At 72.4% G+C, this 95,799-nt stretch carries 75 protein-coding genes, 1 other RNA gene and 1 pseudogene; 49 read left to right on the top strand and 28 right to left on the bottom strand.

Going from position 1 to position 95,799, the window contains the following annotated elements; translation table 11 throughout:
* Window positions 1–737: 737 nt before the first annotated feature.
* The 3 genes from hpf (at window position 738) to ABD296_RS17215 (ending at window position 3,716) form a co-directional block, all read left to right on the top strand.
* Window positions 738–1,409: a ribosome hibernation-promoting factor, HPF/YfiA family gene (hpf, locus tag ABD296_RS17205; protein WP_344267654.1), complete on the top strand. Its 672-nt coding sequence runs from the start codon at window positions 738–740 to the stop codon at window positions 1,407–1,409.
* A 301-nt stretch (window positions 1,410–1,710) separates the two neighbouring features.
* Entirely contained in the window at window positions 1,711–2,442 is a 732-nt protein-coding gene (locus tag ABD296_RS17210; protein ID WP_151538674.1) for a response regulator, read from the top strand.
* 62 nt (window positions 2,443–2,504) lie between these two features.
* Entirely contained in the window at window positions 2,505–3,716 is a 1,212-nt protein-coding gene (locus tag ABD296_RS17215) for a winged helix-turn-helix domain-containing protein (RefSeq protein WP_344267656.1), read from the top strand.
* A gap of 139 nt (window positions 3,717–3,855) precedes the next feature.
* On the opposite strand, the gene ABD296_RS17220 is transcribed toward ABD296_RS17215, so the two are convergent.
* Complete coding sequence (locus ABD296_RS17220) at window positions 3,856–4,209, bottom strand: HGxxPAAW family protein (RefSeq protein WP_344267658.1); 354 nt, start codon at window positions 4,207–4,209, stop codon at window positions 3,856–3,858.
* 183 nt (window positions 4,210–4,392) lie between these two features.
* On the opposite strand from ABD296_RS17220, the pseudogene secA reads away from it, so the two are divergent.
* Window positions 4,393–6,934 (top strand): annotated as a pseudogene (gene secA, locus ABD296_RS17225) (preprotein translocase subunit SecA); the annotation flags it as partial.
* Window positions 6,935–7,182: 248 nt separating this feature from the next.
* Window positions 7,183–7,263 carry an SEC-C metal-binding domain-containing protein gene (locus ABD296_RS50830; protein ID WP_455363860.1) on the top strand — a complete coding sequence of 27 codons (81 nt, stop codon included), beginning with the start codon at window positions 7,183–7,185 and terminating at the stop codon, window positions 7,261–7,263.
* 68 nt (window positions 7,264–7,331) lie between these two features.
* On the opposite strand, the gene ABD296_RS17230 is transcribed toward ABD296_RS50830, so the two are convergent.
* From ABD296_RS17230 to ABD296_RS17245, 4 genes are all read right to left on the bottom strand, one after another.
* Window positions 7,332–7,937 carry an Rv3235 family protein gene (locus ABD296_RS17230; RefSeq protein WP_344267662.1) on the bottom strand — a complete coding sequence of 202 codons (606 nt, stop codon included), beginning with the start codon at window positions 7,935–7,937 and terminating at the stop codon, window positions 7,332–7,334.
* A gap of 193 nt (window positions 7,938–8,130) precedes the next feature.
* Window positions 8,131–9,507 carry a PTS transporter subunit EIIC gene (locus ABD296_RS17235; protein ID WP_344267664.1) on the bottom strand — a complete coding sequence of 459 codons (1,377 nt, stop codon included), beginning with the start codon at window positions 9,505–9,507 and terminating at the stop codon, window positions 8,131–8,133.
* A 26-nt stretch (window positions 9,508–9,533) separates the two neighbouring features.
* Window positions 9,534–10,274 (bottom strand): GntR family transcriptional regulator, encoded by a 741-nt coding sequence (locus ABD296_RS17240; RefSeq protein WP_344267666.1) that lies wholly within the window; start codon window positions 10,272–10,274, stop codon window positions 9,534–9,536.
* A 197-nt stretch (window positions 10,275–10,471) separates the two neighbouring features.
* Entirely contained in the window at window positions 10,472–11,788 is a 1,317-nt protein-coding gene (locus tag ABD296_RS17245; protein WP_344267668.1) for a PTS transporter subunit EIIC, read from the bottom strand.
* 107 nt (window positions 11,789–11,895) lie between these two features.
* On the opposite strand from ABD296_RS17245, the gene nagA reads away from it, so the two are divergent.
* From nagA to ptsP, 7 genes are read left to right on the top strand one after another with little or no spacing between them, the layout of a single operon-like run.
* Entirely contained in the window at window positions 11,896–13,053 is a 1,158-nt protein-coding gene (gene nagA / locus ABD296_RS17250; protein ID WP_344267670.1) for an N-acetylglucosamine-6-phosphate deacetylase, read from the top strand.
* Window positions 13,050–14,090, top strand: a complete 1,041-nt coding sequence (locus tag ABD296_RS17255; RefSeq protein WP_344267672.1) for an SIS domain-containing protein — start codon at window positions 13,050–13,052, stop codon at window positions 14,088–14,090. The genes nagA and ABD296_RS17255 overlap by 4 nt, the downstream gene beginning before the upstream one ends.
* Window positions 14,091–14,117: 27 nt before the next feature.
* The gene (locus tag ABD296_RS17260) at window positions 14,118–14,351 is read left to right on the top strand and encodes a PTS glucose/sucrose transporter subunit IIB (RefSeq protein WP_285911194.1); all 234 of its coding nucleotides are present in this window, start codon (window positions 14,118–14,120) and stop codon (window positions 14,349–14,351) included.
* Window positions 14,352–14,370: 19 nt separating this feature from the next.
* Window positions 14,371–14,820 carry a PTS sugar transporter subunit IIA gene (locus ABD296_RS17265; RefSeq protein WP_151538614.1) on the top strand — a complete coding sequence of 150 codons (450 nt, stop codon included), beginning with the start codon at window positions 14,371–14,373 and terminating at the stop codon, window positions 14,818–14,820.
* Window positions 14,821–14,824: 4 nt separating this feature from the next.
* Window positions 14,825–15,496: an HAD family hydrolase gene (locus ABD296_RS17270; protein WP_344267678.1), complete on the top strand. Its 672-nt coding sequence runs from the start codon at window positions 14,825–14,827 to the stop codon at window positions 15,494–15,496.
* Between the two features lie 10 nt (window positions 15,497–15,506).
* Window positions 15,507–15,779 carry an HPr family phosphocarrier protein gene (locus ABD296_RS17275; protein ID WP_344267680.1) on the top strand — a complete coding sequence of 91 codons (273 nt, stop codon included), beginning with the start codon at window positions 15,507–15,509 and terminating at the stop codon, window positions 15,777–15,779.
* Complete coding sequence (ptsP, locus tag ABD296_RS17280; protein ID WP_344267682.1) at window positions 15,772–17,454, top strand: phosphoenolpyruvate--protein phosphotransferase; 1,683 nt, start codon at window positions 15,772–15,774, stop codon at window positions 17,452–17,454. Before ABD296_RS17275 ends, ptsP begins: the two co-directional genes overlap by 8 nt.
* A 49-nt stretch (window positions 17,455–17,503) precedes the next feature.
* On the opposite strand, the gene ABD296_RS17285 is transcribed toward ptsP, so the two are convergent.
* The 4 genes from ABD296_RS17285 to ABD296_RS17300 form a co-directional block, all read right to left on the bottom strand.
* Window positions 17,504–18,007: a hypothetical protein gene (locus tag ABD296_RS17285; protein ID WP_344267684.1), complete on the bottom strand. Its 504-nt coding sequence runs from the start codon at window positions 18,005–18,007 to the stop codon at window positions 17,504–17,506.
* Window positions 18,008–18,068: 61 nt separating this feature from the next.
* Entirely contained in the window at window positions 18,069–19,802 is a 1,734-nt protein-coding gene (locus tag ABD296_RS17290; protein WP_344267686.1) for a glycoside hydrolase family 3 protein, read from the bottom strand.
* A gap of 139 nt (window positions 19,803–19,941) precedes the next feature.
* Entirely contained in the window at window positions 19,942–22,200 is a 2,259-nt protein-coding gene (locus ABD296_RS17295) for a transglycosylase domain-containing protein (protein ID WP_344267687.1), read from the bottom strand.
* Between the two features lie 266 nt (window positions 22,201–22,466).
* On the bottom strand, window positions 22,467–23,801 hold the full coding sequence (locus tag ABD296_RS17300; protein ID WP_407061483.1) for a BadF/BadG/BcrA/BcrD ATPase family protein: 1,335 nt from the start codon (window positions 23,799–23,801) through the stop codon (window positions 22,467–22,469).
* A gap of 130 nt (window positions 23,802–23,931) precedes the next feature.
* Here ABD296_RS17300 and ABD296_RS17305 point away from each other — a divergent pair, with 130 nt between their 5' ends.
* Entirely contained in the window at window positions 23,932–24,894 is a 963-nt protein-coding gene (locus tag ABD296_RS17305; protein WP_344267691.1) for a MurR/RpiR family transcriptional regulator, read from the top strand.
* Entirely contained in the window at window positions 24,891–25,787 is an 897-nt protein-coding gene (locus ABD296_RS17310) for an N-acetylmuramic acid 6-phosphate etherase (RefSeq protein ID WP_344267693.1), read from the top strand. The genes ABD296_RS17305 and ABD296_RS17310 overlap by 4 nt, the downstream gene beginning before the upstream one ends.
* 282 nt (window positions 25,788–26,069) lie before the next feature.
* Here the strand turns inward: ABD296_RS17310 and ABD296_RS17315 are convergent, their stop codons facing one another.
* Complete coding sequence (locus ABD296_RS17315; protein ID WP_344267695.1) at window positions 26,070–27,266, bottom strand: acyl-CoA dehydrogenase family protein; 1,197 nt, start codon at window positions 27,264–27,266, stop codon at window positions 26,070–26,072.
* 61 nt (window positions 27,267–27,327) lie between these two features.
* On the opposite strand from ABD296_RS17315, the gene ABD296_RS17320 reads away from it, so the two are divergent.
* Together ABD296_RS17320 and ABD296_RS17325 are read left to right on the top strand one after the other, a co-directional pair.
* Window positions 27,328–27,981, top strand: a complete 654-nt coding sequence (locus tag ABD296_RS17320) for an HAD family hydrolase (RefSeq protein WP_344267698.1) — start codon at window positions 27,328–27,330, stop codon at window positions 27,979–27,981.
* 17 nt (window positions 27,982–27,998) lie between these two features.
* On the top strand, window positions 27,999–28,505 hold the full coding sequence (locus ABD296_RS17325; RefSeq protein ID WP_344267700.1) for a DUF6912 family protein: 507 nt from the start codon (window positions 27,999–28,001) through the stop codon (window positions 28,503–28,505).
* 76 nt (window positions 28,506–28,581) lie between these two features.
* Here the strand turns inward: ABD296_RS17325 and ABD296_RS17330 are convergent, their stop codons facing one another.
* Complete coding sequence (locus ABD296_RS17330) at window positions 28,582–28,776, bottom strand: hypothetical protein (RefSeq protein ID WP_344267702.1); 195 nt, start codon at window positions 28,774–28,776, stop codon at window positions 28,582–28,584.
* A gap of 61 nt (window positions 28,777–28,837) precedes the next feature.
* Complete coding sequence (locus ABD296_RS17335) at window positions 28,838–29,236, bottom strand: ATP-binding protein (RefSeq protein ID WP_344267704.1); 399 nt, start codon at window positions 29,234–29,236, stop codon at window positions 28,838–28,840.
* A 158-nt stretch (window positions 29,237–29,394) separates the two neighbouring features.
* Between ABD296_RS17335 and ABD296_RS17340 the strand changes: the two genes are divergently transcribed.
* The 9 genes from ABD296_RS17340 (at window position 29,395) to ABD296_RS17380 (ending at window position 42,811) form a co-directional block, all read left to right on the top strand.
* Window positions 29,395–30,210 (top strand): helix-turn-helix domain-containing protein, encoded by an 816-nt coding sequence (locus ABD296_RS17340; protein ID WP_344267706.1) that lies wholly within the window; start codon window positions 29,395–29,397, stop codon window positions 30,208–30,210.
* Entirely contained in the window at window positions 30,198–30,383 is a 186-nt protein-coding gene (locus ABD296_RS17345) for a DUF397 domain-containing protein (RefSeq protein ID WP_344267707.1), read from the top strand. The genes ABD296_RS17340 and ABD296_RS17345 overlap by 13 nt, the downstream gene beginning before the upstream one ends.
* A 25-nt stretch (window positions 30,384–30,408) precedes the next feature.
* Window positions 30,409–30,594, top strand: a complete 186-nt coding sequence (locus ABD296_RS17350) for a DUF397 domain-containing protein (RefSeq protein WP_344267708.1) — start codon at window positions 30,409–30,411, stop codon at window positions 30,592–30,594.
* Window positions 30,595–30,618: 24 nt separating this feature from the next.
* Window positions 30,619–30,804, top strand: a complete 186-nt coding sequence (locus tag ABD296_RS17355) for a DUF397 domain-containing protein (protein ID WP_344267710.1) — start codon at window positions 30,619–30,621, stop codon at window positions 30,802–30,804.
* Between the two features lie 187 nt (window positions 30,805–30,991).
* Entirely contained in the window at window positions 30,992–32,623 is a 1,632-nt protein-coding gene (gene pruA / locus ABD296_RS17360) for an L-glutamate gamma-semialdehyde dehydrogenase (protein WP_344267712.1), read from the top strand.
* Window positions 32,624–32,767: 144 nt separating this feature from the next.
* Window positions 32,768–33,478 (top strand): HAD family hydrolase, encoded by a 711-nt coding sequence (locus tag ABD296_RS17365; RefSeq protein WP_344267714.1) that lies wholly within the window; start codon window positions 32,768–32,770, stop codon window positions 33,476–33,478.
* A 420-nt stretch (window positions 33,479–33,898) separates the two neighbouring features.
* Complete coding sequence (locus tag ABD296_RS17370) at window positions 33,899–35,860, top strand: acetoacetate--CoA ligase (RefSeq protein ID WP_344267715.1); 1,962 nt, start codon at window positions 33,899–33,901, stop codon at window positions 35,858–35,860.
* Between the two features lie 248 nt (window positions 35,861–36,108).
* Window positions 36,109–37,647, top strand: a complete 1,539-nt coding sequence (locus ABD296_RS17375) for a serine/threonine-protein kinase (RefSeq protein ID WP_344267717.1) — start codon at window positions 36,109–36,111, stop codon at window positions 37,645–37,647.
* Between the two features lie 283 nt (window positions 37,648–37,930).
* Complete coding sequence (locus ABD296_RS17380) at window positions 37,931–42,811, top strand: NAD-glutamate dehydrogenase (protein WP_344267719.1); 4,881 nt, start codon at window positions 37,931–37,933, stop codon at window positions 42,809–42,811.
* 62 nt (window positions 42,812–42,873) lie between these two features.
* Here the strand turns inward: ABD296_RS17380 and ABD296_RS17385 are convergent, their stop codons facing one another.
* From ABD296_RS17385 to prfB, 3 genes are all read right to left on the bottom strand, one after another.
* Window positions 42,874–43,770 carry a hypothetical protein gene (locus tag ABD296_RS17385; RefSeq protein ID WP_344267721.1) on the bottom strand — a complete coding sequence of 299 codons (897 nt, stop codon included), beginning with the start codon at window positions 43,768–43,770 and terminating at the stop codon, window positions 42,874–42,876.
* 180 nt (window positions 43,771–43,950) lie between these two features.
* A complete protein-coding gene (locus ABD296_RS17390) occupies window positions 43,951–44,940 on the bottom strand; it encodes a hypothetical protein (protein ID WP_344267723.1) in 990 nt (329 codons plus the stop codon).
* A gap of 132 nt (window positions 44,941–45,072) precedes the next feature.
* Complete coding sequence (prfB, locus tag ABD296_RS17395) at window positions 45,073–46,188, bottom strand: peptide chain release factor 2 (RefSeq protein WP_344267725.1); 1,116 nt, start codon at window positions 46,186–46,188, stop codon at window positions 45,073–45,075.
* Between the two features lie 125 nt (window positions 46,189–46,313).
* Between prfB and ABD296_RS17400 the strand changes: the two genes are divergently transcribed.
* The gene (locus tag ABD296_RS17400; protein ID WP_344267727.1) at window positions 46,314–47,375 is read left to right on the top strand and encodes a hypothetical protein; all 1,062 of its coding nucleotides are present in this window, start codon (window positions 46,314–46,316) and stop codon (window positions 47,373–47,375) included.
* Window positions 47,376–47,403: 28 nt separating this feature from the next.
* Here the strand turns inward: ABD296_RS17400 and ABD296_RS17405 are convergent, their stop codons facing one another.
* Window positions 47,404–47,589 carry a hypothetical protein gene (locus ABD296_RS17405; RefSeq protein WP_344267729.1) on the bottom strand — a complete coding sequence of 62 codons (186 nt, stop codon included), beginning with the start codon at window positions 47,587–47,589 and terminating at the stop codon, window positions 47,404–47,406.
* A gap of 462 nt (window positions 47,590–48,051) precedes the next feature.
* On the opposite strand from ABD296_RS17405, the gene ftsE reads away from it, so the two are divergent.
* The 6 genes from ftsE (at window position 48,052) to ssrA (ending at window position 54,310) form a co-directional block, all read left to right on the top strand.
* On the top strand, window positions 48,052–48,741 hold the full coding sequence (gene ftsE / locus ABD296_RS17410; protein ID WP_285911146.1) for a cell division ATP-binding protein FtsE: 690 nt from the start codon (window positions 48,052–48,054) through the stop codon (window positions 48,739–48,741).
* 263 nt (window positions 48,742–49,004) lie between these two features.
* Window positions 49,005–49,910: a permease-like cell division protein FtsX gene (gene ftsX / locus ABD296_RS17415; RefSeq protein ID WP_344267733.1), complete on the top strand. Its 906-nt coding sequence runs from the start codon at window positions 49,005–49,007 to the stop codon at window positions 49,908–49,910.
* Between the two features lie 54 nt (window positions 49,911–49,964).
* On the top strand, window positions 49,965–51,134 hold the full coding sequence (locus ABD296_RS17420) for a S41 family peptidase (RefSeq protein ID WP_344267735.1): 1,170 nt from the start codon (window positions 49,965–49,967) through the stop codon (window positions 51,132–51,134).
* 5 nt (window positions 51,135–51,139) lie between these two features.
* Window positions 51,140–51,613, top strand: coding sequence for an SsrA-binding protein SmpB (smpB, locus tag ABD296_RS17425; protein ID WP_344267737.1), 474 nt, complete (start codon window positions 51,140–51,142; stop codon window positions 51,611–51,613).
* Between the two features lie 2 nt (window positions 51,614–51,615).
* Window positions 51,616–53,607 carry a penicillin-binding transpeptidase domain-containing protein gene (locus ABD296_RS17430; protein WP_344267739.1) on the top strand — a complete coding sequence of 664 codons (1,992 nt, stop codon included), beginning with the start codon at window positions 51,616–51,618 and terminating at the stop codon, window positions 53,605–53,607.
* 330 nt (window positions 53,608–53,937) lie between these two features.
* Window positions 53,938–54,310: a transfer-messenger RNA gene (gene ssrA, locus ABD296_RS17435) on the top strand.
* Between the two features lie 79 nt (window positions 54,311–54,389).
* Here ssrA and ABD296_RS17440 read toward each other — a convergent pair.
* Window positions 54,390–55,142 (bottom strand): SDR family NAD(P)-dependent oxidoreductase, encoded by a 753-nt coding sequence (locus ABD296_RS17440; RefSeq protein WP_344267741.1) that lies wholly within the window; start codon window positions 55,140–55,142, stop codon window positions 54,390–54,392.
* Window positions 55,143–55,333: 191 nt separating this feature from the next.
* Entirely contained in the window at window positions 55,334–56,248 is a 915-nt protein-coding gene (locus ABD296_RS17445; RefSeq protein WP_344267743.1) for a LysR family transcriptional regulator, read from the bottom strand.
* A 260-nt stretch (window positions 56,249–56,508) separates the two neighbouring features.
* Between ABD296_RS17445 and ABD296_RS17450 the strand changes: the two genes are divergently transcribed.
* From ABD296_RS17450 to ABD296_RS17465, 4 genes are all read left to right on the top strand, one after another.
* Window positions 56,509–56,664, top strand: a complete 156-nt coding sequence (locus tag ABD296_RS17450; RefSeq protein WP_344267745.1) for a hypothetical protein — start codon at window positions 56,509–56,511, stop codon at window positions 56,662–56,664.
* Between the two features lie 319 nt (window positions 56,665–56,983).
* Window positions 56,984–58,612, top strand: a complete 1,629-nt coding sequence (locus ABD296_RS17455; RefSeq protein ID WP_344267747.1) for a flavin monoamine oxidase family protein — start codon at window positions 56,984–56,986, stop codon at window positions 58,610–58,612.
* A gap of 230 nt (window positions 58,613–58,842) precedes the next feature.
* The gene (locus ABD296_RS17460; RefSeq protein ID WP_344267749.1) at window positions 58,843–59,367 is read left to right on the top strand and encodes a GNAT family N-acetyltransferase; all 525 of its coding nucleotides are present in this window, start codon (window positions 58,843–58,845) and stop codon (window positions 59,365–59,367) included.
* 86 nt (window positions 59,368–59,453) lie between these two features.
* A complete protein-coding gene (locus ABD296_RS17465) occupies window positions 59,454–60,695 on the top strand; it encodes an FxsB family cyclophane-forming radical SAM/SPASM peptide maturase (RefSeq protein WP_344267751.1) in 1,242 nt (413 codons plus the stop codon).
* A gap of 24 nt (window positions 60,696–60,719) precedes the next feature.
* Here ABD296_RS17465 and fxsT (ABD296_RS17470) read toward each other — a convergent pair whose 3' ends face one another.
* Entirely contained in the window at window positions 60,720–63,269 is a 2,550-nt protein-coding gene (gene fxsT / locus ABD296_RS17470; RefSeq protein ID WP_344267753.1) for an FxSxx-COOH system tetratricopeptide repeat protein, read from the bottom strand.
* Between the two features lie 290 nt (window positions 63,270–63,559).
* Between fxsT (ABD296_RS17470) and ABD296_RS17475 the strand changes: the two genes are divergently transcribed.
* The 6 genes from ABD296_RS17475 (at window position 63,560) to fxsT (ABD296_RS17500) (ending at window position 74,287) form a co-directional block, all read left to right on the top strand.
* A complete protein-coding gene (locus ABD296_RS17475) occupies window positions 63,560–63,745 on the top strand; it encodes a hypothetical protein (protein WP_344267755.1) in 186 nt (61 codons plus the stop codon).
* Window positions 63,746–63,916: 171 nt separating this feature from the next.
* The gene (locus ABD296_RS17480) at window positions 63,917–65,578 is read left to right on the top strand and encodes a tetratricopeptide repeat protein (RefSeq protein ID WP_344267757.1); all 1,662 of its coding nucleotides are present in this window, start codon (window positions 63,917–63,919) and stop codon (window positions 65,576–65,578) included.
* A gap of 412 nt (window positions 65,579–65,990) precedes the next feature.
* On the top strand, window positions 65,991–67,436 hold the full coding sequence (locus ABD296_RS17485) for an MFS transporter (protein ID WP_344267759.1): 1,446 nt from the start codon (window positions 65,991–65,993) through the stop codon (window positions 67,434–67,436).
* A gap of 210 nt (window positions 67,437–67,646) precedes the next feature.
* Complete coding sequence (locus ABD296_RS17490; RefSeq protein ID WP_344267761.1) at window positions 67,647–69,101, top strand: VMAP-C domain-containing protein; 1,455 nt, start codon at window positions 67,647–67,649, stop codon at window positions 69,099–69,101.
* A 15-nt stretch (window positions 69,102–69,116) separates the two neighbouring features.
* Window positions 69,117–70,136 carry an AAA family ATPase gene (locus tag ABD296_RS17495; RefSeq protein WP_344267763.1) on the top strand — a complete coding sequence of 340 codons (1,020 nt, stop codon included), beginning with the start codon at window positions 69,117–69,119 and terminating at the stop codon, window positions 70,134–70,136.
* On the top strand, window positions 70,133–74,287 hold the full coding sequence (gene fxsT, locus ABD296_RS17500) for an FxSxx-COOH system tetratricopeptide repeat protein (protein WP_344267764.1): 4,155 nt from the start codon (window positions 70,133–70,135) through the stop codon (window positions 74,285–74,287). The genes ABD296_RS17495 and fxsT (ABD296_RS17500) overlap by 4 nt, the downstream gene beginning before the upstream one ends.
* A gap of 25 nt (window positions 74,288–74,312) precedes the next feature.
* On the opposite strand, the gene ABD296_RS17505 is transcribed toward fxsT (ABD296_RS17500), so the two are convergent.
* The gene (locus ABD296_RS17505) at window positions 74,313–75,536 is read right to left on the bottom strand and encodes an FxsB family cyclophane-forming radical SAM/SPASM peptide maturase (RefSeq protein ID WP_344267766.1); all 1,224 of its coding nucleotides are present in this window, start codon (window positions 75,534–75,536) and stop codon (window positions 74,313–74,315) included.
* Window positions 75,533–75,727: a hypothetical protein gene (locus ABD296_RS17510; RefSeq protein WP_344267768.1), complete on the bottom strand. Its 195-nt coding sequence runs from the start codon at window positions 75,725–75,727 to the stop codon at window positions 75,533–75,535. The genes ABD296_RS17505 and ABD296_RS17510 overlap by 4 nt, the downstream gene beginning before the upstream one ends.
* A gap of 227 nt (window positions 75,728–75,954) precedes the next feature.
* Between ABD296_RS17510 and ABD296_RS17515 the strand changes: the two genes are divergently transcribed.
* Window positions 75,955–76,956, top strand: a complete 1,002-nt coding sequence (locus ABD296_RS17515; protein ID WP_344267770.1) for an effector-associated domain 2-containing protein — start codon at window positions 75,955–75,957, stop codon at window positions 76,954–76,956.
* Window positions 76,957–76,958: 2 nt separating this feature from the next.
* Here ABD296_RS17515 and ABD296_RS17520 read toward each other — a convergent pair whose 3' ends face one another.
* Together ABD296_RS17520 and ABD296_RS17525 are read right to left on the bottom strand one after the other, a co-directional pair.
* Window positions 76,959–77,396 (bottom strand): nuclear transport factor 2 family protein, encoded by a 438-nt coding sequence (locus ABD296_RS17520; protein WP_344267772.1) that lies wholly within the window; start codon window positions 77,394–77,396, stop codon window positions 76,959–76,961.
* Window positions 77,397–77,427: 31 nt separating this feature from the next.
* Window positions 77,428–78,303 (bottom strand): TIGR03619 family F420-dependent LLM class oxidoreductase, encoded by an 876-nt coding sequence (locus ABD296_RS17525; RefSeq protein WP_344267774.1) that lies wholly within the window; start codon window positions 78,301–78,303, stop codon window positions 77,428–77,430.
* 142 nt (window positions 78,304–78,445) lie between these two features.
* Between ABD296_RS17525 and ABD296_RS17530 the strand changes: the two genes are divergently transcribed.
* The 5 genes from ABD296_RS17530 to ABD296_RS17550 all read left to right on the top strand — a co-directional run bounded on the left by ABD296_RS17530 (window position 78,446) and on the right by ABD296_RS17550 (window position 85,599).
* Window positions 78,446–79,315 carry an SDR family NAD(P)-dependent oxidoreductase gene (locus ABD296_RS17530; protein WP_344267776.1) on the top strand — a complete coding sequence of 290 codons (870 nt, stop codon included), beginning with the start codon at window positions 78,446–78,448 and terminating at the stop codon, window positions 79,313–79,315.
* A gap of 74 nt (window positions 79,316–79,389) precedes the next feature.
* Entirely contained in the window at window positions 79,390–80,241 is an 852-nt protein-coding gene (locus ABD296_RS17535) for an EI24 domain-containing protein (RefSeq protein ID WP_344267778.1), read from the top strand.
* Between the two features lie 74 nt (window positions 80,242–80,315).
* Window positions 80,316–81,836 (top strand): hypothetical protein, encoded by a 1,521-nt coding sequence (locus tag ABD296_RS17540; protein WP_344267780.1) that lies wholly within the window; start codon window positions 80,316–80,318, stop codon window positions 81,834–81,836.
* A 65-nt stretch (window positions 81,837–81,901) separates the two neighbouring features.
* Entirely contained in the window at window positions 81,902–84,079 is a 2,178-nt protein-coding gene (locus tag ABD296_RS17545) for an acyl-CoA dehydrogenase (protein ID WP_344267781.1), read from the top strand.
* Between the two features lie 86 nt (window positions 84,080–84,165).
* The gene (locus tag ABD296_RS17550; protein ID WP_344267782.1) at window positions 84,166–85,599 is read left to right on the top strand and encodes an acyltransferase family protein; all 1,434 of its coding nucleotides are present in this window, start codon (window positions 84,166–84,168) and stop codon (window positions 85,597–85,599) included.
* On the opposite strand, the gene ABD296_RS17555 is transcribed toward ABD296_RS17550, so the two are convergent.
* The 5 genes from ABD296_RS17555 to ABD296_RS17575 all read right to left on the bottom strand — a co-directional run bounded on the left by ABD296_RS17555 (window position 85,493) and on the right by ABD296_RS17575 (window position 94,606).
* Window positions 85,493–89,740 (bottom strand): alpha-(1->3)-arabinofuranosyltransferase domain-containing protein, encoded by a 4,248-nt coding sequence (locus ABD296_RS17555; RefSeq protein WP_344267784.1) that lies wholly within the window; start codon window positions 89,738–89,740, stop codon window positions 85,493–85,495. The genes ABD296_RS17550 and ABD296_RS17555 overlap by 107 nt on opposite strands.
* Window positions 89,737–91,119 carry a glycosyltransferase family 4 protein gene (locus ABD296_RS17560; protein WP_344267785.1) on the bottom strand — a complete coding sequence of 461 codons (1,383 nt, stop codon included), beginning with the start codon at window positions 91,117–91,119 and terminating at the stop codon, window positions 89,737–89,739. The genes ABD296_RS17555 and ABD296_RS17560 overlap by 4 nt, the downstream gene beginning before the upstream one ends.
* A 79-nt stretch (window positions 91,120–91,198) precedes the next feature.
* Complete coding sequence (locus tag ABD296_RS17565; RefSeq protein WP_344267786.1) at window positions 91,199–91,327, bottom strand: hypothetical protein; 129 nt, start codon at window positions 91,325–91,327, stop codon at window positions 91,199–91,201.
* Window positions 91,315–93,012, bottom strand: a complete 1,698-nt coding sequence (locus tag ABD296_RS17570; protein ID WP_344267788.1) for a hypothetical protein — start codon at window positions 93,010–93,012, stop codon at window positions 91,315–91,317. The genes ABD296_RS17565 and ABD296_RS17570 overlap by 13 nt, the downstream gene beginning before the upstream one ends.
* A 79-nt stretch (window positions 93,013–93,091) precedes the next feature.
* Entirely contained in the window at window positions 93,092–94,606 is a 1,515-nt protein-coding gene (locus ABD296_RS17575; RefSeq protein ID WP_344267790.1) for an MFS transporter, read from the bottom strand.
* 130 nt (window positions 94,607–94,736) lie between these two features.
* Here ABD296_RS17575 and ABD296_RS17580 point away from each other — a divergent pair.
* Window positions 94,737–95,799: DUF3068 domain-containing protein (locus ABD296_RS17580; RefSeq protein ID WP_344267792.1), on the top strand; the 1,063-nt coding region annotated here is incomplete at its 3' end.

Raw genomic sequence — 95,799 nt, forward strand, 5'->3', positions numbered from 1 at the left:
ACGAGGCGACCGTGGCGGCCACGCCGCTGCGCCGCGCACGGTGACTTTCTTCACGTCGATGATCCAGAAAGGCAGGTAGCTACCATGCGTAGCCGGTGCGGAGGCCGAGGACGGGCCCGTCCGACGACATACCGGGTAATTCCGGTCACATCCCCCCATGGGCCGGGTAGAGATTTTCCCAACTCACCCGGCCGGGCGTCCGGGCCTGACCTGCGCGCGGCGGCGGCCCGAACCGCCCGGTGCCAGGGGCCTTCGCGGTGTCCGGGCCGCGGCTCGGACCCGGCCGGCGACACCGCTGCGGCGGCTCTCGATGACGGTCCGTGAGTTTTTCCTCGCCGCACCCCCCTGACATTCGTGGCGTAAGGGGTTAGCGTTCCTGACATGGCACCCGCCCGGGTCCGTGGTTGCGTCGGATCGCAGTGCTCGTCAGGAGCACGGCAGTCGATCCGGCTAGCCGATGCCAGGCGCAGGCGAAACGGCCCACGTAAGGCGACTTCTCGTCGACCGATCACGGTGCGCCTTAGAGGTAAGTCCTGCCCCGTCGAGGGATCCGACATCCTTCGAACCGGGAGAAGGGCAGTAGTGGCGAGAGCGCCGCGAGCCCCTCAGCAGGCGGATGTGGGGACGAAGACCAGGTCGGCCGGGCGGGTGCGACCCACCGTGCTGTGGTGCCCGTACGGGGCCATCAGGGGTCCCGTACCGGGCGTGAATCGCAACCGGGAGAAGGGGGGTCCCGCGTGGACATCATCGTGAGGGGCCGGCACACCGAGGTCAACGACAGGTTCCGTCGGCACGTCGACAGCAAACTGGCCAAGATCGAGCGGCTCGACCAGAAGGTCATCCGCGTGGATGTGGAGGTGTCCGAGGAACGCAACCCGCGGCTCGCCGACCAGCGCGAACGAGTGGAGCTCACGATCCGCTCCCGCGGCCCGGTGATCCGGGCCGAGGCCGCCGCCGACGACCGCTACGGAGCCCTCGACCTGGCGCTCGACAAGCTGGAGTCGCGGCTGCGCCGCGACGGCGGACGCCGCAAGGCGCACGGCGGCAAGGGCCGCCCGAAGCTCGCCACGATGGAACCGCTCCCCGAACCGGTGCCTCCGGCGGTGCCGGCGAGCACGTCCCGTGCGGCGGAGCGCACGGCCACGGCGGTCGCCGAGGAGGAGACCGCCGCCGTGTACGCGCCGGTGGACGAGAGCATCATCCCCATCCCGATGGAGGGCGACGGGCCCGTCGTCGTCCGCGAGAAGTTCCACAAGGCCGAGCCGATGGGCATCGAGCAGGCGCTGCTCGAGATGGAGCTCGTGGGGCACGACTTCTTCCTGTACCGCGACAAGGCCACCGGGCATCCCTCGGTCGTCTACCGCAGAAGGGGCTGGGACTACGGAGTGATCAGGCTCGTCGAGGAGTGAGGAACGGCACCGGAATCGACGCGGCGCCGGCCGGCCCGACGGGCGCCGTCCCGTGACGGGGACGTCCGGGCCGGCCGGCGTTCTCGGATTTTGTCGGCGGACGTCGGCCCCGCGAGACGCGGAAAACGGCGGAAGACCCCGTAACGTAGGGGCTGAGGGGCGTCGTCGCGGCCGGGATCGCGCCGGGGCGGCCCCGACCCTCCGGTAGTTTCAGATCACTGACAGTGAAGGGGGGGAGCGGCGTCTGCTCCACGCCGCGACTCAGGTGAGCGAGAATCCCGAGGCTCGCGAAGCCGTGACGGTGCCCCGGCAGGGCGGCGCCGCCGCCACCCCCGCCGAGCGGCGGGCCGCGCGGCCGGGCGATGCGGCCGACCCGATCCGCGTGCTCATCGTCGACGACCACGCGCTGTTCCGCAGAGGCCTGGAGATGGTGCTGCAGGCCGAGGACGACATCGAGGTCATCGGCGAGGGCGGTGACGGCCACGAGGCCGTCGAGATGGCCGGCGACCTGCTGCCCGACGTGGTGCTGATGGACATCCGGATGCCCCGCCGCAGCGGCATCGAGGCGTGCACGGCGATCAAGGACGCGGCGCCCAGCGCCAAGATCGTCATGCTCACGATCAGCGACGAGGAGGAGGACCTCTTCGAGGCCATCAAGGCCGGGGCGAGCGGCTACCTGCTCAAGGAGATCTCGATCGACGAGGTCCCGCAGGCGGTCCGCGCCGTGCACGGCGGGCAGTCGCTGATCAGCCCGTCCATGGCGTCCAAGCTGATCACCGAGTTCGCGTCGCTGGCCAAGCGCAGCGAGGAGCGCACCCAGCAGGTCCCCGCGCCCCGCCTCACCGAACGGGAGATGGAGGTGCTGCGGCTCGTCGCCCGGGGCCTCGGCAACCGGGAGATCGCACGCGAGCTGTTCATCTCCGAGAACACGGTGAAGAACCACGTCCGCAACATCCTGGAGAAGCTCCAGCTCCATTCGCGCATGGAGGCCGTCGTCTACGCCGTCCGCGAGAAGCTCCTCGAGATCACCTGACCCGCGGGCGCGCGGTTACCGGCAATGTGGTTTTGTCGGTGTTGTGCCCTAGCATCGCGGGCGTGGTCGAGGCAGAGCTCAGCGCGGACGAGGCACGGCGGCTCCAACTGCGCGCCCAGGGGTTCCTGGGCGCGCGGCCGAGGGGCGGAGTCACGGGCATGCTGGAACGGCTGGGCGCCGTCCAGCTGGACACCATCTCGGTGCTGGCGCGCTCCCACGAGCTGGTGCCGTACGCGCGGCTGGGCCCGGTCGAGCGGAGCGCGATCGAGGCCGCCTACTGGGGGAACGGCTCGCCCGGCGCCTTCGAGTACTGGGCGCACGCCGCGTCGGTGCTGCCGATGCGCGACTGGCCGCTGTTCGCGTTCCGCCGCCGCGCCTACCTGCGGCGGGGCTGGCGCTGGCACAAGGTCCCCGAGGGCGTGTGCGAGGAGGTCCGCGCCCGGCTGCGCGCCGACGGCCCGCTGACCACCAAGGAGCTCGGCGGGGCGAAGGCGAGCGCCGAGTGGTGGGACTGGAGCGAGCACAAGATCGGCATCGAGTGGCTGCTGGACGTCGGCGAGGTCGTCTGCGTCGAGCGGGTGGGCTGGCGGCGCGTCTACGACCTGGCGGAGCGGGCCGTCCCGGCGGAGCTGCTCGCGCAGGACCCCGACGACGAGTCCTGCCTCACGGCCCTCGTCGCGCGGGCCGGGCGGGCGCTCGGCGTCGCGACGCGCGGAGACCTCGCGGACTACTACCGCCTCAAGCAGGACCAGGTGGCCGGCGTCGTCGAGGCGGCTGGGCTCGTGCCCGTGCGGGTGGCCGGCTGGACGCAGCGGGCGTGGGCCGACCCGGAGGCGCTCGCCGCCCCGCCGCGGGGACGGCACGCGACCACGCTGCTGTCGCCGTTCGACTCGCTGGTGTGGGACCGGGCCCGCGCGTCGCGGGTCTTCGGGTTCGACCACCGGCTGGAGGCGTACGTCCCGAAAGCCAAGCGTGTCCACGGGTACTTCGCGATGCCGCTGCTGTCCGGCGGGCGGCTGCTGGGCCGGGTCGACCCGGCGCGCGAGGGCCGGACCCTCATCGCCCGCCAGGTGACATTCGAACCCTGGGCGACCCGGACCGCCGCCCGGACCGAGGCGTCCGCCGCCGCGCTGGGCACCGCGCTGTGGCGAGCCGCGGCATGGGTCGGTTGCACGGACGTCCGCGTGGAGCGGATCGTCCCCGACGACGTGGACCGCACCCTCGTCGACGCCGCCCTGAAAATCGACACCGCCCTCAAAACCGACCCCACCTGACCCACGATTTGCGGGGTGGACGCGAGAACGCGCCCGGCTCGCGGGGAGCCGGGCGCGTTCTCGCAGTTGAGCCGCGTCCGCCGGCGGGGCGCCCGGCCGGGGCCGGGCCGCTCGGGCCGCGGGCCCCGGGCGGGGGCGGTCAGCCGTGCGGGGTCTGCTGGGGGTCGGTCGCGGTGGGGCGGTCGAGGATCTCGCCGGACTCGCCGCCGCGGCGCTTGGCCGAGCGCGAGCCGAACAGGGTGTAGTCGACGATCTCCGGGATCACCCGCGGGGCGTCCAGCACCACGTCGGAGAACAGGTGGACGACCCAGCTGGCCAGCAGCCCGAGGACGACGATCCCGACGCCGACCCAGAACATGATCCACATGGGGCCGTTGCAGAGCGCGACACCGCCCACCAGGAAGCCGATGAAGATGATCGTGACGGCGACCCAGGAACCCGGCCGGCCGGCGTGGGACCCGTGCGACTCTGCGGACTGCGACTGTTCGGACATGGCGCCTCCCCTCCGATGGTGCATGAGATCTTCTCCCCGGCCCCGTCCGTCAAACGGGCCGGGCCGTGGATTGCGCTGCGGAGTGACCTAGACCATTCTGGGTCTCGCCTACGATGGGCATCGTACGAGTGGTGTGCGTGCCGCCAGGAGCGGTGAACCACGATCTGCAAGGAGCCTTCGAGAGTGCCGCCAGTCATCGACAAGATCCTTCGTGCGGGCGAGGGAAAAATTCTGCGCAAGCTCAAGAAGCTCGCGGATCAGGTCAACTCGATCGAAGAAGACTTCGTCGACATGACCGACGCCGAGTTGCGTGAGCTGACCGACAAGTACCGCGAGCGCATCGCCGAGGGGGAGTCCCTCGACGACCTGCTCCCCGAGGCGTTCGCGACCGCCCGGGAGGCCGCCAAGCGGGTCCTCGGGCAGCGGCACTACGACGTCCAGCTCATGGGCGGGGCGGCGCTGCACCTGGGCAACATCGCGGAGATGAAGACGGGTGAGGGCAAGACCCTGACCTGTGTGCTCCCGGCGTACCTGAACGCGCTGTCCGGCGAGGGCGTGCACGTGGTCACGGTGAACGACTACCTGGCCAAGCGCGACGCCGAGTGGATGGGCCGCGTCCACCAGTTCCTCGGCCTCGAGGTCGGCGTCATCCTCCCGCAGATGACCCCGGACGAGCGCCGTGTGGCCTACAACGCCGACATCACCTACGGGACGAACAACGAGTTCGGGTTCGACTACCTGCGCGACAACATGGCGTGGAGCCTGGAGGAGTGCGTCCAGCGCGGGCACAACTACGCGATCGTGGACGAGGTCGACTCGATCCTGATCGACGAGGCCCGCACCCCGCTGATCATCTCCGGGCCGGCCGAGCAGAACTCCAAGTGGTACTCGGAGTTCGCCAAGATCGTCCCGCGGCTGAAGCGGGCGGAGCTCGTCAGCACCGCCGGGCAGGTCGACGAGTACGGCCCCGGCGACTACGAGGTCAACGAGAAGAAGCGCACGGTCGGCATCACCGAGTCCGGCGTGGAGAAGGTCGAGGACTACCTCGGCATCGACAACCTCTACGACTCGGTGAACACGCCGCTGGTGAGCTTCCTCAACAACGCGCTGAAGGCCAAGGAGCTGTACAAGCGCGACAAGGACTACGTCGTGATGAACGGCGAGGTCCTGATCGTCGACGAGTTCACCGGCCGCATCCTGCACGGCCGCCGCTACAACGAGGGCATGCACCAGGCCATCGAGGCCAAAGAGGCCGTGGCGATCAAGGACGAGAACCAGACGCTCGCCACGATCACCCTGCAGAACTACTTCCGCCTCTACGGCAAGCTGTCCGGCATGACCGGCACCGCCGAGACCGAGGCGGCGGAGTTCAACAAGACCTACAAGATCGGCGTGGTGCCGATCCCGACGAACAAGCCGATGATCCGCGACGACGTGGCGGACGTCGTCTACAAGACCGAGCAGGCCAAGTTCGAGGCCGTGGTCGACGACATCGCCGAGCGGCACGAGAAGGGCCAGCCGGTCCTGGTCGGCACGACGTCGGTGGAGAAGTCCGAGAAGCTGAGCAAGATGCTCAAGCGGCGCGGCATCCCGCACCAGGTGCTGAACGCCAAGCACCACGAGCAGGAGTCGACGATCGTCGCGGAGGCGGGCCGCAAGGGCGGCGTCACCGTCGCGACGAACATGGCGGGCCGCGGCACCGACATCATGCTGGGCGGCAACCCCGACTTCCGCGCCGACCTCGAGCTGCACCAGCGCGGGCTGTCGCCGCTGGAGACGCCGGAGGAGTACGAGGCGGCCTGGCCGGAGGCGCTGGACAAGGCCAAGGAGGCCGTGAAGGGCGAGCACGAGGAGGTCGTCGACGCCGGCGGCCTGTACGTGCTGGCCACCGAGCGGCACGAGTCGCGGCGCATCGACAACCAGCTGCGCGGCCGGTCCGGCCGGCAGGGCGACCCGGGCGAGTCCCGGTTCTACCTGTCGCTGGAGGACGACCTCATGCGGCTGTTCAACTCGGCCCGCGTCGAGGCGATCATGACCCGGCTGAACATCCCGGACGACGTGCCGATCGAATCCAAGATCGTCTCGAACGCGATCCGGTCGGCGCAGAGCCAGGTCGAGCAGCAGAACTTCGAGATGCGCAAGAACGTCCTGAAGTACGACGAGGTGCTCAACCGGCAGCGCAAGGTCATCTACGCCGAGCGCCGCAAGGTGCTGGAGGGCGCGGACCTGCACGAGCAGGTCCGCCGGATGCTCGACGAGGTCGTCGCGGGCTACGTCGCGGGCGCGACCAACGAGGGCTTCGCCGAGGACTGGGACCTCGAGAAGCTGTGGAAGGCGTTCCAGCAGCTGTACCCGATCGGCCTCACCGTCGACCAGCTGGTCGAGGACGAGGCGGGCGGCGACATCTCCGGCCTGGACGCCGAGACCCTCGCCGAGAAGATCCGCGACGACGCGCAGGCGGCCTACGACAAGCGCGAGGAGGAGCTCGGCTCCGAGGTGATGCGGGAGCTGGAGCGCCGGGTCGTCCTGTCGGTGCTGGACCGCAAGTGGCGCGAGCACCTCTACGAGATGGACTACCTCCAGGAGGGCATCGGCCTGCGGGCCATGGCGCAGCGCGACCCGCTGGTCGAGTACCAGCGCGAGGGCTACGACATGTTCAACGCGATGCTCGACGGCATCAAGGAGGAGTCGGTCGGCTACCTGTTCAACCTCGAGGTCGAGGTGGAGGAGCAGCCGGAGGCCCCGCAGGTCGGCGCGAAGCCGGTGTCGGTCGCCAAGTCCGCCCCCTCCGGCGAGGAGGAGGCGGAGCCGGTGGACGACGTGCCGCCGGAGACCGAGGAGGAGCCGGTCATCCACGCCAAGGGCCTCGACGAGCCGAAGCGTCCGAAGAAGCTGGACTACTCGGCCCCGACCGTCGACGGCGAGGGCGGCGTGGAGCACCACAGCGAGGAGTCGGAGGACGAGTACGAGGGCGTGTCCCGCAACGACCCGTGCCCCTGCGGTTCCGGCAAGAAGTTCAAGCGCTGCCACGGCGACCCGCGCAACAAGAAGTAGGTCACCGCGGCCGCGAGGCGGCCTCCCGGCTTCCGGGGGGCCGCCTCGCGCCGTTTTCGGGGCGCGTGTCAGGGGGCGGTGGTCTCCACCGCCGTGCAGCGCCATCGTCCGCGCCTGTGTTCCAGGCGGAGGGCGACGGCGTGGGCGCGTCCCGCCAGGAGCACGACGGCGGACGCCTCCGCGATGGCGGGCGAGGGCCGCTGGACACGGCTGGACAGCACCTGCGGCGGGACGATCCGTCGCCCGCCCGGAACGGTCCGGCGATGCGGGGCCAGGCCGCGGCACACCGCCGGCGCCGCGACCAGGGACAGCTGGTGCGGCGGGCGCGTCCCGGCCAGCACCTCGACGACGATCCGCAGCGTCGCGTCCGCGACGGCCCGGACCTCCCCGTCCACCCCGTCGCCGGGCCGCACGACCCGCAGCCTTCCGGGCGACGCCCCGCTCCGGATCCCGCCGGCGCCCCGCCGCGCGCCGGCGTCCTGAGGCCCGGCGCCACCCGGCGGCGCCGCCGACCTGTGCCCTGCGGACGGCGGGGCCGCGGCCTGTCGGGCGGGCGCCTGGAACGCCGCGGCCTTGACGGGGTTGAGCGCCAGCGCACCGTCCGTCCGCTGCGATGGCACGGCGCGATACCGGACGATGCGGACTGCGGAGCGCTTGACCGGCCGTCGACCCATGGGAACCTCCCGACTCGTTTTTGAACAGGAGTCGTGAGGCCGCGAATAAATACATTCCTGGCCACGTGCGGCCACTTTCCACCGAGCCAGGCGTCTTTCAGCGTGGGGCGGGTGCTGGGAAAGCGGACGGGGGGGGGGGGGGGGGGGGGGGGGGGGCGCCCCCCCGCCGTGTGCGGGGTGAGGGAAGGTCAGGTCAGGTTTTGGTGGGCGAGTCGGCGGGTTCGGCGGCCGGCTTGCGGCGGCGGGACTTCTTCTCCCCGCCGGCCAGCTCCGGGTTGGAGCCCGGGTCGGCGGCGACCGACTCCACGTCCTCCGGTTCCCGGCCCGGGGTCGCGAAGTCGAACTTCACGATCAGGAACTTGAAGAGGAAGTAGTAGATGAAGAAGTAGAGGATCCCCATGCCGATGATGAGCGCCAGGCCCTTGGTGTTGTCCTTCGAGGCGTTCAGCAGCATGTCGATGCCGCCCGCCGAGAAGCCGAAGCCGAGCTGGGCGCCGGCGGCGTTGAGCACGGCCATCGAGATGCCGGTGAGGACGACGTGCACGCCGTACAGGACGGGCGCGACGAACATGAACGCGAACTCGATCGGCTCGGTGACGCCGGTGACGAACGCGGTCAGCGCGGCGGAGATCATGATGCCGCCGACCGCGGAGCGGCGGTGCGGGGGAGCGGCGCGCCAGATCGCGAGCGCCGCGCCGGGCAGGCCGAACATCAGCACGGGGAAGAACCCGGCCAGGAAGCCGCCCGAGTGCGGGTCGCCGGCGAGGTACCGGTTGATCTCGCCGTGCACGACGCCGTCCGGGCCGTTGTAGGAGCCGAACACGAACCAGATGAGGGAGTTCGGGATGTGGTGCAGGCCGAAGGGCAGCAGCAGCCGGTTGACGACGCCGTAGATGCCGGCGCCGGCCGCGCCCGCGCCGGTGATCCAGTCGCCGAAGTCGGTCAGCCAGCCGCCGAACACCGGCCAGACGAAGCCGATCAGCACGCCGAGCACCAGCGCGGCGAGCGCGGTGACGATCGGGACGAACCGGCGGCCGCCGAAGAACGCCAGGTAGGTGGGCAGCTTGACCCGGTGGAAGCGCTGGTAGAGCAGCGCGGCGACGACGCCGATGAGGATGCCGCCGAGCACGTCCGTCGGGTTCTTCAACCCGAACTCGATCGTCTCCTTGAGGGAGCCGTCGTCCTGGTGGACCATCTGGACGACCGAGCCCTTGAGGTCGTCGCTGTGCGAGAACATGATCTTGGTGACGTGGTCGAAGACCAGGTACCCGACCACGGCCGCGAGCGCGGTGGAGCCGTCGGACTTCTTGGCGAAGCCGATCGCGACGCCGACCGCGAACAGCAGCGGGAGGTTGTCGAACAGGGCCTGGCCGGCGCCGCCGACGACCTCGGCGACGCGGATCCAGCCGAGGCCGTCCTGGCCGAGCATGTCCGGCTGGCCGAAGCGCAGCAGCAGGGCCGCGGCGGGCAGCACGGCGATCGGCAGCATGAGGCTGCGGCCGATCCGCTGCAGCACCGCGAGGGCGCGCGACCCCCGCCGCGGCGCGGCGTCCACGGTGGTCGAAGTCATCGGGAGGTCCCTCCTCAGGGGGTGTGTCAGGAGTGCGGCGGGGGATTTCCGAGTGCCGTGTGGATCTGGTAGCGGTCGGCCCGGTAGGTCGACACGCCCAGCTCCGCGCAGACGCCTCCGGTGTAGGAGCGGCGCTGCAGGAGCAGCACGGCGCTGCCCTTGGGGATCTGGAGGTGCCGGGCGTCGGCCGTGTCCGCCAGGCTGGCGTCGATGGTCTGGTCGCCGGCGTCGAAGACCAGCCCGTACACCGCTTCGAGCACGCCGTACAGGGAGCGGTCGGCGAGGCGGCGGTCCAGCAGGTCGGGTGCGAGCGAGGCGAGGATATGTGCGCGTTCGAGTGCCATGGGCTCGCCGTCGGCGGTGCGCAGCCGCTCGATGACGTGGATCCGGGTGCCGGGCTCGACCTCGAAGACCCGGGCGAGCCGGGCGTCCGCGGGGACGGTGCGGCGGTCCAGGTCGACGGCGCCGGGGCGCAGCCCGCGGGCGAGCATGTCCTCGGTGAACGAGACGAGCCGCAGCGGCATCTCGATCTTGGGGCGGGCGACGAAGGTGCCCTTGCCCGGGACGCGGTAGAGCCGCCCCTCCGACACGAGATGGTCGACGCCCTGGCGGACGGTCATGCGGGACAGCCCGTACCGCACGCACAGCTCGCGCTCCGAGGGGATCGGGGCGTCGACGGGCAGTTCGGCGCTCTCGATGAGGTCGAGCAGGATGGCGCGCAGCTGGAAGTACTTCGGTACGGGGCTGTGCGGATCGATGGTCGTCACTGGGGGTGTCCTCGATGGCCTCTGCGGCCGTATCGACGGGATTGACGGGAGTGGTGGGGTGACGCGTGAATCGACGTGTTCGTACTGGTCTAGGCCGGACTAGACCACATCATAGAAAGTCGTGTCAATGCACGAAACCGTAACGGCCGGGTCAGGTGCCGGCGGCCGCAAGATCAGGTGAACGTGCAGGTCAGGGGTCATGTGGCGCGCTCCGGCGGGGCGTCCGGACGGCTCTCGGGCGGGGCCTCCGCGGCCGGCTCGCGGCCCGGCGTGGCCAGCCCGAACTTCTTGATCACGAAGCTGAAGACCAGGTAGTAGACGAAGAAGTAGACCACGCCGAGCCCGACCACGTACCACAGATGGCGGGTGTTGCTCTTGGTCGCGTTGAGCAGCAGGTCGATCAGCCCGGCGGAGAAGCTGAAGCCGAGCTGCGCGTGCGCCGCCGCGAGCAGGTACATCGACAGCCCGGTCAGCACGACGTGGATCCCGTACAGCAGCGGTGCGACGAACATGAACGAGAACTCGATCGGCTCGGTCACCCCGCAGACGAACGCGGTCAGCGCCGCGGAGACCATCAGGCCGCCGACGTCGGCGCGCCGGTCCGGCTCGGCGCACCGCCAGATCGCCAGGGCGGCGCCCGGCAGCCCGAACATCAGCACGGGGAAGAACCCTGCCAGGAACGTCCCGGCGTGCGGGTCGCCCGCGAGGTACCGGTTGATCTCGCCGTGGACGACGCCGTCCGGGCCCTGGTACGACCCGAACACGAACCAGATCAGCGAGTTGAGGATGTGGTGCAGGCCGAACGGCAGCAGCAGCCGGTTGGCCACTCCGTACACGCCGGCGCCGACCGCGCCCGCACCGGTGATCCAGTCCCCGAAGTCGTTGATCCAGCCGCCGAGCGTCGGCCAGACGAACCCCACGACGACGCCGAGGACGAGCGCCGCGGCGGCGCTGACGATCGGGACGAACCGGCGGCCGCCGAAGAACGCCAGCCAGGACGGCAGCTTGATCCGGTAGAAGCGCTGGTAGAGCAGTGCGACCATGAGCCCGACCGCGATGCCGCCGATGACCTGCGTCGGGTTGATGAGCCCGTAGCCGATCGTCTCCTTGAGCGAGCCGTCCTCCTGCCGGACGGCCTGGACGACGCTGTCCTTCAGTGCCGAGCTGTGCGCGAACATCGTCTTCGAGACGCGGTCGAAGACGAGGTAGGCGGCGACCGCCGCGAGCGCGGTGGAGCCGTCGGACTTCTTGGCGAACCCGATGGCGACGCCGACCGCGAACAGGATCGCGAGGTTGTCCAGCAGCGCGCCGCCGGCCGCGGCGAACACCTCGGCGATCCGGTCCCAGCCGAGGCCGTCCGCGCCGAGCAGGTCGGGCTGGCCGAGCCGCAGCAGGATCCCGGCGGCGGGCAGCACCGCGATCGGCAGCATGAGGCTGCGGCCGATCCGCTGCAGCACCGCGAAGGTCGCCGACCAGGCGTCGCGGGCCGATCCCGGATGAGTTCCGGCCGACATCTTTAGCTCCATCCGATTCGTGGAGTATGGTGCGTACTGGTCTAGTCCGGACTAGACCAGTACGCCGCGCAGGCGGCGGCCGGTCGCATCACGGAGAGTGCACCCCCATGGCATCACTGCTGATCACCGCGGAGCGCGTGATCATGACCCCCGCGGACGGTCCTACCCGCGTCGTCTCCCCGGGATACGTCCGCGTCGAGGACGGTGCCATCACCGCGGCCGGCGAGGGCGCGCCGTCCGGCGCCGACGTGCACCTCCCGGACGGGCTGCTCGCCCCCGGTCTGGTCGACCTCCAGGTCAACGGGTTCTTCGGCCACGACATGGTGGACGCCGGCGAGGCCGGATGGCGCGAGGTCGTCACGCGCCTGCCCGAGACCGGCGTGACCTCGTTCCTGCCCACGTTCATCACCGCGCCCGTCGAGACGCAGGCCGAGGCGCTGCGCCGCACCCGCGACCTGCTGCCCAAGCTGCCGTCCGGCACGCGCGTGCTCGGCGTCCACCTGGAGGGGCCGTTCCTCTCCGAGAAGCGCAAGGGCGCGCACAACGCCGCGCACCTCACCGACCCGACGCCCGCAGCGGTCGAGACGCTGCTGGAGACCGGGCTGGTCGAACTCGTCACCCTCGCGCCCGAGCGGAACGGCGCGCTGGAGGCGATCCGCCGCCTCACCGTGGCCGGGGTGCTGGTCAGCGTCGGGCACAGCGACGCGACCGCCGCGCAGGTCGCCGCCGCGGCCGACGCCGGCGCCCGCAAGGTCACCCACATCTTCAACGCGCAGAGCGGCGTCCACCACCGCGAACCCGGCGTGGCCGTCCAGGCGCTCATCGACGACCGGCTGCACCCCGGCCTGATCCTCGACCTGCACCACGTCGGGCCCGAGGTCGCACGGCTGGTGTTCCGCGCCGCGGCCGGACGCGTCGTGCTCGTCACCGACGCCGCGTCCGCCGCCGGCATGCCGCCCGGCACCTACGAGCTAGGCGGCGAGCCGATCACGATGCCCGAGCAGGGCCCGCCGCTGCGCGCCGACGGCACCATCGCCGGGTCCGGCCTGCGGCTGGACGAGGCGGTCGGCAACGCGATCGGCCTCGGCGTCGACCCGGCCGCGGCGGTGGACGCCGCGACCCGCATCCCGGCCGACCTGATCGGCCGCCACGACCTCGGCCGCATCGCGCCCGGTGCCGCCGCCGACCTCGTCTGGCTCGGGCCGGACCATCGGGCGCGTACGACCTGGATCAACGGGCAGGAACTCTCCAGAGGGGGATCATGACCAGTCAGATGCGCGCCGAGATCGGTGAGCAGCCGGACGCGCTGCGCCGGACGATCGACGCGCTGCTGCCGCGCACGCCCGACGTCGGGGCGCTGGCCCGGGAGACGCGGCAGGTGCTGTTCATCGCGCGCGGCTCCTCCGACAACGCCGCCGTGTACGGCCGCTACCTGGTGGAGTCGCACGCCGGGCGGCTGGCCACCCTCGCGGCCCCGTCCATCGCGACGACCTACAAGCGGCGCCTCGACCTGTCCGGCGTGCTGGCGGTGGCGATCAGCCAGTCCGGCAAGACCGAGGAGATCGTCGAGACCCTCGACTGGGCGAAGGACTGCGGCGCCCGCACCGTCGCCGTCACCAACGGCGCCGGGTCGCCGCTGGCGGAGGCCGCCGAGGTCGCGCTGCTCACCGACGCCGGCGAGGAGATCGCCGTCCCGGCCACCAAGACCTACACCACCCAGCTCGCCGCGCTGTCGGTGCTCGGCCTCGGCCTCGGTGCCGACGTCGCCGTCGACGACCTGCGCCGCGTCCCCGACGAGGTGGCGCGGATGATCGCCGAGACCGAGGCGTCCCCCGCGCTGCCCGAGATCGTCGAGGAGCTGGCGAAGGTCCCCGGCACGGTGGTGTCCGGGCGCGGCATCGCGTTCGGCACCGCGCTGGAGCTCGCCCTGAAGATCAAGGAGGCGTGCTACCTGCACGCCATGGGCCTGTCCTATGCCGACCTGCTGCACGGCCCGATCGCCGTGGTCGACGCGCAGACCCCCGCGCTGCTGGTCGCGGCCGACTCCGGCCCGACGCTGCCCGGCACCGTCGCGCTGGCCCGCCGCGTGGAGAGCGCGGGCGCCAAGGCGTTCGGCGTCGGCGGCGGCGACGGCCTGGCGAAGGCCTGCACGGCCGCGCTGCCCGGCCCCGGCCTGCCCGAATGGGTGGCGCCGCTCGGCCTCATCGTGCCCGGCCAGATCATGGTCGAGAACCTGGCCCGCCGGCTCGGGATCGATCCCGACGTCCCGCGCGGCCTCAACAAGGTCACCCAGACGGACTGACCGGACGTACCGAGAGAAGAGAACGACATGGACAAGGCCGAGGCGATCGTCGCCGCCCTGGGCGGCGCCGACAACATCGTGGACATCGAGCCCTGCGCCACCCGGCTGCGCACGGAGGTCTCCGACGGCGGCAGGGTCGACGAGGCGGCGCTGAAGAAGGCGGGCGCGTTCGGCGTCATGCGCAGCGGCACCGTCGTGCAGGTCGTCGTCGGCCCGGAGGCCGACACCATCGCCAGCGACATCGAGGACATCCTCGACTGACCCGAAGGAACCCCCGCTCATGACCCGAGTACTGTCCCCGGTGGCCGGCCGGGTGGTCGGCCTCGCCGGCGTCCCGGACCCGGTGTTCGCCCAGGCCATGGTCGGCCCGGGCACCGCCGTCGACCCCGAGCGCGGCCCCGGCCACGCCATCGCCCCCGTCACCGGCAAGATCGTCAAGCTGCACCCGCACGCCTACGTGGTGGTGGACGAGGAGGAGCACGGCGTCCTCGTGCACCTCGGCATCGACACCGTGAAGCTGAAGGGCCAGGGCTTCGAGCTGCTGGTCGCCGAGGGCGACCAGGTCACCGCCGGCCAGCGCGTCGTCGCCTGGGACCCGGCGGTCATCGAGGCCGGCGGCCGCTCGCCCATCTGCGCCGTGGTGGCGCTGGACGCCGGCGCGGACGCGCTGTCGGACGTGGTGGAGGCGGGCGAGGTCGTCAAGGGGGCCGAGCTGTTCACATGGAGCTGACCGGATGGCGCTGATCGGCCTGCGCGCGGCCGTGTTCGATCTGGACGGCACCCTGATGGACACCGAGCCGCGCAACCGCGTGATGTGGTCGCGGCTGTTCGAGGCGCACGGCGTGCCGTACGACGACGAGCTGATCGCCTCGTTCGCGGGGCGCCGCGGCGTCGAGGTGCTGGAGGACCTGGCGCACCTGTTCCCCGGCCGCACCGCCGGGGAGCTGTTCGAGCAGGCGGTGTCCTACGAGACGGCGGACGGCATCCCGGAGGACGTGCCCGTCGCCGGAGCCGTCGAGCTGGTGCGGTCGCTGGCGGACGCCGGCGTGCCGCTGGCCGTCGTCACGTCCGGGCAGCGGCCGTACGCCGAGCGGCTGCTGGGCGCGCTGGGCGTCCGCGACCTGATGGACATCGTCGTCACCGCCGGCGACGTCGTCACCGGCAAGCCGCACCCGGAGGGGTACCTGGCCGCCGCGCGCGACCTGGAGGTCCCGCCGGGGGAGGCGGTCGGGTTCGAGGACGCGCCCGCGGGCGTCGCGGCCGTGAAGGCGGCCGGGATGACCTGCGTCGGCGTCGCCACCACCCAGCCGGTGGCGGCGCTCACCGAAGCCGACCATGTGGTCGCGGACCTGAAGGAAGTCATTGTCGAGCCGGGCCCCGCGCTGCGGGTGCGCGGCGGGCTGTAGGGAGATGTTCGTGAGCGAGCGCAACGTCAAGATCGAGTCCAGGGTGGGGCTGCACGCGCGGCCGGCCGCGCTGTTCGTCCAGACCGCGGCCAAGGCCCCGATGGACGTGACCGTGGCCAAGCGCGGCGGCTCGCCCGTCAACGCCAAGAGCATCCTCGCGGTGCTCGGGATGGACGCCCGGCACGGCGAGGTGGTCGTGCTGTCCGCCGACGGCGACGGCGCCGACGAGCTGCTGGACAGCCTGGAGGCGCTGCTGTCCACGCCGGAGCCGGAAGGTGCCTGAGGTCCTGGGCGGCGCGGGCGTCAGCCCGGGGGTGGGCGCCGGCCCGGTGCGCCGCATCGCCGGCGACATCCCGGAGCCGGAGGCCGGCTCCCGGCACGGCGGTGACGCGGCGGCCGAGCGCGACGGCGCGCTCGGCCCGCTCGAAGCCGTCGCCGCCGACCTGGACGAGCGCGGCGCGCGCGCGGCGGCCGCCGGCAACACCGACGGCCGGGACGTGCTGAACGCGCAGGCGCTGATGGCCCGCGACCCGGGCCTCGCCGACGGCGTCGCCGCCAAGATCGGTGAGGGCACGGGCGCGGCGCGCGCCGTGTTCGAGGCGTTCGGGGTGTACCGGGAGATGCTCGCCGGGGCGGGGGAGTACATGGCCGCCCGGGTCAGCGACCTCGACGACATCCGCGACCGCGCGATCGCCCGCCTGCTCGACCTGCCGATGCCGGGCGTGCCGGAGTCGGACGAGCCGTTCGTGCTGGTCGCGCGGGACCTCGCGCCCGCCGACACCGCCGTGCTCGACCCGGCGCAGGTCGTCGCGTTCGTCACCGAGGAGGGCGGCCCGACCAGCCACACCGCGATCCTCGCCCGCACGATGGGCGTGCCGGCCGTGGTGGCGCTGCCGGGCGCGACCGGCCTCGCCGACGGCACCCGCGTGCTGGTCGACGGGTCCGCCGGGACCGTCCGGACCGACCCGACCGACGCCGAGGTCGCCGCCGCGCTGGCCGCCGGCGCCGCCCGCGACTCCGCGCTCGCGGAGGTGTCGGGACCGGGTGCGACGAAGGACGGGCACGCCGTCCCGCTGCTCGCGAACATCGGCGGCCCGAAGGACCTCGACGCCGCGCTGGCGAACGGCGCCGAGGGTGTCGGCCTGTACCGCACCGAGTTCCTTTTCCTCGACCGTTCGGTACCGCCGTCCGACGACGAGCAGGAGGACGCCTACCGCAAGGTGCTGGAGGCGTTCCCGGAGGGCCGCGTGGTCGTCCGGACGCTCGACGCCGGCGCCGACAAGCCCCTCGCGTTCCTCCCGGCCCCCGGTGAGGAGCCCAACCCGGCGCTCGGCGAGCGCGGCCTGCGGATGGCGCGGCGGCACCCCGACGTGCTGGCCGCACAGCTCGCCGCCCTCGCCCGTGCCGCCAACGGCCTCAGCGTGAAGCTGCAAGTCATGGCCCCGATGGTGACGGACGCGGCGGAGGCGGCGTTCTTCGCCGGCGCCTGCCGGGACGCCGGCATCGAGCATCCCGGCGTCATGATCGAGGTGCCGGCCGCCGCGCTGCGCGCCCGCGACCTGGCGCCGGAGGTCGAGTTCTTCAGCATCGGCACCAACGACCTCACCCAGTACGCGTGCGCGGCCGACCGGCAGGTCGGCGGCCTCGCGCACCTGCAGGACCCGTGGCAGCCCGCCGTGCTCGACCTGGTCGCCCCCGCGGCCGCCGCGGGCGTCCCGTGCGGGGTCTGCGGCGAGGCCGCCGGCGACCCGGCGCTCGCCTGCGTCCTGGTGGGGCTCGGCGTGACGTCGCTGTCGATGAGCGCCCCGTCCCTCCCGCTCGTCCGGGCCGCCCTCGCCCGGCACACGCTGGACGAGTGCCGCCGCGCCGCCGAAGCGGCCCGCGCCGCCCGTTCGGCCGCGGGCGCCCGCGAGGCGGCCCGCTCCCACCTCCCGGGCCTGGCGGACCTGGGCATCTGAGCACGCTCGCGGTGGGTCGTCGGGGTGGGCGGCCCGCCGCGAGCGTCCGTCAAGCGGCGATGAGCCAGCGGGCGCCGGTCTTGTGGAGCGTGAACTTCGCGGCCAGGACTCCGCCGGGACGCGCCGGGTCGCCCTTCCACTTCAGGTCGCCGAACGCGACCGTGTACTCGCCCTCGCCCGGACCGTCCTCACAGGACGGGACGGTCACGCCGCGCAGCGCGGCCAGATCGGCGGGGCGCAGCGTGCGGCGGGCGGCGGCGAGGCCCCCGGCCCGGCAGCCGCCCGGACGTCCGAACGCCGCCCGGTCGTAGGCCGGTGCCAGCAGCGCGCACACCTTGACGTTCCCGGCGGCGACGCCGCGCAGGAACTTGTAGAGGACCAGCCGCGCCGGGAAGCTGTCCTTCTCCGGGGCGGTCAGGTCGGCGAGCCGCGAGTCGCCCGGCTCGGGCGTCAGCGGCGGCAGCCCCACCTCGTCCTTCCCGCCGCAGCCGCCGATACCGAAGATCAGCGCGGGCAGCAGGGGCAGAGCGGACAGGAGCGGACGAACGCGCACGGGGACCTCCCGGGGGTGCGAAGGCGGGCCGATCTTCCCAGCTCGCGGGTCCCCGCGTCCATCAATACGACAAGCCGTGACCAACGGGTTGCCCGCCCGCCGGCACGGGCAGCTTCCCCGCCGGCTTCACCGCGCCGGACAGCACCCGCGCCAGCGCCGCGACCGAGGTCGATCCGGAGGAGTAGGTGGCGAGCGTCGCGGCGGCGCCGGCGGCGTGGTCGAGGTCGTAGGGGCGGCCGAGCGCCGCGACCACGACCGGCTTGGACGCCAGCGCGCCGACCCGCGCCGCGGTGGCCGTCCCGGCGTTCACCGTGGTCAGGACGTGGACGTCGGCGGCTCCCGGCGCGGCCGTCGCGACGCCCTGCTCGCGCAGCGCGGCGCCGAGCGCCACGCTGTCCGGGCCGGTGATGCTCACCTTCTTGCCCTTCAGCGGGAGCAGGCCGTGTTCGTTGCGGACGAGCGTGACGGAGTGCTCGGCGACCCGCTGGGCGGTCGCCTTCTGCTGCGGTGTCCCGATCTGGGCGGACGCCTTGGCCGGGTCTGCGGGCGGTGCCTTGAACAGCCCGCGCTTCTGCTTGAGGTCCAGGATGCGGGTGACGGACTCGTCCAGCCGCTTCTGCGTGATCTTCCCGGACTGGACGGCCTTCAGTACCGCGTTGTAGGCCTTCGACAGGCTCGGCGGCATCAGCAGCTGGTCGGCGCCCGCGTTGACCGCCCGGACGGGCACGACCGCGTCGCCGTACTTCTCCCGGACGCCCGCCATCTGCAGCGAGTCCGTGGTGATCACGCCCTTGTAGCCGAGCTCGCCGCGCAGCAGCCCGGTCAGCACGGTCTTCGACAGCGTGGAGGGATCGCCCGACTTGTCGAGCCCCGGCACCACGATGTGCGCGGTCATGATCATGTCGACGCCGGCGTCGATCGCGGCCCGGAACGGCGGCGCGTCCAGCTTGCGCCACTGCGCCGCCGAGTGGGTGATCACCGGCAGGCCGGTGTGGCTGTCGGTCGCGGTGTCGCCGTGCCCCGGGAAGTGCTTGGCGGTCGCGGCGACCCCGGTGTCCTGGTAGCCGGCGATCGCGGCGGACAGCAGCGGCGACACCCGCGCGGGGTCGGAGCCGAACGAGCGCAGCCCGATCACCGGGTTGCGCGGATTGACGTTGACGTCGGCGTCCGGCGCGTAGTCCAGGTTGATCCCGACCGCGCGCAGCTCGGTGGCGGTGACCTGCGCGGCGGCGCGCGCGTCGGCGGTGCTCTGCGTCGCGCCGAGCGCCATGTTGCCGGGGAAGCGGGTGATGAACGGCGTCCGCGACACGATGCCCTGCTCCTCGTCCACGCCGAGCAGCAGCGGCACCTTGGACGCCTTCTGCAGCGCGTTCGACTGCTCGGCGGTCCCGGCGGGCGAGCTGAAGTTCTCCGGGAAGTAGATGAACCCGCCGACGTGGTACTTGCGGACGATCGCCAGCGCGCTCGCGCGGCTGGAGAACGTCGGCACGAACAGCTGGCCGACCTTCTCCCGCAGGCTCATCTTCGCGACGTATCCGGGGACCCACGCGTCCGGGGCCTTCGTCACGGGCGCCTTCCTTCCGGACGAGCCGGACGTGCCAGGTGAACCGGAGTGCGCGGACGAGCCCGCCCCGCCGTCGTCGCCGCCGCCCCCGCAACCGGCCAGCGGCAGCACCAGCGCGACCGCCACCGCGAGCGGCAGCCGTCCGAGCAGCGGCCGTCCGGGCGCAGCGCCCCTCCGCCGGGGCCGCCGCCGGGCGGGACCGGCCGATCGCGAACGGCTATCCGCGGACATCAATGGCACGCACCTGACCAGGCCCCCCGACGTGGTCGTCTGCTCGCATCGGACGTCGCGACGTTAACCGCTCGCCGCCGCCCTGTCGACCCACGCCGCTGCCCTGTCGACCCGCGCCGCCGGGCGGGACGCGGCCCGGTCACCGCTGGGCGCAGAGCGCCGCGTCCTCGTTGCCGGGCGTCGCGCACCACTTCTCGCGGCCCCGCGCGTCGGCGGGCGGGGTTGACGTGCCGTCTTCGCGCGGTACGCGGGACGGCGCCGGCGACGCACCGGCCGAGGGCGTCCCGCGTCCGGCCTCCGGACGGCCTCCCGAGCCGCCGGAGTCGTTCTTCTTGACCGTGTCGTCCCAGTTGGCGGCGGTTCCGCTGAATGCCGGCTCCGGGAACGGCTCCGCAGGCATGTCGCGCGTGACGTCCGCCATGAACGCGTGCCAGACCTGTGACGGCAGGTTCTCCCCGGCGACCTTCCCGTGATGGCCGGGCAGCCCCTTCAGCGGGCCCGCGGCCGCCCGGGTCATCATCACCGACGCCGACAGCTGCGGGACGTACCCGACGAACCAGGCCGCGTGGTTGCCGTCCGACGTGCCCGTCTTGCCCGCAACGTCGCGGTCCGCGAGTGCGGCGCGCCGCCCCGTCCCGCCGGTGACGACCGCGCGCATCGCGTACGTCGCCTGCGCCGCCTGCTCGGCGGTCAGCACGCGGCGGCCCGGACGGTCCCACGGCAGCGGCACCCGCCTCCCGTGCGCGTCGACGACCTTGGTGACCAGGTGCGGCGTCACCGCGGTTCCGCCGTTGGCGAACGCCGCGTACCCGCCCGCCTGAACGGCCGCCGAGACGTTCGCGATCCCGAGCGCGAGCCCCGCCTGCCCCTTGTACGGGCGCAGCGCCGACTCCGGCACGCCGAACCGCCGCGCCGTCTCCGCCACGTTCGCGACCCCGGTCTTCAGCGCGGCCTTAACGAATCCGGTGTTGACCGACAGCGCCGTCGCCTTCACCAGGTCGACCGTCCCGAGCGAGCCGATCTCTTCGTCGTTGGAGACCTTGTAGCCGGGCGCGGTCATCGGCGTCACGCTGCCGTCCGGTGCGAACCGCAGGGGTGACCTGCCCGGCACCTTCGTCCGGACGCTGAACCCGCGGCGCAGCGCGGCGGCGAGCACGTACGGCTTGAACGTCGAAGCCGCCTGGGCCACCGGCTCGAACACCGAGTCGTACCGGCCGCGCCCCGGGTCGCCCGCGTAGAACGCCTTGACCGCGCCGCTCGCCGGGTCGACCGCGACGAGGCCCGTCCGCACGTCCTTCGGCCATTCCGGTTCGCGCACCTTCCGCATGGCCTGCTCCGCGTACGCCATCCACCGCCGGTCCAGCGCGGTGTAGATCCGCAGCCGCCCGTTCACGACGGCGTCCGCGGGGATGCCGGCGCTTTCCAGTTCGTCGAGGACGCGCTGCCTCGCCAGGACGTCCTGGCCGGACAGGCTGACGCCGCGCCACTCGTCGCGCGTGCGGGGGAACCGCAGCCGGTCCGCGTCCGCCCGGTTCAGCTTCCCCATCGACACCATGCCGTTGAGCACGTAGGTCCAGCGGGCCCGCAGCGCCTTCGCCGCGTCGCCGCCGCCCTGCGTCCGGAAGTACCCCGGGCGCTGGATCATCGCGGCGAGCAGCGCGCATTCGGCGACGTCCAGCTGCCAGACGTCCTTGTCGAAGTAGGCGCGCGCCGCGGCCTCCACCCCGGACGTCTGCCGCCCGAAGTAGACGGTGTTCAGGTAGAGGTCGAGGATCTCGTCCTTGGCGCGGTGCCGGTCCAGCTTCAGCGCCACGAGGATCTCCTTGATCTTGCGGCCCGCCGTCCGGTCCCGGCTGAGCCCCTTGAAGTAGTTGCGGGCCAGCTGCTGGGTGATCGTCGACCCGCCCTGCACGTCGCCGCCGGACGCGTCCTTCAGCAGCGCGCGGAACGTCCCGGAGACCGAGACGCCCTGGTTGCGGTAGAAGCCGCGGTCCTCGGCCGCGAGCACGGCCCACCGCAGCCGGTCGGGGATCTGGCCGTGCCGGACGCTCTGCCGGTTGGCGCCCAGCCGGGCCAGCGGCGTCCGGCCGTCGGCGTAGTAGACCGTGGAGCCCTCGTCGGTGACGCCGTCCTGCGGCTGGGTCGGGACGGGCGTGCGGACGTAGGCGATCACCACCATGGCGGCCGCCAGGACCACCAGCGTGAGAAGCGACGCCAGGGCCCAGCGCCAGCCGCGCAGGATCCGGCGGAGACGGACCGGGCCCCGGCGGCGGGTCCGGTGGTGTCCGCCGGAGCCGCGCCGCAGCGAGCTCTGGCCGGCGCGGACCAGCCGGCGGACGGTGCGGGACAGGCGGACGCGGGCGGCACGGATACGGCGGCCCTCGGATGCGGGGAGCATGCGACCTCGTTCGACGTGGGATACGGAGTCGACCGTCGTCCGGGCATCGGCGGGCGCCATGGCGCGGGCGCGCGCGAGGGCGCGCGGCGGCGGGCATGGCGCGCCAAGGCGCGCGAGATGTGCGCGGCAGGGGAGCCTGCGCGGACGACGCTGCGGATGGACGCAGCCGAATCGGTATGAGCCACATCTGTGGCCGGTGGTCCCTCCGGTCACGGCGCCAACGGCACCGCACCGGCGGATCTTGTGCCACCGTGGTCACAGCTTAATCACGATGGACCCCGTGTCCGCAAGCGGAGTGGAAATACGGTGGGGTCCATCGTGACGAGCCGGACGGCGGCGGTGCCGTCCTTTCCGGCCTCTCGGCGGGGCGTCCGGCGGGGTCGGCCACCGGCGGCGCCCGCTCGGCCGGGCGGTTCAGCCGGGCAGGGGATGGCCGAGCCGGCGCAGGGCCAGCCCGGCGGCGCCTCGGCGAACCGGTCGCGCAGCCCGGTGCGGACGGCGTCGGCGACGGGTCCCTCGCGCAGGACCGAGCCGTGCATGACGACCGGCGCGCAGGGGTCGGACAGGGCGGGGCGCACCGCGTCGACGTCGCGGAGCAGCCACTCCGCGGCCTCGTCGGTGATGCGCCGGGCCACCGGGTCTCCGGCGGCCGCCGCGGCGGCGACCACCGGGCCGAGCCTGCCCAGGGCCGCGGGAGGACGGCCGTACACCTCCTTGATGATGGCCTGGGCGAGCTGCGGGTTCGGCGCCATGCCCGGCAGCTCCGGATGCCCGTGCTGGCCCGGCGGCGCGCCCAGCCGTCCGGGCGGCCCGGTCGGGCCGGGCGGTCCGGGCGGAACGGCCGGTCCGGGCGGTCCGGGCGTTCCGGCCGGGCCGCCGCCGGGCTGCGGACAGGGAGCCTCGGCGATCAGCACGGCGGTGCTCGTCCCGCCCGCGCCGCCCTGCGTCAGCCCGGTCGGGGACAGCGCCGCCGCCTGGGCGAGGGCGGCCGCCGGCGCGCCCGGACCCCCGGGCGGCGGGGACGCCCCCGCCATCGCCAGCGTCCGGTGCCGGGGTCTTCGCCGCGCGGAGTCGATCTCGGCCACCACGGTCGGGCCCAGCAGCGCCCGCGGGACCGAGTCGGTCAGCAGCGTCGGCGAGCCGCGGCCGTCGTAGGCGGCCAGCGCCGCCCGGACCGCCTCCTTGCCGAGCCAGACCGCCGACCCCTCGTCCCCCACCAGCCAGCCGTAGCCGTCCGCGCGCTGCACGATCGCCCCGTCGCTGATGACGGCGGCGCCGGCGCCCGTGCCGGAGAACACCACGATGCCCTTGGGCTCGGTGGTGCCGGCGGCGAACGCCACGGCGATGTCGGTCACGACGGCGGGCGAGCCGCGCAGCCCGACGGCCTGCCAGGCGCGGCGCGCGGCGGTGACGGCGGCGGGCCGGCCGGCCGAGCCGGCTCCGGCGATGCCGAACACTCCGGTGAGGATGTGGGTGCGGTCGAGGTCTCCGAGCGCCTCCCGCAGGGCCGTGGTCAGCGCCCCTGCGGTGTCGCCCCCGGAGTTGGGGTTGGCCCCGGGGCCGGTGCCGGAACCGGCCAGGGCGCCCCCGAGCGTCAGCACGACACAGCGGGTCTTCGTGCCACCCGCGTCTATGCCGACCACGTAAGGACCGGCCAAATGGGTCAACACAGGGCGACCGTAGCCTTTTCTACCGTTGACGTGACATCCAGCCAGTAAGAAACTTTCTTCCATGAGGAAACCCATCGGCCCCGAGCCGGGGAGCGCGGGGGAGCCCGGAGCGGCAGGAGGCGAGGCGCCGCGCAAGGACGCGACGCCGCTGAGCACCGTGGTGCGGGTCCGCTCGCTGCTGCCCTCGCTGCCCCCCGCCGAGCGACGAGTCGCTCAACGCGTCATCGACGACCCCGAAGGGGTCGCCAACTCCACCATCACCGAACTCGCCCAGACCTGTGGCACCTCCGAGACCACCGTCATCAGGTTCTGCCGCGCGATCGGGTTCCATGGTTATCCAGAGCTCCGACTGACCCTCGCCACCGAGGCGGGACGGGCCCAGAGCGCCAGCGGCGGGCGGGTCATCGGCAGCGACATCAGTCCGGACGACTCACTCGAGCAGATCGTGGAGAAGGTGACCTTCGCCGATGCCAGGGCCGTCGAGGAGACCGCCTCCCAGCTCGACATCAAGATGCTGGAACAGGTGGTCGACGCCGTCGTCGCCGCCGACCGCGTCGACGTCTACGGGGTCGGCGCCAGCGCCTTCGTCGCGATGGACTTCCAGCAGAAGCTCCACCGCATCGGGCGCTTCTGCTCCGCCTGGGCCGACGCGCACATCATGCTCACCAGCGCCGCGGTGCTGGGCCCCACCAGCGTGGCGATCGGCATCTCGCACACCGGCGCGACCGTCGAGACCATCGACGCCCTGGAGGTCGCCAAGAGCAACGGCGCCACGACCGTGGCGCTGACCAACTTCCCGAAATCCCCCATAGCGGAGGCGGCCGACCTGGTCCTCACGACCGCGGCCCGCGAGACGACCTTCCGCTCCGGCGCCACCGCCAGCCGGCTGGCGCAGCTCACGGTGGTCGACTGCGTCTTCGTCGGAGTGGCGCAGCGGACCTACGGGCCGACCCGCAAGGCCCTGGAAGCCACGTTCGAGGCGGTCCGCGGCCGGACCGTGCGACCCGACCGGAGGCGTCGGTGATCGATTGCGAGCTCCCCACCGAGGGCCGGAACCCCCGCACCCTCGACGTCGACACGCTGCCGACCCTGGAGGTGCTGCACCTGATCAACACCGAGGACGCCACCGTCCCGATGGTGGTGGCGGGCGTCCTGCCCGAGGTGGCCCGGCTGGTCGACCTCGCCGTCGACTCGCTGCGCGCGGGCGGCCGCGTGCACTACTTCGGCGCCGGCACGTCCGGCCGCCTCGCGGTCATCGACGCGGCCGAGCTCCCGCCGACGTTCGGCATCTGGGGCCGCGTCGTCGCGCACCACGCCGGCGGCCCCGGCGCGCTCTCCCAGGCGATCTCCGACGTCGAGGACGACATGGAGCTCGGCATGCGGGACGCCCGCGAGGTCCAGCCGGGCGACATCGCCATCGGCATCGCCGCGAGCGGCCGCACCCCCTACGTGATCGGCGCGCTGCGCGCCGCCACCGCGGGCGGCGCCCGCACCGCGCTGATCAGCTGCAACCCGCACACGCCGTACGGCGAGGAAGTGGAGGTGCACATCGGCCTGGCCACCGGACCGGAGGTGATCAGCGGGTCCACCCGGATGAAGGCGGGCACCGCGACCAAGCTGGTGCTCAACTCCTTCTCCACCACCCTGATGATCAGGATGGGGCGCACCTACTCCAACCTGATGGTCAGCGTGAACGCGCTGAACTCCAAGCTGCGCGCCCGGCTGGTGCGCATCCTCACCGAGGCCACCGGCATGGACGCCCGCACCTGCGAGAACGCGCTCAACGAGGCGGGCGGCAACACCCGCGTCGCGCTCGTCTCGCTGCTCGGCGAGGTCCCGGCGGCGCGCGCCACGGTGGTCCTCGAGGAGACCGACGGCGGTGTCAGGGAGGCACTGCAACGCCTCAGATCCGCCTGACGGCGTGTTTCGCAATCCCGGCCAAGGGCCTCGCCTGCTGGCTCGGCCCTTGACCGTGCTCGGGCGAGCGCGAACTCGCTTCGCGAGCTTCCCGGTGGGGCTCGCCTCCGGCTTCGCCCCACCGGTCAGCTAGCGCGCTCGCGCGGTGGCTGAGGAAGCTTCGCCGGTTTCCGAGCCCGGCGGCGGCCCCCGCCGGCACGCCGGGGCGCCCGTGGTCATGCGATTGTCCCCGCACCAATCGCATGACCACGGAACGGCCCACCCACGGCCGCGCTGTTGCGGTCAGTGCTCGTAGCGGCGGAGTTCCTGGCGGGCGACGGTGCGCACGTGCACCTCGTCCGGGCCGTCGAAGATCCGCATCGCGCGGACCCAGGCGTACATCGCGGCCAGCGGGGTGTCGTCGGACACGCCGGCGCCGCCGTGGAGTTGGATCGCCCGGTCGAGCACCTCGTGGGTGATCCGCGGCACGACCACCTTGATCGCGGCGATCTCCGAGCGGGCGCCCTTGGAGCCGTGCTTGTCGATCAGCCAGGCCGTCTTCAGGGTGAGCAGCCGCGCCTGCTCGATCGCCATCCGCGACTCGGCGATCTGCTGGCGCACCACGCCCTGCTTGGCGAGCGGCCCGCCGAACGCGACGCGGTCCACGGCGCGGCGGCACATCAGCTCCAGTGCCCGCTCCGCCATGCCGAGCGCGCGCATGCAGTGGTGGATGCGGCCGGGCCCGAGCCGCGCCTGCGCGATCATGAACCCGTCGCCCTCGTCCGCGATCAGGTTCGACGCCGGCACCCGGACGTCCTCGAACAGGATCTCCGAATGGCCGTGCTGGTCCTGGTAGCCGAACACCGGAAGGTGCCGGACGACCGTCACGCCCGGGGCGTCGCGCGGCACGAGGATCTGCGACTGCTGCCGGTGCGCCGGGCCGTCCGGGTCGGTCTTGCCCATGACGATGAAGATCTTGCAGCGCTCGTCCGCCGCGCCGGTGATGAACCACTTGCGGCCGTTGACCACGTACTCGTCGCCGTCCCGGACGATCGAGGTGGTGATGTTGGTGGCGTCGGAGGAGGCGACCTCCGGCTCCGTCATCGCGAAGGCGCTGCGGATCTCCCCGTCCAGCAGCGGCTTCAGCCACCGCTCCTTCTGCTCCGGGGTCCCGAACATGTGCAGGACTTCCATGTTCCCGGTGTCCGGCGCGGCGCAGTTGACCGCCTCCGGCGCCAGGTCCGGGGAGCGGCCCGTCAGCTCGGCCAGCGTCGCGTACTCCAGGTTCGACAGACCCGACACGTCCGGCAGGAACAGGTTCCACAGGCCCCGCTCGCGCGCCTCGGCCTTCAGCTCCTGGACGATCGGCGGCAGCGCGTGCGGGTCGTTCTCCGCACGCCAGGCCGTGTACACCGGCTCCGCCGGATACACGTGCTCGTCCATGAACTCCTGGAGTCGTTCCTGGTAGTCCAGCGCCTTCGGGCTGAGTTCGAAGTCCATGCCGGCCAGTCTGGCAGAACGGGATTCGGTCAATGCGGCCGGGATCGCCTACCATCGGCCCGTGCCCGCAGAACAGCCGAAGACCGTCAAAGCCGTCATCACCGACTGGGGCGGCGTCCTCACCTCCCCCCTGAACGACGCCGTCGGCACCTGGCTGACCGCCGACCGCATCGACGCCGACCGCTACCGCACGGTGATGCGCGCCTGGGTGAAGCAGGCCTACGACGGCGCCGGCTCCAACCCCATCCACGGGCTCGAGGACGGCTCGCTCGCCACCGAGGAGTTCGAGCGCCTCCTGGCCGCCGAGCTGCTGACCGTCGACGGCGGCCCGGTCGCCGCCGCCGGCCTCATCTCCCGCATGTTCGGGGCGTTCTCCCCGGTCGAGCCGATGTACGAGGCGCTCCGCGCGGCCCGCGCCGCCGGCACCCGCACCGCCCTCCTCTCCAACTCCTGGGGCAACGACTACCCCCGCGACCTGTTCGCCGACCTCTTCGACGCCGTCGTCATCTCCTGCGAGGTCGGCATGCGCAAGCCGGACGAGCGGATCTTCCGGCACGCGCTCGACCTGCTCGGCCTCGACGCCGCCGAATGCGTCTTCATCGACGACATCGAGCACAACATCCGGGCCGCCGAATCCCTCGGCATCCGCGGCATCCACCACACATCCGCCGACGCCACGATCACCGAACTGCGCGAGCTGGGCCTCCTCCCGTGACAGACTGACGAACCGTCATGCGCGTCTACCTTCCGTCCACGCTCACCCTCCTCGCCGCCGTCCACACCGCCCGCGAGGCCGGACCCGCGCCGCTCGCCGGCCACGCGGTCACGCCCGCCCTGCGCGAGTGGTACGCGGACGGCGACCAGGAGGAACTGGAGTACGCCGCGCTGACCGCGGCCGCCCGCGCCTCGCTGCGCCTGCTCGCCGCCGACCCGTCCGCGCCCCGCCGCCGCGTCGTGCTGGCCGCCGAGATCCCCGACCAGTCGGTCTCCTGGGCGCGCGGCGACGCGTCCATCGACGACGACGACCGCTCCCTCGTCGAGGTCACCGCGCCCGTCCCGTGGAAGCGCATCGCCTCCGGCCACGTCGACGACACCGGCGCCGTCCCTGACATCACCGCCGCCGTCGAGGCCCTCCCCGCCGCCGACGCCGGCGACGACGACGCCCTCTTCACCGTCGACGGCGCCGAAGGCCACGAACTCCTCTGGTACGCCACCCAGGAACTCCAACACCTCCTCTAACCCACCCCGCGTCCCGCCGACCACGCCGCGCCGCGGACGCGGCGGCGTCCATCCGCCGCGGCGACCTGCCTGCGGATCACCGTTCCTCCAGCAGTTCGGCGGCCCGTTCCACAGCGGCGGGATCGGCCACACGGAGGAGATCGAGCAGCCCCTCAAGGTGGCTCGAAGAGATCAGGACCCGCCCGCCGGCCCTCCAGACGCCACCGTCCAACGTGATCGACCAGTGCGGGAACAGGTGCCGCAGGAGCAGCAGCGTCACCGGCTCGTTCATCGCGCGTCTCAGCTCCTTCGGAAGCGAGAACCCGACCGCACGCGCCGAGTACCTCGCGAGGTCAGAGGGTGGGAAGCTTCACCCAGACGGCCTTGCCGCCCTCGCCGAGGGGACGGACGCCCCAGCAGTCCCGGACGAACTCGGCGATGAGCTGGAGCCCCCGGCCAGAGACGGCGGCATGGTTCTGCGGGAGGACGACGGGGCGGCCTTCGCCCGAGTCCCGCACTTCGATCACCGGCTGCCCGTCCCGGTCACGCGGGAGCCGAACGACGATGGGGCCTTCCCCGTGCCGGTAAGCATTGGTGACCAACTCGCAGACGATGAGCCGTGCCACGTAGTCGTCTTTGATGCCCCACGCGGCGAACTGGTCGGCGAGGAAGAGCCGCGCGAGGCGCGGCGCCTCACCGGTGGGCTCAAGAACGATCGTCGGAACTTCGGGAACCTGTGCGGTTACGGACATCTGACACGACTTTCGGAGAGGTTCGGCTGACGAGCCTCCAGTTGGTCACCACGTGCTCGCGGAACGCGACGAAGTGCAGGTGAAGCTGGGCAAATTCCTCGTGGTGAGTTCGCTCGACTTGCTGGCCACTTGACCCTTGGTTGAGGGACGATTGCGGAATGACGCCACGTCGACTCAAGGCCAAGGTGAGTCCCGCGCTGCTCCCGTTCGGGCGCCGGCTGCGGAGGTTCCGTGACGCCAAAGGCTGGAGTCAGGACAACCTCGCCGCACGGGCACGCGATGGCCAAGGCGTCACCCCGCAGTACATTGGCGCGGTCGAGACCGGCCGGACCCGCTGCACGATGGAGTTCGCCAAGGAGATAGACAAGATCCTTGAGGCGAACGGCGAGCTCGTGACCCTGTGGGAAGACCTGGTGAAGGACGCGGCCTTCCCGGTGTGGTTTGACTGGGTGAGTGTCGAGGAGACCGCTCCGGAGTTGGTCTCCTACAGCTTGGGCTTGGTCCACGGCCTGCTTCAGACCCCCGAGTACGCCAGCGTCCTGCTCTATGGCGATCAGGACGCTGTAGAGGCACGGATGCGGAGGCAAGACATCCTGACCCGCACGGAACCGCCGCCGCCCGGTTGCTCGTTCCTCATAGACGAGGCCGTACTTCAGCGCGAGGTCGGCAACCCGCAGATCATGTACGAGCAACTGAACCGCCTCGCCGAGATGTCCGGGCCAAACCTGTCGGTCCAGGTCGTCCCTATGCGGGGTGACCACCTCGGTAGCATCGGTTCGTTCACGATTGCGACGCTTGAAGACCTTCGGGAGGTCGCCTACGTGGAGTGCTTCGCTCGTGGCTTCACGATGGAGGACGGCGAGGACGTGACAGCGATGCGCAAGGCGCTTCGGGAGGTTCGGTCGTTGGCGCTCCCCATAGGTATGTCGAAAGACCTGATTCGTAGAACGGCGGAAGAGCGATGGAAGATCTGAACGTCCAGTGGCGGAAATCCAGCCATAGCGGAGGCAACGGAGGCGAGTGCGTCGAGGTCGCAGAGCTTGGTGGAACCATCGGTGTCCGCGACAGCAAGGACCCGGAGGGCGGGCACCTCAACGTCAGCCGAGGTGCCCTGGGCGCCCTGCTGGCCGACCTGAAGCAGAGCTGATCCGCCGCATCGAGGGTAGGTGAGCATGGATGTGAGTAGGGCGAAGTGGCGAAAGGCCACCCGCTCGACTTCGACCGGAGGCGAGTGCGTAGAACTGGCCGCACTCCCGGAGGGGTTGGGCGTCCGCGACAGCAAGGACCCGGACGGCGGGCACCTGACCATCAGCCATCGCGCGCTGCGGGCGTTGCTGGCAGATTTGAAGCAGAGCTGATTCACCGCATCTTGGGAGACGATCATGGATGTGAGTAGGGCGACCTGGCGGAAGTCGTCATACAGCTCGGGCAACGGCGGCAACTGCGTTGAGCTCGCCGATCTCGGTGCGGTCGTCTGCGTCCGCGACAGCAAGGACCGGGACGGCGGGCACCTCGATGTCAGCCGTGGTGCGCTGCGGGCGCTGCTCGCCGACCTGAAGCAGCGATAACCCCACTCCGCTGAGCCTCGGCGCCGATGGGGCCAGGGCTCTTCCATGTGCTCAAGGCTCTCTGCGGCACTTGGTGCCCACCGGGTGCGCGGGTTCCTGCGGGGTGGGGAGCGGCGGGTATTCGTCGGGTGGGGGTGGGTAGGGCTCGGCATGTCGACAGGGCCGTCGAGCTTGCGGGAGCGGACAGATGGACGCCGTCACCAACGTGCCGGTACCGGTGAACGAGCCGGTCAAGGGGTATGTGCCGGGCAGCGCCGAGCGGGCGGCGCTGGAAGCGAAGATCAAGGAGCTCGGCGGCGCGCAGACCGAGCTGACGATGACGATCGGCGGTGAGCGCCGGATGGGCGCCGGCGTCCCGATCGACGTCGTCGAGCCGCACAACCACGGGCACGTCCTCGGGCGCATGGGCAACGCCACCGACGCCGACGTGACGGAGGCGATCGCGGCGGCCCGGGAGGCCGCGCCCGGCTGGCGGGCCATGGCACCGGACGACCGCGCCGCGATCTTCTTGCGGGCCGCCGAGCTGCTGGCGGGGCCGTGGCGGTCCACGCTGAACGCGGCGACGATCCTCGGCCAGTCCAAGTCGGTCCAGCAGGCGGAGATCGACTCGGCCTGCGAGCTGATCGACTTCCTGCGGTTCAACGTCGCGTACGCGCGGCGGATCCGCGAGACGCAACCGAACTCCTCGCCGGGCGTGTGGAACCGGATGGAGTACCGGCCGTTGGAGGGGTTCGTCCTCGCCATCACCCCGTTCAACTTCAGCGCGATCGCCGGGAACCTGCCGACCTCGCCCGCGCTGATGGGCAACGTCGTGGTCTGGAAACCGTCCCCCACCCAGCAACTCGCCGCGCATCACACGATGCGCCTCTTGGAGGCGGCCGGCCTGCCGCCCGGCGTCATCAACCTGGTCACCGGGGACGGGCAGGCCGTCTCGAACGTCGCCCTGGCCAGCCCGGAGCTCGCGGGCCTGCACTTCACCGGTTCGCCGCCCACCTTCCAGGCGCTGTGGCGGACGATCGGGGAGAACATCGCCCGTTACCGCGGATACCCGCGGATCGTGGGCGAGACCGGCGGCAAGGACTTCGTGGTGGCGCACCCGTCCGCGGATCCGGCGGTGCTGAAGACCGTGCTGGTGCGGGGCGCGTTCGAGTACCAGGGCCAGAAGTGCTCGGCGGCGTCGCGCGCCTACATTCCGCGTTCCATCTGGGACGGCATGCGCGACGACTTCTGCGCCGAGGTCGAGGGCCTCACCATGGGCAACGTGGCGGAGGACCTGTCGGCCTTCATGGGCGCCGTGATCGACGACCGCGCCTTCGCCAAGCACCGGCGCGCGATCGAACGTGCGCGCGGCATCGACAGCATGCGCCTGCTCGTGGGCGGCGAGTTGGACGACTCGGTGGGCTACTTCGTACGGCCCACAGTCCTGGAGTCGTCTGACCCGACCGACGAGATCTTCACCACCGAGTACTTCGGGCCGATCCTCGGCGTCCACGTCTACGACGACCATGACTACGACTCCGTCCTCACCCAGTTGGAGAGCGCCTCCGAGTACGGGCTGACCGGCGCGATCGTCGCGCGGGACCGCGCCGCCATCGCGGCCGCGACCGAGACCCTCCGCTTCGCCGCGGGCAACTTCTACATCAACGACAAACCGACCGGCGCCGTGGTCGGCCAGCAGCCCTTCGGCGGCGCCCGCGCGTCCGGCACCAACGACAAGGCCGGCTCGGTGTTCAACCTCACCCGCTGGACGAACGTCCGCGCCATCAAGGAGACCTTCGTCCCGCCCACCGACCACCGCTACCCCCACATGCGCCCCTGACCCTCGCCGTCGCCCACCCGGCACGGGCGCGGTTGCGGTGGGCGGGCGGGAGGCTCGACGATGAGTCCGCCCCGCCGGACGGTGGGGCGGGGCGGCGCCTGGAGGGTGCCCGCCGACGCCTTTCGAGCGGTGCATGGGAACGGGATGTCGACGTTGAACCGTCTGGTGCTGTGGAACATCGATCACACCCTGGTCGACGTCGGGCGGGTCACCCGGGACGCCTACGCGGAGGCGTTCCAGCGGACCGTCGGGCGGCCGCTCGTACGGCTCGCCCCCACCCCCGGGCGCACCGAGTCGGAGATCATCTTCGAGACGCTGGCGTTCAACGACGTCGTCACCACCGACGACCATCTGCCCTCCTTCGTTTCCGCGCTCACCGAGGCGTTCGCGAGCCGCCGCGCCGACCTGCGGGCGCACGGCCGCGTCCTGGCCGGGGCCCGCGAGGCCGTCGAGGCGTTGGCCCATGTGCCCGGGGTCGTGCAGTCGGTGCTCACCGGGTCGATCCAGCCGAACGCCGTGCTCAAGGTGACCGAGCTGGGCCTCGCCGACCGCCTCGACCTCGGCGCCGGCGGCTACGAGAACGGCGTTTACAGCAAGGCCGCGCTGCTGGAACTCGCCCGCGCCCGTGCGGGCGAGCGGCACGGCGCCCGCTACCCCGAGTCGGCCACCGTCTACATCGCCGACTCGCCCCGGGACGTACAGGCCGCCCACATCGCCGGCTCACCGATCATCGCCGTCGCCACCGGCAGCGCCACCGAGGCCGAGCTGCGCGCGGCCGGCGCGGACCGCGTCCTCGCGACCCTCGCCGACACCGACACCGTGGTGGACGCCGTCGCCGAGCTGACCCGCATCTGACCTCACCGGCGCCCTGGCGTCCCCCGCGCCGCTCCCGTGGTGCCGCCGGGTTGCTCTTGTGGCGCGCCTCGTGCCGCTCCGGTGCCGACCCTGTGGCGCCGCCTTTCGGCATCGTGGTGCCGTCGTGGCTGGTTGGTCTTGGTCATCCGTCGTCCCCTTCTGTCGTGCTCTCAGTTTTGGGGCTGTGGGTGGGGTGTTGGAAGTGGAATGGCGTTCTGTGGAAAACCCGGTGTGTGGGGGATGGGGATGGTCGGGCGTTCTGATGTGTGGTGGTCGCGGATTGCTGCGGTCTAACGCCTGTGACCTGCGGTGGGACGTTGGGCGGGGGCAGCGCGCGCATGATCGGGGGAAGTTGCGCGGGCCGGGCGGCGAGGCCGATATTGGGAGGGTCGCGCGCCGGCGCGGCGGGGAGGGAGAGCGATGTCGCGTGATCACGAGGTCTCCGAGGGAGCGGCGCTGTGGGAGCCGTCGGAGGAGGTCGTCGCGAACGCGCGGGTGACCCGCTTCATCCACTGGCTGTGGGACCGGGGCGTGCGCGTTGAGTCCTATGACGACCTGTGGCGCTGGTCCGTCACCGAGGTGGACGCCTTCTGGGACGCGATCTGGTCGTACTTCGACGTGGTGGGGGAGCGCGGGGACGGTCCCGTCCGCGAGGGCGGGCCCACACCGGTGGACGGTCTGCGCTGGTTTCCCGGTGCGACCCTGAACTACGCCGCGAACGCGCTGCGCCGTGCGGAGGAGACGCCGGACGAGACCGCGGTGGTGTTCCGGTCGGAGGCCGGCGGGCACCGGGTGCTGTCCTACCGTGAGCTGTTCCTGCACGTCGCGGAGGTGCGGGAGGGTCTGGCCGACCTGGGCGTCGGCAAGGGCGATCGGGTCGTGGCGTACGTCCCGAACATTCCCGAGGCGCTGATCTGCTTCCTGGCGACGGCGTCCCTGGGCGCCATCTGGTCGTCGTGCTCGCCGGACTTCGGGTCCTCTTCGGTGATCGACCGGTTCGCGCAGATCGAGCCGAAGGTCCTGATCGCTGTGGACGGCTACGCCTACAACGGCAGGACGTTCGACCGGCGGGAGATCGTCGGCGAGATCGAGGCGGCGCTGCCGACGCTGGCGGCGACGGTGCTGATCCCGTACCTCGACCCGGCGGCCACGCCGGAGGGCCTGCGCGTCGGCATGCACTACGGCGACCTTCCGCGCACCGACCACGACACCATCGAGTTCGAGGACGTCCCGTTCGACCATCCGCTGTGGGTGGTCTACTCGTCGGGCACCACGGGGCTGCCCAAGCCGATCGTGCACGGGCATGGCGGGGTGGTGCTGGAGCATCTCAAGGCCCTGTCGTTCCATCAGGACGTAGGCCCGGGAGATGTCTTCTTCTGGTTCACCACCACCGGCTGGATGATGTGGAACTACCTCATCGGCGGCCTTCAGGTGGGCGCCACCATCGTCATGTACGACGGCGCACCGCTCGACCTGTGGAAGCTGGCCGCCGAAAGCAGCGTCACCTACATGGGTGTGGGCGCGCCCTACATCACCGCGTCCGCGAAGGACGGACGCCACCCCGGACGCGAATTCGACCTGTCGGCACTGCGCGGCATCGGTTCCACCGGCTCTCCGCTGCCGCCCGAAGGGTTCGCGTGGGTGTACGAGGAGGTCGGCAAGGACCTCCTGCTCGGGTCCTTCTCCGGCGGAACCGACCTGTGCACCGGGTTCGTCGGGCCGTCGCCGCTGCTGCCGCTGCGCGCGGGCGTCATCCAGTGCCGCGGGCTCGGCGCCAAGGTGGAGGCCTTCGGGGACGACGGCAAGCCGGTCGTGGACGAGGTCGGCGAGCTGGTCATCACCGAGCCGATGCCGTCCATGCCGGTGTTCTTCTGGAACGACGACAGCGGCGACCGCTACCGCGAGTCCTACTTCGACATGTACCCGGGCGTGTGGCGGCACGGCGACTGGATCAAGATCCTCCCGGACGGCGGCTGCGTCATCTACGGCCGTTCCGACTCCACTCTCAACCGCGGCGGGGTCCGGATGGGGACGTCCGACTTCTACCGCGTCGTCGAGGCGTTCGACGAGATCACCGACAGCCTCGTCATCGACACCGGGCGGCTCGGCCAGGAAGGTCGCCTGCTGCTGTACGTGCAACTCGCCGAGGGCGCGTCGCTGACCGATGACCTCACGGCCCGGCTCAAGCGCGAGATCCGCTCGGCGCTGTCGCCGCGGCACGTCCCGGACGAGATCACCGCCGTCCCGGGCATCCCCCGGACGCTGTCGGGTAAGAAGCTGGAGGTCCCCGTCCGCAAGATCCTTCAGGGCACTCCGGTGGACCAGGCGGCCAACCGCGGCGCCATGGCCAACCCCGAAGTGCTCACGCACTTCACGCCCTGACGGGGACGTGTCCGGAACGTTCCGCGCCGACCGTGTCGACCCGGTGTCGCCCGGGGCGCGCGGGCATTAAGGTGGTCGCTCGGCCCATATGCGTCTGATCGGAAGCAGCGGGTCAGATCGCGCCGTAAGGTCGCATGGCCGGGTGAACTTCCCAACGGCCTCGCGCGTCTCACTGTCGGAGCGCTGGTCTGCGAGAATTCGGCCCGTGGTCCGTTCGGCCCGTCGACGAGAGAGGGACGGTTCCACGCATGGAGGTTGGGGCGCTGCGGTCCGGGGACCCGGAGCGGCTTGGCCGCTACGCCCTGGTCGGCCGGGTGGGCGAGGGCGGGCAGGGCGCGGTGTTCCTCGGTGCCGACGAGGACGGCCGGCAGGTCGCCATCAAGCTGCTGCACGCCGAGCTGACCTCCGACGACAAGGCCCGCGCGCGCTTCCTGCGCGAGCTGGAGGTGGCCAAGCGGGTCGCGCCGTTCTGCACCGCGCAGGTGCTGGACGCCGACGTCGACGGCGACCTGCCCTACATCGTCAGCGAGTACGTGCCGGGCCCGTCGCTGAACCAGCTGGTCACGCAGGACGGACCGGTGCGCGGCGCCGGGCTCGACCGGCTCGCGGTGGGCACCGCGACCGCGCTGTCCGCGATCCACCAGGCCAAGATCATCCACCGCGACTTCAAGCCGCACAACGTGCTGATCGGCCCGGACGGCCCGCGCGTGATCGACTTCGGCGTGGCCCGGGCGATCAGCGGCGGCACCACGCTGACCAGCCGCGTGATCGGCACCCCCTCGTACATGGCGCCCGAGCAGATCAGCGGCGACGACGTGGGCACCGCGGCGGACGTGTTCTGCTGGGCCGCCACCCTGGTGTTCGCGGCGACCGGCGAGCCGCCGTTCGGCCAGGACACCATCCCCGCCGTCATCAACCGGATCCTGCACGAGGAGCCGGACCTCGGCGACCTGAGCGGCCCGCTGCGCGCCCTGGTGGCCGACTGCCTGGAGAAGGACCCGGCGCGCCGCCCGCCGGCCCGCCAGGTGCTGATGCGGCTGCTGGGACACGAGGAGGCGCCCGTCGAGCCGGTTCCGATCGGCAACACCGACGAGACCGCCATGCTCGAGGCCGGCTCGGTGCTGGCCGCCGAGATCGGCGACGAGGACTTCGAGCCCGCACAGGCGGACGACGACGCCTACGAGCCCGCCGCCTACGAGTCGGACCCGGGAGCGGAGCCCGGAGGCTGGCACGCGGCCGACCCGTCCGGTACCGAGCCCCGGCTGCTGCCGACGCCCGCCGAGTGGGCCGCCGAGAACGTGGCCGACACCCTGCCGCCCGACCGCGCCCCCGGCGTCGGCGCGGGCGCGGGCGGTGGAGGCATCGCCGCGCTGCGCCGTTCGCTCGCCGGGTCGAGCCGGTCGGCCGTGCTGGCGGGCGCCGCCGCGCTGTTCGTGGCGATCGTCGTGGTGTCCGCGGTGCTCGCGCTGGGCTCCGGCGGCAAGGGCAAGGCGGGGGAGAAGGTCGGCGACCCGAGCCGGGCGCCGCAGCCGTCCGACACGATGCCCAGCATGTCGGCGCCGGCCTCGCAGGCGCCGACGCGGCAGGCGACCGAACCGCCCTACAGCCCGTCGCCCACGGTGGGCGAGTCGGCGACCGACAGCCCGGCCCCGACCGACACGCCGTCGGTGACGCCGTCGACCCCGGACGACCCGGTGCCCACCCACACCACCGAGACCCCCGACCCGCCGACGACCACCCCCACCGAGGAACCGCCCCCGACCCCGTCGGCGACGCCGAGCGGCTGATCCCGGGGCGCGTCACCGGAACCGCCGGTGGACGCCCCGCACCGGCGCCGGAACCGGCGTCCGGCGGGCGTGCCGGCCACCGTCGCGCGTCCGGTGCGCCCGGTCCCGCGCGGACTTCGGCGATCACCGGGCGGAGGCGCCGCACCGCCTGGCAAGGTGGGCAAAGCCATGCTGACCTGGCGGACTGGCAGGTCGGCTTTGGGGGATTTCCTGGTCTACGCTGGCGCAAGTGAGCGGCGCCACAACGAGGTGGCGAAGTGTCTCTAGGGGAGAGTTGTTGGTGATGGGCGGCAAGCTCGATCAGGCGAAGGACGATCTGCTCCGGAGGGCGGCCGAGACGTGCGCCCAGCGGCCGGGGGCGCGTTCGGCGGGGGACGTCGAGGAGTCCGCCGCCTATCTCCGGCTCTACTACCGCCACGTCGCGCCGGAGGACCTGCTCGCCCGCGATCCCGCCGACATCTGCGGCCCCGCCATGGCGCACCGGGCGCTCGGCGAGGAGCGGCCGCAGGGGCGCGCGAAGGTCCGGGTGTTCACGCCGACGATCGAGGAGTACGGCTGGGACCCCGGCCACACGGTCGTGCAGGTCGTCACCGACGACATGCCGTTCCTGGTCGACTCGGTCACGATGGAGCTGACCCGGCACCAGCTCGCCACCCACCTGATCGTGCACCCGCTGCTCGGGGTCGACCGCGACGTCGCGGGACATCTGCGGGCGTTCCGCGGCAAGCACGACAGCCCGTCCGACATCGACGAGTCGTGGATCCACATCGAGGTGGACCGTACCAGCGACCGGGCGATGCTGGAGCGGCTGGAGAAGGACCTGGTCCGCGTGCTGCACGACGTGCGGGTCGCGGTCGAGGACGAGCCGAAGATGCGGGCGCGGGCGGTGGAGATCGCCGCCGCCATCCGGGACGCGGCGCCGCCGCTGCCGGACAAGGAGCTCGCCGAGGGCGTCGAGCTGCTGGAGTGGCTGGCCGACGGCCACTTCACCTTCCTCGGCTACCGCGACTACACGCTGGTGGAGGACGGGCGGGTCGCGGGCAGCGACGTGGAGGACCGCAGCAATCTCGGCCTGCGCCCCGAACCCGGCACCGGGCTCGGCATCCTGCGCAACGACAAGCGGGAGTCCGACAGCTTTGCGGCGCTGCCGCCGGAGGTGCGCGAGAAGGCCACCGAGCGGCGGCTGCTGATCCTGACGAAGGCGAACTCGCGTTCCACCGTCCACCGCGGCCTGTACCTGGACTACATCGGCGTCAAGAAGTTCGACGAGCGCGGCGAGGTCGTCGGCGAGCGCCGCTTCCTCGGCCTGTTCACGCACGTCGCCTACAGCGAGTCGATCGCGCACGTGCCCGTCCTGAAGCGCAAGCTCGACGAGGTGCTGGAGCGCGCCGGGTTCACCCCGGACAGCTACGACGGCCAGGACCTCATCGAGATCCTGGAGAGCTACCCGCGCGACGAGCTGTTCCAGATCTCCGTCGACGACCTGCTGAGGATCTCGCTGGGCGTGCTGCGGCTGCGCGAGCGCCGCCAGCTGAAGCTGTTCCTGCGCAAGGACCTGTACGGCCGGTTCATGTCGTGCATGGTGTACCTCCCCCGGGACCGCTACACCACCAAGATCCGGCTGCGCATCCAGGAGATCCTTCGCAGGGCGTTCGAGGGCGTCAGCGTCGACTACAGCGCGAACGTGACGGAGTCGCTGCTGGCGCGCCTGCACGTGGTGGTGCGCGGCGAGCGGGGCCGTCCGCTGCCCGACGTGGACGTGGACGGCCTGGAGGGACGGCTCGCGGCGGCGACCCGCTCCTGGGAGGACGACCTCGCCGACGCGATCGTGGAGCAGTGCGGCGAGGAGCGGTCCGGGACGCTCGCCCGCCGCTACGGCGACGCCTTCCCCGACGGCTACAAGGCCGACTTCCCGGCCCGCACCGCGGTCGCCGACCTGCGCTTCCTCGACGACCTCACCGACGACAACGACACTTCGATCAACCTGTACGAGCCGTTCAGCGCCGAGCCCGGCGAGCGGCGGCTGAAGATCTACCGGCTGGGCGAGCCGATCTCGCTGTCGCGGGTGCTGCCGCTGCTGCAGAACATGGGCGTCGAGGTCGTCGACGAGCGCCCGTACGAGGTCAACACCTCCGACGGGCAGCGGTACTGGGTCTACGACCTGGGGCTGCGGTACGCGCCGCCGGGGGACGTCGCGGAGGAGGCCATCAAGGGCCTGTTCCAGGAAGCCTTCACCGCGCTGTGGCAGGGCCGGATCGAGAACGACGGGTTCAACGCGCTCGTCCTGCACGTCGGGCTGAACTGGTGGCAGGCGATGATCCTGCGCGCCTACGCCCTGTACCTGCGGCAGACGGGGACGACGTTCTCCAAGCGGTACATCGAGCAGGTGCTGCTGCGCAACGCCGCCATCACCCGGCTGCTGGTGCGGCTGTGGGAGAGCCGCCTCGACCCGGCGCTGGCGGGCGGCGAGGAGGAGCGCAGCCTCGCCATCATCGAGGAACTGAACGGGATGCTGGATGAGGTCGCGAGCCTCGACGAGGACCGCATCCTGCGCGCCTACCTCGCGCTCGTCCAGGCGACGCTGCGGACGAACCACTACCAGCACAAGCCCTACCTGTCGATGAAGTTCGACCCGGACGGCATCCCGGACCTGCCGCAGCCGCGCCCCACCTACGAGATCTTCGTGTACTCGCCGAAGGTCGAGGGCGTGCACCTGCGGTTCGGGTCCGTCGCGCGCGGCGGGCTGCGCTGGTCGGACCGGCGCGAGGACTTCCGCACCGAGATCCTCGGCCTGGTCAAGGCGCAGGCGGTGAAGAACACCGTGATCGTCCCGGCGGGCGCGAAGGGCGGGTTCGTCGGCAAGCAGCTGCCCGACCCGGCCGTCGACCGCGAGGCCTGGCAGCAGGCCGGCATCGCCTGCTACAAGGACTTCATCTCCGGGCTCCTCGACGTCACCGACAACCTGGTGGACGGCAAGGTCGTCCCGCCGCCGAACGTGGTCCGCCACGACGGCGACGACACCTACCTGGTCGTCGCCGCCGACAAGGGCACCGCGACGTTCTCCGACATCGCCAACGGCGTCGCCGCCGAGTACGGGTTCTGGCTCGGCGACGCGTTCGCGTCCGGCGGGTCCGTCGGCTACGACCACAAGGCGATGGGCATCACCGCGCGCGGCGCGTGGGAGTCGGTGAAGTACCACTTCCGCTCGCTCGGCAAGGACGTCCAGCGGGAGGACTTCACCGTCGTCGGCATCGGCGACATGTCCGGCGACGTGTTCGGCAACGGGATGCTGCTGTCGGAGCACATCAAGCTGGTCTGCGCGTTCGACCACCGGCACATCTTCCTCGACCCCGACCCCGACCCGGCGGCCTCGTTCGCCGAGCGGCGCCGGATGTTCGAGCTGCCGCGCAGCACCTGGGCCGACTACGACACCTCGCTGATCTCCAGGGGCGGCGGCGTGCACCCGCGCACCGCCAAGTCGATCCGGATCACCCCGCAGGTGCGGGCGGCGCTCGGCCTCGACGCCTCGGTGAAGGCCATGGCGCCGTACGAGCTGATCAACGCGGCGTTGAAGGCGCCGGTCGACCTGCTGTGGAACGGCGGCATCGGCACCTACGTCAAGGCGTCGGTGGAGAACAACGCCGACGTCGGCGACAAGGCCAACGACCTGGTGCGGGTGAACGGCGACGAGCTGCGCTGCAAGGTCGTCGGCGAGGGCGGCAACCTCGGCATGACCCAGCTCGGCCGGATCGAGTGCGCGCGCACCGGCGGGCTGGTGAACACCGACTTCATCGACAACTCCGCCGGCGTCGACACCTCCGACCACGAGGTCAACATCAAGATCCTGCTCGACCAGGTCGTGCGGGACGGCGAGCTGACCCGCAAGCAGCGCGACACCCTGCTCTACGAGATGACCGACGAGGTCGCGCGGCTGGTGCTGCCCGACAACTACGCGCAGAACGTGGTGCTCGCCGCGTCCCGCGCGCAGGCGCCCGCGATGCTGCACGTCCACGCCCGGTACATGCGCAAGCTGGAGCGGGACGGGCGGCTGAAGCGGCGCCTGGAGTTCCTGCCGGACGACAAGGCCATCGCCGAGCGGCGGCAGTCCGGGCTCGGGCTCACCAGCCCCGAGTTCTCGGTGCTGCTCGCCTACTCCAAGCTCACCCTGGACCACGAGATCGTCGCCTCCGACCTGCCGGACGACCCCTCCCTGGCGTCCTGGCTGGTCGAGTACTTCCCGACGCCGCTGCGCGAGCGGTTCCGGACCTACATGGACCGGCACCCGCTGCGCCGCGAGATCATCACCACCGCGGTGGTGAACGACCTGGTCAACAACAGCGGCACCACGTTCGTGTTCCGGATGAACGAGGAGACCGGGGCGTCGTCGTCGGACATCGCCCGCGCCTACCTGGTGGCCCGCGAGGTGTTCGCGATGCCGCGGTTCTGGCGGTCGGTGGAGCGGCTGTCGCACCAGGTCGCGGAGTCCACGCAGATCGCGATGCTGCTGGAGGCGCGCAAGCTGACCGAGCGCGGCGCCCGCTGGCTGCTGCACAACCGGCGGCCCCCGTTCGACATCCGCGAGACGATCGACTTCTTCGCCGCCGGCGCCGCCACGCTCACCTCGCAGTTGCCGAAGCTGCTGGTCGGCTTGGACCTGCAGGCGTTCGAGCAGCGCCGGGACGGCTTCGCCGAGCGCGGCGTGCCCGACGAGCTGGCCGAGCAGTGCGCGATGCTGGTCACCGCGTACTCGACGTTCGACCTCGTCGGCATCGCGCACGAGTCGGGACGTCCGGTGGAGGAGGTCGCCGAGGTCTACTTCGACCTCGCCGACCGGCTGCAGCTGGCCCGGCTGCGCGACCGGGTCGTGGCGCTGCCGCGCGACGACCGGTGGCGGTCCATGGCCCGCTCGGCGCTCCGCGACGACCTGTACGCCGCGCACGCCGCCCTCACCCGCGACGTCCTGGTGACGAGCGAGCCGGGCGGGCAGCCCGAGGTGCGGATGGCGCACTGGGCGGAGAAGAACAAGACCGCGGTGCAGCGCGCCCAGCAGACGCTCAGCGAGATCTGGGAGAGCGACAGCTTCGACCTCGCGACGCTGTCGGTGGCGCTCGGCTCGATCCGCACCCTGGTCACCGCCAGCTCCCTCCCCTCCACCGAAGCCTGACCGGCTGCCGAACGGCGTTCGCTTGCGGCGTGTCGTCCCTGTGAAGGGCGACACGCCGCAGGTCAGCGGGCGGTGGTCAGGGAGACGGACTCGCCGAGGACGCGGCCCCTGCCGGACGGCGGGGCGTAGCCGATGGCGAGCCACTGCCACGACACGTGGACGGTCCTGCCGGGCTTGCGGTCGTCCTTGGCGAGGAAGTCGCGGACCTCGGTGGGCAGGCCCCGCTCCGTGCCGCCGGTGAGCGTCGCGTCCTGCGTCAGCCCGTACCAGACGAGGGAGCCGCCGTCGCTGGTGCGCAGGGCGTAGGACGGGCCGGGGCCGGGCTTGAACGCGCCCGGCTCGACCTTCCAGTCGCCCTGCTCGCCCGTGCGGGCGTTCGCCGAGAAGGTGTCGGGGACCAGCCCGCCGGCGTCGCCCTTGGCCAGGTAGTTCGCGTGCGCGGCGGGCAGGCCCCGGTCGGGGGCGGGGATCGCGTAGCCCTCGGCGTCGTAGGCGAGGTCGGGGGCGCCGCCCTGGAAGGTGAGCCAGTGCGCCGCGCGCCAGTCGTCCTTCGCGCCGGTCTTCACGAACACGCCGAGGACCTGCTGGTCCTTGCCGTCCGAGCGTTCCAGCGCGGCCATCCCGAACCATTTCGGGTAGTCCGGCCGGCGCGGCACGTACAGCACCGGGTTCGCCAGGGAGATCGTCGCGGACTCCGGCAGCCTGCCGTAGGTGTGGACGCGGGCCGTCACCGGCGCGGCGAGGGCGCCCGTCACGGTGTCGCGCCAGAGCTTCTCGTCGCCGGACGTGATGGCCTTGTTGTGCCGGTCCGTCCAGTCGCGCAGCACCGCCAGCGACTCGCCGGCGCCGACGGCCGGTGACCCGGTAGGCGTTCTCGAGGCCGTCCCGCCGGCCGCGTCGCCGCCGGAGCAGGCCGAGGCGAGGACGGCGGAGGCGGCCAGGACCACGGCCAGGGCCATGCGAGGCGCTCGGCGCACTTCCCACCTCGGCGGACGAAATGTCGAGTATGTCGCGCCAGTGTAGAAGAACGCGGTGCCCCGGCGGGGGCACCCGCCGAGACCGCGGCAAGCCCGTCGGATGCCGGGTCCGTCCCACTGCAGCGGTCGAGAAGAGCGGGACGGCCCGGCACCCGACGGAGATCAGGAACCGTGGGCGGAGATCGCCTTGCGGTACATGCCGGTGACCGCCGCGCGGCCCTTGGGCGGAACGGTGGCCAGGTACTGCACCAGGACGGTCGTGTCCATGTGCGTCCTGGCGGACGCCGCCGGGGCGAGCCCGGTGAGATCACCGCTCACTGCCAGCGTGCCCCGTTTCGCGGCGGAATACGCCTCGTTCTGCTTCACGACGTACCAGACCAGCGCGCCGCGGTCCTTGGTGCGCAGCGCGTACACCGTGTACGGCGCGGCCGAGAACTTCGAGGTCAGCGTGACGCCCCGCTTCGCCAGCGCCTGCTCGCCCTGCTTCAGGGCGGCGTAGGTCTCGGTGGTCTTCGGCCCCTTCGCGAGCGCGGACGCCCCCGAGGCGGACGGGCCGCCGGTCAGCAGCGCGGCGTGCGCGGCGGGCAGCTTGCCGGGCGCGACGGGCAGGCCCTTGTCGCCGGCGTCCACCGGCGTCGCGTACCCGTCCGGGTCGAGCGCCACCCTGCTCAGCGCCGCGTCCGTCGGGTAGGGGTCGGCGGCCAGCAGCCACGGCGCCCCCGCCTTGGCCTGCGTGAACAGCAGCGCGTGCCGCAGCGTCTGCTTCCCCTTGCCGGTGATCGAGTCGGCGGCGAACCAGTGCGGGTACCCGTGCAGCCGCGGGACGTAGAACGTCGTGTGCGCGAACTTCATCGCGGGCGGCCGTTGCCTGATGACGCGCCGCAGCTTCAGGGCGGCATCGTCCATGGACAGCTGCGGATCGGCCTCGATGCCGGGCAGCGCCTTGCCGTCCAGCCGCTTGCCCGCGCGGTTCACCGCGGTGGCGTAGGCGGCCAGCACCTGCCCGGCCTGCTGCTTGGTCAGCGCCGGCGGGCCCACGCCGGCCGACGAGGTGTTGTCGTCGCACCCGGCCGCGGCCAGCGCGGCGCCGGCCAGCAGGCAGGCCGGCAGGGCGGCCGACAGGGCCGTGGACGTGACGATGCGTGCGGGCATGCAGCCCCCCGTGGTGGAGTCGGTGATCCGGTCCACGGGAGATACTCGCAGAGTGACCGAGCAGTCACTCCCTGAATGCGGAAAGTCGCACGGCGACCTCACCCCGAGGCCAGGTGCACGCCGCGAAACCGATCAGGAGGCGGAGGTCTCCTGCTGGCGCATCCAGCGGATCTCGGCCTCGATGAACTCGTCGATGTCGCCGTCCAGCACCGAGGTCGGGTTGCCGACCTCCACGCCGGTGCGCAGGTCCTTGACGATTTGGTACGGGTGCAGCACGTAGTTGCGGATCTGCGTGCCCCAGCTGCTGGTGCCCTCACCGCGCAGTGCGGACATCTTGTCCGCCTCCTCCTGCCGCTTGCGCTCCAGCAGCTTGGCCTGCAGCACGTTCATCGCCGTGGCCTTGTTCTGCAGCTGGCTGCGCTCGTTCTGGCAGGACACCACGATCCCGGTCGGGATGTGGGTGATCCGCACCGCCGAGTCGGTGGTGTTGACGCCCTGGCCGCCGGGGCCGGACGAGCGGTACACGTCCACCCGCAGTTCGCTCTCGTCGATGTCGACGTGGTCGCTCTGCTCCACCACCGGCACGACGTCCAGGCCCGCGAACGAGGTCTGCCGGCGGGCCGCGTTGTCGAACGGGGAGATGCGCACCAGCCGGTGCGTGCCGTGCTCGCCGCGCAGCGTCCCGTAGGCGTAGGGCGCCTTCACGGTGAACGTCGTCGACTTGATCCCCGCCTCTTCGGCGAAGGACGTCTCGTAGATCTCCGTGGGGTAGCCGTGCCGCTCGGCCCAGCGCAGGTACATACGCTGGAGCTGCTGCGCCCAGTCGGCCGCGTCCACGCCGCCGGCCTGGGCGTTGATGGTGACCAGCGCCTCCCGGGCGTCGTACTCGCCCGACATCAGGGTGCGGACCTCGAGCTGCTGGATCGCCTTGTGCAGCGCCGCCAGCTCCTCGTCGGCCTCCGTACGGGTGTCGGCGTCGTCCATCTCCTGCGCCATCTCGTACAGGGTGGCGGCGTCGTCCAGCCGCTGCCGCAGCCCCTCGACCCGGCCGAGCTCGCTCTCCAGGTACGACAGCTGGCGCGTCACGGACTGGGCGCGTTCCTGGTCGTCCCACAGGCCGGGGTCGGCCGACTGCTCGCGCAGCTCGGCGATGTCCCGCCGCATGCCGTCGAGATCCAGGACCTGCTCGATGCCCGCGAGGGTCGAGCCGAGCTCCTTGAGCTGCTCTTCCGGTTCGATGCCTGCCACGTTCCGAGCTTATCGCCGCGCAGGCAGTGCCCGGACGCCCGGCGCCGGCCTGTGGATGGCAGAATCACGGGCCGGAAGGCCGGTCGTGCACGACCGGCGGACATCGGTGCCGGGGGAGCGGGTCGTTGCGGAAGATCGCGCGGGTGGTGGCGGCCGCCATGCTGCTTGTGCCGCCGCTCACGGCCGCGGGCTGCGCCGACGGCAAAGATAAACAAGAGGCCCGCCCCACCCCGACGATGCCCACGACGGCCCCGCCGCAGCCGGTGGCGCTGACCCCGGACGTCGCGCGCAAGGCGTTCCAGACTTACATCACCGACGAGGACGTGGCGCGCGCCGCCGCCGACGAGCGGCTGGCGCTGACCTGGACATCGGACGGGCAGTCCCTGCTCACCGCCGCCGAGTTCCGCAAGGCGGCCTTCGACGGCGACCCGGTGCGCCGCTTCTCCTACGGCAAGCCGAAGCTGTACGTGCCGAAGCTGAAGGACGACGCGTACCCGCAGTGGTTCGTCGCGTCCGTGGACCGGTCCGTCCCGGGCGAGAAGAAGAGCAAGGAGACCGCGCTGATGGGGTTCATCCTGCGCGGCCCGTCCGACGACTGGCATCTGACGCTGGCGACGATGCTCGCGCCCAAGGCCGAACTGCCGAAGATCGAGGTGGACGCGGACGGCTACGCGACCGCGCTGGGCTCGGACGACTCGAAGGTGCTGATCCGTCCGCGCGACGTCGGCGGGATCCAGGCGACCATGGCCGCCGAGGGCGCCGGCAGCGTGGCCGCCAAGGTGATGGAGACCGGCCCGCTCACATCCGGCTACTACCAGCAGGCCAAGCGCGCCAAGAAGAAGGCCAAGGACAAGGACCTCACCCTCACCGTCGTCTACACCGCCACGCCTTATCCCTATTTCGGGCTGCGGACGAAGAACGGCGGGGGGCTGGTCCTGTACTCGCTGTTCCGCAACGAGGCGCTCGTCGGCCAGGGGCCGTCCGTGAAGCCGGAGATCCCCAAGGAGGCCGAGCACCTGCTGGACGGCACCGTGGAGGGCCAGGAGATCGACACCACGGCGACGCTCCAGTTCGCGGCCTACGACCCGCCGCGCGCCAAGAAGGGCAAGCCGCAGCAGAAGGCCGGGCTCGTGGCGGACGACGGCGCGGTCTCCAAGGCCGCCACCCCGCCGATCAAGAAGCCCTGACGCGGCCTCTCCCGGGCGGGTTCCTCCCTCAGCCGTAGACGCGCTGCAGGACCAGGGCCGCGAAGAGCAGGCCCACGAGGACGGCCAGCACGACGGCGGGCGGCACCGACGGCCCGTGGTCGTGCAGTTCGGCGCGCGCGGCGCGGCAGGTGGGGCAGCGTCCCTCGACCACCGGATTCGAGCACTGAGCGCAGATGAGATGTTCGCAGCTCATGTCGTGGGCCCCAATCTCCGTGAACGGCACGTCTCCGTGAACGGTACGCGGCTCCGTGCGGGGATAACGTCGATCGTCGACCTATTAGGTATCTTTCGCCATCATCCAGCGTAGCCGGACTGTATGGTCGTTCCGGCAAGTCCGGGAGCTTGACGGCATGAAACGGCCGGACGTCGGGAGACGGTACATGACACAGCACGGACAGGTCGGGGCCCTGCGCGGCACCGCCCGCGCCGTCGTCCCGTCCGCGCGCGACACGCCGTTGAACGCGGCGGGCCCCGGGCGTTCCCACCCCACGGAGCGGGACGAGGTAGTTGACTGTCCCCTCTACACTGCTCGAAGGTTCCACGGCCCCCCTGGTCGCGGAGCCGGGCGGCACGAGCCACCGAGCGCGGACGGCCGGTCCGCGGTCACCGGCCGGGCCGCTCCCCAACCCCTAGACTGAACCGCCGTGATGCAGCCGTGATCAATTTCGACAACGTCACCAAGGTCTACCCGAGCCAGAACCGCCCCGCTCTCCAGCATGTGAACGTCGGCATCGAGAAGGGCGAGTTCCTGTTCCTGGTGGGCCCGTCCGGGTCCGGGAAGTCGACCTTCCTGCGCCTCGTCCTCAAGGAGGAGCGCCCGTCCCAGGGTCACGTGCACGTGGCGGGCAAGGACCTGAGCCGTCTGAGCAACTGGAAGGTGCCGCACCTGCGCCGCAGGATCGGCTGCGTCTTCCAGGACTTCCGGCTGCTCCCCAACAAGAACGTCTTCGAGAACGTCGCGTTCGCCCTCGAGGTGATCGGCAAGCCGCGGCGGTTCATCGGCAAGGTCGTCCCCGAGGTCATCGACCTGGTCGGCCTGGAGGGCAAGGCCCACCGGATGCCGGACGAGCTGTCCGGCGGCGAGCAGCAGCGCGTCGCGATCGCGCGGGCGTTCGTCAACCGGCCGATGATCCTGCTGGCGGACGAGCCGACGGGGAACATCGACCCCGCGACCTCGATCGGCATCATGAAGGTGCTGGACCGGATCAACCGGACCGGCACCACCGTCGTCATGGCCACGCACGACGCCGCCATCGTCGACGCGTTCCGCAAGCGCGTCGTCGAACTGGAGGACGGGCGGGTCGTGCGCGACCAGTCCCGCGGCGTGTACGGGCAGGCGTATTGATTCCGGCGAAGCCGGCCCCGGGGGTGAGGGAGGCCGCTCCTCCCGGGCGACACTGACCCGGTCCGGAAGGACCGGGCGGCACGAGCCCCCACCGACCACGGCCCGAAGGGCCACCGCCGCGGGCCCCTCCAGCGGCGGCTCCATTTGAACCGACGAATCCCACCGGGCGTACGACTCGGGCAGAGGCAGGGAAACGCCCGTCCGGGGCCGCACCACGGCGCCCGTGCCGGCGGCGGGACACAGGCGATCAAGGACAGCGAGGCATGCGCGTACAGTTCGTTATGCAGGAGATCTGGATCGGTCTCCGCCGGAACCTGACGATGACGATCTCCTTGGTCATCACCGTCGCCATCGCCATGGCGCTCTTCGGCACCGGACTGCTGCTGCGCCAGCAGGTGGCCGCGTCCAAGGACTACTGGTACGACAAGATCGAGGTCTCGATCTTCCTGTGCGCGAAGACCAGTTCCAACGCCAACTGCCAGAAGCAGGACGTCACCGACACGCAGCGCGAGTCGATCAAGCAGCAGCTGCAGAAGATGGCGAACGTCTCCGACGTCCAGTACGAGACCAAGCAGCAGGCGTACTCCCGGTTCAAGGACCGCTTCTCCGGCTCGCCCGGGTTCGTGCAGAGCACCCGTGAGGGCGACATCCCCGACTCGTTCCGGGTGAAGCTGAAGAACCCCGAGGAGTACAAACCGGTCGCGCAGGCGATGCTGGGGAGACCCGGCGTCGACACGGTGATCAACGAGCAGCAGATCCTGAAGAAGTTCTTCAAGATCCTCAACGGCCTGCAGGCGGCGGCACTGGGCATCGCGCTGATCCAGGTGATCGCGTCGGTGCTGCTGGTCGGGAACACGGTCCGGCTGTCGGCGTTCAACCGGCGCCGGGAGACCGGGATCATGCGGCTGGTCGGCGCGTCGAACACCTATATCCAGTTGCCCTTCATCCTGGAGGGCGCGATCGCGGGACTGATCGGCGGGCTGTTCGCCTCGGTGCTGCTGGTGGTCAGCAAGAAACTGCTGATCGACCGGCTGGCGGGGACGGTGCAGCTGGTCAGCCAGCTCGGCTGGTTCCAGGTGATCATGGTGATCATCGTGTCGATCTGCTTCGGCGTGCTGCTCTGCGCCGCGTCCTCGTTCCTGACGCTGCGCAGATATCTGAAGATCTAGCGGACCGCCGCAAGTCCGGCGGGGCCGGGCGTCCGCGGTTTTACACTGGCCGACATGTCCGTCCCAGGCCGCCTGCTGCGCGGCGCCGCCGTCGCCACCGCGATCCTGTGCGCCTACGGGCTCGGGGTGCTGAGCGGCGAGGGCCGCCCGGACCGGCGGGCCGCCGCGGGCGGGTCGGTGCTGGACGAGGCCGCCGCGAAGATCGGCGGCCGGGCCGCGCGCCCGGTCGGCCGCGGCGAGCTCGACCGCGCCGCCATCGAGGGCATGCTCCGCGGCCTCGGCGACAGGTGGGCCCGCTACTACCCGGCCGCCAGGTACGACGACATGGAGGGCCGGCTGAACGGCCGCTACAGCGGCGTCGGGCTGTGGCTCGGTAGCGCCGACGGCGACCCCCGGGTGCGGGTCGCGAGCGTCCAGCCGGGCACCCCCGCCGCCCGCGCCGGGGTCCTGGCCGGCGACGTGGTCACCCGCGTCGGCGGGAGCTCCGCGGCCGGCTGGGACGTGACACGGGTCGGCCGGGCGCTGCGGGGACGTCCCGGCGCGGCGGTCGAACTCACGGTGCTGCGCGGACGTCGGACAGAGGAGTTCCATCTCGTCCGCACCCCCGTCTCCGGAGGCGACGTCACCGTGACCGATCTGCCAGGACACGTCCGGCTGATCCGGGTCGGCGCGTTCACCCGCGGCACCGGGCGGCAGGTCCGCGACGCGGTGACCGGACGGTCGCCGTCCGGCGCCCCGTCCGGCGGGATCATGCTCGACCTGCGCGGCGACCCCGGCGGCCTGCTCGACGAGGCGGTCGAGACCGCGTCGGCGTTCCTGTCCGGCGGGCTCGTCGTGACCTACGAACCGCGCGGCCGGCCCGCCCAGCGCCGCACCGTGACCGCGCCGGGGGACGCGCGGACCCCGCTCGTCGTGCTGGTCGACGCCGGGACCGCCAGCGCCGCCGAGGTGGTCGCCGGGTCCCTGCGCGACCGGGACCGCGCGGTGATCATAGGATCGCGTACGTACGGGAAGGGCTCGGTGCAGGAGTCCGTCCGGCTCTCCGACGGGTCGGCGATCGAGCTGACCGTGGGTCGCTACCGCACCCCGGGCGGCCGTAACCTCGACGGGGTCGGGATCGAGCCCGACGTGGCGGTCTCCGCCGACCGCCCTCCCTCAGTGGCCGAGCAGCGCGGCCGGAGCGTGCTGCGCGGCCTGCTCGCGACGACGCCGGACAAGGACTGATCACAGTGCCACGCGACACAGGGCGCAAGCTCATCGCCCAGAACAAGCGTGCCCGCTACGACTACCACATCGACGACACGTGGGAGGCGGGCATGGTGCTGATGGGCACCGAGGTCAAGGCGCTGCGCGCCGGCCGCGCCTCCCTCGCCGACGGCTACGCCCACGTGATGGACGGCGAGGTGTGGCTGGAGCACGTGCACATCCCCGAGTACACGCAGGGCACCTGGACCAACCACGCGCCGCGCCGCCGCCGCAAGCTGCTGCTGAACCGGCGCGAGATCCAGAAGATCATCGCCAAGTCGTCCGAGCCCGGCTGGACGCTGATCCCGCTGTCGCTGTACTTCAAGGACGGCAGGGCCAAGGTCGAGATCGGCCTGGCCCGTGGTAAGAAGGCCTACGACAAGCGCCAGGCCATCGCCAAGCGGGAAGCCGACCGGGAGATGCAGAAGGCGGCGGCCGCCCGGTTCAGGAGACGGTGAGGGTGTCGAAGAGCAACCGAGGCCGATCCGCCCGCACGCCGCGGCGGCTCCCGCGCGGGAGCCGCACGGCCCGGCGCCGCGCCGTCTCGCTGGCGGTCTGCGGCGCCCTCGTCGGGACGATGACGACGGGCTGCTGGGCGGAGCCGTCCGCGATGCCCGCCGTCCGCGACTTCCTGATCGCCTGGCAGGTCGGCAACTACCCGGCCGCCGCGAAGAAGACCACCGGCACCGACCAGAAGGCGGTCGCCTCCGCGCTCGGCGCCGTCCGCGCCCAGCTGGACGCGGCGTCGCTGCGGCTGTCGCTCGGCGTGTCCGGCGACCAGGGCCGCGTCGAGGACGCCAAGGTCAAGTCGATCGCCAAGAAGGGCGACGACGCCGACGCGCGCTTCTCGGTCAAGATCGACCTCGGTGAGAACGGCCAGCCCTGGGAGTACCTCGGCCACATGCACCTGCGCCGCGTCGGCGGCAAGTGGAAGGTCGTCTGGAACCCCTCGATCATCAACCCGCAGCTCGGCCCCGGCCAGCGCCTCGCGGTGGTGTCCGAGGTGCCGCGGCGCGCCATGATCAAGGACACCACGGGCCGCAGCATGCTGCACGAGGTGCCCACCTACAACATCGGGGTCGTCCCCGGCCACCTCGCCGACCCGCAGCGCACCATCGAGCAGCTCACCAAGGCCGCCAAGTTCGACGGCGGCCGGCGGCTGGACTCCGAACGGCTGCTCGGCCGGGTGCACTCCGCCCCGCCGCAGAAGTTCCTGTCGCTGCTGACCCTGCGGTACCCGCAGCAGAGGCAGCTGGCCAACCGGCTCATCCAGATCCCGGGCGTGCAGAACCATCCGATCGAGACCCCGAGCGCGCCGAACTACGCGCCGGAACTGGTCGGCGGCCTCGGCCCGGCCACCGCGGACCTGCTCCAGCAGGTCGGAGCCCCCTACCAGCCGGGCGACACCATCGGCGTCAGCGGCCTCCAGCTCCTGCAGCAGCGCCGGCTCGCCGGGACGCCGACCGTCAAGGTGGTCGCCCAGGACTCCTCCGGCAAGTCCACGCAGGTGCTGAAGACGTGGGACGGGCTGCCGCCGCAGGAGGTCTCCACCACGCTGGACCCCGGCGTCCAGCGCAAGGCCGACAGCGCGCTCAAGGGGCTGCCCTACCCCGCGTCGCTCGTGGCGCTGCACCCGAGCTCCGGGCAGGTCGCGGCGGTCTCCAACCACGGCACCGGCGGCGAGAACCGCGCCTTCGAGGCGCACTACCCGGCCGGCATGACGTTCGGGATCGTGAGCGCCGAGGCGCTGTTCGCCCGCGCGGGCATGAACAGCAGCACCAAGACCAAGTGCCCCGCCAACGTGACCGTCGGCGGGAAGACCTTCACCAGCACGCCGCACGCGGACGCGTCCTTCGCCAGCCATTTCGCCCTCGGCTGCAAGACCGCGCTCGCCCAGCTGAGCACCAAGCTCGACGCGCGCGCCCTCCAGGCCGAGGCCGCGCAGCTCGGGATCGGCCGGGGCTGGGGCGCCTCCGCCCCCGCGTTCACCGGGTCCCTGCCGCCGATGAACAGCGAGGGAGCCAAGGCCGCCGCGATGGTCGGCGACGGCGTCCAGGTGAGCCCGCTCGCCATGGCCCTGGTGGCGGGAACCGCCCAGACCGGCACCTGGCGCTCCCCGTACGTCCTCAAGGACCCGGCCAAGCCCGCCGACATCCCGCCGCAGAACCCGCAGTCGGAGGCCATCGCCGACCTGAAGAACGTGCTGACCCGCACCGTCTCCCGGGGCGTCGCCCAAGACGCCCACGTCACGAGCGAGGTCAACGGCACCGCCGCCTACGCCCAGTACACCGAGGGCGGCCGCAACAAGACGGTCTCCTGGTTCGTCGGCGCCCACGGCGACCTGGCGTTCGCCATCGCCATCGAGGGCCCCGTCTCCGCGTCCAAGGTGGCCGCCAAGTTCCTGAGGAGCACGCCCACGGGCGCCAAGACGGGAGCCTCTACCGCAGGCTGACCGCCCCCGCAGGGACTTTGGGAGGCCTTTACCCGGGGGACGCAACCAACCCGGCACCGGGCTGCGTCTTCCAGGGTGACTGAGAAACCGCTTGGGGGGTTGCGGCTCTCGGTCGCAGTGATGAGACCAGAGCCTCGTCTCGGGGGAGGCTCTGCCGTCCGGACCGGCCTGACCCTGCCGGTCGACCCCGGTGGCGCGACACACTCGCGCCACCGGGGTTCCTGCATGTACGGGCCCCGTCCGGCCGGGAATGACGTTGCCCCCGCGGGCGTTATCCTTGTAACGTCATGGTGCGGACGTCCCCGGACGACCGCTTTGACAACTCAACATGGGGGTGACCGGCTTCGACTTCGGTCGTCCGAGCCAGGGGAAGCGGGTCGAGGGTTGCTGTCGTGACCTCGTTAATCCTGTGACAGCAAACCAATAACTGCCAACAAGAAGCAGTCCGAGTTCGCCCTCGCCGCCTGAGCGAGGAGCGAACTCTGTCAGCCCGGTAGCGTCTCCGAACCGGGGTCTGGCATCGTAAGGAGACTCCACCTACCGACCCGGTCGCGGGGCTGGTAGGGAAAACAAACAGCGACTGAGCCCGTCGGCGACACGCCTGCGTGAGCGCCGGGACTGAGAAAACGCCAAGCAGGCTGCACCCGGAGAAGCCCTAGCTCTTCACCGAAGGACGCGGGTTCGATTCCCGCCACCTCCACCTGAGATCATAGATGCGGCCCGACCGGAACTCCGGTCGGGCCGTTTCTGCCGTGTGCGTCTCCGGAGCTCGGGTGCGGACTTCAGCGGGTCAGGGCACCACCGTCGACCGGGAGCAGCACGCCGTGAACGTAGGACGCCCCGTCACCGGCGAGGAAGACCACGGCGGCCGCGATCTCGGCTGCGGTGCCGGGACGCCGGGCGGGGTAGCTGCTCGCGGTGATCTCTTCCCACATCGGCATCTGCGCCGCGTTCAATTCGGTGGCGGTCGGCCCCGGCACGACGGCGTTGACCCGTACGCCTCTGGGGCCGAGCTCTGCGGCCCACGACTTGGTCAGGGAATGCAGGGCGGCCTTGCTCGCACCGTAGAGCGCGGTGCCCTCCTTACCGTGGACGCCGCTGACCGAGCCGATGTTGACCACCGCGCCGGCGCCGCGTTCGACCATGCCGGGCACCAGGGCGGCGGTGAGCAGGAACGGAGCTCTGACGTTGAGACCGAGGGCCGCCTCGATCTGCTCCTCGGTCACCTGCAGGAACGACTGCCCGGGCAGGATGTGGGCGGCGTTGTTGACCAGAATGTCGATGCGGCCGTCCGCCGCGGCCAGCGCGTCATCGGCGAGGCCGCGGACGGCCTCACCGGTGGACAGGTCGGCCTTGACGAACTCGGCGCGCCCGCCGTGCTCGCGGATGCGGCCGACGACCTCGGCGCCGCGCACGGCGTCCCTGCCCGTCACGACGGTGAGCGCGCCCTCACGCGCCAGCGCCTCGGCGATCGCCCGCCCGATCCCGCCGGTACCACCTGTGACGAGAGCGTGGCGCCCCTGCAACCGTGTCATGTCGATCTCCGGATACGCGCGTTGGATGGAAAGTCCGGGCTGGTCTTTCCACCGTGCCCCCGCCGGGCGCCGAAGATCCAATGAATGTTCCGCATTCGGCGATACGCATCGCGTATGCCTGCGGCTCACCGGCGGTCTCGCGGACCACGTCGGAGAGGGCATCCCCACCGGCCGGTCCCTCCGACGTCCCGTCAGTCGTCGGGGCGTTGATCGGCCGCGCCGGTCAGGTGGGTCTGAGCGTGGTCGCGAAAGGCGGCCACCAGCCGGTTGCGGTCGCCCGCGCGGGTGGCGAGCGCGACGTGGCACGGCTCGACGCCCTCCAAGGCGATGGTGGTGAGGTCGGGATGCCGGGTGGCGTGCCGGCTGGGCAGGATGCCCACGGCCTCGCCGGCGGCGATGGCCTCGAACTTGTCCTCGACGGCCTCGACGAGCGGGCCGCCCGGGGCCGGCCGTCCATCGGGTCGCGGGTCGATGCGCCAGAAGGCGCCCCAGACCGGGGAGGACTGCCGGACCCGCGGCACGGGCTCGTCGGCGATGTCGTCGAGGGTGACCGTTTCCTTGCCGGCCAGGCGGTGGTCGCGGGAGACCACGAGATACCGAGGCTCGTCGTACAGGACCGTGACGTGCAGCCGGTCGGTCGGGAACGGCAGCCGGGCCACGACCGCGTCCACCCGGTGATCGAGCAGTGCCTTGTCCGGCTCGTTCCAGTCCACGTTCAGGGTGCGCACCTCGGCCTCTGGATTGCGGTGGCGCAACTCGCGCACCGCCGGGGTGATGTATAGACCCCTGGTGTAGCCGATGGTGATCCGGCTGGGCCGGGCGGCGGCCCGGGCGGTCGCGGCGGCCCGGGCCGCCGCGCCCAGCAACCCGTCCGCGAGCGGCAGGAAGGCCTCCCCGGCCTCGGTGAGGCGGCTGCCCCGTCGGCCGCGATCGAGAAGGCGCGCGCCCACCTGCTGCTCGAGGCGGCGGATCTGCCGGCTCAACGACGGCTGGGTCGTGTGGAGGGTCTCGGCGGCGCGGCCGAAATGGCGGTGCTCGGCAACGACGACGAAGCACCGCAGCAGCCGCAGGTCGAGATCCGCAGGAGGGGCCGGCGAGTCGTGCACCCTGTCAGGCTAACCCTCGTCTTCGACAGCTCTCCAGATCTCCCACTGTCGTCCACGGCTCTGCCGCCCTTCGGGATGGCGCGCGGCCCTTGGCGTTGTGGGCAGAGGGGTTGCTGTGAGGTCGTCGGTTGGGCTGTTTGGTGTCCGCTGCGGGTGGGACGGGGCTGCGGACGCACGGGGGTTGACCTCAGCCGCCTGGTTGGCATGGCACCCGGCTAAGAGTGCGGTCCCGGTGTTTCGGGTTCGAGGATGATGGTGGGGTGATCCCGATCTACACCACCGATGAGGTCCCGGCCAGCCGAGGTGCTCATGCCATCGTGGGGCTGAAGGTCTCCAGCTATTCCGACAGCGTGACGGGCGCCAGGCACACTCTGGTCGGCACGGCCGTGACGTTGCTCAACGGCGTTCCGCGCTGAGTGCTGACGCTGGAGCTAGGGCGAGCCCGGTCGGAGTTGGCGTGCGCTGACGCCAGGTCTGACTACCAATCTTGATCCTGCGGGCACGCACGCAGCTCGATCTTTTTGCGTAGCGCTTTGACTAGGGCGTATGTGTTCGAGTAGGACGCGATTAGGTCCACCGTGCGCACGGCCCGATCGGAACGCTGTTCCGGTCGGGCCGTTCGCGTTCCCGGGTGCAGGACACGTGAAGTTCACAGGGGAGCACTCCGCCCGAAACGTCCCAAAATGAAGATCGTCGGCGCATCGACGGAACGATCTTCTTGTGGGGAGATGCGCCTTGGCACAGATCCAGCAGACGCGGCACGGGCAGACGCGCAGGGGCTTCCTGCGCGCGGTGGGGCTGACGGGCGGCGCGGGCACGATGTTCGCGGCGATGGGAGCGCTCGGCCTCGCACCGGCCGAGGCCACCGCGGCCGCGCCGCCCTTCCAGCCCCCCAGCCTCGCCGACTTCCACCTCACCAGGCGCAGCGCCGCCAGCGTCGTCATCCTCGGCGGCGGCATCGCCGGCCTTGTCTCGGCCTACGAACTCGGCAAGGCCGGGTACCGCTGCACGATCCTGGAACCGCGCGACCGGACGGGCGGCCGCAACTTCACGGTGCGTGGCGGCACCGAGCAGACCGACCTGTTCGGCAACAAGCAGATCGCCCGCTTCAGCGACGGGCAGTACCTCAACGCCGGGCCCGCGAGACTCGCCCAGTGGATGGTCACGCTCGACTACTGCAGGGAACTCGGCGTCCCGATCGAGGTGTTCACCAACTCCAACGCCGACGCCTACATCTACAACGAGTCCTCCGGCATGAAACCCGGGCACCCCATGCGGTACCGGACGGCCAAGGCGGACGTCTACGGGTACGTGAGCGAACTGCTCGCCAAAGCCACCGGCAGCGGCGCCCTGGACGCCGACCTGACCGGCGACGACCGCGCCGCGCTCCTGTCGTTCCTGGAGGACTGGGGCCAGATCGGCGGCAAGTCCGACGGCTTCGCCTACAAGGGCGGCGCCAACCGCGGCTTCACCGCCTACCCCGGCGCTGCGGGACAGCCCGGCACACCGCTGGGCGCCGTTCCCGACGTCTCCGACGTGTTCGCCTCCGCCGTCGGACGCTACTTCTCCTTCGAGTTCGAGTACGACCAGGCGATGCTGATGTTCCAGCCGGTCGGCGGCATGGACCAGATCCCGAGGGCGCTGACGCGCGCCGTCGGCCCCGGCAAGGTCAAGCTGGGCTGCGCCGCCTCCCGGCTCACGCAGCGGCCGGACGGCGTGACCGTCCACTACACCGACGCCGCGGGCCGCCAGAAGACCCTGGACGCCGACTACTGCATCGCCGCGATGCCCCCGCAACTGCTGGCCGGCCTCCCGCACAACCTCGGCGACGACGTCCAGGCGGCCCTGCGGGCCATCACCCCCGCCTCCGCCAGCAAGATCGGCCTGGAGTACCGCAGCCGTTGGTGGGAGACCGACCACCGCATCTACGGCGGCATCACCGAGACCGACCTCGACCTCACCCACGTCTGGCACCCTTCCCACGGCTTCCACGGCAGGCGGGGCGTCATCGTCGGCTACTACAACTACGACGAGACCGCCGACACGTACGGAAAGATGACCCCGCGGCAGCGCCAGGAACGCGCCGTCGCCCTCGGCGAACGCATCTACGGCCCCAAGTACCGGACCGAACTCGCCTCGTCCTTCTCCCAGTCCTGGCGCTACATCCCGCACATCGAAGGCGCCTGGCACAACCTCCCCGGCTGGACTCCCGACGCCCCCGTCCTCAAACCGCTGACCGCGCCGACCGGCCGCGTCCTCTACGCGGGGGACTGGCTCTCGTACATGGACGCCTGGCAGCACGGCGCCATCCTCTCGGCCCGCCAGGCCGTCACCGCCCTCCACACCCGAGCCCTGACCCACTGACCTAGCGGCGCACCTTGAACCGCAGGTCGAGGTCCGCAGGAGGGGGCGGCGAGTCGTGCACCCTGTCAGGCTGACCCTCGTCTTCGACCGCTCTCCAGACCTCTCCGCTACCCGAGATCGGATCCGCCCGCGAGGGTGCCCTCGTCCACGGCCCTGCCACTCTTCGGGGGTTGGCGTTGTGGGTGGAGGTGGCTGGACTGCGTCGGGGTGGGCTGGCGTAGATTTCGCGGGTGAGTGTGGAGCTGACGGTGGGGACGCGGGTTCTGTTGCGGCGGGTGCGGGCCGAGGACGAAGGGCGGTTCCTCGAGCTGGTGGAGGCGAGTTCGGAGTTGCACCGGCCGTGGGTCGCGCTGCCGCGGTCGGCGGCGGAGTTCGCGGCGTATCTGGCGCGGTTCGATCAGGTGGGCGCCGTGGGGATGGTCGTCTGCCTGCGCGAGGGCGGGGACATGGCGGGGATGGTCAACATCAACGAGATCGTCCGCGGGTCGTACCAGCGAGGAGTGCTCGGGTATGCGGCGTTCCTGCCGCATGCGGGGCGGGGCTACATGTCGGAGGGGGTCGCGCTCGCGGTCCGGTACGCCTTCGACCGGCTCGGGCTGCACCGGGTCGAGGCCGACATCCAGCCGGGGAACGCCGCGTCCGTGCGGCTGGTCGAGCGGCTCGGGTTCCGCCGGGAGGGGTTCTCTCCCGCGTACATCAAGATCGACGGAATGTGGCGGGATCATGAGCGGTGGGCCTTGACGAACGAGGTCTGATCGCGTTTATTGATCATGTAAGACCGATATACCAGTAAAAATTCAGCGCAGCGCCGCGTCTTGGTCTCACCTAGGAGGTCGCAAGCGTGGGCGTCCGCAGAGACGAACCCGGTCACGAGACGGAGTGGCCGGGCGCCTTGGACGTGCGCGCCCTGCTGGAGGGCGGCTGGCGGCCGACCCCGATCCGCGACTTCATCCTCAAGGTGCACAGCAGGTGCAACCTCGCGTGCGACTACTGCTACATGTACGAGATGGCCGACCAGGGCTGGCGGCGGCAGCCGCGGCGGATGTCGCGGCAGGTCGTCGCGTGGACGGCGCAGCGGATCGCCGAGCACGCCCGGGCGAACCTGCTCCCCGAGGTGGAGGTCGTCCTGCACGGCGGCGAGCCGCTGCTGGCGGGCGCCGAGCATCTGCGGTACGCGGTCGAGGCCATCCGCGCCGCCGCTGAACCCGACGTGCGCGTCGGCTTCAGCGTGCAGACCAACGGCGTCCTGCTCGACGAGCTGTTCCTGGACCTGTTCGCCGAGTACGGCGTCAGCGTGGGCGTGAGCCTCGACGGCGACGAGGAGGGGCACGACCTGCACCGGCGGCGCGCGAACGGGCGCGGCAGCTACCAGGACGTCCGGACGGGGCTGCGGCGGCTCACGGGGCCGCGGTACCGGCATCTGTTCGGCGGGCTGCTGAGCACCATCGAGCTGCGCAACGACCCGATCGCGACGTACGAGGCGCTGCTCGAGTTCCGGCCGCCCGAAATGGACTTCCTGCTTCCGCACGGGAACTGGGACGCGCCGCCGCCCGGCCGTCCGGCCGACGAGTCGGCGCCCTACGGGGACTGGCTCATCGCCATCTTCGACCGCTGGTACGCGGCGGAGGCCGGCGACGTGCGCGTCCGGCTGTTCAGCGAGATCATCCGGCTGCTGTTCGGGCGCATGTCCGCCAGCGAGGCCGTGGGGCTGTCCCCGGTGGCCGTGGCCGTGGTGGAGACCAACGGCGAGATCGAGCAGGTCGACTCGCTGAAGTCGGCCTACGACGGGGCGGCGGGCACCCGGCTGCACGTGTCGCGCGACCCGTTCGATACCGTGCTGTCGCTGCCGTCCGTCGTCGCGCGGCAGATCGGCCGGCGGGCGCTGTCGGAGCAGTGCCTCGCCTGCGAGGCGCACGAGGTCTGCGGCGGCGGCCTGTACCCGCACCGGTACCGCTCGGGCACCGGCTTCCGGAACCCGTCGGTCTACTGCCGCGACCTGCTCAAGCTGATCACCCACATCCGCGACGTCCTCAGCCGCGACCTGGACGGCGCGACCGCGCGGCCGGCGGCCACCGTGGTGTGACCGGCCCGGCCTGGCGGACGGTTCCTAGATCGGCGGCGGGTCGAAGTCGGCGTCCAGCCGGCGTCCGTCCATGAAGACCTGGGCGTCGGGGTGCTCGAGCGTGAGCGTGCGGCGGTAGCGCTCCTCGGTGTCGGCGAACAGCGTCTCGGCCTCCTCGCCCCGGCCGAGGGTGCGCAGGTCGGCGATGGCGTTCGCGGCGGCCGACAGCGTCACCGGATGGTTCTCGCCCACCAGCGCACGCAGCCGGCGCAGCGTGCCGGAGCAGAGCCGGTACGCCGACTCGCTCTCGCCGAGGGTGGCCAGGTCGCTGGCCAGGTTGAGCGCGACGGTGAGGGGATAGTGGTGGTCGCGGCCCAGCTTGGCCTCCAGGCCGGCCAGCGCGTCCTCGTTGATCTTCCGGGCCACCTGCGGGTCACCGGTGACCCGCCGCAGGATCGCGAGGTTCCCCGCACAGGCGTGGTTGTACGGGTGCTCGGCGCCGTACAGGCGCGGGTAGCGGCGGACGGTGTCCTCCGCCAGGGTCAGGGCCTCCTGGAACTCGCCGACGGTGCGGCGGATGTTCGCCAGGCACGTCGCGGCGGCCAGCGTGTCGGGATGGTCGATGCCGAAGGCGCGCACGTAACGCTGGTGGATGTCCTCGGCGATCTCCAGCGCGCGGTCGTAGTCGCCCGCCCGGCGCCGGGCGATGGACAGATCCTTGCCCGTGCGCAACGTCCAGGGATGGTCGGGGCCCAGTTCGTCGATTCCGAACGCGTAGGCGTCCTCACCGAGATCGCAGGCCTCGGAGAAGTCCCCGCCGAGCCGCACCGCCCGCGCGAGGCCGGTGTAGATGTTGATGTAGGAGGAGGGGTCGGCCGACTGGCCGCCCTCCGCCAGCACCTGACGGAACACCTGCTCGAGAAGAACGCGCGCGTTCGAGTAGTCGCTCTTGAGGCCGTAGTCGAGGGCCACGCTGTTCTTCGCGCGCCAAATGCTCCAGTCGGTCTCCGGAACCTTGCTCCCGAACCGGCGGAGCACGTCTTCGTCGATCTCGTGCGCCTGCTCGAAGTCGCCGCTGGCTCTCAGGTCGGCCGCCCGGCCTCGCAGTGCGCGCAGCGTGGTGTCGTGGTCGGGGCCGAGCGCCTTCTCCGCCGCGGCGAGCGTCTGCGCGCCCAAGGTGGCGGCTTCCGAGTACTGACCGAGCTCGCGGAAGAGGTTGCACATTTCCACGCGCAGTTTGAGGACGTCCTCGTGATCGGCGCCGGACGACGCGGTCCACTCTTCGAGGAACGACTCCGCGAACAGCTGGGCGGAGGGATAGTCGCCGGAAGAGTAGAGGTAGGTGATCATGTTGAGGGAGAGGCCGCGCACCGCCGGCTCCGGGCACTGGGCGATCCCGGCCGGTTCGAAATGCCCGAGCGCGTTCACGTACTTGTTCCAGTTCGCCGAGTCGACCGGGTCGGACGGCGTGTAGTCGGCCAGCAGGAGGTGGACCTGGTGGCGGAGCCGATCCTGTTCCCTTTCCGGCAGTTCGTCGCGGACGAGGGCCTGGATCAGCCGGTGGACCTGAATGGTCCGGGCCGGGATGTCGAGCCGCGCGAGCGCGAAACGCCCCAGCTCCCCGATGGCCCGGCTGAGCCGGATGGGGTCTCTGATCAGTTCCGAGAGCTGCGTGCTGAGGCCCGGCACGACCTTGCTGAAAGCGTCCCGTGGAATCGGCTCGGGACCGAAGAACGCGCAGTAGCGCAGGAGGTCCAGTGCCTCGGGCATCTTCTCGTCGAGGCTGGCGACCGAAAGCGCCCAGGCGGCCGTCATCGACACCGGATACTCGGTCGGCTTGCCTTGGGACAGCAATTGGCTGGTGCGTTCGCCGAGGAGCCGCAGGTACTCCGCCACCGCGATACCGGTCTCCGCGTGGAGCGCGCCCGCCTGCTCCAGGGCGAGCGGGAGGTCGCCCAGCTCCTCCGAGAGCTTGTCGGCGTCCTTCGGGTCGATGCCGCGCGGTACCCGCCGGTTGAGGAACTCGATGCTCTCCTTGCGGGTGAAGACGTCGATGGGCACCGCGTCGACCACGCCCGCCCAGCGGTGGTTCCGCGAGGTGATCAGCACGTGCCCGGGCCCCTGCGGGAGGGTCTCGGTCAGTTCCTCGGGCTCGTCGGCGTTGTCGAAGATCAGCAGCCAGTTGGTGAAGGGCTCGCCCCGCCGCAGCGCGTCCAGCACGGCGTTGGCGGCGTCTTCGACACCGCTGACCGAAGCGGAGGGAAGACCGAGGGGCTGCGCCAGGCTCGCCAGCGAGGAACGCACGAGCACCGGCTGGTCCGCGGGGATCCACCACACGAGGTCGTAGTCGGATCTGTAGCGGTAGGCGTACTCGACCGCCATCTGGGTCTTGCCCACACCGCCGAGTCCGTGCAGCGCGTGCGGGACGACCGCCGTGACCTGGTTGGCGAGACCGCCGCGCAGCCGCTCGAGCAGTTCCATCCGGCCGGTGAAATTCTTGTTCCGCGGAGGGACCTTCCCCCAGATCTGGGGGACCCGTCCCGTGGCGAACGATGATTCCGGCGTTGCGTTGGTCACTCGATCCCCCTGCGTCATGCCGGCGCCGCCACCGGACAGGCCGCATCACGTCGCGGTCAAGTAATTCCGTCAATGAAGATAGTGTATTGAGGCTGCTCGTTCCAGCCTGTGTCACGTGACACATTGATCGTCGCTCGATTTTCGGACGTCTATATCTTCAAGGATGTGCCGTCCGTATGGGGGCGCCGCTCGCCATGCCCTATGGCTTTGCCGGCGGCTTTCTGAGACGATGACCGTGATCGCCTCGCCATGGCGCGCGAGCGCGGCATGGATGTGGCTCTGCGGTGTCGACGTTGGAGGAGACACAGATGCAGGAAAGTTCCTTCCGCCTTCCGAGCGACCTTCTCACCGACGCGTCCGCCTCCCGTGCCCTCCCGGGCCTTCAGCGGGCCCGGCTGGAAATGGCGCGCTCGAACCCCGGCGGCCGCGGGTTCGACAACAAGATGGCGCTCGGGGATGAGCGGCCGGCACTCCGCCGCCATAACGGCTGGTAAGCCCGGCGGAAGGGACGTCCCCGGGTGAGCGGGCCGGCGTGCGCGGCCGGGGATCCGCCGGATTCGACGCCGCGGGGATCGGCGGTGCGTTATTCTCAGGAAACCCTGGGCATCCTGAATCCGATGTCGCTGAAAGCTCTCCAGCGGATACCCGCTCATGGGGACGGAACGATGACCGCGCTACCTCCTCCCGACGCACCGGCCCCTTACGTGGGCACGCGCGCGTTCGGTGAGCGGGACCAACCGTTGTTCCACGGCAGGGGGCCGGAGAAACGGCACGTCGCCGAGACGTGGCGGACGCACCGGCTCACCTTGCTGCACGGTCGTGCCGGCGTGGGCAAGACCTCACTGCTGTGCGCGGGGGTCATCCCGTTCCTGCAGGCGGCGGACGCGCACGTGCTGCCCGCCGCCCGGCTGGCCCACCGCCCGCCGTTCCCCCTGGCCGCGCTGTCCGAGCACAACCACTTCCGGCTCGCCGTGCTGACCTCGTGGTACACGCGCGCCTCGCCGGCGCGGATCTGCGAGACGCCGCTCGGGACGTTCCTGCGCAAGAACCGCCGCATGGACCGGTTCGGCCGCCAGCTGCCCACGCTCGGGGCCATCGACGGCGCCGAAGCGCTGCTGCGCACCTCGGCCCGGCACGAACGCCACCGCCGGGAGTTCCTCGACGACCTGGCGGCGGCCATGGACGAGGCCCCCGACCTGCATCTGCTCCTGGTCGTGCGGGACGACGCGCTCGACGACGCGTTGGACCTCGCCGACCGGCTCGGGCAGGCCTCGCCGGCGACCTGCACGCTCGAGCCGCTGACGCCCGAGGCGGCGCACGAGGCGGTCGCGGAGCCGCTGGCCCATGCCGGACGGCCCAGTGAGGCGGTCGCCGAGGCGCTGGTGCGGGAGCTCCGGACGCTGCGGCCGGCGGGGGGCGTCCAGACCACGGCTCGCGTCGATCCTTCGCTGCTCCAGCTCGTGTGCGAGCGCCTCTGGGACGATCTGCCCGGCGACGCCGGCATCTCCGGCGAGCGGCTCCGCGGTGAGGTGAACCGCGTGCTGCGGGAGTCGTGCGAGCACGACCTCGCCACCATCGCCGCCGACCAGAGCCTTCCCGCGCGGACCCTGCTGTCCTGGTTCCGCGGCACGTTCGGCGGGCCGCGCGGGCGCGCCGGGATCCCCGAGTCGCGGCTGTACGACGACGTGCCGAAGGCGGTGGTCGACGCCGTCCAGGACTGCCACCTCATCCGGGCCCGCCTCGGTGACAAGGACCGGTACTACGAGATCCAGCACCCCAGGCTGATCGAACCGATCGGGCAGCTCGACGGCGGGGCCGTGCCCAGCCGGCCGGGGCCCGCGACGCGCCTGCGGCAGGCCCACCGGGCGCTGGCGGACGGCGACCCGGAACTCGCGCGGCGCCACGCGGAGGCGGCCGTCCGCGCCTGCGGCGAAGGCGACCTCAAGGTCCTCGCCGACGCGACCACGTTCCTCGGCGATGTCGCCTACGAGCAGGGGGACGCCCCGACGGCGGTGCTGCGCTACCGGGAGGCGGCGCGGATCTGCGAGGCGGTTCCGGACAACGCCGCGGTCGGTTGGCTGCTAGCCGGAATCGGCCGGATCCTGCTGTCGGGCGGCGTGGGGGACCCCGGGGAGGCCGTACGGCAGCTCCAGGCTGCGGCGAGCCGGCTGCCGCACGAGCTGTCGATCCAGACGGCGCTCGGCCAGGCGCTTTGGCGGTCCGGCAGGACCCGCGCCGCCCGCGCGGTGTTCGAGGAGGTCCTCGGGCACGACAGCCGGAACCGCGAGGCGCTCATCGCCAAGCGCGCCTTGTCCGGCATCGCGTAGCCGCGACGCTCCCGCCACACGCCGGGCGGATCTCACCGGGTCCCCGTATCACCGGATCCCGCCGGGGCATCAGGCGCGGCGAGACCGACCGATGTGCGGCGAGTGTCAGCCTTTCGCGATTGCTTTGGCTCTTCGTCCTATTTAAGGCTGCATAGGAGATATGCTATTTATTGGTGGATTGTCGGCAGCTGCTTTCAGGTCAATTGTTCCGGTGCTAGGATCCCTGCACTGCCGATCCCGTCTGCGTGCCCGTCCGGCAAGGAATGGCCGACGGAGATTTTGGGCATTCCTGATGGAACTTTGTACTCGGTGCGACCTTATGTCGTATTCGTGCCGGGTACTTCGGTGGTGCCCGTCTGGGGTAGGGGGTCCTAGCCGGTGACCACGGTCCGGAACGAGGAGAAGTCAGACGGTGACCATCGCTCCACCGCAATCGAACCCGCGGGATGGTGGCGCAGCTGACGATTCCGGCGGTCGGCGGACGAAGTCCTGGCACCGTGATTTCAACCTGTTGCTCGGCGGCTCGACGCTCTCGCAGCTGGGCACGCTCGGGGCGGCCGCGGCCAGCCCGCTGCTCGCGCTGACGATGACGGGCTCGCCGATCGTGGCGGGCTGGGTGACGGCGGCGAGCACGCTGCCGGGGCTGTTCCTCCATCTGCCCGCCGGGCTGATCGTCGATCGGTACGACCGCTGGTGGATCATGTTCGCCAGCCAGGCGATACGCGTGCTCAACTCGGTGCTGCTGTTCGTGGCCCTGCTGACCGTCACCAGGCCCTGGCCGTTCCTGATCGCGGCGATCATCGTGGACGGCTCGTGCGCGGTCTTCTTCCGGATCGCCGAACTCGCCGCGGTGCGCTACGTGGTGCCCGACGGCCAGGCGGAGAGGGCCATGGGGACGAGTGAGGCCCGGCACCATGTGGCCCTCGTCCTCGGGCGCCCCGTCGGAGGGCTGCTCTTCACCGTCAACCGGGTGGTCCCCTATCTGCTGGACGCGGCGACGTCCGTCGTCTCCGTTCTCACCTTGCTGGGGATGAGCAACAAGAGGCTCCAGTCGTTCGCGCCGAAGCCCAAGGCGTCGAAGAACGGCGTACTGCGTTCCTTCAAGGAAGGCGTTCTCCAGATATGTCGAGATAGGTTCCTCTCTGTTTCCCTCGCCGCCTGCGCGGTCGCCAACCTGGCGTTCCAGGTGGTCATTCTTCTGCTCGTGGTCGAGGCCGAGCGGCGGCACTTCTCCGGCTCGGTCATCGGCGCGCTCCTCGCGACATCGGGCGTCAGCGGATTCCTGGGCGCCGTGACCGCCCCCGGCATCGTGCGGCGATTCAAACCGCAGACGACCGTCAAATGGTGCGTCGTCTCCTGGTTCCCACTGCTGGGCGTGGTCGCCATGTCGGGCAACCCGCTGATCGGAATGTGCGCCTGGGGCTTCTGCAGTTTCATGGGAGCCTATATAAACGTCGCTCTCGCGGTGCACCAGAGCAGGGTCGTTCCAAAGGAGCTGCAGGGGCGGGTGGAGGGCGTCGTCCAGTTCCTGACCACCGGCGCGGTGGCCCTCGGCGCCTCCGCCGGAGGTTATGTGATCGACTCTTTCGGGACGCGTTCCACGGCCGCCGTCGCCGCGCTGGTGTTCCTGGCGCTCGCGATCGCCGTGCCGTTCGTCGTTTCCCGGCCGAGCGGCTCTGGTGAGCCGACGCTGCTGGGCCTTATCCTTTTCCTGGCGCTGATCTCCGCATGGTCGCTGCTCCCGGCGTCCGCGCGGGGGCGGAAGAGAGCGCCGGTGAAACGGGGCGAACGGGCGCGTGGCACGAGTGCGGGTGCGGCGCTCGGCGGCGCGATGGTGTCGGCGGGCAAGGACGGCTAGACGTTCGTCCGGGCGATCGGGAACCACATGCGCGCCGTTCGCACTGTGCGACGTGACGCATTACGAACGTCCTGTTCCGGTCGCTTCCGAGTTGACGGAGCGGCACCCATCCCGCGGCCCGCGCGGATGTAGGCTTCCGCCATCGGAAACGGCAGGCGTTCTTTCGGGGTCCTTCGGTCGGAGGCGGAGCGTTTGATCACGTCGCTGAACGTGGACGATCAGCATCGGCTCGTCGAGGCGATCCTGCGGATCGACGGGATGAGCGTTCGGCGCGGGCGTGAGGTGCATCTGGCGGCCCTGGAGCGCGATCTCGGGCACCGGCTGCCCTTCGAGCACCATGACCAGGACAAGCTCGACGTGTGGGCGCTGGTCGACGTCCTGCTCAACTATCCGGGGGCCGCGCAGGCACTGGTGCGCAACCTGGAGCGGTTCTACAAGGGCAGCCTGTCCGTGGCGGCCCTGCGCGACCTCGTCCGCGAACTGGTCCCGGAGCCGTGGCTCGGCCAGGAGGAGCGGCGGGAACTGCATCAGCTGATAACCGCGCTGGAGCGGGTCGACCCCGGGCTCACCCATCTCAGCCGGTTCCCGATGCTCTACCGGCGGGCGGTCGGCCCCGCCTGGCCGCTGCTGGACCGGGAGATGCGCAGCCTGCACGACGTCGTCGCGCTGCTGGAGGAGCTCCCGTCCGGACGGGACGGGGTGCCGCCGCTCCTGGTCTTCGTCGACGACCTGGCGCAGTACGCCGCTCCCTCGACCGCGCCCGCGATCCGGGAGTGGGTGCGCCGGCAGGCGGCGGTGCAGGGCCTGGACGGCGTGCTGTTCCAGCGGCGGCACGTCCAGGTCGAGGCGCGGGCGCGGCCGGAGCCGTCCGAGACCTACCTGATCATCGCGTGCACCCCGGACGCGCTGGAGCCGGACCGGTACCTGGTCACCGCGTGGCTCCAGGTCGACCGCGAGCCGGGCAGCACGCTGCAGTGCAGCGACGAGGCGCTGCCGCTCAGCCGGATCCCGGAGCTTCTGGAGCGGCTGCTCACCGCGGACAGCTCGGTGGTCGGCCGGCGCACCCCCGACCTCACCGTGGAGTTCGTGCTGCCGCGCGGCCTGCTCGACCACCCGGTCGAGGACTCCAAGATCAAGATCGCGGGCTTCGAGCACCGCATCGGCATCAAGTACCCGGTGGTGGTGCGGAGCCTCGACCGGATGCGGCTGGCCGCGGTCCACCACGACTGGCGGCACAAGTGGACGGCGTTGCGCGAGAACGCCCTCGACGCGCCGGTCTGCCTGGTCACGCGGCGCGGCGAGTACGACCAGGAGGAGCTGTTCTCCAAGCTCTCGGAGTCCCCGGCCGTGCTCGCGCTGGCCTTTCCGCCGTGGGCCGGGAGCGAGGAGCCGGACGAGCACTGGGTCGGGCTGGTATCGGGCGCCCCGGTGATCGCCTGGTGCCGGGTCGGGCGCGACCCCGCCCGGTTCGCCCGCGAGGTCAAGGACCTGCTGGCCTCCGACCTGATGAAGCTGCCCCGGCGGACGATGGAGCTGCGCCGGCAGGCGCTGACCGCGGGGGCCGAGGAGGCCGCGCCGGACCACCTCGGCCTGCACCTGACGCTGGTGTTCGACGACGCCGACCGCATTCCCGAGCCGTACGTCCGGCTCCGACCCCCCGCATAGCACCGGAAGGCCGCCATGACGACAGGACCAGAGACCAGCGACCCGGTCGGCGACTGGCGCATCTACCGGGGCGACGGCCGGCCGCACGAGCGCGTGCGGCGGCTGCCGCCGCCACCGCCCTGGCGCCGGTTCAGCCCGGACGAGACCGTCCCCGGACGCGGCCGGCGCGCCGAGCAGGCGATCTCCTACCGGCCGGACGCGTCGGTGGTCGACAAGGTCAACGCGGCGATCCTGCTGCGCCGCCCGCTGCTGGTGACGGGCAAGCCGGGGTCCGGCAAGTCGACCCTCGCCTACAACGTCGCCTACGAGCTCGGGCTCGGTTCGGTCCTGTACTGGTCCATCACCAGCACGACGACGCTGCAGTCCGGGCTGTACCACTATGACGCGATCGGCCGGCTCCACGAGACGAGCCTGCGCGGCGTCCGCGGCCGGGCGGACACGCCGGATCCGCCGGACATCGGCCGCTACATCCGGCTCGGCCCGCTCGGCACCGCGCTGCTGCCCGGCGACCGGCCCCGCGTGCTCCTCATCGACGAGCTCGACAAGAGCAACATCGACCTGCCGAACGACCTGCTCAACGTGTTCGAGGAGGGCAGGTTCGCCATCCCGGAACTGCAGCGGCTGCCCGAGGAGCAGGCGCGCATCCACGTCATGACCGAGGACGGCGGGCCCCGCGTGTCGATCGAGCACGGCGAGGTGCACTGCGCGAACTTCCCGATCGTCATCATCACCAGCAACGGCGAGCGGGAGTTCCCGCCCGCCTTCCTGCGCCGGTGCGTCCGGCTGGTGATCGAGCCGCCCGGCCGGGAGCGGCTCGCGGAGATCATCGAGGCGCATCTCGGCGCGGGCGCCCGGGCGGCGAGCGAGCGGCTGATCGAGGAGTTCCTCGCCCGCCGCGCCGACGGCGCCCTCGCCACCGACCAGCTGCTCAACGCCGTCTACCTCGCCACGTCCGGGAGCAGGCCGCCGGAGGCCGAGCTGAACGAGATCCTCGACACGGTGCTCCGCCCGATCGAGACGCCCGGCGCGGGATGATCGGCCGGCTCGTCGAGGCGCTGCAGGCGCTCGACCCGCAGCCGACGGCGGAGGAGATCGCCGACGCGCTCTGGCTCGCCGACTGGTTCCGCACGCACGAGGGCCCGGCCCACCACGTCCCGCGCGGCGCCGCCGACCCGGACGAGGGCGCCCCGGCCGATCCGCCGCCCTCGCCGCGCCCGGCCGAGACGGCCACGTCGCCCGGCCCCGTGCCGTTGCGGCCGCGCCCGGTGGAGGCGGGGCTCTACCTGGCGGGGCAGGAGGTGCCGTCGACCTCTTTCCCGGTCCGCATGCCCGCGATGCCGGCCATCTCGCGGACGCTGCCGCTGGCCCGGGCGCTGCGTCCGCTGCGCGCCACGGTCCCGTCGCTGACCCACGCCCTTCTCGACGAGGCGGCGACCGCGCAGCGGATCGCCGAGACCGGCGTGTGCGAACCCGTCATGGTCGCGGCGCGGGAACGCCGGTACGACCTCGCCCTGGTCGCGGACGTCGGCCCGTCCATGGTGGTGTGGCGGCAGACCATCGAGGAGCTGGAAGCGCTGCTGCAGCAGCTCGGCGCGTTCCGCGACCTGCGCACGTGGTACCTGGACACCGGCGGCGAGCGGATGTCGCTGCGCACCGGGTCGGCGTTCGGGGGCGGCGCGTTCCGCGACCCCGCCGAGCTGGTCGACCCGACGCACCGGCGCGTCGTCCTGGTCGTCAGCGACTGCATCGGCGCGGCCTGGCGGGACGGCCGGGCCGCGGCGCTGCTCGGGCGGTGGGGCCGGACGGGGACCGTCGCGATCGCCCAGCCGTTGCCGCAGCGGCTGTGGTGGCGGACCCCGGCGGCCATCGAGCAGGTCCGGTTCGGGGCGCCCGGGCCGGCGGTGCCCAACGAGCGGCTCACGGTGACGCGGGCGCCGCTCCAGCCGCCGGACGGGCGCCCGCTCGGCGTCGCGATCCCGGTCGTCGAGCTGAACGAGCGATGGCTGCGGTCGTGGGCACGCATGGTCGCCCACGGGGGCAGGGACATCATGGGGGCGGCGCTGTTCACCGGCCGGGCGGTGGCCGACGCGCCGCCCGCCGAAGACGTCGCGATGTCGGCGGAGACGCGGGTCAAGCAGTTCCGGGCCTCGTCGTCGCCGGAGGCCTTCAAACTCGCCACCTACTTCGCGGCGGCGCCGCTTCGGCTGCCCGTCATGCGCCTCGTCCAGCGGGCGATGCTCCCGGCCTCCACGTCCTCCGTCCTCGCCGAGGTGTTCCTCGGCGGGCTGCTGCTGATGGTCGGCCGGCCGTCCGGCGGCGGCGAGGAGGAGATCGCCTACGAGTTCCACGAGGGCGTCCGGGAGATCCTGCTCCAGGGACTGCGCCGGCGCGAGATCTACCAGGTGCTGCGCGCGGTGTGGGACGTCGTCCGCGACCGCATCGGCTCCTCACTGGACTTCCCGGCGCTGCTCGCGGCGGTGGGCCGCGGCGAGGTGCGGCTTCCGCCCGACCTGCCGTTCGCCCAGGTGGCGGCGCAGGCGCTGGTCGGCCTCGGCGGCCCGTACCGGGAACTGGCACGGCGGCTGGCCGCAGGCGGTCCGGGCGCGTCCGACACCGTCGCCGCTGCCGGTGACGCGGCCGTGGCGGCCGGCGACCCGGAGCCCGGCCCGGTGGAGAGCACCGCGCCCGCCCCGGTGCTGCGCAGCGGACTGCCGGCCCGCAATCGCGACTTCGTCGGACGCGACCGGCTCCTCGCGGCGGTCCGGTCGGCGCTGCAGGACGGAATGGCGGCGCTCCTGCCGCAGTCGGAGTTCGGCATGGGCGGGGAGGGCAAGTCCAACCTCGCGGTCGAGTACGCCTACCTGCACGCCGACGACTACGACCTGGTGTGGTGGGTCCCGGCCGAGCAGACGACCTCCGCCCGTGCCGCGTTGGCGGGGCTCGCGCGCCAGCTCGGCATGCCGATGAGCGACGACATCAAGGGCACGGTGGACGGCGTGCTGCGCGCGCTCCGCGACGGCCGGCCCTACGGCCGGTGGCTGCTCATCTACGACAACGCACGGGATCCGGACCAGGTCGTCCCGCTGACCCCGCTGTCGGTCGACGGGGACGAAACAGGCCTCGGACCCGGCCGCCACGTCCTGGTGACGTCCCGCGACCGCCGCTGGGACGGGCACGCCTCCGTCGTGGACGTCGGCGTCTTCGAGCGGCCCGAGAGCATCGCCCTGCTGCGCCGCCTGGTGCCGCGGCTGACGGAGGCCGAGGCCGACCGGCTGTCGGAACGGGTCGGCGACCTGCCGCTGGCGGTCGGCCAGGCGGCCGCGTGGCACGTCGTCACCGGCGGGACCGCCGAGGAGTACCTCCGCCTGTTCGACGAGCGTCTCGCCGCGTTCGCCGCGGAAGACGGGGCCGAGGAGCCGCCGGCGCCGCTGGCGGCGGGGGTGAGCCTCAACCTGGACCTTCTCCGGGAGGAGAACCCGGTCGCGGGCCTGCTGCTGGAGCTGTGGGCCGTCTTCGATCCCGAACCGGTCCCGTGCGCGCTCCTCGCGGCCGGCCGGTCGGCGGCGCTGCCCGCCGAGCTGACCGCACTGCTCGCCGACGACGCCCGGCTGCGCGGCGCGATGCGCGACGTCTCCCGGTTCTCCCTCGCCCGCTTCGACGAGGAACCGGGCAGCCTCCAGGTCCACCGGCTGGTCCGCGCGATCCTCAACGACCGGCTCGGCGCGGACGGGCGGCGGCGCGTCCGCGCGAGCGTCCGCGCCATCCTCGCCGCGGCGACGCCGCAGGAGGAGCCGGAGGTGGAGTCGTCCTGGGAACGCCGCGCCGAGATCACGCCGCACGTGGTCCCGTCCGGGGTCTTCGAGGCCGACGAGCCGAGCATCCGGCGCGTGGGCATCGACCAGGCGAAGTTCCTCTACCAGTCGGGCGAGTACGAGGGGAGCCGGCGGCTCGCGGAGACCGCCCTCGGCCGCTGGCTGGAGCGGTACGGGCCCGACGACGACCTCGTCTTGGACATCTCGCGGGTGCTGGCGAACGCCCTGCGCGGCCTCGGCGACAACCGCGCGGCGGCCGACCTCAGCGAGGACAACCTGGCCCGGACCCGCCGCAAGTTCGGCGCCGACCACATACAGACCCTCTACGCCGCCAACGGGTTCGGCGCGGACCTGCGCTTCCGCGGTGAGTTCCGCCGGGCCCACGAGATCGATCTCGACGCCTGGCGGCGGCTTCGCCGGATGTACGGGGACATCGCCTCCAGCACCCAACTGGCCGCCACGAACCTGGTCGTCGACCTGCGGATCCTGGGCGAGTTCCAGGAGGCGTACGACATGGACATGGACGTCTGGCGCGAGGCCGAGGCCGGCCAGTCCTACCGGCAGCGGTTCCGCGCGACCCATCACCTCGCCCGGGACCTGCACGAGCTGGGGCTGTACCCGCAGGCGCACGGGATGCAGGAGGAGAGCCTGGCGAACCTGCGGCCCGTCCTGGGGCCGGGGCACGCGATGGTCCTGCAGGCGAAGATGAGCCACGCGGGGACGCTGCGCAAGCTCGGGCGGTTCGAGGAGGCGCATCGCCTGGCCACCGAGACGTTCGCCGCGCACGTCCGCCGGTTCCGCGAAGAGCATCCGAACACGCTCGCCAGCCAGGTCTGCCTGGCGCTCACCACCAGCGCGCTCGGACGGCCCGCCGAGGCGCTGCCGATCATCGACCGGGCGCTGGCCGGCTACCGCCGGGTGATGGGGGACCGGCATCCCTTCGTCCAGGTCTGCGCCGTCGACCGGGGCGTCGTGCTGCGGCGGCTGGCGGAGGTGTACGCGGCCCAGGAGAGCGACCAGGCGGCCCTGGCGGACCTCGAAGCCGGAGTCCTCGGGCCGAACCACTACTACGCGCTGTGCGGCACCGTGGGGCTGGCGAACGACTACTACCTGCTCGGCGAGCTGGACGCCGCGGCCCGGCTGCTGTCCGGCGTCCGGGAGAAGATGATCGCCTGCCTCGGCGAACGGCATCCGTACTCGCTGGCCGTCGACCTCAACCTGGGGCGCGTCCGCGCCGCCATGGGGGAGGACGGCCGCGACACCGGCCCGGCGCTGACCGCGCTGCGGCGGGTCCTGGGTGCGGAGCACCCCGAGGTCCGCGCGGCCGAACGCGGCGACCTGCTCGAATGCGACATCGAGCCGCCAGCCCTCTGAACCCGTTGACCCTGTGACCCGCCGGTCAGCGGCCTGGTGCGGCCGAGGCGAGCGCCAGGTCGCGCTGGACGGTCCGGCCGATGTGGCCGATCAGCGCCATCAGGTCGGGGCAGTACACCGACGGGTTGAGGTAGCCGTGCCCCTCCCGGTACCGGTGCGCGTACGCGCCGCCGCCGCAGACGTCACGGATGCCGCACGCCTTGCACGTGTCCGACAACGCGTCCGCGCCGATCTGCCGGGCGACCACGCCGGGATGCCAGAGCGCGTCGTCGAAGCCGCCGTCGAAGACCGTGAGACCGGTCTCGGGCGCTCCCGCGTACGACGTCTTCAGCGTGTCGACCTGCTGGAGCGTCCCGTCGGTGTCGACGACGACCATCGCGACCGGGGACAGGCCGATGTTCTCGCTGCGGCTCTGCGCCCCGAGCAGCAGGTTGAGGATCTCCTCGAACAGCCGGACGCCGGTCTCCTTGCGGGGCGCCCGGTACCAGCGGTCGAACACCTCGATCAGCCACTCGGCGTAGGGCGCGCCGGCGCCGTCGGCGGGGCGCCGGGGCGGCGGGGCGGTCCAGGTGCCGTGCGGAAGCAGGAAGTCGATGCGCGGGGGGCCGGTCTCGATGAGGGCCTCGTACGTCCGGACCGGATCGTTGTCGAGGTCGATGGCGCACAGCAGCCCGCGGTAGAGCCGCCGATGCGAACCGGCGAGCCGGTTCAGCCCGCGCATGACCTCGGCGTGGCTGCCGCGCCCGTTGGCATGGAGCCGATGCCGGTCGTGCCCCTCGCGGTCGCCGTCGAGGCTGACCGACACTCCCACGCCGTGGGCTTCGAGCATCGTCAGCATCGCGTCGGTGAGCAGCACCCCGTTCGTCTGGGTGCAGACCTCGACCTCGCAGCCGGACGGCACCGCCGCGCGCAGCCGTTCGATGGCGTCGGCGATCGCCGCCCGTCCCGCCAGCAGCGGTTCACCGCCGTGCAGGACGACCGTCACCTTGGACAGCGCGTGCTCGCGGACGTGCTCGGCCAGCCTGGCGGCCGTGGCGGCGACCACGTTCGGCGGCATGGCGCGCGGCCGCGTCCGCCATGTCTGGTCGGCGCCCTCATAGACGTAGCAGTAGTCGCAGGCCAAATTGCAGCGGCCGTGGATTTTGAGAACGAACTCCGAGAAGGGCACGGGACGCCACCCGCGTGCCGCCAGCCCGGGGACGTCCAGTCCGGCGAGCGGCCACTCGGGAACTCCGGTGCGAAGAGTCACGCCCTGTTGTCGAAGCCGGCCACGGTCACTTTGCGGGCGCGGCGTTCGTCGCGGGCGCGGCGGACGGCCGCCTCCAGGACGGTGCCTTCCGCGGGGCGCGCGCGCTCCAGGTCCGTGAGCGAGGGCTGGGAACCGGAAAGGGAGACTGCGAGAACGCCCGACTCCGATGCGCTGCCATGAGTACCCGGCACGGCCGTCTCCCCCTCTATGTCCTGCGAAATTGGAAATGGTGTCGCGCTTTTTGCGGGCTAAGGCGCAACAGCCTAGTCCCGCGACGTGACGATCATAGAGACGGGCGCCCTCCGGAGGCGACGATCCGGGGAAGACGCGCCGGGGATTTTTCGGGGTGGGGTTGCCGGTGGTGGCGGGGGTCGAGGACGCTGTGGGGAGTCGGCGTCCCGGGAAGGGGGAGCGGTCCATGGGGGAGGTGGCGCGGGGGGCCGGGCGGGGCTGGCGGCCGGGGGGTCTGTGCGGGTTCCTGGTGTGCGACATCGCGGGGTTCAGCGCGTCGTCGCGGGTGGATCCGGTGCGGGTGAAGGTGCGGCGGGCGATGTACGAGGGGCTCGACCGGAGCCTGGCGGACGGTGCCGGGGTGCGGCTCGACGACTGTTACCACGAGGACCGCGGCGACGGGGTGATGGTGGTCCTGCCGCCCGACGTGCGGATCGAGCTGCTGCTGACGACGGTGGTCGAGCGGCTGCGCGCCGAGGTGCGGCAGCACAACCGGGCGGCCAGCGAGGCCGCGCTCATGCGGCTGCGGGTGGCCGTCAACGTGGGGCAGGCCGAGTCGGACGAGCACGGCGTCGTCAGCACGGCGCTGACGCACGCGTTCCGGCTGCTGGACGCGGCGCCGCTGAAGGAGGCCGTGGCCGCCGCCGCGGCGGGGATCGCGGTGATCGTCTCCGAGCGGGTGTACGAGGACGTGGTGAGCCACGGCCGGGGGCTGGTCGACCCCGACGACTACTACCGGGTCGGCGTCCGGGTGAAGGAGACCGCCGGCGACGCGTGGATCATGGTGCCGGGGACGCGGCCGGAGCGGCCGGCCCCGCCGGCCCCGCCGGCCCCGCCGGCGGTGTGGGAGGGCGGACGGGGCGTGCCCGGCGGGTCGCCGCCGCCGGCGGAGGTGCCCGTGCCGATGCTGTTCCGGATGGTGGACGACCTGATGGACATCCCGCAGATGCGGAACGAGCGGGGCCGCGAGCAGCTGGTCGGGGCGCTGCCGGCGGTGATCGCGGGGGTGATCCCGCGGGCGCCGGAGGCCCGGGGGGACCTGTTCGCCATCCTGCAGACGTGCCTGGACTATCCGGGCGGTCTGCAGCAGCTCCTGCAGGCCGTCCGGGGGTTCGTCGGGGAGTCGATGGCGGTGCAACGGCTGGAGCGGACGACCGCCCGGCTGCTGCTGCCGCCGGGCGGTCCCTGAGGTCAGCCCTTGGTGAGGGTGGCCATGGCGCGGTCCGGTTCCCAGTGGGCGCGCAGCGAGGTGATGAGGCCGGCGTCGTCGACGGTGTAGACGAGGATGCAGTCGATGGACATGGTGGAGCCGTCGCCCATGGTGGTGGTGATGGTGGCCACGTTGGCGCAGCACGGGCCGTTGGCGAACGAGTCGGTGATCTCGAAGCGGAAGCCGCTGATGGTGGCGATGAAGGAGTCCCAGAAGCCGCCGATGCCGTCGCGGCCGCGGTGGCCGGCGCCGGAGGGGTCGAGGAAGGACGGGCCGACGGGGTCCTCGACGAGGGCGTCGGGGGCGAACAGGTCCAGCCACTCGTCCCGGCGGCCGGTGCCGACGGCGGTCATGGAGGCGCGGGCGGCGCGGCGGGCGGGGTGGTCGGCGTCGGGGGCGTGCCAGATGAGGGCGTCCATGGCCGAACTGTAACGTGTTCTCGTTTTCCGGTCAGCCGTTCACCTTCGCGATGACCGACTCGGCGAACCGCTCCAGGCTCGCGATCTTCTTGTCCAGCGGCTCGGTGTCGGGGCCCTTGATGTAGGGCAGCCGGAAGCCGACGATCACGTCGGTGACGCCCTTGTCCTCCAGCCGCTTCACGCCGTCGGCGGTGTAGGCGTCGGCGGAGATGACGTGCACCTCGAAGGGCTCGCCGGCCTTGCCCTCGGCCTCGCGGATCCGGTTCAGCCGGGCCAGCAGGTCGTCGAGGTCGTCCTGCCCGCCGCCGTGCATCCAGCCGTCGCCGCGCACGGCGGCGCGCCGCAGCGCGCCCTCGCTGTGCCCGCCGACCAGGATCGGGATCGGCTCGGCGGGCGCCGGGGTCATCTTGATCGCCGGGATGTCGAAGAACTCCCCGTGGTACTCGAAGTAGCCCCCGGCGGAGAGACCGCGGACGATGTCGACGGCCTCGTCCATCCGCTTGCCGCGCCGCTCCCACGGCACGCCCATCACCTGGAAGTCCTCCCGCCACGGGCTGAGGCCGACGCCGAGGCCGAGGCGCCCGCCGGTGAGGCAGGCGATCGAGGTGGCCTGCTTGGCGACCAGCACGGGCGGCCGGACGGCCAGCTTGAGGACGAACGGGGTGAACCGGAGGGTGCTCGTCACCGCGCCCATGGCCGCGATCAGCGTGAACGTCTCGATGAAGGCCTTGTCCTCGAGGAACTCCCGGTTCCCGTCGGCGGTGTAGGGGTAGGTCGAGTCGGACTCGCGCGGGTAGACGAGCGAGTCGGCCACCGACATGCTCGTGTAGCCGGCCGTCTCGGCGGCGCGGGCGAGCGGCAGGTAGAACGACGGGTCGGTCATCGCCTCGGCGTAGGTGAACCTCATGGCGACCGATAGTAGAACCGGTTTCAGTTCTAGGCCAGGACGATCCCGCGGAACGGGCGGGCCGGCGCTCCGCATCACGGCTTGTGCAAGAAATCACATTCACCCCTTGCTCGTCCCTTCCGGGCGGTGGTTCGGTGGGGGGATGAGGAACAAGATCGCGATCGTGACCGGCGGGACGTCCGGGATCGGTAAGGAGATCGCGCGCGGGCTGGCGCGCGCCGGGTTCCTCGTCGGGATCGTGTGCCGCAGCGAGATGCGCGCCCGGGAGACGGTGGACGAGCTGACCGCCGACGTGCCGGGCGCGCGGATCGAGACGTTCTTCGCCGACCTGTCGGCGCTGCAGGACGTGCGGCGGGTGGCGGCCTCGCTGGTGGAGCGGTTCGACCGGGTGGACGTGCTGGTCAACAACGCGGGCGTGCACATGATGCGGGCGAAGGAGAGCGCGGACGGCTTCGACCGGATGGTCGCGACGAACCATCTCGGGCCGTTCCTGCTGACGAACCTGCTGCTCGGGCCGCTGAAGAAGGGCGCGCCGTCGCGGATCGTGGTGGTGGCGTCCGAGGCGCACCGGTTCGCCGGCCGGCTGGACCCGGGGCGGATGGCGGAGCCGGGCGGCTACCGGGCGCCCGGGTCGCTGCGGGTGTACGGGCGGTCGAAGCTGATGAACATCCTGTTCGCGCAGGAGCTGGCGCGGCGGCTGGAGGGCGACGGGGTCACGGTGAACGCGATGTGCCCGGGGTTCGTCGCGACCGGATTGACCAGGGAGATGCCGGGCAACGCGCGGATCGGCGGGCTGCTGTCGCACACACCCGTGATGCGGACGCCGGCGCAGGGCGCGCGGATGGCGCTCAAGCTCGCGCTGGACGAGGAGTTCGAGGGGCGCACCGGCGGCTTCTACAGCTCGACGCCGGGCGCCGGGCTGGTGCCGGCGGCGGGACCGCTGAAGGACGAGGTGCTGCGCCGGGCGGTCTGGGACCAATCGGCCCGCCTCGTGGGCCTTCCTCCTCGCTAGGCTGTGGGCGTGTGAACCCTGTCCCCCCGAACCAGCCCGCACCGTGGAACCGGCCTCCCGGGTCGCAGCAGCCGATGCCAGGACCGCCGGGTCGGCCGGCGGGACCGCCGGCGCGGCGGCGGGCCGAGCCGAGGCCGTCGGCGATCAAGGACCTGCTCAACGGCGTCGGCTACCTGCTGCGCGGCATCGGCTGGACCGCGCGGCACCCGGCGCAGTGGGCGTTCGGGCTGATCCCGGCGCTGATCGTGCTGGCCGCCTATGCCGCGGCGCTCGTCACGCTGGCGTTCTACCTGGACGATCTGGCCGGCTGGGTGACGCCGTTCGCCGACGGCTGGTCGGACGCGGCGCGGGCGTCGGCCCGCGTGATCGCGGGAATCGCGATCTACGGGGCGTCGGTGTTCCTCGCGGTGCTCACCTTCACCGCGGTGACGCTGCTGGTCGGCGACCCGTTCTACGAGGCGATCGCGGTGCGGGTGGAGGAGTCGCAGGGCGGCGCCCCGCCGGATCCGGACGTCCCGCTGCTGGTGCAGATCGGCCATGCGATCAAGGACACGGCGGTGCTCGGGATCGTCGCGGTGCTGTTCGCGGTGGTGTTCTTCGCCGCCGGGTTCCTGCCCCTGATCGGGCAGACGGTGGTCCCGGTGGTCGCGGCCATGGTGTCGGGCTACTTCCTGGCGGGCGAGCTGACGTCGATCGCGCTGGAGCGGCGCGGGCTGCGGCGCCGGGAGCGGTTCGCGCGGCTGAAGGCCGACCGGCCGCTCGTGGTCGGGTTCGGCGCCGCGACCTTTGTGGTCTTTCTCATCCCGCTCGGCGCGGTGTTCGCGATGCCGGGCGCGGTGGCGGGCGCGACGCTGCTGGCGAGGGAGCGGCTCGCGGACGATCCCTTGGGCACGGCCGGTCACGCCGGGACCGCCGGCCAGGGCTGAGGCGATAGGAAGATGTGTCCTCGGCGTGACGGTCCGCGGAACGAAATGAATGATCTTCGCGTACCGTGTTCCGCATGTCCGATCAGGGGGAGCGCGGTGGGCGCTGGACCGACATGAGCGAGAGCGACGCGGCGGAGCGGCCGGCGGCGCCGGACGCGGGACGCGCGACCGGTCCGCAGGTGGTCTCCTCCGAGCCGAAGATGCCCGAGGTTTTCATGCCCGCACCGCAGGGCCGGACGGAGTTCTCCGAGGACGGCGGGGAACCGCCGCACGACGTCTGGGGCAAGGTCGAGAGCCGCGCCCCGGAGCCCGAGCCCGACCCGGCGTACGAGGCCGAGCCGGAATCCGGCTCGGCGGCGGAGGCGTCCCGGCCCGCGTACGAGGCCGAACCCGCGCCCGCATACGAGACCGAAACCGCACCCGCATCCGAGGCCGAACCCGGATACCCGGCGGGGCCCGGATACGAGGCGGGGCCCGCGTACGAGACGGGCTCCGCGTACGAGGGCCGTGACGAGCGGGCGACCGGAGCCGAGCCCGAACCCGCCGCCGGCGGTCCGCTGCCGGACGCGGAGGACGTGCGCGTCGCGCCCGTCCCCGCGCAGGAGCAGGAGGAGCGGCCCGAGCACGGGCAGGAGGCGCCCGGCTGGGAGGGCTCGCTGTTCGAGGACGGCCCCGGCGGCGCCGGCGCGGACGAGACGCCCGCGGTGCAGGTCGGGCTGGCGGGCCCGGCGAAGGCCGGCAAGCCGAGCAGCGGCAACTGGCAGATGCCGGACTGGATGGCCGACGAGGCCGCGGCGGACGCCAAGCTCGGCGGCTCGCCCGGCGCGTCCCGGGACCCGCTGGACGAGGGCGGCGGCCGGTCCCGGCTGGTGCTGATCGGCGGCGTGGGCCTGCTGGTAGTGGCGCTTCTCGCGGCCGGCGGCGTCTACTACATGACGCACAGGAGCGACGACGCCTCGGCGGACACCGGCGCGAAGCCGGGGCCGGCGGGCGCCGCGGAGCGGCCCGAGCAGCCGCGGGTCACGATTCCGGCGGACAAGCGGCTCAAGCGGTTCGCCGGCAAGCCGAGCCGGATCCTCGGGGTGCTGACGGACGCGGCGTCTGGGCTGTCCTACCCGAGGCTCGCCGCGCCGTGGCAGCTGCCGACCAAGAAGAACAAGCTGAGCACGCCGGGCTGGTCGGGGCAGCAGATCGTGGTGACCGAGCGGCACGGGCAGCAGATGTGGTACGGCCAGCTCCTCACCGGGACGCTGGCGCCGACGCTGCTCGGTGCCTACCAGGGGCCGAAGAGCGTCAAGAAGACCACCGCGCTCGCGGCGCAGGGCTACGAGGAGCAGTACTACTCGTTCCCGCACAAGTCGGCGCCGCTGGCGTCGCAGGCGCTCGACGTCGGCGGGCACAAGGGCTGGCTGATCGCGTCGTACCTGACCTACAAGCGGGCCGGGGTGCGGGCGAACGGGGAGATCGTGGCGACCGCGGTGATCGACACGGGCCGGAAGACGCCCGCGACGGTGTTCGCGTCGCTGCCGAACACGCACAGGAAGCTGTGGCCCGACCTCAACGAGTTCCTCGGGCGGCTGAAGGTCGCGGCCTGACCCCCCTTAAGTACCGAATGTCGTTCTAATAGGCTGGCTCCGATCCCCGACGGAGAGGTGCAGTCATGGCGATCGGGCTGACGGAGGAGCACGAGGCGCTGGCGGCGTCGGTGCGCGGGTTCGCCGAGCGGAACGTCCCGCCCCAGAGCCTGCGCGCCGACGGCGCGCGCGAGGCCGGCGCCGGGTTCTGGCCGGCGCTCGCCGGGCAGGGCCTGCTCGGGCTGCACCTGCCCGAGGACGCCGGCGGCCAGGGGTTCGGGCTGCTGGAGCAGGCCGTCGCGCTGGAGGAGCTCGGCCGGGTCCTCGCGCCCGGCGCGTACACACCGACCGTCCTGGCCTCGGCGATCCTGCACGCCGCCGGGGCCGGGGCCGGGAGCGAAGGCCTGCTCGCCGGGCTCGCGGACGGCTCCCGCAAGGCGGCCGTCGCCCTGTCGGGCGGCCTGGACGTCGACGGAACCAGGGTGTCGGGCACGGTGCAGCCGGTCCTGGGCGCGCCGCTCGCCGACGTGTTCCTGCTCCCGGCCGGCGGCCGCTGGGTGGTCGCCGAACGGGACGAGGTCACGGTCGAAGAGCTGGAGTCGCTCGACATCACTCGCCCGGTCGGCTCGGTGACCGTGGACGGCCTGGACGTCCCGGACGGCCGCTTCGTCGACGCGCCCGACGCCCGCGCCCTCGCGGTCGTCCTGCTGGGGGCCGAGGCGTGCGGGGTGGCGGGCCGCGCCCTCGACGACGCCGTCTCCTACGCCAAGCTCCGCGAGCAGTTCGGGCGCCCGATCGGCCAGTTCCAGGGCGTCAAGCACAAGTGCGCCCGGATGCTCATCGCGGTCGAGCGCGCGAGGGCCGCCGTCTGGGACGCGGCGCGCGCCTTCACCGACGACCCCGACCAGCGCGCCTACGCGGTCGGGGTGGCGGGCGTGCTCGCCGCCGACGCGGCCGTCATGTGCGCCGAAGGCAACATCCAGGTCCACGGCGGCGTCGGCTACACCTACGAGCACGACGCCCACCTCTACTATCGGCGCGCCCTCACCCTGCGCGCCCTGCTCGGCCGGGCGAGCGGGTACCGGGCCGACGTGGCGGCACTCGCGATCGGTGGCGTGCGCCGCCCGATGAGCATCGAGCTGGGCGAGGAGGCCGCGCCGCTGCGGGAGGAGATCCGCGGCCGCGTCGCCGAGATGGCCGCGATGGAACCGCTGGAGCAGCGCGCGGCGATGGCGGAGGGCGGCTGGGTGACGCCGCACCTGCCGAAGCCGTGGGGCCGCGGCGCCGGGCCGCTGGAGCAGATCGTCGTCCAGCAGGAGCTGAAGGCGGCGAAGGTCCGGCCGGTCCCGCTGATGATCGCGGCGTGGGTCGTCCCGTCGCTGGTCCAGTACGGCACCCCGGAGCAGCAGGAGCGGTTCCTGCCGCCGACGCTGCGCGGCGAGATCATCTGGTGCCAGCTGTTCTCCGAGCCGGGCGCGGGATCCGACCTCGCCGGGCTGCGCACCCGCGCGGAGCGGGTCGAGGGCGGCTGGCGGATCAGCGGCCAGAAGATCTGGACGTCCCTGGCCCGCGAGGCGCAGTGGGGCATCTGCATCGCCCGCACCGACCCGGACAGGCCCAAGCACGACGGCATCACCTACTTCATCGTCGACATGGCGTCGGAGGGCATCGACGTCCGGCCGCTGCGCGAGTGCACCGGCGACGCGGTGTTCAACGAGGTGTTCCTGGACGGCGTGTTCGTCCCGGACGAGCGGGTCGTCGGCCCCGTCAACGAGGGCTGGCGCGTCGCCCGCAACACCCTCGCCAACGAGCGCGTCGGGCTGACCAGCTCGTTCCAGCTCGGCGGCGACGTGCCGAAGCTGCTGAGCCTCGCCGCCGAGCTGGGCCTGGACGGCGACCCGCTCGTCCGCGACGGCATCGGCCGGCTCGCGTGCGACGAGCACGCCTTCAACCTCCTCGGCCTGCGCGCCACGCTCAAGCAGCTGTCGGGCACCGACCCGGGCGCGACCGCGAACGTGCGGAAGCTCGTCGCGATGGAGCACGGCCAGCAGGTCACCGAGTTCGGGTTCACGCTGCTCGGCGGCGAGGGCGCGCTGACCGGCGGCTGGAAGGACGGCCTGCGCCCGCGCTGGACCCGCTATCTGCTGGCGTCCCGCGCGATGACGATCGGCGGCGGTACCACCGAGGTCAACCTCAACGTGATCGGCGAACGCATCCTCGGCCTTCCCCGCGACCCCGAACCCGCGGCGCCGGTAAGCCGGTAAGCCGTAAAGGGACGGGCGGGCGGGCTCCCCAGCACCAGGGGGCACAGGGCACACTGGGGTGGCATCGCCGTCCATGGAGAGCGCAGATGTCAGTGATCGACGGCCGGACGCCTGCCGGGGACCGGCCCGCCGCGCGCGGGCCGGTCCCCGGGCGCGGGCCCGCCGCCGGCCGCGGGCAGGTCACCGCCCCCCAGGGCGCCCCGCCCCGGGAAGGCGCGGCCTACGAGGCCGCGCCGTCGCAGGCGACGCTCCGGACCCTGCCGGACCCGCCCGCCCTCCAGGACTCGCCGTCGAGCCCCGGCGGGACGTCGCACCTGGTCGCGCTGGACGGGATCCGCGCCGTCGCGAGCCTGATCGTCGTCCTGCTGCACACCGCCTTCGCCACGGCCATGGCCGCGGACAACTCGATGGTCTGGCGGGTGATCTACAACGGCGGCGTCGGGGTGCCGATCTTCTTCGCGCTGTCCGGGCTGCTGCTCTACCGGCCGTGGGCGCGGAACGCGATCGAGGGCGGCGTCCGCCCGGACGCCCGCGCCTACCTGTGGCGCCGCGGCCTGCGGATCCTGCCGACGTACTGGATCGTCCTCGCGGTCGGCCTGATCGCCTTCAGCCCCGAGCACGCCGCCACGCCGCGCGCGTGGCTGGAATGGGCGACGCTGACCGAGCACTACGACCCTAACCCGTGGTGGGACGGGGTGGGGCCGCCCGGCCTCGGGCCGGTGTGGAGCCTGTCGGTGGAGGTCGGCTTCTACCTGCTGCTGCCGCTGCTGGCGGTGGGGCTGCGCTGGTTCGCCGTCCGGGGCGGGCGGGCCGGCGTCGACGAGCGGGCGCGCCGCCTGCTGATCGCCCTTCTCGCGCTGACCGCGCTGTCCTACGTGACCACGATGGTGCTGCGCGCCACGGTCGAGTACGAGACGATGTTCTACTACGAGCATCTGCTGCCGAGGTCGCTGCTCTACTTCACCCTGGGCATGGCGCTGTCGGTCGTGTCCGTCTGGGCCAAGGCGCGTCCCGGCACGCAGGTCGCGCGCCGGGCCGCCGTCCTCGGGTCGATGCCGGGGGCATGGTGGCTGATGGCGCTGTGCTGCCTGATCCTGGCCTCCACGCCGATCTCGCTGCCGTTCCAGGACGTCCCGCAGAACGTCCCGCAGTACATGGTCAGCGGCGCGCTCTACCCCCTGATCGCCCTCGGGGTGGTGCTGCCGGCCGCGCTGGCCCCCGGCAACCGGGTCACGGTCGCGGTCCTCGGCAACCGGCTCGTGCGCTCGGTCGGGCTGATCTCCTACGGGATCTACCTCTGGCACCAGCCGATCATCCAGGCCTGGTACGACATCACCGGCCGGCCGCTGTGGCACCGGGACTTCTGGGTGCTGTTCCCCGTCACGATGGCCGGCGCGATCGTCGTGGCGACGGTCAGCTACTTCGCGGTGGAGAAGCCCTTCCAGCTGCTCCGCGACCGGGGGCCGGGGCGGCGCCGCGCCGGCCCGGGCCGGAAGGCGGACCCGCCGCCTGCCAGGTGATCCGCAGCCCGCCGCCGGTCGGGTCCGGCAGCCGGTCGGGCGGCGGCGGGGCCGGTGCGGCGGGCGCGTCCGGCTCGTCGGGCAGGGCCGGGCGCGGTCCCAGCACCGAGATCAGCAGGCCGAGGGCGACCAGGCAGAGCACCTCGGGCGCGGCCTCCGTGAGCAGCCGCCAGGGCAGCGTCCGGCCGTGCAGGTCCAGGTAGGTGCCCGCGCCCTGGAGCACGGCGGCGGCCAGCACGGCCGAGACGATCGCGGCGGGACGCAGGTCGCGGCGCCGCCGCAGCAGCATCCCGAGCGCGCACGCGGCCGGGACCGCGACCATCCCGGCGGGGCCGCCGACCCAGAAGCCCGCGAGCGCGGCGATCGCCCAGCCCACGGCACGCGCGACCCGTCCCGGATCGAGCGGCGGCGCGGTGGACGGCCGCGCCGGGACGATCGCCAGCACCACGATCAGCAGCACCAGCAGCAGGCCCGCGACGAGCGTCAGCCGGTAGCCCCGGTCCGGCGCGTAGGTCAGCTTCACCGTTCCGGACTCGCCGGCCGGGACCAGCCACGCCTGGCGCCAGCCGTCCAGCCGGACGGACCGGAGCTGCTTGCCGCCGAGGGCGGCGACCCAGCCGTCGTTGTGGTTCTCGTCGAGTTCGAGGTAGGTGGGCTGGTCCGAGGAGTCGACCGCGATGGACCGGCTGTGGGCGCTCCACTGCTCGATCCGCGGCGCGGCGGCGGACGCGGCGGGCCCCTCGGTCCCGGACGCCAGCACGGCCGAGACGATCCGGTACGGCGACACGGGGGAGACGCTGAGCCGGTTCTCGCCCTGCCCGACCGGGACGCGGCCGCACGCCGCGTAGCGGACGGGAGTGCCGTCGAGGAGGTCGGCGGCCGTCCCCCCGACCAGGCGGGTCCGGACCGTCCGCCCGCCGAGGTCGAAGGACGGGCCCGTGCCGCACTTGGTCTGGAGCGGCAGCTGCGACGGCGCGCCGAGCGGCCGGACGCCCGGGACGGTGACGTCGGTGACCTGGACGCCCGGGGCGTTGGGGAAGGTGATGGTCAGCGTGCTGGTGCGCATCGGCGCGAACCGGAACACGCCGGCGCGGTCGACGATCCCGTCGCGGGTGGTGTCGTCCCCGGCCAGGACGACCTTCTGCGCCTGCCCGTAGGGCAGCCGGACGGTGATCTTCGACAGGTCGGTCTTCTTGCCGAACCGGATCGTCAGCCGCGGGGCGGCGTCGTCGCGGCCGGCGATCCAGGTCGTGCGGGGGTCGCCGTCGAACGCCGAGCGCGCCATGTCCGCCGGATGCTGGACGTAGGTGGAGGACGCCGCGACCCGGACGGGTCCGGAGGTGGTCGCCGCCGCGATGATCTTCGGGTCGGTGAGCACCGCGGAGCCGCCGAGGGTGCGCGCCCCGGACGCGGCGGCGGTGAAGATCCGCTCGAAGGAGCCGCTCTCCCCGCGCCGCGCCAGCTGCGGGTTGCACGTCCAGGTGACCGGGCCGCGCATGCAGGCGTCGGCGTGGTCGTCGGTACCGGTCAGCACGGTGGTGCCGCCGGTGGCCGCCGGGGCGGCGATCGCGCGGCGGGCGGTCACGCCCGGCACGTTCAGGTCCGCGATGGCGACCCGTCCGCCGGTCCGGGACGGCCCGGCGAGCCCGGTGACGCGGATCCGGACCCAGCTCGTGGTGCCGCCCCGCGCGGGCAGGGACTGCGGCCGCCCCGCCACGGCGACGCGGTCGCGGACGCTCCCGGCTTCGGTCTCGACCGCCACCTGGGTGACGGCGGGGCCGAGGAAGTCCGCGTCGCCGAACGTCGCGGTGACGTGGTCGACCGGGATCGGCCGGCTGAACCGGACCTCGAGCCACTCGCCGAGCGCGCCCTTCCAGCCGGAGGACGTCCACTGGGTGGCCGGGTCGCCGTCGAGCGCGGAGAACGGCTGGTTGCTCTGCGAGTCGTGGTTGGACGGCGCCGTGATGTCGGACGCGGACGACGAGGCGGTGACCGACGCGATCCCCTCGTACCGGGCGACCGCCTGGTAGTCGTCCCAGCCCGGCGCGAGGATGTCCTTGACCCGCGACGTCCCCTTGTAAGGCTCGCCCGCGGCGAGGGTGGGCGACTCGCCGTTGCGCAGGTCGGAGAAGTTGGCCTCGCGGCGGCGCAGCGTGTCGGTGACGATGGTGTCGGCGGCGGGGATCGCGTCCGCGCCCGGGTCGTCGTTGAAGACGACCGGCCGGTCGCCGTCGAGCAGCCCGGCGTCGGCGAGCGGCAGCAGCGCCTCGGGCCCGCCGATCACCCGCAGCGGCCGGTCGGCCGGCACCGTGCTCGCGGCGGGGAACGCGTCGGTGACCTCGTAGACCTCCAGCGCCCGGTAGGGCTGGTCGAAGGACCCGACGGCGTCGGCCGGGCCGGGGTCGCCGACCGGCCCGCCGAACGCGGCGCGCTGCACGATGCCGGGCGAGCGTTCGAGGGCCTCGTGCACGCGGGCCGGCCACGCCCCGTCCAGCTCCGCCCGGTTCAGGTCGTTGCGCACCAGCAGGAAGCGCACCCCCATGCGCGCCAGCACCTTGGTGAGCCCCTCCGAGCCCTGGCCGGTCGCCAGCCGCTGGTCGATCGCCCGGGTCAGCCGGGCGGCGCCGGCCGACCCGTACGGGACGGCCGAGCGGTCGGCCCAGCTCACCGACAGCAGGGCCTGGAGCGGGTCGTCCATGGCGCGTCCCCACTGGAAGTCCGCGAACGGCACGCCGGGCACCGCCATGGTCGTGTTGAGGCCGCCCCGCTCGTTGATCCAGTCGGCGGCCTGCCGCCAGTAGGCCGGGACCGGGTCGGGCATGTTGGCGTTCGCGGTGGGGCCGGGGTTCAGCATCGGCACCGCCGCCAGCGCGACGGCCGCGATCGCCGCGAAGCCCGCGTTCGGCCGCTTCCACCAGGGCGCCCCCGCCGGCACCGCGCTCACCAGCCGGGCCAGCCCGAGGACGAGCGGCAGCCGGACCAGGGCGTCGAACTTGTGGATGTTGCGGAGCGGCGCGAGCGCGGTGTCGAGCAGGTCGCGCAGGGTGTCGGCGAACGGCGGGGCGAGCGGCCCGTGGTGCCCGGTCGCGATGAGGACGACGCCGAGGAGCAGCGACAGCACCAGGAAGCCGCGCTCGGGCAGCCCCCGGCGGCCCAGCCCGAGCAGGCCGAAGGCCGCGACCGCGCCGGTCACCGCGACGAGCCACGGGACGGTGGACGCCGCGTGCCCGGCCGGCCACCACGGGTTCGTGTCGACGGGCAGGAACGCCGTCCACGAGGACGTCCCGCGCAGCGTGTTCGCCAGCGAGGTCGTCTGCGTGGTGGTGGTGGCGCTCTCGGTGTAGTCGATGAACGGGAAGATGTACCGGCCCATCAGATACGCCGGGACGAGCCACCAGACCGACGCCGCCGCCGTGCAGGGCAGCCACCATCCGAGCAGCCGCCACTTGCGCGGCCCGCGCGCCCTCGTCAGCAGGTAGACGAGCGGGACGACCAGCACCGCCGCCTCGGCGGCCGCGTTGATGCCGCCGCAGCACACGATGGCGAGGGCGGACAGGGCGGCGGCGCGGCGGGTGCTGCCCGTGCGGGCGCCGCGCACCAGCGGGATCAGGATCCACGGCAGCATCGCGGTCGGCAGGAACTCCGAGGAGTTGACGCCGAGGAGCAGTTCGGCGCGGGGCGCGAGCGCGTAGGCGAACCCGGCGAGCAGCCGCCCGCCGGGGCTCCCGATGCGCATCTCCTCGGCCAGCTTCACCAGGCCGGTTAACGCGACGACGAGCACCAGCCCGAGCCAGAGCCGCTGCGTGACCCACGGGGGCAGCCCGATCCCCTTTCCGAGCAGGTAGAACGGGCCCATCGGGAACAGGTAGCCGTACGCCTGGTTCTGCACCTGCCCGAAGTAGGACGTGGCGTCCCACATGTTCAGCGCCCGGCCGAGGAACCCGCCGGGGTTGAGGGCCATGTCGAGCTTGGTGTCGGGCAGGATCCGCTTCGGCGCGATGGTGAACGCCACGGTGAGCAGCAGCAGCGACGACACGAGGAGGCGCATGCGGTCGCGCATCCGGGCGTCCGGGTCCCGCCCGGTGCCGTCGGCGGAAGGTGATGCGGGGCCGGTCCAGCGGAGCGGTGCGGTGGCCGTCACAGCTCTCTTCCGGGGACGCCGGTGAGCAGCTCGGTCGGGGTAGCGGCGCGGATCCCCAGGACGGTCTCGCCCCGCGCCGCCGCGGCGCGGGCGAGCGCGGCGGGGCCGGTGTTCTCCACCAGGACGGTGCGCTCGGCGGCGCCGGCCGGTCCGGGGCGTCCGAATGTGGCCACGTAGGCCGGGCCGCCGGGGCGGCGGCGCGGCGGGACCCGCCGCTGGGCCCGGATCAGCCGGGCCATCCGGTCCCCGGTGGCCGTCCAGGAGAACAGCCCGGCCCAGTGCTCGCAGGACTCGCGGATCTCCGCGCGCCGGACCGGGTCGGAGACCTCCTTCAGCGCGCGCTCGACGACCGGGGCGAGGTCCTCGTCCGGGCCCGCGAGCCATCCGGTGACGCCGTGCCGGACCGCCTCGCGCAGCCCGTCGACGTCGTGGGCGACCGTCGGCACGCCCAGGGAGGCCGCTTCGAGCACCGACAGGCCCCAGCCCTCGAAGCGGGAGGCGGTGATGTGCAGGTCGGCGCCGGCCAGCAGCGCGTCCTTGCCGGCGGCGGGCAGGTAGCCGTGCAGCCGCACGGTGTCCTGGAGGCCGGCCGCGGCGATCTGGGCGGCCAGCGCGGGCTCCTCGTGGCCGCGGCCGATGACGTGCAGCCGCAGCCCCGGCCACCGGTCGCGCAGCCGCGCGGCCACGTCGATCACCTCGTCCACGCGCTTGGTGGTGACGAGCCGGCCGACGCAGGCGAGCACGGGGCCCGGGGCGGCGTCCGGTGAGGTGCGGCGGCCGCGCGCCGGGCCGGGGGACGCCGGGTGGGCGCCGTTCGGCACGATGAAGATCGGGCCCCGCCAGCCGAGCCGCTCCCGCATCGCGGTGGCGGTCGAGACGGAGACGGCCACGGCGGGGTGCCGCCGGTAGACGAGCCGGGCGACCGGCCCCTCCAGCGCCTTGCCGAGCCACGCCAGCGGCGCGGGGAAGTAGACGAAGAACTGGCGGCCGTGCACGTGGTGGACGAGCAGGAGCACGCGCGTCCGGCGGTGGAGCACGAGCGGCGACAGGTACGGGATGCCGTTCATGCAGTCGACGACCACGTCGAAGTCGCGGCGGTGCCGCAGCAGCCACGCCATCGTCAGCGGGTACCGGGAGTACTTTCCGCCCATCCGGCTGATCGCGATGCCGTCGCGCTCCTCGCGGCGGGCTTGGCCGGCCTCGCGGCTGGTGACGAAGTGCACGCGCGCGCCGCGGTCGCGCAGCTGCCGGCTCATCTGCCAGGCGTACTCCTCGGCGCCGCCGGCGGCGCGCTGCCAGGGGTCGCGCCAGTTGACCATCGCCACCCGCAGCCGGTCCAGGCTCGGCGCGGGCTTCTCCGGGGCCGGGCGCGGGTGCAACGAGCACCGGGCGGGCGCGGCCGCCTGCCCGGTACGGCAGAGACAGTCCGGCGACGGTCGCACCCGGGTGGCCCGCCGGTCAGCGGGTGCCGTAGTTGTACAGCGGCTTGACCTGCGGGTTCGGGGTCTTGGTGGCCACGTGCACCACGGCCACGGACGTCCCGCCGGCGAGCAGCACGCCGATGACGGCAGCGATCAGGATGCGCATGTGGGGGGCTCCCTACTGGCTGGTACGCGCGGGGTGCCGCCCAGACTAGTGGCATAAATAGACATTGACCACAATATGAGCAGCAGCGCCAGAATATCCGCGCCGGCGACCGGTGCCACGTCCGTGCTCGCGGGCCCCGGGGGCGGCGCGGGAGATCCCAGCTGGAACACGGTGAGGTGCCGGCCGGAGAGCACGATCCGGGCGCCGTCCAGGCGTCCGGCGAGCGCGTTCTCCTCCGGGTCGCCGACCCGTTCCAGGACGACGTAACGGTACCCGGATCCGGCGAGCGCCGGGGCCAGCGGTCCCCGGCCGCGCAGCAGGGCCTGCGCCCGCCGCGCCGCGGGGGCCTCGGCGGCGAGGGCCCGGTTCCCCACGCGGAGCCCGTCGTCCCACACCACCTGCCGGTCCAGGACGCGCGGCAGCGGGTCGAGCACGGTGCGGTCGTGGTTCCAGGCGTAGCGGCGGTACCCGCCCCAGGGCAGGTCGAGCACCCGTCCGGGCGCGGGGTCGGCATTGATGATCGCGCGGGCGGCGGCCCAGTCGGCCGGATAGTGCACGGCCCGCAGGTTCCCGGCGGCGCCCCAGGCCAGCGTCGGCAGCAGCGCCACCGGCGCGACCGCCACCAGCGCGGCCAGCGCCGGGTACGCCCGCCCGAGCAGCTCGGCGACCAGGAACGCGAGACCGACTGCCTCCAGCAGCGCGAGCGGCGCGATGTAGACCTGCGCGTCCCGCAGCACCCCGAACCCGGGCCACAGCCCCACCAGCCCGCGCAGCGCGGCCCGGGCCGGCCCGGTGATCCCCGCGCACGCGATCACGAACCCGACCGCGGCGGACACCGCGAGCCCGCGCAGCCGCGGGTCGGCCGAGCGCCGCAGCAGGACGGCGAACCCCGCGATCGCGAGCACCGAGAGCACGAGCCTGCCACCGGCCGTCGGCAGGCTGCCGAACCCGGCCGGCACGACCTCGGCGTTCCAGATGCCGCCGAGGGACAGCAGGCTGCCGAACGCGCCGAACGGGGTGTCGGCGCGGGCGGCGAACAGGTCGACGCCGGCCGGGTCGCTGCTCGCCCGCCCGCTGCCCAGCAGGGCGGGCACCAGCCAGGGCAGCGCCACTCCCGCCAGGGCGAGCGCGGTGAGCAGGGCGGCGCGGGTCCGGTGCCGGCGGCCGTGGCCGCCGAGGGCGCCGCCCGCCGCGACGAGCGCCGAGACGTCCCAGGCCGCGAACCCGCCGACCGCCGCCGGGACCAGCGCGCGGACCAGCCCGGCGAAGCCCCGGCGCGCCGTCACGCCGGTGGAGGCGTGCAGCACCCACGGCAGGCCCGCGTAGCCGAGCAGCAGCGCCCAGTGCCCGAGCAGCAGGCGCTCGGCGACGTACGGATTCCACACGTAGGCGACGGCCGCGGCGATCCGGACCGCCGTGCCCCGCTCGCGGACGAGCCGCGCCGCGCCCGCCCCCGCCAGGACGAAGACCGCCAGCAGGACGAGCTTCTGCACGAGATCGGCCGGGAGCACGGCGGCCAGGCCCGCGACCACCGCGTCGCTCGGGACCTGCCGGGGGAACCCGCCGGCGAGGCCGAACATGGCGTCGTTCGTGGCCGGGCGCGGCACGAACACCATGTCGTAGGAGAGCACGTAGCCGGGGGCGAGGCCGGGGCCGACGGCCAGGCAGCCGAGCGCCAGCGCCACCAGCCCCGGCGCGAGCGCGGCCGGGCGGGGCAGGCGCGCGCGCAGCCGTGCCGCCCGCCCGGGCGGACGGCCGCCTGGGTCAGCGCGCCGGCCGGCTCGTTCCGCCTTCCGCAGCGTGACCTCCGGCTTCAGTTCGGCCTCCGGGGTGGGACGTCGGGACGGGCCCCGCCGGCGGCCGCGGCGCCGCGTCGTCCGGGGGGAGCAGGCGCGCGAGCCCGGCGACGAGCACCAGGGCCGCGATGTTGTAACCGAGGGTATGCGCCACCGCGTGCATGGCGGCCGACGGGCCGTGCGGGCCCCCGGCGAAGAAGATCAGGCCGGCGACCGCGGCGCCGAGCGCGGCGCCGAGCTGCCCGGCCGAGTTGAACACCCCCGACGCGGCGCCGGCGTCGCCGTTCGGCACCTCCCGCATGCTGATGTGGGGCAGCAGCGGGATGATCATGCCCATGCCGACGCCGGTGACGAACAGCCACGGCATCACGTCCCGGCTGCGCGTCGCGTCCTCGGCGGTGCTCACCGCGGCCATCAGGGCGAGGAGCCCGGCGGCCATGACCGCGGCGCCGAGCCCGACGAACCGGCGGCCCGCCGCGTGCCCGTGCCAGTTGGTGAGCTGGGACGTGCAGCCGATGCCGAGCGGCAGCGCCAGCGTCGTCAGCGCCGTGTGCATCGGGGTCCACCCGAGCCCGCCCTGCAGGCCCCAGGTCAGCGTCAGCAGCAGGCAGGTGGTGCCGGACATGACGACGGCGGTGAGCGCGGTCCCGGTGGAGAAGCAGCGGCGCCGCAGCAGGTGCGCCGGGACGAGGACCACCTCGCCGCGGCGCTCGCGCCGCCGCTCGTGCCGGGCGAACACCGCCAGCGCCGGCGCGCTCAGCAGCAGCGCGCCGACCAGCCAGGGCGGCCAGCCGAGCGCGCGCCCCTCCACCAGCGGGCCGATCAGCAGCAGCGACGCCGCGGCCAGCAGCACCACGCCGAGCGCGTCGCGGCGGCCCGGGCGGCGGGCGCCGGCCCGCCCGTCCGGCGGGATCCACCGCCACCCCGCTGCCATCGCGGCGAGCCCCACTGGAACGTTGACGTAGAAGATCGCGCGCCAGCCGAGCCCGCCGAGGTCGGCCGAGACCAGCAGCCCGCCGATCAGCGGCCCGCTGACGGTCGCCACCCCGAGGACGAGCCCGGTCAGGCTGAGCGCGGTGGCGCGCCGCCGTCCCGCCGGGAACCGGGTCGTGATCACCGACATGGCCTGCGGCACCATGATCCCGCCGAACAGGCCCTGGGCGCCGCGGGCCGCGATCAGCATCGCCGGGGTCGCCGCGGCCCCGGCCAGCGCCGAGGCGGCCACGAAACCGCCGACGCCCGCCAGCAGCATCCGGCGCCGTCCGACCAGGTCGCCGAGCCGCCCGCCCGCGACGAGCGTGATCGCGAAGCACAGCGCGTAGGCCGCGACGACCCACTGGCCGATGTCCCCGGACGCGCCGAGATCGCGCTGGATCCGGACCAGCGCCGTGTTCACGATGGAGACGTCGACGGTGTCCATGAACGCCGCCGGGAGCACCGCCGCGAGCGCCGGCCAGTGCCGGGTGGGCGGACTGGTCACCATTCGGGGGAGCCCCTGACGTCATCGGGCCGATATAAGTGCTTCGTGTAGTGTTGCGTCGCGCCGGATGGCCGCGTTCCCGGTTCCCGTTGCTCGGGTCGTCGAGTGTAACGGCAGCTTCCTGGAGGTGAAGATGAGGCGATCCGCACTGATCCTCATCGGTCTGGGCGCCTTCTTTCTCTCCCTCGCGCCGCTCATGCGCTTCTATGTCGCCGACCGCGTCGTCCTCGCGCCGCTGAACCGCTACCAGCTGACCCATCTGGAATCGCCGAACAGCACCTATTTCGACGCCGCGACGCTGAAGACCAAGACCGGCGTCACCCTGCGCGCCGACAACACGGTGCGCGGCGACGTGCGGGCGAACAACGGCAACAACAAGATCGCCGTCTGGGACTCCAGCACCAATATCTTCGACGAGTCCAAGCCGGACGACCCCGTGCAGATCCAGAACTACCGGATCGCCTTCGACCGCCGGACGGGCGTCCTCGTCAACTGCTGCGGCGTCAACGTGGACGGCGACAGCACCGTGCGCATGTCGGGATACGGGCTGCTGTTCCCGATCGGGGACGTGGAGAAGCGCGATTACCCGTTCTACGACATGACCACCAAGCAGCAGGTGCCGATGCGCTTCGGCGCGGTCGAACGCGTCCACGGGCTGGTGACCTACCGCTTCACCCAGCAGATCCCGCTCACCAAGACCGCCTCGGTCGACACCGAGATGCCCGGCGAGCTCCTGGGGCTCGGAAAGGGCAGCAAGAGCCAGAAGGTGGACCGCTACACCGAGTCCTACAACACCGCCTGGGTGGATCCGCGCACCGGCGTCCCGGTCAAGCACCGCGAGAACATCCGCAGCTGGGTGCAGACGCGGGACGGCAAGGGCAAGATGATCGTCGCGCAGGCCGACCTGGTCACCGTCGAGAAGGACCAGAAGAGCCTGGTCGGGATGGCCGACCGGGAGGCGCTGAAGATCGACATGGTGCGCAGCTACATTCCGGCGGGCGCGGTGCTCGTCGGCCTGGCGCTGCTGCTCACCGGCGGCGTCCTCGGGCTGGGGCGCGACCGCACGCCGCCGCCGGTCGAGGCGCCGCGCCGCGCCGACGGCAAGTTCGGCGACGCGGGCCCGGCCGGTCCCCCCGGTCCTGCAGGTCCGGCCGACCCTGCCGCGCCGGGCAAGCCCGACGCGCCGGCGTCCGCCG

This window comes from Actinomadura napierensis (assembly GCF_039529375.1).
Classification (GTDB): Bacteria; Actinomycetota; Actinomycetes; order Streptosporangiales; family Streptosporangiaceae; genus Spirillospora; species Spirillospora napierensis.

Bases quoted from the DNA above. Each gene is read 5' to 3' on its own strand.
- ABD296_RS17220 (WP_344267658.1), bottom strand. From the start codon at position 4,209: ATGTCCGAACAGTCGCAGTCCGCAGAGTCGCACGGGTCCCACGCCGGC.
- ABD296_RS17230 (WP_344267662.1), bottom strand. From the start codon at position 7,937: ATGGGTCGACGGCCGGTCAAGCGCTCCGCAGTCCGCATCGTCCGGTAT.
- ABD296_RS17235 (WP_344267664.1), bottom strand. From the start codon at position 9,507: ATGACTTCGACCACCGTGGACGCCGCGCCGCGGCGGGGGTCGCGCGCC.
- ABD296_RS17245 (WP_344267668.1), bottom strand. From the start codon at position 11,788: ATGTCGGCCGGAACTCATCCGGGATCGGCCCGCGACGCCTGGTCGGCG.
- nagA (WP_344267670.1), top strand. From the start codon at position 11,896: ATGGCATCACTGCTGATCACCGCGGAGCGCGTGATCATGACCCCCGCG.
- ABD296_RS17255 (WP_344267672.1), top strand. From the start codon at position 13,050: ATGACCAGTCAGATGCGCGCCGAGATCGGTGAGCAGCCGGACGCGCTG.
- ABD296_RS17260 (WP_285911194.1), top strand. From the start codon at position 14,118: ATGGACAAGGCCGAGGCGATCGTCGCCGCCCTGGGCGGCGCCGACAAC.
- ABD296_RS17265 (WP_151538614.1), top strand. From the start codon at position 14,371: ATGACCCGAGTACTGTCCCCGGTGGCCGGCCGGGTGGTCGGCCTCGCC.
- ABD296_RS17270 (WP_344267678.1), top strand. From the start codon at position 14,825: ATGGCGCTGATCGGCCTGCGCGCGGCCGTGTTCGATCTGGACGGCACC.
- ABD296_RS17290 (WP_344267686.1), bottom strand. From the start codon at position 19,802: ATGTCCGCGGATAGCCGTTCGCGATCGGCCGGTCCCGCCCGGCGGCGG.
- ABD296_RS17295 (WP_344267687.1), bottom strand. From the start codon at position 22,200: ATGCTCCCCGCATCCGAGGGCCGCCGTATCCGTGCCGCCCGCGTCCGC.
- ABD296_RS17305 (WP_344267691.1), top strand. From the start codon at position 23,932: ATGAGGAAACCCATCGGCCCCGAGCCGGGGAGCGCGGGGGAGCCCGGA.
- ABD296_RS17315 (WP_344267695.1), bottom strand. From the start codon at position 27,266: ATGGACTTCGAACTCAGCCCGAAGGCGCTGGACTACCAGGAACGACTC.
- ABD296_RS17325 (WP_344267700.1), top strand. From the start codon at position 27,999: ATGCGCGTCTACCTTCCGTCCACGCTCACCCTCCTCGCCGCCGTCCAC.
- ABD296_RS17330 (WP_344267702.1), bottom strand. From the start codon at position 28,776: ATGAACGAGCCGGTGACGCTGCTGCTCCTGCGGCACCTGTTCCCGCAC.
- ABD296_RS17335 (WP_344267704.1), bottom strand. From the start codon at position 29,236: ATGTCCGTAACCGCACAGGTTCCCGAAGTTCCGACGATCGTTCTTGAG.
- ABD296_RS17340 (WP_344267706.1), top strand. From the start codon at position 29,395: ATGACGCCACGTCGACTCAAGGCCAAGGTGAGTCCCGCGCTGCTCCCG.
- ABD296_RS17345 (WP_344267707.1), top strand. From the start codon at position 30,198: ATGGAAGATCTGAACGTCCAGTGGCGGAAATCCAGCCATAGCGGAGGC.
- ABD296_RS17350 (WP_344267708.1), top strand. From the start codon at position 30,409: ATGGATGTGAGTAGGGCGAAGTGGCGAAAGGCCACCCGCTCGACTTCG.
- ABD296_RS17355 (WP_344267710.1), top strand. From the start codon at position 30,619: ATGGATGTGAGTAGGGCGACCTGGCGGAAGTCGTCATACAGCTCGGGC.
- pruA (WP_344267712.1), top strand. From the start codon at position 30,992: ATGGACGCCGTCACCAACGTGCCGGTACCGGTGAACGAGCCGGTCAAG.
- ABD296_RS17365 (WP_344267714.1), top strand. From the start codon at position 32,768: ATGTCGACGTTGAACCGTCTGGTGCTGTGGAACATCGATCACACCCTG.
- ABD296_RS17370 (WP_344267715.1), top strand. From the start codon at position 33,899: ATGTCGCGTGATCACGAGGTCTCCGAGGGAGCGGCGCTGTGGGAGCCG.
- ABD296_RS17375 (WP_344267717.1), top strand. From the start codon at position 36,109: ATGGAGGTTGGGGCGCTGCGGTCCGGGGACCCGGAGCGGCTTGGCCGC.
- ABD296_RS17380 (WP_344267719.1), top strand. From the start codon at position 37,931: ATGGGCGGCAAGCTCGATCAGGCGAAGGACGATCTGCTCCGGAGGGCG.
- ABD296_RS17385 (WP_344267721.1), bottom strand. From the start codon at position 43,770: ATGGCCCTGGCCGTGGTCCTGGCCGCCTCCGCCGTCCTCGCCTCGGCC.
- ABD296_RS17390 (WP_344267723.1), bottom strand. From the start codon at position 44,940: ATGCCCGCACGCATCGTCACGTCCACGGCCCTGTCGGCCGCCCTGCCG.
- ABD296_RS17405 (WP_344267729.1), bottom strand. From the start codon at position 47,589: ATGAGCTGCGAACATCTCATCTGCGCTCAGTGCTCGAATCCGGTGGTC.
- ftsX (WP_344267733.1), top strand. From the start codon at position 49,005: ATGCGCGTACAGTTCGTTATGCAGGAGATCTGGATCGGTCTCCGCCGG.
- ABD296_RS17420 (WP_344267735.1), top strand. From the start codon at position 49,965: ATGTCCGTCCCAGGCCGCCTGCTGCGCGGCGCCGCCGTCGCCACCGCG.
- ABD296_RS17440 (WP_344267741.1), bottom strand. From the start codon at position 55,142: ATGACACGGTTGCAGGGGCGCCACGCTCTCGTCACAGGTGGTACCGGC.
- fxsT (WP_344267753.1), bottom strand. From the start codon at position 63,269: ATGACGCAGGGGGATCGAGTGACCAACGCAACGCCGGAATCATCGTTC.
- ABD296_RS17475 (WP_344267755.1), top strand. From the start codon at position 63,560: ATGCAGGAAAGTTCCTTCCGCCTTCCGAGCGACCTTCTCACCGACGCG.
- ABD296_RS17480 (WP_344267757.1), top strand. From the start codon at position 63,917: ATGACCGCGCTACCTCCTCCCGACGCACCGGCCCCTTACGTGGGCACG.
- ABD296_RS17495 (WP_344267763.1), top strand. From the start codon at position 69,117: ATGACGACAGGACCAGAGACCAGCGACCCGGTCGGCGACTGGCGCATC.
- fxsT (WP_344267764.1), top strand. From the start codon at position 70,133: ATGATCGGCCGGCTCGTCGAGGCGCTGCAGGCGCTCGACCCGCAGCCG.
- ABD296_RS17515 (WP_344267770.1), top strand. From the start codon at position 75,955: ATGGGGGAGGTGGCGCGGGGGGCCGGGCGGGGCTGGCGGCCGGGGGGT.
- ABD296_RS17520 (WP_344267772.1), bottom strand. From the start codon at position 77,396: ATGGACGCCCTCATCTGGCACGCCCCCGACGCCGACCACCCCGCCCGC.
- ABD296_RS17525 (WP_344267774.1), bottom strand. From the start codon at position 78,303: ATGAGGTTCACCTACGCCGAGGCGATGACCGACCCGTCGTTCTACCTG.
- ABD296_RS17530 (WP_344267776.1), top strand. From the start codon at position 78,446: ATGAGGAACAAGATCGCGATCGTGACCGGCGGGACGTCCGGGATCGGT.
- ABD296_RS17535 (WP_344267778.1), top strand. From the start codon at position 79,390: ATGCCAGGACCGCCGGGTCGGCCGGCGGGACCGCCGGCGCGGCGGCGG.
- ABD296_RS17540 (WP_344267780.1), top strand. From the start codon at position 80,316: ATGTCCGATCAGGGGGAGCGCGGTGGGCGCTGGACCGACATGAGCGAG.
- ABD296_RS17545 (WP_344267781.1), top strand. From the start codon at position 81,902: ATGGCGATCGGGCTGACGGAGGAGCACGAGGCGCTGGCGGCGTCGGTG.
- ABD296_RS17550 (WP_344267782.1), top strand. From the start codon at position 84,166: ATGTCAGTGATCGACGGCCGGACGCCTGCCGGGGACCGGCCCGCCGCG.
- ABD296_RS17565 (WP_344267786.1), bottom strand. From the start codon at position 91,327: ATGCGCATCCTGATCGCTGCCGTCATCGGCGTGCTGCTCGCCGGCGGG.
- ABD296_RS17575 (WP_344267790.1), bottom strand. From the start codon at position 94,606: ATGGTGACCAGTCCGCCCACCCGGCACTGGCCGGCGCTCGCGGCGGTG.